Here is a 96,228-nt window from a genome sequence, read left to right on the forward strand (position 1 = left end):
GGTCTCTCCCCTTCTCCCACTCTCCCTCGACCCAACCTACTAGATGAGGGAATGCACCGAGGAAGATGTAAAATATGGAATCGTTCCAAAAGCTTAAAATCAAAAAACTAAAATCAAGATATGCCTAGAACTCAAGTGCGAATATTCCGTGCACCTGCTGCTTGAGGGCAACCACATTAATTTTAGATTTTAGATTTTAGATTTTAGATTGTCCTGCAACAACTCTCCCCATCTCCTATGCCTAGAACACCCAGCGAATATTCCGTACACCTGCTGCTTGAGGGCGGCCACCGCGAAGAAATCCGTTTTTCAACGCTGCAAGATTTTCAACAGTGGTATAAAACTCTGGTTCCCAAACAAGATTCGTCAGAATTTGTTAATGTCCCGATCAAAAATATTCAAGGCGAATACATGGTAGTTCGGCCTACCAGCGTTCTCGCAATTCGCGTAGAACCGGTATTTACTTCTAGCGTTGAGAGATTCGATGAATAAGGAAAATAATCAATTGAGTAGGAAAGATTGGAAATTGAGCAAAATTTTTCGCTATCAGATATTAGCGATCGCCTGTTGCGTTTTGGCGATCGCTTTTTCGGTGCCCGCCGTTGCAGTTCCGTCGCTGCAACCAATTAGTATAAATCAATTGCAAGCTGGCGAGTCGGATGATCTCGCCTTTGACGCTCAAATCTGGGGCGAAAATGGCAAACCGGGCGATCGGGAATTGCTGTTAAAGTCGATCGACAATAGCCTCCGCTATCTCAATACATCGGCCGCCGCCACTGCCTACAGCCGCTATCCAGTAGCAGGAGTTACGCGCGATCGAGTCCGCCGTTCCCTCGATCGATTCCGCCAATTAGTTGTCAGTTCCACAACCCCTGCACAACTTCAGGAATCGGTCAAGCGCGAATTTGTATTTTACAAATCCACGGGCAAAGATGGCAAAGGAACAGTCGCATTTACAGGTTATTTCGAGCCGACTTACGCAGCATCTCGCACGCCTAATTCCGAATACCGTTATCCTCTGTATCGGATGCCGCCAAACATGGCATCTTGGCCGAAACCTCACCCGACAAGATTGCAATTAGAAGGCGAAGATGCTTTGCAGGCAAGTAAAGGATTGCTGCGAGGGTTAGAATTAGTTTGGTTGCGCGATCGCTTCCAAGCATTTCTCGTGCACGTCCAAGGTTCTGCGAGATTGCAGCTAACAGATGGTAGCGAGATGACCGTCGGTTTTGCAGGCAAAACCAGTCACAGTTATACAGGAGTTGGACGAGAATTAGTTAAAGACGGAAAGTTTACTTTAGAAGAGTTAACTTTGCCGAAACTAAGGGAATATTTTACCAACTTTCCCGCAGATATGGACAAGTATTTGCCGAAAAATGAAAGCTTTGTATTCTTCCGGGATAGTAATGGAGCTCCAGCCACAGGAAGCATTGGAGTGCCAGTAACTGCCGAAAGGTCGATCGCCACCGACAAAGCCTTAATGCCACCCGGTGCACTAGCATTAATTAGTACAAAACTCCCTTATCCGAATGCGGCGGGACAACTCGAACAAAATGCCGTGAATCGGTACGTTTTGGATCAAGATACGGGCGGTGCAATCAAAGGCGCGGGGAGAGTTGACGTATTTATGGGAACCGGGGATTTAGCGGGCGATAGGGCCGGTTATATCAACTCAACAGGAGAACTGTATTATCCGCTTTTAAAGTAGATTAATTCTACTTCATGTGATTGTTTGCTGTGCGTCGCAATCCCGGACACGGCAATGCGCCGTGTCCCTACAGATATCTTCGACAATCTATATGTAATCCTACTTTTGATAATTGCTATAAAATAGAAAATACCCCACCTTCGCAAGCTCACAAATGCTCAACAAAATTCTGCAATTCTTCAAACGACTAATTCAGCGGCTATTCGGAACCCCAAGCCAGCCCGCCCCGCCTTCAGAAAATACCACCATCCGCCCAACATTAACTGACGCGGAATACGAGTCGAAATTCATGGAAATTCTCGAAGGGGTGAATGCCGGCTGGAGTCGCGGGGATGTAGCAGGATTCTTAATCGCAAAACGCCTTAAAGATGGTGAATTGGCTGCTTGGCTGCGACGGTTTCAGCAAAGATTGTTAGAGGGTGAACATGATGAGATCGCTGCTACGGATGCGGTGGCATCGCTTCAGGAATTAGCGCAGCGGCTGGTATTGTTAGGTAGAATTGGCAGCGGGGAATTCTCAGAGGTTGCGAGGCAAATTGGGCGGGAGATATTGACACGGTTTCCGCTGCCGGAGGCTGAGGAGGAGGATACAAAGGGGAGGGTAATTGAGGCGGTGTTTGTTGGGGATGGTTTGGGTTTTTCTGGGGAAGGGAACCGCACAGGCGCTGAGGGTGCGGAGGCAGAATCGGAAGTTAATGTAGAGGCTGAGGCATGGTGCGATCGAGGTAATGAGCAGTATAATTTAGGACGATTTGAAGAAGCGATCGCATCTTATACCCAGGCAATTGCTCTCCAACCAGACTATCACGATGCTTTGCACAACCGAGAGGTAGCGCAACGTAAGTTAGGCGAAATTCAATAGGCGAACTCGCTTGTATCCAGAATTTTTGCTAGGGATTGCGATCAGCATGATACTATTAAGAATTAAGCCCTGTTTTCCTCGCTAATTATTATACTCTAAAATAGAGTGGGAGGATTTAAATCCTCACTACCAACTTAATTGGTAAGGTGCACAATCCGCACTCTAAAATATGTTTATCCTATGAGGATTAATCCTAAATCCTTGCATCTCAAACCCAAATCGAATGACACAAGTAATCGGCATTGACTTAGGCGGAAGCGCCATTAAACTGGGCAGATTTAGCGAAAATGGTCTTTGTCACCAATCCTTAACTGTCCCAACCCCTCAACCCGCAACGCCAGAAGCAGTTTTAGCAGCGATGACGGATGCTATTTTACAACTGAATCCGGCCGAAAATGCTGTAAGTGCGATCGGCATCGGCACTCCAGGCCCCGCAGACGCCGCCGGCAGAATAGCGAGAGTAGCCATTAACCTCAAAGACTGGCATAACGTCCCCCTAGCTGACTGGGTGGAAGCTAAAACCGGACTGCCGACCATGTTAGCAAATGATGCCAATTGTGCCGGATTGGGAGAAGCTTGGTTGGGTGCAGGAAGGCACTTTAAAGACCTAATTTTAATAACTTTAGGTACAGGAGTCGGCGGCGCAGTTATCCTAGACGGCAAACTATTTGTAGGTCATCAAGGCGCGGCCGGAGAACTAGGGTTGATTACTATAAATCCCGACGGCCCGGAGTGTAAAAGTGGCAATCGCGGTTCTTTAGAACAGTACGTTTCGGTGCAAGCAATTCGCCGCGAAACCGATTTAGAACCGCTACAATTAGCAAATTTAGCTAAGTATGGAGATGCCAAAGCTTTAGAATTTTGGCAAAATTACGGTCGTTATCTCGGTCTAGGTTTGGCAAGTCTCATTTATATTTTGACGCCGGAAGCTATTATTATCGGCGGTGGAATTAGTGCAGGTGCAGAATTTTTCTTGCCACAGGTTCGAGAAGAAATTGAGCGGCGGGTGTTGCCGACTTCTCGCGCAGATTTGCAGTTATTGGTTGCTGAATTGGGCAATCAAGCAGGCATAGTAGGTGCGGCCAAATTAGCTTGGCAGCTTGTTCAATAGTTAAAATTTAAAAATTCAGCGCATTTGATTGCGCTTTTTTCATATCTAAACTTAGGGAGCAACCTAAGCATTTTAGGTCAAAAAAAATAAAATGAATGTGAGGATTTACTAAAAATAGTCTCCCTTCCTTCTTCATTGTTCATCTTTCTAACTAATGACTAAAGACTAATGACTAAGGACTGCTTCATGGTAGAGATTGTCCAGTAGTATTTTTTATGTATTCCTGAATTTGTTGATAAGTTTCCGGGTTGCTTTGGCGCAGGATAATAATATTAGTTGCGCTATCAGGGAGGCAAAAGCTTAGCCGACCGTTCTGTTCGCAAGCAAAAGAGCTAATTCGACTCATATCGATCGCAATTTCTTTGCGGTCATAATTAATTTTAATCCACGAACCTCTAGAATTGCGATCAATCGTTTTTTTGAGGTAATCGAGAACTTGCTTGTAAGCCTCATAATTGCCTTGGGGATTGAGGATAATCGGCTGACTGCTATTAGGCAGCCAAAAGGTGAGACGCTTGTTATCCAGTTCGCTAGAAAAAGCACTAATAGTGTCAAGGTCAATTATGTATGTACTTTTCTCATAAGTAATTTTGCTCCAATAAGCCACAAAGCCTCCTCAAACCTGTGTTTCCTGGTATTTTAGGATAGTTTGACAACTCATACCATTTTAGATTTTAGATTGTAGATTTTAGATTGGGCATGACAGATGACTATCGGGGTTGGGAAGTTGCCTAAAGTTACATTTTTTTTTGGAAACTGGTATCACCCTTGAAATCCGTAAAAAGTTAAGTAAAAATATCAGCATTTTTACCTTCTGCCTTTTGCCTTCTCCCTGGTGGTACTAGCCCCCCAGCCCTAGCATAGGGGTTGGGGGGAAGGTTTTTCACTCGTTGAGAATACTGCCCGATATCTAGTCCGGTAAGTGCGACCCCTATCAAATCCTATTGGTCTGTCGGGTGGGTTTTGTAATGTCCATTGTCTGGGCGATTTGAATATTGTCTACTCTGAACCGCCCCTACAGACATCTAATATATCAGAACTAATCGATCGCACATGATATGAGATCAGTTTGCTGCAACTTTCCCGGCCACCAAGTCGCGACCCTCATCTTCTAAAACATCCTGCTTTCCCTGGATGCTAGCGGCCTGGATAAACCCTTGAAACAATGGGTGGGGGGCGCTAGGTCGAGATTGGAATTCGGGGTGAAATTGGCAGGCTATGAAAAAGGGATGGTTGGGAAATTCGATCATTTCTACCAATCGGCCGTCTGGAGATGTACCGGAGACTGCATAACCTGATTCTAAGAAAAGATTGCGGTAGGCGTTGTTAAATTCGTACCGATGGCGGTGCCGCTCGTAAATCACTTCTTTCTGATAAAGTTTGAAAGCTAGCGTGTCTGGGTTGACACGACACGGATACAAACCCAGTCGCATTGTACCGCCCAAATCGACTACATCTTGCTGTTCTGGCAATAAATTAATTACCGGATTTGCAGTATCCGGGTCAAATTCAGCGCTGTTGGCATCCTTTAGTTGGGCGATGTGGCGCGCCCATTCAATCACAGCACACTGCATCCCCAAACACAATCCCAAAAAGGGTATTTTATGGTGTTTGGCATATTCGATCGCCGCTATTTTGCCGTCAACTCCCCGAACCCCAAAACCTCCCGGTACAAGAATGCCGTTGATACCTTTGAGATAATTATCGAGGTTTCCCGATTCTAAATCTTCTGAGTTAATCCAGTGCAAATTCAGGTCGCAGCCGATCGCAATTGCCGCGTGCCGCAAAGCTTCGACTACCGAAAGATAAGCATCGTTCAACCGCACGTATTTGCCAACTAAAGCAATATCAATTTTGTGATTGGGACTGTAAAGCCTGTTGACTAAAGTTTGCCACTGATGCAAATCTGGCTGGCGATGTTCGAGTTGCAGCAAATTGAGCGTTTGTTGCGCCAAACCTTCCTGTTCCATCATCAGGGGTACTTCGTAGATACTTTTAGCATCTTGAGATGTGATGACACATTCTTCGGGTACGTTGCAGAATTCCGACAATTTCTGTTTCATGCCCAAAGACAGCGGGCGATCGCACCGACAGACTAAAATATCTGGTTGAATGCCGATCGACCGCAATTCCTTCACCGAATGCTGAGTCGGTTTAGTTTTCATCTCCCCAGCCGAAGGAATCCAAGGTATCAGCGTGACGTGCATATACACAACATTTTGCCGGCCTACATCCTTGCGAAACTGGCGAATTGCCTCCAAAAACGGCAAAGATTCAATATCTCCCACCGTTCCGCCGATTTCCGTAATCACCACATCAGGATTAGTATTTTTTGCTACCCGGTGAATTCGCTCTTTAATCTCGTTAGTGATGTGTGGAATCACCTGCACCGTGCTCCCCTGATACTCACCGCGGCGTTCTTTGTTGATCACCGCTTGATAGATGGAACCCGTGGTGACGCTATTGAGGCGAGACATGGAAGTATCGGTAAAACGCTCGTAGTGTCCCAAATCCAGGTCAGTTTCCGCACCGTCTTGCGTGACAAAGACTTCTCCGTGCTGAAACGGGCTCAGAGTGCCGGGGTCAACGTTAATATAGGGGTCTAGCTTCAAAATCGAGACAGAATAGTCCCGCGACTTCAATAGGCGGCCCAAGGAAGCACCGACAATTCCCTTGCCGATACTGGAAACCACGCCGCCAGTCACAAACACAAATTTGCTCATAGGATTTTCGACTTTAGATGTTTCAATGTCAGGTCAGACTCAAATGTGACATAGGTAATCCATAAGGGCAACCACGGGGGATTGCCCCCTACACCCATTTGACCAAATTATTGACGATTGTTATGTGCTTGCAACCAAGTTGTCAAATCTGACACACTGGCCAACTCTAAGACGGCCTCTCCTAAATTCTCTAATTGCTGAGCGGATAACTGAGCGATGCGAGTTTGAATCTCCGACGACAACGGGCCGACACGGCGCTCCAATAAACGAACAACTAATTGCAACTTTCCTTGTTTGATGCCTTGTTCGATGCCTTGTTCGATGCCTTGTTCGATGCCTTGTTCGATGCCTTGTTCGATGCCTTGTTCGATGCCTTGTCTGATTCCTTGTTCTATCCCGATTCTGGTAGCTTTGGTAATTGCACCGCGCTGGTCTTGAATAAAAATTTCTCGCCTTTCTAAATCTTCCAATTCATCAGGATCGAGATTTGCTTCATTGGCAATTGTAAAAGCTTTGCGGAGTTCCGGTACATTTCCCAACTCTTCCGGCACAGACCTTAAAGTCCGAGCGGTTTTCATGAAATATATCCACTTATCAGTCAGAGTCTCTAGTTCTGCTAAAGTCTTGTCAAATTTTGGCAACTCAACAAATACAAATTCTAATTCATCCGCCAAATAATCGACCAAGTTGTTTTTTTCTTTGATACAAAACCGCGAAATTACTGTTTCCAGATGCTCAAACATTTGGAAATCTGTAATCGTCAAGGCAATCACGGGATTTAAGAGGTTGTAGTTTTCTCCGCTTTTCAATTGCAATGAGTAAGCTTTGGTAGCATTGTATAAAATCCGCTTTTCAAACGATTCTACATTCAATACTTGCATTTCAATGATCACAGTTTTGCTGCCACTAATTTTAGCTTTGACATCCAAGTAAGTATCTTTGACTCCTTTGATTTTAGGAGCTAAATAAGGATCGATAATTTCTAAATCTTCGATGACTGGCTGCGCTTCGTAGAGGATGGCATTTAAGAAGCTAATCAAAATGTCTTTGCTGTCAGCAGATCCGAAGATTTTTTTAAAGGCAAAGTCGGTTTTGGGGTTAATAAAATTCATGGCTTTTTCAATTTATTAGAGCTTGAGAGGTTGATGTTAGAGTTATTTAATTATTTAACGATCATACAATCTTCTAGGTTGGGTTCGCGGACGATCGCCCCAACCGACCTCACCCAAATACAGATGCAAGCCGACGACAGCAGTCGGACAGAGCAATCATGGCTTCGACAAAAGTTCCCGCCCCCCAGTCGGCCCCTAGGCGAGTCAATCGATTGCGCGATTTTAGATTTTAGATTTTAGATTAAAGAATTGAACCATTGACCCCACGGATAAATTCGGCGACTTTTTTATCGGATACAGGTTTTTTATTTCTGGACGGATGAATCCGGGGGCTTGTATCCTGGATGCTTGATTGTCAATCTAAAATCCAAAATCTAAAATCAGCCCTACGCGCTCAGTCATTTTTCCCAAAAAGCTAACTCAGGAACGTTTCGGCAATCGTAAAGTCATGGTACACAAAGCACCTCAAGTCTGCTAAAAAAAACTGCTATGAAGTTTGTCTGCGTTCTATCCCCTCAACGGTTGCTTTCTGCTGGTATCGCATTGCTCGCAGCCATCGAGTGTGGCGTGTGGCTCGCTCCAAATACGGCCCGGGCCAATGCTCTTGGGGAAAATTATTCGTCTGCGTCGCCGAAAATCCTCGCTAGTAACGATGTTAATTGCAATGGCGGACGATCGCCCGAAACTCGCTGTCCAGTCGGCGGTTTGTTCGTCAAAACTCAAAATACGGCCTCAGAACAAGTCTTTCCTCTCAAGCAGACTGAAGTTAAAGCCAAAATAACTGGCAATATCTCCCGCGTCGAAGTTGTTCAGAAGTTTGAAAATCCTTTTCTCGAATCTATAGAAGCTGTTTATGTATTTCCTTTGCCCGATGAAGCGGCGGTAGATGATATGGAAATTAAAATAGGCTCACGAACTATTAAAGCTGATATCAAACGCCGCGAGGAAGCTTTGGAAATTTACGAACAAGCCAGAAAGCAAGGCCGGAGTGCGGGTTTGTTGGAACAAGAACGATCCAATATTTTTACTCAGTCTCTCGCTAATATCAAACCGGGAGAAAAAATTGAAGTTACGATTCGCTACACGGAAAGTCTCAAATTTGTCGGCGGCGATTACGAATTTGTGTTTCCAATGGTGGTTGGGCCTCGCTATATTTCGGCAAATTCGACCCCTCCCAACCCCGCCTTAGTAAGGGGGGGCGATTCTCAATTTCCCCCCTTAGCAAGGGGGGGGCAGGGGAGGGTTAATACCGATGCCGATCGCATTAACCCGCCTGTTTTGCCTCCAGGAAAGATCTCGGGTCACAATATCGCTGTTTCGGTAGAAATAGATGCCGGCGTTGCGATCGGCGATGTCCGCTCTACTTCCCATCAAATTACAACTGACCGCAGGGGAAATATTGTGCAAGTCCAATTAGCCAATTCTGACACAATTCCCAATAAAGATTTAATTTTGCGCTATCGAGTGGCGGGCGAAAATACGCGCGCAACTGTCTTGACTCAATCCGACCAGCGGGGCGGTCATTTTGCTACTTATTTGATTCCGGCATTAAATTACAAAACTAATGAAATTGTACCTAAAGATGTCGTGTTTCTGATGGATACTTCCGGTTCTCAGCAGGGCGAACCGCTGGCAAAATCTAAGGAGTTGATGCGCCGCTTTATTCAAGGGCTGAATCCCAACGATACTTTTACTATTATTGATTTTGCAAATACTGCGAAAGCGCTTTCAAATACTCCTTTAGCGAATACGGCAGAAAATCGACAAAGCGCAATTAATTATATCGACAAGTTGCAGGCTAACGGTGGTACTGAACTGCTTAACGGTATTCAAACCGTGATGAATTTTCCGGCGGCGGCAACGGGAAGGCTGCGGAGTATTGTACTAATTACTGACGGTTACATTGGTAATGAAAATGAAGTGCTAGCGCGGGTTCAGGAAAGTCTGAAACCGGGAAATCGACTTTATAGTTTTGGTGTCGGCGGTTCGGTGAATCGGTTTTTGATTAACCGTTTGGCGGAAGTGGGAAGAGGCACGTCTCAAGTAATTCGTCAAGATGAACAGTCAGCAGAAGCGGCAGAAAAGTTTTTTCGGGAAATTAATAGTCCGGTATTGACTAATATTCAAATTAGTTGGGAAGGGATGGGGGAAAAACCGGAGATTTATCCGATCGCACCCCCAGACTTGTTTGCGAGTCAGCCACTGGTTTTGTTTGGCAAAAAGACCGATCGAGCTAACGGTCAACTTCGCATCCGCGGCACTCTTGCAGGTGGCAAAGCTTACGAGCAAGTTTTACCTGTTAATTTTGCTCAATCCGGCGGGCGGCAGCGGGAGTCTACTTCAGTCGCAGCAACCGCTACGGATTTTGGCAATCCGGCGGTAGCTCAACTTTGGGGGCGATCGCGCATTAAAGATTTAATGAATCAAATGTTTGGTGGCGAGACTAAATCTCTGGTGGAAGCTGTAACTAATACTGCTCTGACTTATCGCTTGCTGTCGGAATACACGGCTTTTGTGGCTGTGAGCGAAGAAGTACGAGTCGAACCCGATGGATCTCGTCGCCGCGTGCAAGTGCCTGTGGAATTGCCGCAGGGTGTCAGCTATGAAGGTATTTTCCAGTCGGAGGAGGCAGAGCCAACAAGAGGCGGCAGTCGCAGCGTTACCTCGACCCGCAGCTCGGCACCAGTGAGGCCAGCTCCTGTTATGCCGCCGCGCCAGCCCGGTTACGGTGAGTTGCAACGCCCCAAGCCTTTGGCTTCTCGCCTCCAAGTAGTTAGCGCCGAAGGGTTGGATGCCGGGGCGATCGCGGCTTTGAGTCAATACCTGCAATCTGTTAATCTCCCGGCGGGGGTTAGCGGTGAAACGGTATGGAAGTTATTGGTACAAGACGGCCGCGTTACCCGATTGGCGATAGACACTACAACCTCGACGCTGCAAGCAACAGACGCAGTAGAAACTCTCAAGATGGCCTTGAGTTCCTGGCAACCTCCTGCAGGATTCAAGGGCACGCTGCGCCTGAAGTTGCGAATAACGGTCGATCGTTAAGCAAGGACTATCTATGTCACAAAACATTAACTTTTAATTCAAAAATACCGAAAGGGCGATCGCTACCCCGTGGAAGATATAAAATCTTTATTAAGAGATTGCCTTTAAACAGAAAGTGATGTTAATGAAATTTATACCGTTTGAGGCAAAGGCTAAAACAGTTTCCTTTCTAAAACAGTTTCCTTTCTGAAACAACCTTAACAGTAAAGATTTCTGGATCGAAACCCCACAATCATAGAAGGTCTGATGCCCTATGGAAGTTAGTGAACTGCTCAACAATTACGAAAAAGGAGAAAGAGACTTTACTGAAGCCGACCTCAGCGGGAAAGACCTCAGCGGAGCAATCTTAATCGGAGTCAACCTTTCGCGAGCTAATCTTTCAGGGGCGAACCTCAGCAGGGCGTTTCTCACCAAAGCAACACTCAAAGGTGCACTGCTGCACAGAGCAAATCTAACTTTTGCCAAAATGGGTGAAACCCAACTCTCAGGTGCAGATTTGACAAAAGCCAATCTCAGCGGTGCTTTTTTGGTAAAAGCAAAATTGCCGAGAGCAAAGTTAAGTGGCGCAACTTTAACTGGCGCAAACCTGCGGGGTGCTGTCTTGTGGAATGCCAATTTGTGCAGCGCCGACTTGCAATTAGTTAACTTGCTGGGCGCTAATCTGACGGCAGCTAATTTTAAGTGGGCAAACCTTTACGGTGCAAGGCTCAATAGTGCAAAACTTTTTGGAGCTCAATTAACAGGAGTCAGTCTGCGGCGAGCGCAGTTGGCAGGGGTGAATCTCTGCGGTGCAGATTTGAGCGGCGTTAACGTGAGCGAAGCTAAACTAATGGGAGCTAATTTGGAAGGCTCGAATTTGGCGGGAGCAAATTTCAGCGCGGCTCAGTTGCGTGGGGTGAAGTTGGCGGGTGCAAACTTAACCGGGGCTAAGTTGAGGGGAAGTTGTTTGAGAGGGGCAAATCTGAATTGGGCAAAGTTGTGTCAAGCAGATTTGATGGCAGCAGATTTGAGCGAGGCGACGTTAATAGGAGCTAATTTAGATAATGCTTTGTTGGCGGGAGCCATTTTGCCGGAATCTACTAGACGCTATTTTTCCTTAGCTGGGGCGGGCAGAGTCAATTCTTGGGAAGTTAATGAGATTAACGGTTGATTGTTGACTGATGACTGTTAACTGTTGACCGAAAGCATCCAGGATACAAGCCCTCGGATTCATTCCTTCGGAGACTCAGGACCCAGAAATAAAAAACCTGTATCCGAGGAAACTTGCCCCCGAATTTATCTGTGGGGTCAATGCTTCAATTCTAAAATCTAAAATCTAAAATCTAAAATCTAAAATCGATTGACTGTTCACTGTTCACTGTTCACTGTTCACTGTTGACTATGACAATTAATTTTGGGGTGGTGCTGGTAACTGCAGCATCGGAGGCGGAGGCAGAAAATATTGCTAAAACTCTAGTTGGGGCTTGCTGAATCAGTGAGAAAAGTAAACAGTGTAGGGATTTTCCGACCAAAAAAGTAGTAAGGGTGCAAGAAAAACAGGTATAATAACTCAAAACCCGTGCATCACCACCTGCGATCGTGTATAGAAAAGCTGAGCTTGCCCCAAGCCCCCCATCCGACTTTGAACTCCCCTTTGAAGGAAGATTGTCAGAAGATAACCGTTGGGTGAAAATGGCGCAACTAATCCCGGGCGTCAGAGTTTGAATCAGAATATGCTGAAAATTTCCCCACCGAAATGGGAGCACCCGCCAAATCATTTAGGATGGCATTAGGGGCATTAATTATTAAAGAGAAGCTGGGAATCAGCGACATATAAACAGTAGAACAGATCCGATAAAACCCAGGCGTTGCTGAATCAAGGTATGAATGCCCCAGGAATGGGAATATCATGAAATTTCAAGTAATGTATTAATAACTTAATAGAATGCTTGAGCATTTCCTCACATTTAGAATAACAAAGAGTCTGACGATTTAGCCTAGCCAAATAATGTCTTAGTCTGGTATTTTTCCCTTCTAAGGAGTGTCATATAAGTCTTGCTAATAATCTGCTACCCATCAGGAATAAACATGGGATATACAGACCATCCATCAGTTACATAAAAGTAGCATTTCCATGCACTTACCTTGTCCCATAATGGTTCAAATATCTTAGCGCTATGATTCCCTAATACCCAGCCTAAAATTCCTGGTTGAAAGTGGTCAACCGCTGTCCACAGCCAGATTTTGTCTGTTTTTTTTACATAAGTTTGTAATTCATCGAGTTCACCAACTTCTGGAATGACTTCAGGATCATAAACATCTGGCAACAGTTTTCCGACTTGTTTTATCCAATTTATTACGCCCGGTATGATGAACTCCCTTAACTCGTTCTATCGCCCGTAAGCCCATACCATTGACATACATTTTTAGGCAATAACGTTTGATACTCTCGCTATAACCTCGATGGGCTTAATAGTGATTAATAAATTGACGACCACATTGGACACAAATGTGATTCTGTTTTCCTTTCTTCTTGCCATTTTTACGGATATGGGTTGATTTACATTCTGGGCATTGCATAAATTATTCCTCCTATTCATACTCTAACTCAGCAACGCCATTTATTCTTCAGTCCGCGCCTGCGGACTTTGTTTGTTTGTTCGCGTTGCTAGTGACTTACGCTCGCCCGGTATAAAGTGAGTAATAAACTCATCTCATCTTCAAAATCTTCTCAGCAGCAACTTCAGATACCGGCATCACCGATAACCGATTGCCTTTCCTTACCACCAAAATCTCATCAGCACTAAACTTTTGTTTCAGTTCATCCAAAGATATTAACTTAGCAAATTCCTCAACAAACTCAACTCTCACAGTTTGCCAGCGAGGAGCATTAAACGGCGATTTAGGATCATAATATTCGCTATTAATATCGAACTGAGTCGGATCAGCAATTCCAGTTTCAACGACACGCACTAAGCCGACAATTCCCGGTATTTGAGTATTAGAGTGGTAAAAAAATACTAAATCTCCTCGACTCATTTCTCGCATAAAATTGCGCGCTTGATAGTTGCGGACACCATCCCAAATGGAAGTGCGATCGTGCTTCAAATCCGCAATAGTATAAACATCCGGTTCAGACTTCATTAGCCAATAATTCATATAATCTATTCGCTTGGGTTAGCCAAATATTCTTGAATTTTATCTAAACACTGCTGCATAGCTTTTTGCATAAAAACCTGAACTAGCAACAACCCAACGGGATAGAATACCGGAGAAGTCAGCATAAAATAAAACTCCCAATCAATCCGAGTTCCCTTTGCTGTAGCAGTGAAATTCCAATCTCCCCCACCAGACTCAATGAGTAGAGAAATCGGAAACTTAAACCCTCTAACCAGTCGGTAGGTTTGTCTTTCTGGCTTTTTGAAAGTAATGATTTCTTCATCAATAACCGAAGAGTCGGAATTTTCTATCCGCCGCACGCCGCCTTCACGCATTTCTCCACCATCTGCCATCTCAGCTTTAATAATTGCTGGAATTGGGCCATATCCGCGAAAGACTTTGGGCAGATTTGACAGGGAGGTAACAAAATCAAAGACTACTTCAGGCGATGCAGCAATTTCTACTACGGCGTTGGCTTTAACTAACATTTATCTCTCCCCCCATCTGATTTGATAATGAACTGTGAGTTGAAAAGGCGTAATTTTAATTATAAAATATCCTTCCGCTTCTGCAACCACAGAGTGAACATCAAATAAACGAAAATATGCACGCACAAAATACCCCAATTTAAACTCAAATTCTCCCAGGTTGGATCGTAAACCGGAGTAGGCTCAAACGGCTGAGGAAGCGTACTCCCGTCCGGTAATGTAGTAGGCGCGGGAACCATCCCATTCACATTAACTAAAGAGCCGTAAGCACCCACAGACCAGCGGCTTAACATCAGCCAAGAAAACTTGCTCGCCGCACCTTCCATCTTAAACAAAACTCCAGAAAAAATAATCTGAGGCAGCAATAATAAAGGCAAAGCGCTATTAGCTTGAGAGCTATTTTTAACAATCGCGGAAACGACTAATCCAAGGCTTATGCAGCTCATCAAAGTTAGGAATGTGGTAATGCTTGCTCCCACAGACCAGGAAATCAAACTCGGTTCTGGGGATTTAAAAGCAATCAGAATAACTCCTACCATTAACAGTGTTTGCAATACTGCTAAACCAGAAAGTATAAAAAGTTTTGAACCTAAATAAGCAAACAATCCTAAATTGACCAAACGTTCGCGCAAATAGATAGCAGATTCTTTAACAATTTCTTGCAGAGAAGTTGCCAGTCCTACCCAAATCGCCGCACAGGTAAATACAAATAGAACTCTGAGCGCCAAAGGTGCTAAAGTTGCCTCCGGTGCGCCAATTAATGGGTCTTTATCTCTGACGGCTAGCCGCAGCAAACTAATGCCGATCGGAGCCGTTAAAAGAGCTAAACTCAAGTTAATTAAGTCGCGGGAAACGAGTTGTAAATAGCGCTGGGCAAGCAAAACGAGTTGTTTTACAAAAGATTGATATTTTGGTACAGAAGGTGCAGAAGGTATTTTTGCATTAGCGTTGCCTGTGCTGAAGTGGTTGACAATATAGCGCTGATAGTATGGAGATTTATTAAACTTTTCTGCCCAGCTTTGAACGTTGGTTTCTCCTGTTTCTAATTCGTTGTAAATGTCTGCAAAATCGCCTGTTTTGACATCGAAAAAATCGAGCGCTTCCCTAGGCGGGCCGAAGTAACAAAGGCGTCCGCCGCGACCCATAAAAACAATCCGATCGCACATCGTGATATTTGCCGTCGCGTGAGTCACCAGAATCACCGTCCGGCCTTGGTTTGCCAACTTTCGCAGCAGTTGCATCATCTTCTTATCCAAACCCGGATCGAGTCCTGAAGTCGGTTCGTCTAAAAAGAAAAGTTTCGGGTCTGCTAACAGTTCAACTCCGATGCTGACCCGCTTCCGCTGTCCGCCGCTAAGCTGTTTTACCAAAGCCTTGCGACGGTGAGTCATTTCAATATCTTCTAAAGTTTTTGCGACTACCTGCTTGACATCTGTATCGGGAGGTAAGCGCAATTTAGCTGCATAACTCAAGACTTCTTCTACTGTCAAATCTGCGTGTACAATATCATCTTGAGGCACGTAACCGATTTGATTGCGGTAAATATTGAAGTTTTGGCGCAGGTTGTCACCGTTGAGAAACACAGCGCCGTTAGTAGTTTTTTCGATACCTAAAAGCGTCCGCATTAAAGTAGATTTGCCAGCGCCGCTACCGCCGACTAAAGCCACAAACTGCCCCGGTTCGATCGCCAAAGTGATGTTATCCAAACGCTTCGGAATCACCAGACTGTCAGCATCCAAACGAATTTGATGGCCTCGGTCTTGCATTTGTAACTCACCGCTGCGGTAAGTTAGAGTAAACGGGCCGATCCGAATTGCATCTCCCTCGGACAACTGTACAGAATTTGTCACTCGCTGACCGTTAACAAAAACCCCGTTAACGCTGTGGTCTCGCAAAATATAATTACCGCGACTGTCTTGGTCGATTGTGGCGTGGCGTCTAGAAACAAGCGGCGCATCTAATTGCAGCGAAGCGTTTGGATCGCGGCCCAACAAAACCGACCGATTCTTAAGAAGAATTGACTGCTTGCTAGGGACAGCAACCTGATTCGCCAGCGGATTAAAATAACTCAGCAAAACTTGATTTTGAGGATCGAGACCGATTTTAATTTCTGTGCCGTTTTTCAGACAATAACCGTCATTGGGAGTGATGCGAGTGCGATCGACAAATAAGCCATTAGTGCTCGGCCGCTGCCCGTCACCGTCGTAAATCCAGTAATTATCCCCAATTTGGCGCAAAACAGCGTGAACGCCGGAAACTGCCCGCCAGGGTTCGGGAATGACTAAATCAGCACGAGTGCGATCGCGCCCCAATACGTGCTGCTGCTGTTTTAACTCTAGCTGTAAAACCTCGCCTTGATTGCTTAATACTAAATAAGGTCGATCGCTTAAAGCAGTCAGTTGTCCTATATTGCCTGTCATACTTCAATCGCGGTTTTTGCACTCACTTTTGTTAGCATATCAAAAAGTCATTAGTCATTAGTCATTAGTCATTAGTCATTAGTCAACAGTCAACAGTCAACAGTCAACAGTCAACAGTCAACAGTCATTTTGGCAACAACGGACAAACTGCGAAGCCGATTAATTGCCGCCGCAAATTCAAATCGTCGGAACATGGCAAAATCCCCTTCAGGAAAAGGCGATAAAATATCCATCCCCTGCGCGTCAATATCTGCCATCACCAAATCTATGATTTCCGACAAAGTGCGTTTTCCGTCCATGTATTGCTGCTTAGCATAAACCATTGCCGCAGCGATCGCCCTTAACTGTCCGCTGTCCACAATTTGCTCAACAGCACCCAAATCAATATCCTCAGTTCCGAAAGCCAATTCATCAACATCCCGCACCTTCACCCGCACATCTCGCCGTCCCCGACTCGGATCTAAACTAGCAGGAATCGGCACTCTTTGAGTAATCTTACCAAAATTTTCTCCCCCTTCAACAGCGCGGCTAACCGAGTAATTCTTAGCTATATCTTTAGCTTTTTTTGTCACATTATATGCTTGAAAATTTTCCATTGCAATCACAGTATCCGCCACATCAAAATAATCACCACTTCCCCCCATGACTAAAATAGTCGATACGCCGCAATCTGCGTACAACTGTTTAACTTTATCAATAAACGGCGTAATCGGTTCCTTATCCTTAGCGATGAGTTCCTGCATTCGGCGATCGCGAATCATAAAATTCGTCGCCGCCGTATCCTCATCCACCAATAAAACAGGCACTAAATCCCCTTCTGAAATAGCGACTAACTCCGTGTCTAAAACAAAAGACTGAGCTTCTTCCCTCTTCCCTCTTCCCTCTTCCTTCTTCCCTCTTCCTTCTTCTTTCTTCTTTCTCCCCACTTCCAAAGCCTCAATAATATTAGCAGCTTGCGACGTGCTACCGCTCGCATTTTCAGTATAAAATTGTGCAGTATCTCTACCTTGTGGCAAGTGGTTAATAAAAGGCGAAATATCAACTCCCGCCACACTTCTACCATCTTCCGCTCTAATTTTCACCGCCGCCGGATTAGTCACCACACATTCCCTGCCATCTCCCGGAATTCGGTTGTAAACTCCCAACTCGATCGCCCTGAGTAAAGTTGATTTGCCGTGATAGCCGCCCCCAACAATCAAAGTAATGCCAGCGGGAATACCCATACCGGACATCAAACCGCGATTCGGACAATTAAACTCAACTTTTAACGACGGCGGCGACTGAAAAGCCACAGCATTATTTAACAAAGGGCGATCGTCAACACCGCTGCGGCGGGGTAAAATAGAACCGTCAGCCACAAACGCAACTAATCGGTTTTCAGCTAACTGCTGCCGCAGCCAGTCAGCATCTTCTACAGTTTCAACGTGACGCCGACATTCAGCCGCATTTAAGTTAGCATACTTCAGAGAAGTGCTGACAATTTGCGGAATATCTTCGCACAGCATTTCAGCAGCTTGTCGCCCTAAAATACTGCGCCCGCCCGCTGGAAGTCCGACGGCAAATCGCAGTTCAACTCCTCCTAAATCTTCGATATCGGATGTATTTGAGGAAATGATAAATGCGGAAGTTCGCTCTAAAACTTCTTGTCCGAACCGAGTCACTGCAATCATACCGCTTTTCCCAGTACCGCGTTTGCTGCTGATGCTGTGTGCGGCTTTGTCAAACTGGCGAGTTAGGTAATCTCGCAAAGCTATTTCTCGACTGCGAGAATTGAAAAGTTGATAAGGAATTTGAGCAATGTTTGGCGGAACTATGACTCTAAATTTACTCGGAGAAGCAAACGGATCTCCCTGCACGTAATCAATAATTAATCGAAATTCAGAAAAGTCGTAACTACCTTGAATGTCTTTGTAGGCTTTGTAGCCTCGATTGTCTAGTTGCAGTAAATGCCGTTGCAGGCTTTCTTTGTTAGTCATTCGTTATTACTTATTAGTTATTACTTATTAGTTATTTACCTAGTTCCTAGGCTCTGCCTAGGAATTGATTTCCAGAGGCTCTGCCCCGCTTGCTTGGCGTGGGAAAATTGGAGGCAGAGCCTCTGGATATGCGTTACCAGGCCCTGCCTGGTAATGAGTAGATTGCTGATTACCAATTACCGATTACCAATTACCGAATTTCCAATAATTTAGCAACGGCATTAACAACAATTTGAGCAGAACCGGCGAAAAAAGGTCGATCGATAGTTGCTAATGTATCGCTAGATTGGTGATAGTGGGGCGATCGCAAATTTGCAGTATCCGTCACCAACACAGCACCAATTCCTTTATACCAGAAAGGCGCGTGGTCGCTGCGTAAAACATCGGGAGTCAGCAACCCTTTCAGGGGAACCGGCAGCGCCACCACCGCAGGCAAATCCGCTTTTCCCGACTCCGCAAAACTTTTCAATAGCAGCGGATGTTCCGCATCCCCAATCACAGCGATAAACTCGCCTTTATCGGGAGAAGTTACCCCCGATGCTTCTAGAAAAGGTTGCGCTGTCAATCCTTCGGGATATTGCTGGCATCCGGGCGTGCGGCAGGCATAACCTACCATATCCAGGACGATTGCACCCTGCAAATTTTTTAACCGCGCCTCGCTACCGGTGAATGCTAAACTGCCTAAAAGTCCGAGTTCTTCCCTGTCGAAAAATGCTACTTGCAATGTCCGAGGTGTGGGGCGAGGACCCAGCAATCTTGCTACTTCTAAAACTACTGCAACTCCCGTCGCATTGTCGTCAGCGCCTGGGGAGTTTGGTACAGTATCGTAGTGTGCTGCCACTAAAATTGCACCGGCGTTTGAGTCAGTACCTTTTCTCTCAGCGAAGACGTTGATTCCGCGATCGAACTGCTGCAGATCAGGGGAAAATCCTAATGTTTGGAGTTGTTGGGAAATGTAGTCTCTAGTAAAAGAGCGAGAGCCTTCTCCATCCCGTTCTCCTGCTAAACTATCGACGTGTTTCCACAAGCGGGACTGGTCTATTTGGGGCAGAGAAAAAGCATTTTTTTCAGCAGGAAGCGGTAAGGGAGACGGGTTTTGAGAAGTGTGGATATTGCGATCGATCCCAACTTCGGGTACAGCCGACAACCGCTGCCACGAGTCAGAACCCCAGCCAACAGCCGTCACCGCAACCAGAATAAATAGCGCTATCCAAATCAATTGTTTCATCAGTAAGTTTATTTGAGATTTTAGACAGAGCTCACGCACTCCTCGCTCTCATCAACCGGGTTTTTTAGCGGAAGCGAGGGCTGCAACAAAGTCTTTTCGTAAAACCCGGTTGATGCGTCCAGAACTGTTATATTTTAGATTTTAGATTGACACGAGACTTAAAAATAAACCTGTTTCAAAAAATGAAACTCAAAAATCTTAAAATTAGCTGTACCAGAGGCAGTTTTGTATTTTTTATCTAAAAAAGCAGGTAAAATAATTGCGATGTTGCCGTCGAATCTGTATTGCTTATTAGATGGTTCGACGGCGACATTCAAATCACTAATTTACCTTGAAACTTTACAAGTCAAAACTACGTTTTTTCCCACTCAATCTCCTTATTCTCCAATATCAACCCGCTGCTGCTGGGAACAGCATAAGGAATAGTTGTTGCAGAAAATTTGACTATTTGAGTTGGTTGTTGAAACCACTCAGAATAACTCGGGTTTAGTTGGTCGTACAGTGCTTTCAAAGCTTGAATTTCTACCTCTAGCTGCGCTGCTGCTTGATTGATTCTGCGAGCTTGTGCTTGCAAGCGCTTTTCCCCGGTTTGAACAGTATTTTCTACTTCTTGCCAGTGCTCTCCTGCCAGCATTTTTTCTAATTCACCTTGCTTGTAATTGAGTAAAGCCTGTTTTTGTTGCAGTTGCTTTTCAATATTTTTAGTCTCTCGGTCAATTTCCTGGATTTGCTGCAACCACTGCTCCCCAAAAGCAGCAGTTTGCTGGTGGAACTCGGCAATGGCTTCAGGAGTATTATTTTTGGGAAAACTGACTGCCACTCGGCACTCAGAGCGCTGTACGCCAAGTTTTTCCCGCGACTCTTGCAGGGCGGTAACTTCTGCTTGCAGCGCGCGGACTTCTTTTTGGAGTTCTGGGATGGTCTGACTCATGGGTTCAATTAGTGGACCTCTGCATCGATTTTAAGCTAATTGTTTATTTTTCTAACAAATCCCGATCGCCTCCTTGCGGGAATTATCTAATCTTAGCGCGCTTCCACTCGGTGTCTAGGCAGAATGGCGGATAATTTGTGGCACAATGGCTGATGACACATTTTAAATTAAGATTAAAATTGTAATTAGTTATAAAGCTAAGTTATTAGCTGGGTACAATTTAATTTACAAGCCCACATTAATTAAGGTTGGCTGGGTTTTCCTATGGCAGAGCAAGTTATGCTAAAAGTTTTAACATTTAGGATTGCAGAAAAAGGATTTATTTAAATTTATTAGGAACAGGATCTAATGAAAATAATTTTTCAATTGATGTTGGGATATTTCGCGGTTGCTATTTTTGGTGCGGAATGTTGCATTAATCCCAAAAAATTACCGACAAGTCTAGGAGATGGACATGGCACTAGCCCTGTAGAAGGGATTGTGGTTGGGTCTCAGAAACATAGCTATTTGCGATCGGCATCTCGCCCCCTTACTTCTGCAAGCGCTGCATTATTTTTAGATAAATTATCCCCAATTGAGCCACTAAAATTACCGAGTTACAATTATATACAATCTCAGAAAAATTCTAGAAAAGAACCTACTATTAGGTTGACAATAATCGGTTATTCTCTGGTTTTTATTTGTTTAGTAATCTCATTATTTATCAGGGGGAAGACAGTAAATAGCTTATCCAAGAGGATGAGGTTAATCAAGCCGAAGTCTGAAACAGAGAATGACAAGCTACCAAAAGGAGAAAAAGTGTTGTATCCAAAAAAAGAACAGGATATCTGGCATACTATTGCCCAAATGACCCAAGATTTGCAGCAAACTGCCGAATATGTCCTGGATATTTGCGAGGAAATGAACGTCTCGATAATTGCGACCACCCCGGGCGGTCATATCCTGTCGTTAAACCAAGCTACCTGTCAACTTCTGGGATACTCTAAAAAAGAGTTGTTAGGCAAACCAATAGCCGGACTTTTTAAGAAAAGTGAATCACCGGCACAGGAGTTAGAGTTAGCTAGTTTAACAGCCGAAGGTTCTGTCCGCAACGTCGAAAAAGTCTACCTTTCTAAACACAGAAAAAAAATAATTGTACTGCTTTCTATTTCAATTATTCGCGACGGTCAAGGTAAGGTCAGCGGCAAGTTATATATAGCAGAAGATATTACCGATAGCAAGCGGGTTGAAAGAAATTTGCGGCGCAGTGAAAAAAAGTTTCGCCAACTGATAGAAACTGTGAATGCTGTGGCATTTATCTATCACCGTAGACAGTTCCGTTATGTCAATGCTCAGACAGAAGCTCTGACAGGATATACTCGCGAAGAATTACTAGCATTGGATTTATACGACTTAATTCATCTAGATTTTATAGAAATAGTTAAAAAATGGGGTAAATCCAGCCATGCGCGCTCAAATGCAGGGTCTAAATATGAATTAGTAATAGTCACGAAAACAGGAGAAATGCGCTGGATTGAAGCAACTGTAGATATTATCAAATTTGAAAAAAAAGCCTCAATATTAATCACAGCATTTGACATCAGCGATCGCAAATTAGCAGAGCTAGAACTAGAAACATCTCTTTCGTTGCTTCAAGCAACCATTGAATCTACTGCTGACGGTATTCTGGCGGTTGACAGTGGAGGCACAGTGCTCACCTTTAATCGCAAATTTGCCGAAATGTGGCAGTTGCCGGATTTCCTGCTGGATTCGAGAGATAACAACCAAATTTTGGCGTTTGGAATCAACCTGTTAAAATACCCGGAAATATTTCTCAACCGTACTAAAGAATTGTCCGATCGTCCTGCAGCAGAAAGTTACGATCTCATCGAGTTGACAGATGGCAGAATTTTCGAGCGCTACTCGCTGCCCCAGCGCACCGGAGGCAAAATTACTGGTCGGGTATTCAGCTTTCGGGATGTAACGGAACGGGTGCAATCCGAAGAAAAACTACGCAAAAGCGAAGAACGCTTTCACCTGCTGACACGGGCGACAAATGATGCCGTATGGGATTTTGATTTATCAAAAAATGAGTATTGGTTGAGTGAAGAATTTGAAAAAGTTTTTGGATACAAACTCAACGAAAATCAGACGATAGAAGTAGAATCGTGGTGGCTAAATATTCATCCCGAAGAACGGGAAAGAGTGATGTTAAGCTTCAACGAAACAATGAACTCAGACGCTCAATATTGGTCGGAAGAATACAGCTTTCACCGTGCAGACGGGGGATATGTTTTTGTACTAGATCGCGGCTATATCATCCGTAATGAAAGTGGCAAAGCAGTAAGGGCGATCGGCACGATGATGGACATCACTCAGCGCAAGCAAGCTGAAGAAATTATTCGCTATCAAGCTGTTTATGACCAACTCACCGGTTTACCGAACCGGATACTTTTTAACGAGCGGCTGCTGGCTTCCTTAAAACAAGCTAAAGAAACCAAAAAAATGCTAGCTGTGATGTTTTTAGACTTGGACAGGTTCAAAAAGATTAATGATACACTAGGTCACGCTGCGGGCGATCGCCTGTTAGAAGGTTTTGCCGGACGCATCAGCGACACTTTGCGATCGACTGACACGGTTGCCCGCTGGGGAGGCGACGAATTTACCATACTGCTTCCCGATATCAATTGCTTAGAAGATGCAGTTAAAACAGCTCAAAGAATACTCAACAATTTAAAGCCAGCATTTAAACTAGAAGGACAGCCGTTTCATGTTAGCAGCAGCATCGGCATTGCCCTTTATCCAAACGACGGCGAAGATGCCGAAACTTTAGTCAAAAATGCCGATGCCGCCTTGTACCGCGCTAAAGAAATGGGAAGAAATAACTATCAGTTATATACTTCAACAATTAATCCCCAAGGCAGCCAGTTACTAACTATAGAACACAGGCTGCACGAGGCTTTAGAACAGGGAGAATTTGAGGTTTTTTACCAACCAAAAGTCAACATCGCTACTTGGAAAATTCAGGGTATGGAAGCCCTGCTACGCTGGCAACATCCACAATTAGGTTTAGTTACTCCCGCTACATTTATTCCGATCGCCGAAGAGAACGGACTCATTGTACCTATTGGGGAATGGGTGCTGCAAACAGCCTGCACTCAAAATAAAGCTTGGCAGGATGCTTTGCAGCCAGATTTGCGGGTAGCAGTCAACGTTTCGGCTCGGCAGTTCCAGCAATTTAATTTATTAGAAATGGTAGCGAAGTGCTTGGAAAAAAGCGGTTTAGCACCCAAGTATTTAGAATTAGAAATTACTGAGACTACAGCCATGCAAGATGTGGATTATACCACAAAAGTTCTCAGGGAGTTGCAGAATATGGGAGTGCAAATTGCGCTGGACGATTTCGGCACGGGTTATTGTTCTCTAAATTATCTCAAAAAGTTTCCCTTGAATATCTTAAAAATAGATAAATCCTTTGTCAGCGGACTGACGACTGATCCGTGCGAACGCGCGATCGCCAAGGCTGTAGCGACGCTGGGGCGAGATTTGAACTTGAGCGTGGTAGCCGAAGGAGTAGAAACTAAAGAGCAGTTGGAGTGTTTGCGCGAACTCCACTGTCAAGAAATTCAGGGTTACTATTTCAGCCCTGCCCTGTCGGCTGGTGATGCTAGGAAGCTATTGCTAAATTCTCAGTTGCAACAAGTGAAAATTGCTTAATTGGGTCGCGACTTACGACTGCGTGCGGTTGTAACGCTGCGTGCAAGTCCTGCGAAGTTACACGTAAAAAGTCGTGCGACCACCGCCGAAACCCGCATACGTCCCGCCGCCGCAGCCGTCGCACGAGCAGCCACTGTAGGAAAACTCGTTGCCGCACTCAAGACAGATCGCCGTCGAGTCGTGATGGTCTGGTGGCGAGGCCTTCTTGCGACAGTTATCGCAGCCGAAAACGGCCAGTTCGCTCACATCGAACGACCTGCGCTTCCGTTTCGTCTGCTTGATGGCATCGTGCATGAACTGGTTAAAACTTAAAATAGTGTGCAGAATAACGGACTTGTACCTAAAGACAGAGGAAAATATCGCTACCCCAACATAAAGGCTTTGTCTATGCAGCCAATTCGTACATTTAACGTTTCCCCGTCGCTACCGACAATTCTCGAACCCCTACGCAAGCTTGCCTACAACTTGCACTGGGACTGGAACGTCGATACCAAAGACCTCTTCCGCCGCCTCGATCGAGACCTGTGGGACTCCAGCAACCAAAACCCGGTGCTGATGCTCGGAACCATATCTCAAGAGCGGCTGCAAGAAATGGCAGAAGACGAAGGCTTCATTGCCCAAATGAACCGAGCAGCCCAGCAGTTAGACGATTATCTCAAAAATCGCGCCTGGTACCGCAAACAGCGCGGCACCGAGCAGCAAGAATGCTACGCTTACTTTTCGATGGAATTCGGCTTAGTTAAAGCCCTACCGATCTATTCGGGCGGCTTGGGCGTGCTCGCAGGCGACCACCTCAAATCAGCTAGCGATTTGGGCTTGCCCTTAGTCGGTGTCGGCTTGCTATACCAAGAAGGTTATTTTTCGCAGTATCTCAACGCCGACGGCTGGCAGCAAGAACGCTATCCGCTCAACGATTTCTACAATATGCCGCTTCACCCAGAACGCAATCCCGACGGTTCGGAATTGCGGATTGAGGTGGACTATCCCGGCCGCAAGGTGTATGCCCGGATTTGGCGAGTACAAGTGGGAACGGTTCCTTTGTACCTAATGGATACAAATATTGAACCTAACAGCCGCTACGACCAAGATATTACCGACCAACTGTATGGTGGTGATAAAACTCTGCGGATGCACCAAGAAATCATGCTGGGCATCGGCGGCGTGAAAATGCTCAAGGCATTGGGGCTGACAGTTACGGCTTATCACATGAATGAAGGCCACGCGGCTTTCATGGCTTTGGAACGCATTCGGATGCTGATGGAGGAATATCACCTGAGTTTCGTAGAAGCGGAACAGGTGGTGGTTTCGAGCAGTATGTTTACGACTCACACGCCGGTGCCTGCTGGGTTTGACTTGTTCGAGCCGGATATGGTGATGCACTATCTGAGTCACTATCCCAAGATATTTGGCTTGTCGCAAGATGAGTTTTTAGGATTGGGCCGGGAGAATACTGGCGATTTGTCCGCACCTCTGAATATGGCAATTTTGGCAATTAAAATGTCGAGTTTTGTCAACGGGGTGGCGGCTTTGCACGGTGTGGTGTCGCGCCCGATGTTTCAGGGTTTGTGGCCGGGTTTGCCGCAGGAAGAAGTACCGATTACTTCGATTACCAACGGGGTGCACGCTCGCAGTTGTGTGGCGAAGTCTACTCAGGAGTTGTACGATCGATACCTCGGCCCGGAGTGGGAAATGACTCGCAAGGACGATCGACTCTGGGATCGGATGTCATCGATTCCTGATGAGGAACTGTGGCGAAATCACGAACGTTGTCGATCCGAGTTGGTAGTGTTCGCACGGGAGTGGCTGCAAAAGACTTTGCGTGAGCGCGGTGCGGCCCAAACGGAAATCGAACACGCGCGGGAGGCTCTCAATCCGAAGGTGCTGACGATCGGGTTTGCACGCCGCTTTGCTACTTACAAGCGGGCGACGCTGTTTTTGCGCGATGTCGATCGAATTATGCGGATCATGCGGGACAGCAATCGCCCGGTGCAGTTTGTGATTGCTGGGAAGGCTCACCCGATGGATATTCCGGGTAAGGAATTGATTCGGGATATCGTTCACTTCATCCGCGAGCACGACACGATGAGCTCGATGGTCTTTTTGCCGAACTACGACATTAACGTCGCTCGGATGATGGTGTCGGGCTGCGATGTGTGGCTGAATACGCCACGCCGCCCGCGTGAGGCTTCCGGGACTTCGGGGATGAAAGCTTCGATGAATGGTTTACCGAATCTCAGCATTCTCGACGGATGGTGGGATGAAGCTGATTATGTTCGCACCGGTTGGCCGATCGGACATGGCGAGTTTTACGAAGATACTAAGTATCAGGATGAGGTCGAGGCTAATGCTTTGTACGACTTGATGGAGAAGGAAGTTGTACCGCTGTTTTACAACCGGGATGCTGACGGAATTCCTCGCGGTTGGACGGAGAAAATGAAGGATTCGATTCGCTTAAACTGTCCTTTCTTCAATACTGCTCGGATGGTGAAAGATTACGCGCGGCGGGCTTATTTCCCGGTGAGCGATCGATTCTTCACGATGACTTCGGATAATTGTGCTCCAGCCAAGGAGTTGTCTCACTGGAAGAAGCACGTTCTGGCGAAGTGGAAGGATATTAAGATTGAGGCTGTTGATATTTCCCAGGATAAGGAAGTTAAGGTCAATCAGTCGATCTCTGTTAAATCTCGGATTAATCTGATGGGATTGACACCTGCAGACGTGCAAGTTGAACTTTATCAAGGCTCCGTTGATGCTAACGGCGATATTATTGGTGGCGTGCCGGTGGTGATGGAGTATTTGGGAGAAGATTCTCAGAATGCTAGCCTTTATACGGCTGACATTACTTATACTTCTAGTGGTTTGCAAGGTTTGTCGTTGCGGGTTTTGCCGAAGCACGATAATCTCAGCAGTCCTTATGAAGCTGGCGTGATTCTCTGGGCACATTAAAGGAAGGAAGAAGGAAGAGGGAAGAGGGAAGAAGGAAGAGGGAAGAAGGGTACGACACGGATTCGGACACGGATACACGGATGAATTTAACTGTGTTTCCCAATTCTCCCCCTCTCCCCCCTCTCCCTCTCTCGCACTCTTTATGGAAGTTGGGGAATGACTATTTAGCCGATTGTGCGATCGCCCAATACCAAATTTCGCTCTATTCCCAGTACCACCAGTGAGCGCCTATATAAGCGTATAGCAAGGCATCTCGCTGTTCTTTTAAGGCTTTGAGGGTGGCAACAATGGTGGGGATTTCGGGGAGGTTTGAACCACCGATAAACGCTGATTATGCGGAATATTTGCGAAATTCAGACTTGGTTCGAGGATTGATAAATATCTAAAAGATACTGGCAGAATTTCATCAATTAGAGTTGACATTCTGCCAGTTTTTCTTGTTTGTTGCATTAGGGTTTACTTCATAAACCTGGAATACGCTGTATATCCCTCAATATGAAAGCAGCCGAACAAAATAGTGGTTTCACAATAGTCACACTTTTTTATCCTGCTATTTCATAAAATTGAAGGCAGCCTTGAGACACCTCTAGTTTAGCTTATTTACCTACACCCGCTGGCTGCTGACGGTTTCGCACTTCCAGAAAAATCAACAAAGCATTAACATCAGCCGGATTTACCCCACCAATTCTGGCCGCTTGGCCAATCGTCAGCGGTTTCACCTTAGCCAACTTTTCCCGCGATTCTTTGGAGAGAGTTGTAATTGCCATGTAATCCAAATCTGCAGGCAATTGTCGGCGTTCGTGTTTGGCAATGTCATCGATTTGATTTTGCTGTCTTTGCAGGTAGCCGGAATATTTGATGTCAATTTCTGCACCATCTTTCTCAGCCAACTTCAGACTAGAATTGCCTAAATTGTAGCGTTCCAAGTCCACATAATGAAAACCAGGACGACGCAACAAATCAGCCAGAGTAATTGAACCTTTAATCGCTTGTTGAGTGTCTGCAAAAATTGCCTTGCCTACTTCCTCGTGCTCTTTCACCCGCGTCGAGTACAAACGTTCCTTCTCTGCCACAATATTAGCTTGTTTGCGATCGAACAACTCCCACCGGCGATCGTCAATCAAACCAATTTCCCGTCCCAGCGGCGTCAAGCGTTGGTCAGCATTGTCCGATCGCAATAATAGCCGATATTCCGATCGCGAAGTCAACATCCGGTAAGGTTCCCGCAAATCCTTCGTACACAAATCATCGATCAAAGTCCCGATATAACTTTGCTCGCGAGGAAACACAATCATCTCCTGATTTTTCGCAAACCGAGCCGCATTAATACCCGCCACAATCCCCTGTGCTGCCGCCTCCTCATATCCCGTTGTACCGTTAACCTGACCCGCGCAAAACAGCCCTTCAATCTTCTTAGTCATCAGCGTTGGAAAGCACTGAGTAGCAGGCAAATAATCGTACTCCACAGCATAAGCAGGGCGCATCATCTCGCACTTTTCCAAACCAGGAAGAGTCCGCAACATTTGCAACTGCAAATTTTCCGGTAAACCAGTAGAAAAACCTTGGATATAAAGTTCAGGAATATCTCTACCTTCCGGTTCAATAAAAATCTGGTGACTTTCCTTATCCGCAAACCGCACAATCTTATCTTCAATACTCGGACAATAGCGCGGCCCCTTCGCATCCACCCAGCCGCCGTAGACTGGAGAAAGATGCAAATTGTCTCTAATTAATTGATGAGTTTCAGGCGTAGTTCGAGTTAAATAACAAGGCATCTGTTCCCGTTCCACCCAAACTTCTGGATCGAAACTAAACCAGCGAACCTCTGCATCTCCCGGCTGCGGTTCGAGGTGGGTGTAATCGAGAGTACGTTTGTCAACTCTTGCCGGAGTTCCTGTTTTTAACCTGCCAGTTTCAAAGCCCAAACGATTGAGAGTTTCCGTCAAGCCAACGGCGGCAAATTCTCCTGCACGTCCGGCGGGCATCGACTTATTGCCCACCCAAATTGTGCCACCTAAAAAAGTGCCTGTGGTGAGAATTACTGCTTTGCATTCAAAGGCGACGCCGAAGTATGTTTCAACTCCGATTACTTCTTCGTTTTTGCCCAAAACTAAGTCTGTAACCATCGCTTCGCGGATGGTCAAATTGGGTTGATTTTCAACAATATTATTCATCACAGCGGCATATTCCCGCTTGTCAGTTTGTGCTCGCAGCGCCCAAACTGCGGGGCCTCTCGATGCGTTGAGGACGCGCTTTTGTAAGTAAGTGCGATCGGCCATTTTGCCAATTTCCCCGCCTAACGCATCCACTTCGTTAGTAAGTTGGGTTTTAGCTGGGCCGCCGACAGCCGGATTGCAAGGTTGCCACGCAATTTTGTCGAGGTTGAGGGTGAGGAGAAGGGTGCGACAGCCGAGGCGAGAAGTGGCGAGGGCGGCTTCGCAGCCGGAGTGTCCGCCACCTACTACGATGATGTCGAAACTGTCTTGGAATTGTACTGGAGTTTGTGCGATCATTCGATTTTAGATTTTAGATTTTAGATTTTAGATTGAATAATAGACATCTGGCAAAATTAGGTTTTAGTCCAGGTAGGGAAAGGCTGACAAAATCTTTTTAGAAGATGTCTAATTGACTTCAGAGTTTAAGGCGGATGGGTACTTATCGGATACGATGTTTTTGATCAGCGGTCTCTAGATGCGAAAAGGTTCGAGCGCTCTCACTTTAACAACAGGTGTTCCTCAATTAAAACTCTTCCTCTCCATTAGTGTAGCTGCTTTCTTCAAACATCGATGTTAATCCAGTAATTTTTACGGGGGGTCGATCTTTGAATTCTACGACAAATGACAACTCCCCACCCATTGCCGCGATATAACTTTGCAAAGTAGATACCAACAAATCCGCACGGCGTTCGAGTCGGGAGACATTTTCTTGACGCATATTTAATAATTCTGCCATGCGAATCTGAGTAAATTTCCTTGCTTTTCGTAAGTCTTGCAAGGTCATTTCTTCAGCCATTAATTCAACCGATCGCTTTTCGACTATTGCTCGTTCTTCGGGAGGCAAATTCTCCATAATAGTCTTCAGGCTAATTGTCATCTGTTTCTGGCTCCATTAACTTATTCAAATGGTCGGTAAATCTACTATCTGCTATCTTAATTAGTTGCTTGTAAAATCGCTTCTCACTACTACCAGATTTGTCCCCACCTACCAACAGAATCGCTTCTCGGCGGGGGTCAAATGCAAAAGCGACTCGCCAAACTCCACCAGCCGCCTGAAACCTAAGTTCCTTCATATTAGTGTAGGTAGAACCATTGAGAGTATCGACGTGAGGACGCTTGAGGTTTGGGCCAAATTCTTGTAACAGTGTGAGTTTTGCTAAAAGCTCTAATCTGACATCAGTGGGGAATTCGGTAAACTCAGAGTAAAAATCAAAGTGAAACTCAATGTTCCATGTCATTTGGATCAATTATGCCTTAGATAGCATATTATAGCCAATAGTCGATCGAATAACAATATTTATATGCACCCTTCGCGTCTTCGGAGTTCAATAATTCCGTACAATTGCAGTTTTGCGCTATGTTAGACAAAAAAATCTCAACAAGCGTACACAAGTGAAATACTTCTTCTTATCCGACGGCTGGAAAGTTGGGCGCGTTTGGGGCGTCGGCGGCGAGTGGAGTCACGCCGCCTGGAGACGGGCGCCGGACATCCAACAGCTCAACCTCTGTCTTTCCGATCGCAACGAAAAAATGTGGCTCTACCGCGTAGAAGACGCCGTACTCATGGTAGAAGTCCAACCAGCAGTCCGTCCCGATCCTGCCGATCCCGCCAAAAATATCGGCAACGTCACCCTCACCAGACTGATCGATGCCGAGCAAGTCCTCGAACGCCTCGGGACGATCGCCGCCCGCTGCGAAATGGGCAACCCGCAACTAATGTAATGCTCAACATATTGCAATCGGTTCTAACACTCGATACACTTCTTTAAATAACTTTCATTTTTATGCCTCCACCTTTGAAGGTAGATGGCAGTCGGCAAAAGGCAGAGTTTAAACCCTGCAGGTAACTGCTGGGGATTCAGAATCTGATTTTTCCGTAAAAATAGACATCATCACTTACACCTTGGAGAACCGCAGTCAATGGGACTACCCTGGTATCGCGTACACACAGTCGTCTTAAATGACCCAGGCCGATTGATTTCTGTACACTTAATGCACACTGCCCTCGTGGCAGGTTGGGCCGGCTCAATGGCCCTTTATGAACTAGCAGTTTTTGATCCCACAGACCCAGTTCTGAACCCAATGTGGCGTCAAGGGATGTTCGTGTTGCCCTTCATGACTCGCTTGGGAGTTACGGGTTCTTGGGGTGGTTGGAGCATCACTGGCGAAGGTAACGTCGATCCGGGCTTCTGGTCCTTTGAAGGCGTCGCCGTCGCTCACATCGTCCTATCGGGCCTGCTGTTCTTAGCAGCAGTTTGGCACTGGGTATTTTGGGACTTAGAACTTTTCAGAGACCCTCGCACCGGTGAACCAGCCCTCGACTTGCCAAAAATGTTTGGCATTCACCTGTTCCTCTCCGGCTTGCTCTGCTTCGGCTTCGGCGCATTTCACCTTTCGGGACTTTTTGGGCCCGGAATGTGGGTGTCCGACCCCTACGGCCTGACCGGTCACGTCCAGCCAGTGGCGCCTTCTTGGGGCCCTGAAGGCTTCGATCCCTTCAATCCGGGCGGCATCGTGGCTCACCACATTGCAGCGGGCGTAGTCGGCGTAATTGCCGGTTTGTTCCACTTGACAGTGCGGCCGCCGGAACGTCTTTACAAAGCCCTGCGGATGGGGAATATCGAAACTGTACTTTCTAGCAGTATCGCTGCCGTATTCTTTGCAGCCTTTGTGGTTGCGGGTACGATGTGGTACGGTTCTGCTGCTACTCCGATCGAACTTTTTGGCCCGACTCGCTATCAGTGGGACGGAAACTATTTCCAACAAGAAATCGATCGCAGAGCTCAAGCTAGCTTGGCCAGTGGCGCTAGCTTCCAAGAAGCTTACGAACAAATTCCCGAAAAATTGGCTTTCTACGACTACGTGGGCAACTCTCCTGCTAAAGGCGGTTTGTTCCGCGCCGGCGCGATGGTCAATGGCGACGGTATTGCTAAATCTTGGCTGGGCCATCCAGTATTTACTGACAACGAAGGCCGGGTATTGTCGGTTCGCCGCCTCCCCAACTTCTTTGAAACTTTCCCAGTAATTTTGACAGACAAAGATGGGGTCGTTCGCGCTGACATCCCCTTCCGCCGTGCTGAATCAAAATACAGCTTTGAACAAAGCGGAGTTACTGTCAGCTTCTACGGCGGCGAACTTAACGGTCAAACCTTTGATAATCCTCTAGATGTTAAGAAGTTTGCTCGCGCCGCCCAAAAGGGTGAAGTATTTGAATTCGATCGCGAAACCTTGAATTCTGACGGCGTTTTCCGCACTTCGACTCGCGGTTGGTTCACTTTCGGACACGTTTGCTTTGCTTTGCTGTTCTTCTTCGGCCATATCTGGCACGGTTCTCGGACTATTTTCCGCGACGTGTTTGCTGGAGTTGAGGCTGACCTCGAAGAACAAGTCGAGTGGGGCTTGTTCCAAAAACTGGGCGACGTGACCACCAGAAGAGAAGAACCTCTCTAAATTTCGCCAGCCCCTGGCTAGCCGGGAAACTTTCCCGGTGTAAAAAAACCCGGTTTCTTCAAGAAACCGGGTTTTTTTAGTTAAGAATAAAACCAGCAATTAACTACCCGCCGGGAAGTCCCTCGGTATATTTAGAGGGGATTAATCAGAGCGCTGCGCGAAGTACCCCGAATAAATTACTCCTTGGGATGAAAGGCTCGTCGGGTGTAGGTACGGAAACCGACAATTGTTCTTTTACACCCATTGATGATCGGGAAATACTCTGATACTATATTAGCAAGTGGGGGTGGAACTACCTCACTATAAAAAGCCTTTGAAAAAAAGGAAAAAGAAGCCTGCGGTCTAACTGTACTCAGTTGACCGTCAGGTTTGTTCACGATGAAATAATACGGCAAGGGAAGATAGGGAAAATTTAACATGGAAAGTGTTGCTTACATTTTGATTCTGGCTTTAGCCATAGGCGTACTATTTTTTGCGATCGCCTTTCGGGAACCTCCCCGGATTGGCAAATAATTAGCTATACGCCTCCAGCAAGTCCAAAATATCTTGAACCGGACTGCGGTTAGCCCGCATCATAGCGATCTAATTTGGTGCGGGACTATTTCACCGCTGTGTGTTAAGTGATTTTTCTAGTCCAGCCATTCATCAGACCCCAGGCGGTTAGATGAATGGCAATTTGCTGGCAATGCCTGTTAAAATCAGCAATCATGCGCTGTTCCTCCTGCCAACACACAAATAGCCGCGTTCTAGAATCGCGTTCAGCCGAATCAGGTCAAAGCATCCGTCGGCGGCGTGAGTGTTTGAGCTGCCAGCACCGCTTCACAACTTACGAACGCATAGAATTTGTGCCGATTACGGTGATCAAGCGGGACGGCAAGCGCGAATCTTTTGACAGGTCAAAATTAGTCAGGGGATTGATTCGGGCCTGCGAAAAAACCGGTTTGTCTTCGGGGCATCTCGAAACTCTGGCTGAAGAAATTGAAGCGCAACTCCAAGGTCGATCGCTCCGAGAAATCGCCAGTTCAGAAATAGGGGAACTGGTGCTGTTGCACCTGCGGCCGCTCAGCGAAGTCGCTTATGTCCGTTTTGCCTCGGTATATCGGCAATTTCGAGGCATCCGAGATTTTGTAGATACCCTAAATCACCTTCAGAATCCCCTCAACGAAGCTGAAGATGCAGAAACTAGACCCAATTTTGACGCAGATTTGCCGGATGTCGAAGCAGTCGATCGAGAAAGCCCAGCATCCTGCGCTACTCCCAGCTAAGCTCGCTTAAATTAATTTATAGAAATATTCTGGGAGATTGAAAACCGTGTCGCGAGGAAGGCCGGGAGGAATAGCGACTCAAGGGACTCTCCTTCTCGCGAGTGTTCTTTTTTCTCAGTAAGAGTGCTGGGTGTGATATGATCGTCATCGGTCTAAAATAGAGTATAACTAGACAACGTAAAAACTTAACTGGATTAGTTGAGTGCGTAGTCACACCTAACGGTGTTGCAGTTTAGGAAAGCTCGCATTTGAACAAAACCTAACGAAAGATCGGTGACTAATTAAATACGGTAGGGCATACCGAAATTTACGCTTCTGGAGAAACCGACCTCTACTTAGACTGGAGTCATCCTGTCGCCAGCAAGTCGGCTCGTTGAATGAAGAATCTCAGTTTATTTATACCTGAGAGTGTCAAAATAGTCTACTTGACTCGGAATGTTAAGATTAAACGTTTTAACACAGAGTATGAAGTAACAGTAATGGCAAGCGCTGGTGTGCAGTTGCACCCGGCAAAAGTTAGCAAAAACTGACTTTAGTAAAAGATTTTGAAAAAAGTTAATCGCTTTTTCACCAAAATCTCTAATATCTGCCGGCACAAACGAAAAACATGAAGGAGAGAAATCCTAGGAAACTATTCGCATGGTCAATCTCAAAACCACAGTCAAAGACATCGGCTTTACTCACGAAGATTTTGCAGCCCTACTTGATAAATATGACTATCACTTTAGCCCGGGCGATGTAGTAGCGGGTACAGTTTTTAGTATAGAACCGAGGGGCGCTCTGATTGATATCGGTGCTAAAACAGCAGCTTACATTCCCATTCAGGAAATGTCGATCAATCGAGTCGAAAGCCCTGAAGAGGTATTGCAATCAAACGAAACCAGAGAATTTTTCATTCTAACCGATGAAAATGAAGACGGACAATTAACCCTGTCCATCCGGCGCATCGAATATATGCGGGCGTGGGAAAGAGTGCGACAACTGCAAGCAGAAGATGCCACAGTACGATCGCAAGTATTTGCCACGAACCGCGGCGGCGCACTCGTGAGAATAGAAGGCTTGCGAGGCTTTATTCCCGGTTCTCATATAAGTACCCGCAAACCGAAGGAAGAATTAGTCGCTGAAGAATTACCATTAAAATTCTTAGAGGTAGACGAAGACCGCAACCGCCTAGTGTTGAGTCATCGTCGCGCCTTAGTTGAGCGCAAGATGAACCGCCTCGAAGTCGGGGAAGTCGTCATCGGTACAGTACGCGGTATCAAGCCTTACGGTGCCTTTATCGACATCGGCGGCGTCAGCGGCTTGCTGCACATCTCGGAAATTTCGCACGATCACATCGATACGCCTCATAGCGTCTTCAATGTCAACGACGAAGTGAAAGTGATGATCATTGACTTGGATGCCGAGAGGGGCCGGATTTCTCTCTCCACCAAGCAGTTGGAACCGGAACCGGGCGCGATGGTCAAAAATCGCGAATTGGTATACGAAAAAGCTGAGGAAATGGCAGCTAAGTTCCGGGAGAAAATGCTCGCTCAAAAGCAAGCTAAAGCAGGCATAGACATTCCTGTAGACTCGATCGATGCTGATGACCTCTCCGACGAAATACTCGAAGATGTACCCTCAGCAATGGAAGAGGATCTGCCGGAAGTAGCACCTGAAGCAGCACCCGAAGCAGCACCCGAAGCAGCACCCGAAGCAGCACCTGAAGCAGCACCTGAAGCAGCACCTGAAGCAGTATTAGATGTAGAGGAAGAAATCCCTCCTGCGACGGAAGAATAACATCGCAGTTAGTGTGATTAAAAGAGGGAAAATTCCCTCTTTTTTTTTAGTTAGTCATTGGTCATTAGTAATTAGTTATTAGTTATTAGTCATTAGTCATTAGTTATTAGTAATTAGCTATTAGTTATTAGTCATTAGTCGCTGCTCGGTGGTTGACAATTCCCAATTCCCAATTGCCAATTGCCAATTCCCCATTCTTAATTACCGAGATTTAATATCTTTCTGTAGACCGATGCACCGATCGCACTTTGAATTGAAACAAGTGACAGCGCGATCAATCTGCCTAAATAGGCATGGCCTTCATGGTGCTAATTTGTTAAGATTTATAAAGGTCAGAGAGATCGGCACAGGTGCAAACTCATCAGAAATAATTCTCACGGCAGAACCAGCCAGACGAGCAAATTATCCAAGTAAATTATTATAAATTTCTTGCCCTGACGCTCACAGGCAAGTGGATCATGAACATCGAACTATTAAAAGAAAAATTAGAACAGCTCAAAAAACGTCCCAATTGTAGCAAAGGAACGATCGACCAAATCGAAAACTGGTTAACCGGTTCCCACATTTTGCAAAGATTGAGAATTAATCCTTACTACGTAGCAGGCGATACAGTCAAGAATGTTAAAAAAATTACTTCCGAATTTCTGCACGGAGTAAAAGCCGGTGCTTTTGACTTGCACTGGGATATTCACTGTCCCCACTGCAACATGATTACAGAAGAATTTAAGGATTTGGCAGACACATCAGAAATGTCTTTTTGCCCGATGTGCGATCGCGAGTTTAAAATTGATTTGCTCGATCGCGTCGAAGTTACTTTTTCCCTCAACAAAGAAATCGAAGACCCGCAACTGCGGCCCGTCTGCGCTCCCCCTCCCGTACTCCAGAGTAAACTGCAACTGGTGACACCTCTCTACTGCACCGAATCAGAGATAGTTAGCTTAGAAAAAGGTCGATACCGCTACTGCTGTCCCCTGACTTTAGCTAAAGGGATTTTAAAGGTTGAAGGCGAAGAAACAGAAGAGATACAAGAAATTAAACTCCACCAGTTAGCCGGCCCAGATTTTGATAAAAAAGAGCTTGCCGTGCGTCCGGGAAAAGTCAAGATAGAATTAACTAATGCCGAACACAATTTGTCGGGACTGATTTTGCATTCAGATGAATTGCCCGATGAATTGACAGTAGAGCAACTGCCCCTGCGGCTGTCAGGAATGCAACTGCTTCATCACCCGGATTATAAGCGTTTGTTCGGCGATCAAGTAATATCGGAAAGAGAGCGAGTCAAGATTCGGGCAATTACTATTATGTTTACTGATATTACTGGTTCTACCAGAATGTACGAAACACTGGGAGATACGAAAGCTTACAATATTGTGCGCGATCATTTTGAAATTTTCTTTGAGTCGATCGAGAAATTTGGCGGTAAAGTTATTAAAACCATCGGCGATGCCGTCATGGCTTCCTTTATTAGCAACGAACAAGCAATTATGGCTGCCGCTGGTGCTGTAGCCTGTTTGAGAGAGTATAACTCAACTCGCCAACCACAAGAGTGGATTCAAGTCAGGATTGGCCTTCACCGAGGTACGGCTTTGCTGGTAAATCTTAATAATTCGATCGACTACTTTGGCTCTACAGTCAACAAAGCTGCCAGGATTCAAAATCTTTCTAAAAGTGACGAAGTTTCGTTTTCTGAAGATGTTTACAGCGACCAAACATTTTTAACAGCATTAAAAGCTGCTGGAGTCTCCGAAATTCAAAAACGAGTAGAAGATTTAAAAGGAATACAAGGCGCACAAGTCGCTTATACTGCTAGAATTAATATGGAATCAGTAATCCCGCTGTCTCCTACACTTGTCGCTGAAAAAAGCTAAGTACAAAAGCACATATACTACTTGGTTATTGCCAGCCTCTTGTCGTGCTCGCCCCAACAGCAGATAGAGTTTTTAGAGCGCCCTGAGATAATGGCTCCCACAGTGTAGCTCATCCTTGAAGGAGCTTCATAATGCAGATAAATTAAGTAGGCTTTGATAAAAATAGTCCGAATTAATCAGCCTTACGCTTGCCAGCTATGTATTCTACTAAATAACTGAAGTCAAGGACTTCACATCATGACTTCTCCTCAATTACCTCCAGAAAATACACCCGAATCGATCGAACCAGCCGCCCTCGATTCCGAACAATTACCCGAAACCGATGCCCCGTTTCCCATTGTTGGGATTGCCGCCTCAGCAGGAGGTTTGGCAGCATTCATGGCGTTACTGAGCCATTTACCGAGCGATACTGGTATGGCGTTTGTGCTGATTCAGCATTTAGATCCCAATCACAAAAGTCTGCTGAGCGAGATTCTCGCCAGAAGGACGCAAATGCCTGTTAATGAGGTAGAAGACGGCGTAGCTGTAGAACCCAATCAAGTCTACGTTATTCCGCCCAACACCAAGATGGTGCTATGTAAAGGCGCGCTGCAACTATCACCCCGCGAGAAGATTTATGGCAAATATCTGCCGGGAGATGCGTTTTTTACCTCCTTGGCGATCGATCGCGGGCACAAAGCAATCGCCGTAGTATTATCCGGGGGAGACGGAGACGGTTCACTCGGACTCAAGGCAATCAAAGCAGCCGGAGGCATGACTTTTGCTCAATGTCAAGACACAGCACAAGTCGATAGTATGCCGAATACCGCTGTTGCGACAGGCAATGTCGATTTCATTCTGCCACCGGAAAAAATTGCCGAGGAACTGGCAAAGTATAGTCGCAGTCCGCTTCTGACTGGCCCGCTTCGTCTGACAAAACTTGAGGAATCGCCCGAACGGAGAGATGCCCTGATAACTATTTTTGGGCTGCTGAAATCGAGCACAGGCCTTGATTTTAGCCACTACAAACCCACCTCGATCGCTCGACGCATCCAGCGACGGATGCAGTTGTACAAGCTGGAAACCTTGAATGATTACGTCCAACATCTTCGACACAATTCGGCTGAAGTCATAGCCCTGTATGAAGAAATCCTGATCCACGTTACCAGTTTCTTCCGCGATCCCGAAGCCTTTGAAAAGTTAAAAGAACTGGTTTTCCCCACGATTATTCAAAATAAATCGGCCGAAACTCCGATTCGGATTTGGGTGGCGGGATGTTCGACAGGTGAAGAAGTTTATTCGATCGTCATTTGCTTGTTAGAGTTTTTGGGCGATCGATCCATCCAGCCACCGATCCAGATTTTTGCCACAGACATTGGCGAACAGGCGATCACGAAAGCGAGGTCTGGAGTCTACTCAGAAAACCAGATGGTAGATGTTTCACAAGAGCGACGTACTCGCTTCTTTATTGCCGAAGTAGGAGGTAGCTATAGAATCAGCAAGGCAGTCCGCGAACTTTGTGTATTTGCCCGACAAGACTTAACCAGCGACCCGCCTTTTTCCAATATCGATTTAGTTAGCTGTCGCAATGTGCTGATCTACTTTGGAGAGTCATTGCAAACAAAAGTGATGCCGATTTTCCATTACAGTCTCAACCCAACGGGCTTTCTGTTGTTAGGCACTTCTGAGAGTACCGGAGAATTTTCCTACTTGTTTAATTCAGTGGATAAAAAGTCTAAAATTTATGCCAAAAAGTTGACTGCGACTCGTCCCAATCTTTCGTTTACGCCGAGTTCCTATCCCCTCGCTAAAGTACGTGAACGGCACGAAGGGAAGGACAATTTTAGGAATAGCTTTGATTTACAACACGAAACTGACCAACTGATTTTAAATCAATATGCCCCACCCAGTGTGGTTGTCAACGAGCAGATGAAAATCCTGCAAGTGCGGGGAGACATCGATCCTTACTTGAGAGTGGTAGCCGGAACGCCCAACTTAAACTTGCTGGCAATGGCAAGGGCAGGCTTGCTGGTAGAGCTTCGCACCGCGATTTATCAGGCACAAACGCAGAACGTAACCATTAGGAAAGAAAGGGTATTGCTTGAATCAGGCGGACGATCGAGTATCGTCAATTTTGAGGTGATTCCCTTCCGACCACAGGCGGTCGAAGGACGCTACTTTTTGGTGCTATTTGAACAGGCTTCACCCAGGGTGCTTAACCTCAGCGCCCTCCCTGAAAGCTTAGATCAAGCTGATTTAGTGGGCGAAATTGAGCTGCTGAGGCAGCAACTTGCAGCCGCTAACCAAGAAAAAACTGCGGCTCAAGCCCAACTGCAAGCGGTAGTCCAGGATCAGGAACGCCTCTACCAAGACCTCAAAGTTGCGAACGAAGAAATCCTATCGAGCAACGAGGAGTTGCAGAGCACCAATGAGGAGTTAGAAACTGCCAAAGAAGAGATTCAAGCCACTAACGAGGCACTCACTACCACTAACGAGGAACTTCGTAGCCGAAATATTGAACAAAGCCTGGTGAATAATGATCTGATAAATTTGCTTTCCAGTATCAATATCCCTATCTTAATGCTGACAAACGATTTACAGATTCGACGCTTTACGCCAACGGCACAGCAAATTTTTAGTGTGATTCCCGCAGATGTGGGACGACCTTTTAGCGACATCCGCTCAACTCTGAACGTTCCTGACTTGGAACAGATGATTTTGGAGGTGATTGATACTCTCCAGACGAAAGAACAAGAAATTCAAACTTTATCGGGATATTGGTACAACCTCCGCATTCGTCCTTACCGGACAACGGAAAACCAGATTGACGGTGTGGTGATGGTTTTGCTCGATATTGATGCTCTTAAACGCAGTGCCAGAACCTTGGAGGAGGCCCGAAATTATGCTGAAACCATTGTTGAAACTGTGCAAACGCCTTTAGTCGTCCTAGATGCTGATTTCCGAGTGAATAAAGCAAATCGATCGTTCTATAAAATGTTTCAGGTTTCACCGTCAGAAATAGCAAAATCTTCGCTGTTTGAGCTAGGCAACGGGCAGTGGAATATCCCCCAAGTGCGATGGATTCTGGAAGATATTCTGGTTAGTGATGTTCAGCTTGAAAACTTTGAGTTGGATCACCTGTTTGATAATATCGGGCCCAAAACCATGCTGCTGAATGCTTGTAAACTTGAACGAGAAGATGAAGCTTTAATGATTCTGTTGTTGATCGAGGATATCACGCAGCGCAAGCAGTTGGAGACAGTACGATCGCAGTTATTACTGCAGGAACAGTTTGCCCGCCACGAGGCAGAAACAGCTAACCGTAGTAAAGATGAATTTCTGGCGAATCTCTCCCACGAATTACGCAATCCCTTGACTCCGATCCTGGGCTGGGCACAAATTCTGCGTTCCGGCAAGCTTAATGAAGCACAGGCTATTCGCGCTCTAGAGGTGATCGAGCGCAGCGCGAGAGCGCAATCTCAGTTAATCGAAGATATCCTGGATATTTCCCGGATTACCAGTGGCAAGCTTCAACTGTGCATTTGTCCGATCGATCTGCGGTTAGTGGTGCAAGCGGCGCTGGAAGGGGTTCAATTATCAGCCGAAGCCAAAAACATTCAAATTGTTTCGGAGTTGATTTCTACGACTGTTTTAGGGGATATCAATCGCTTGCAGCAAGTTGTGTGGAATCTTCTGTCTAATGCGATTAAGTTTACTCCGGCGGGGGGACGAGTGGAAATCATGGTATCGACGATCGAGGATCATGTTCAACTTCGAGTCAGCGATACGGGAAAAGGCATTGGGGCACAATTTTTGCCGTATATTTTTGATCGTTTCCATCAAGGCGATGCCAGCAGCACTAAGGCGAATCAAGGGCTGGGATTGGGTTTAGCGATCGTGCGTCACCTGGTTGAATTGCACGGGGGAACTGTGCAAGCCGAAAGTCCGGGTGATGAACAAGGAACTACAATGACTGTGAGATTGCCGTTGCGATCGCTACCTCCAGAGTTGACATCGGCGATCGATTTAAAGTCAACTGCTTTGGTAGGGCCTTTAAACGTCTCTAGCGATCGCGTCCCCTCTCTCGAAGGCTTGCACATCTTAGCCGTAGACGATCAGATCGATACGCGCGAGTTCTTACAATTTGTGCTTGAAGGCTACGGGGCGGAGGTTTTGGCAGTTGCATCTGCCAGAAGTGCGATCGCTGCTTTGACTGAAAATCCGGCCAGATATGACGTGCTAATCTCCGATCTGGGAATGCCAGAGGAAGATGGGTTTTTCTTAATTCGAGAAGTGCGAGCTCTTGCTGCGGAAGCCGGAGGAGAAATCCCAGCCGCGGCGCTGACTGCCTATGCGAACGATAAAGAACGCGAAATGGCGATCGAAGCTGGTTTTCAAAGGCATCTGGTTAAGCCGATCGAGCCGATTGTACTAGGATTAATGGTGGCTAATTTAGTAGGACGATTTTAAATATTTTGGAGTGTTGATTTATGATGTTTGAGATTAGATTAGGCAGTTAAACTCTTGTCCCCCGGAGATCCCCCTAAATCCCCCTTAAGAAGGGGAGTAGGGGTTGACTTTGAGTGCTTCATGTCCCCCCCTTATTAAGGGGGGCTAGGGGGGATCGGATTCTATGCAACCTCATAAAAAATTGGTATAAGAAGGGGGGTTAGGGCGGATCTCCGGATCGAGATTAGGAGGAGAATGACCAAATACGCTTGCGTTAACACTCTTTATCCCCCACAGATCCCCCTAAATCCCCCTTAATAAGGGGGACTTTGAGAAGAGTCTTGTCCCCCCCCTTATTAAGGGGGGTTAGGGGGGATCGATCCGAGATTAGGAGGATGATGACCAAATTAAACGACTCGAATTTCCACCTACCTTACAACCCAAAACTCATCCCTATCGCCAAGGAACTTCGGAAAAATCCAACTCCAGCCGAAAAGAAACTTTGGGAAGATTTTCTGAGAAATTTCCCTTTTAGAGTTTTGAGACAGCGACCGATCGACAATTTTATTGTAGATTTTTATTGTGCTGCTTTAAGGTTGGTAATTGAGGTTGATGGCGAGAGTCATTTTACTGAACAGGGGAAACAATATGATGCGGAAAGAACAGGGATTTTCGAGGGGTATGGGCTGCAAGTTGTCAGGTTTACGAATGTTGATGTGTTGCAGTGTTTCGAGGGAGTTTGTCAGGAGTTGTTGGGTGCGTGCGATCGTCATTCTTAGGGCCAGATATCCCCTAACCCTCCTTAATAAGGGGGGGGACAAGAGTACGATATATCTCGTAATAGTTAAGGCCAGATCCCCCCTAGCCCCCCTTAATAAGGGGAGTAGGGGGTGGGACAAGAGAGTTATGTTGCGCTAAAAACAATTGCTAAAAATACCACAATATGAGACTATACAAAAAAATATAAAAATTACGGAGTTCAGATTCTTGGTAACTATTAAATGTCGGGGTATTACCTTCTCGAATATCCAAGCCGTAATCTTTGACAAAGACGGTACTCTAGAGGATTCTCAGGAGTTTTTGAGATTGTTGGGGATGAAGCGATCGCGCCTCGCAGACGCTCAAATTCCGGGCGTTGGAGAGCCTTTACAAATGGCTTTCGGCATCGAAAGTGGCAGCATCGACCCCACAGGCTTGTTAGCAGTCGGTAGTCGTAGGGAAAATGAGATTGTGGCGGCGGGATACATCGCCGAAACCGGCAGGGGATGGCTGGAATCTTTAACTATTGCGCGCCGCGCTTTTGACGAAGCTGACGAAATGTTTAAAAATAGTGCTGTTTCTCCTTTATTTGTCGGCAGTTTGGAGGTGCTGAAATATCTTTCGGAAGCGGGTTTAAAACTGGGAATTCTTTCGGCTGCTACAACAGAATCGGTGCAGAAATTTGTGAAACACCACGCATTAGCTGACTACATTCAGTTAGAAATGGGAGTTGATTCAACGGTTCATAAACCAGATCCGAAATTATTTTTGCAAGCTTGTGAGAAACTCGGAGTAAATCCCGCAGCAACTTTGATGGTGGGAGATTCAGCGGGCGATATTCAGATGGGTAAAAATGCGGGCGCGGCTGGCTGTATCGGGATTTGTTGGGGAAAGGCCCAGGTTAGTCATTTGGAAAATGCTGATGTGGCGATCGCATCTTTGGATGAAATTACAATTTTAGCAGATTGAGCAAACATCACATTGCCTGGGCCGATTTTGCTTGGGAAAATCTCGCTTGTAGCTGAGTCCAGATCCCCCCTAACCCCCCTTAAAAAGGGGGGGACAAGAGTGTTTTAAGTCTCCCTTTTTAACTGGAAAGAGAAGACTCTTTCGTCCCGTTAAGAAGGGGGAAAATAAAGAGCATTCAAAGTCAACCCCTACTCCCCTTCTTAAGGGGGATTTAGGGGGATCTGGCATCGGCTATAAGCGAGAGATACAAAGGTTTTTAATCTTAAGTTAACACGATAAAAAGCATTGCCGTTTCCCTACAGCTAACAACGCAAACCCAGAATTACGACATCTCTTTCAACGCCGTCAAGTTCGGCAACTTGTGGCAGATATCCCCACCGCTGAAAGCCAAATTTCTCAAACAATCTTACACTCGGCTGATTGTGAGCAAAAATTATTCCTATGAGAGTTTTAAGCTTCAATTCTGGACTCCGCACAATTGCCGATTGCAATAAATTTTGTCCGATTCCGCAGCGTTGGCGATCGGGTGCGACGTAGATGCTAACTTCGGCTGTATGCTGATAGGCGGCGCGTCCGTAGAAAATCTGAAAACTCAGCCAGCCAACAATATTTTGTTCGGATTCCATTACCCAAATCGGCCAGGAATTGGGAGAGTGTTCTCTGTACCACGGGAGGCGACTTTCGACTGAGACTGCTTTTAAATCTGCTGTGGCCATTCTGCCCGGTATTGCTGCGTTATATATTTGAACAATTGCTGGCAAATCGCTTTCTTCTGCGTCGCGGATTTTCATCGTTGGGTTGAATGTTGACTGTTGACTGTTAACTGTTGACTGTTAACTGTTGACTGTTGACTGTTGACTGTTGACTGTTAACTGTTAACTGTTGACTAATAACTAATAACTAATGACTAATGACTAATGACTAATGACTAATGACTAATGACTCTTGTACAGTTCCATAATATCGCTGACAGCCATTCTTGAATTTGCTCCCAAAGTCAGCGGCGATGTGTGTCCTCGCTGCAAGTGTTCTGCCGCCGCACAGCCAATCATTGCTGCGTTGTCTGTACAATATTTTAAGGGCGGAAACAATACCCGCAAGTTGTGTTTTGCTGCTGCTGCTTGTAAGTGTTTTCGGAGTCCGCTGTTGGCTGCAACTCCGCCACCGACTACAATAGTGGTAAGCCCGAAATTTACGGCACAGTCGATCGCTCTTTTTGTTAAACCCTTAGCTACTGTTTCCTGAAAGCTGGCCGCAATATCATTAATTGTAGGGGCAGGCAAGAATCCTTCCTCACCCACATTGTTATTTTGTTTTTTGAGTTTCTGCACTAATTGCAAAACTGCTGTTTTCAAGCCGCTAAAACTACTGTCGTAAGGATGATATCCGCCACCAGGCAAGGAAATTCTGCCTTCTGGTAGAGGGTATGCTTGGGGATTGCCAAGGGCGGCCAATTTGTCAATCAGCGGCCCGCCGGGATATCCTAGCTGCAACAGTCTCGCGACTTTATCAAAAGCTTCGCCGGCGGCGTCGTCGCGTGTTTGTCCTACTGTTTCATAAACGCCGCAATCTTTGACGTAAATAAAGCTAGTATGTCCCCCGGAAACTAACAAACACAAAAACGGTGGCTGCAAGTCGGGTTCGGTAAGGTAAGAAGCGTAGATGTGCCCTTCGAGGTGGTGGACGCCTAAAAAAGGTTTTTGATGGACTATTGCCAAGCTTTTCGCCGCTGTCAGCCCAACTAACAATGCACCTACTAAACCGGGGGCACAAGTCGCTGCAATGCCGTCAATTTCTGACCAACTCAGGTTTGCTTCACTGAGACACTGGGCAATTACCTGATTGAGCATTTCTAGGTGACTCCGCGAAGCCACTTCCGGCACTACTCCGCCAAACTGCTCGTGGATTTTAATTTGTGATGCTACAACATTGCTGCAAACTTGACGATTCTTAACAATTGCTGCTGCTGTTTCGTCACAACTTGTTTCGATTGCGAAAATGGTTGCCATTAACTGGTAATTTTATTTGATAGGTTAGTTATTGCTAGCTTAACTAATTCGGCGCAAGTCCCCCGCTCTACCTGTACTCAGGTTATTGTTAAGGGATATTTGCCCGATCGACAGGTAAGGCCGTCATCGGATGCAATGAAGGAATATCCTCGCGGTATTGCTAGCTCAGCATTGACCTATGAAAACGGGAATCCCTCATTCTATTGGGCTTTGCCGCATCAATGATGGATACTTTACACTGTCAACAAACACGATCATCTGGATTCCAGATCGGCAAGTTGAAATGCTTGTACAAAAACTTATTGTTTTGTAACAAAAGGAAACAATTCCATGCGACGATTGTTTGCTGCAATTTTAGTGTTGAGTGTCTGGATCAGTTTTGCTCCAGTTGCTTCGGCTTACAATTTAGTGCCGTGCAAAGACTCTCCCGAATTCAAGGAACTGGCTAAAAATGCACGTTCTACCAATGGCGACCCCGCATCTGCGAAAGCAAGATTCGATCGCTATTCTCAAGCTATGTGCGGCCCGGAAGGATACCCGCACTTAATCGTAGACGGCAACTTGAGCAAAGCAGGGGACTTTTTGATTCCTAGCATACTGTTCTTGTATATCGCAGGTTGGATTGGTTGGGTAGGCCGTTCTTATCTGCAAGTTACCAAAAAATCAGCAACCCCAGAGGAAAAAGAGATTATTATCGACGTTCCTTTGGCAATCAAATGTATGCTGAGCGGCGTTTTATGGCCTCTGGCAGCTCTCACATCAATCACCAGCGGTGAAATGTTTGCGAAGGACGACGAAATTACTGTTTCCCCCCGCTAAAATTGGGAAATGGAGAAGAGCTAATAGCTAAAAGTTAAGTAATTAACTAGAAATTAGCAATTAGCGCGCTAGACCGATCGGCAATTACCAACTGTCTCGAATTTTCAGGAGCAGAATTCATGCAATACTTTGTCAAGTTTCTTTCGACAGCACCAGTATTGGCTATCCTTTGGATATCTATTCAAGCTGCGGCTTTAATTGAATTTAACCGCTTTTTCCCCGACCTGCTTTTCCATCCGATGCCGTAAGATTTGAAGGAAATTAGGTTGGAAAACCTAGTAGGAAAAAGTTGAGAGTTTTGAGTTTTGAGTGATGAGTTACAGGTGAATTCAAAGCTCAAATATCAAAACTCTCACACCATACCAGTTCGTGCAAAACAGCGCCGAAATGGGTGAAACCCAAGGATCTAAACTATTTAGTTATCAAATTAGTTCCCAATGACTAATGACTAATGGCTAATGACTATTGACTATTGACTAATATTTTGAATCGATGAAGTCTTATCTCGCCGCAGCAATTCAAATGACTAGCTTGCCTGACCTGCAAAAAAATTTGGTTCAGGCAGAGGAATTAATCGACCTGGCAGTGCGTCAAGGTGCGGAGTTAGTTTCCTTACCAGAAAATTTCTCGTTTATGGGAGAAGAGGAGGAAAAAATTGCTCAAGCAGAGGCGATCGGACTCCAAAGCGAAAAATTCCTCAAAACGATGGCCCAACGGTTCCAGGTAACGATTCTGGGCGGCGGGTTTCCCGTGCCGACTCCAGGAGGGAAGGTATACAATACTTGTTTGCTGGTAGACCCAAACGGCACTGAAGTGGCAAGGTACAGAAAAGTACATTTGTTCGATGTGGATGTTCCCGACGGCATTACTTACAGGGAATCGAACACTGTGAAAGCTGGTGAAGATTTGCCACCTGTTTATGTGTCGCCGGATTTGGGGACGCTGGGACTTTCGGTGTGCTATGACGTGCGGTTCCCGGAAGTGTACAGGCATTTGTCGTACAAGGGGGCTGATATTTTGTTCGTGCCGGCGGCGTTTACTGCTTACACTGGCAAGGATCACTGGAAGGTTTTGTTGCAAGCTAGGGCGATCGAGAATACTTGTTATATGATCGCCCCGGCACAGACTGGACGCCACTACGGCCGCCGTCAAACACACGGTCACGCGATGATTGTAGACCCTTGGGGTGCCGTTTTGGCGGATGCTGGAGAGGAACCGGGTGTGGCGATTGCAGAAATTAATCCCGATCGACTAGAACAAGTCCGCCGCCAGATGCCGTCGCTGCAACACCGGGTTTTTCTGTGAATAAATTTTGGCACCCATTGGGTGTCAAAATTTCAGTCCCCGTCAGCGACAAGACCTGAAAAGTTTTTATTCGAGCGAGGAATTGTGTTGGTTCGTACACAAAAAAACTTAGATCATGTGGGTGCGATCGACAAGAATAAGCGGGTGGGGGCGGATTTAGGCTGATCTATGAGTGATATTGTCGATCGAACGTGACTCTGGCCCCGACAGCTTAATATATTGTTTTTTCCCGCAGATGAACAGCGAATAATATCAAATCCGTTAGCATCGGAATAGTAAATTCGAGTTCACTGTTCACGGCGTTGAGTGTTGACTGTTTACGGCGTCAACAGTCAACAGTCAACAGCCAACAGTCAACATCATTCCGGTGTAACCGGAAATGATATAACTCGCGATAAAATGTCTAATGCAGGTTCAATGGGCGTGCACTTCTGCTAAAAGGCGAATTGGCGAAAGTAGAATTGCACGAAATGCGTCTTTTTGGAGAAATGAAACACACTCTTTCGGTTTTAGTTGAAGATGAAGCGGGTGTCCTCACTCGAATTGCTGGTTTGTTTGCCCGTCGGGGTTTTAATATTGAAAGTCTGGCCGTTGGCCCGGCGGAACAAGGGGGAGTGTCTCGGATTACGATGGTTGTACCCGGAGATGACCAGATTATCGAACAGTTGACAAAGCAACTGTACAAGTTGATTAACGTGCTTAAAGTTCAGGATATAACGGAAATTCCCTGTGTGGAACGGGAGTTGATGTTGCTGAAAGTTAATGCTGCTAGCGGGACGCGATCGGAGATCATTGAGTTAGCTCAAATTTTTAGAGCGCGAGTGGTGGATATTGGTGATGATACGCTGACATTGGAAGTTGTGGGAGATCCCGGCAAAATGGTGGCGATAGTCCAGGTTCTGAATAGATTTGGGATTAAGGAAATTGCTCGTACTGGGAAAATTGCCCTGACGCGCGAGTCGGGGGTAAATACAGAGTTTCTCAAGTCTTTGGAAGCGAAGCTTTAAGGAAGTTGACGGTTGACTGTTGACTGTTGACTGTTGACTGTTGACTGTTGACGGTTGACTGTTGACTGTTAACCTTGAATTAAAGACACTTCTTATTATTATAAGGTCTAAAAGTTTATGCCAGTTCCTAATGAAGTTATAATTTTAGTGCCTGGTCTAAATACTCAGGAAAAAAATGAGTTTTTGGAAAATTTTTGTAGTTCTTTAACCGAGCAGCTAGAGAGTTTTACTGTTCAAGAAAACGGTGAAATAAAAATAGCAGGACATACAGGAAAAAGATTTTCTATTTATAACAAACAAGAGTTGTACAAAACAATTGACATTTATGAAGCTTATTACATGGATGTATTCGCTAGTAATAAACTGAGTCAAAAAGATGAAAAAACTAAATTTATTAGAGGTGGTGAAGTCTTGATATATTGGTTGATTTCTCCTATTTGGTTGTCCGTTAAGGAATCTCCTTCTTTATTTATAAATTTTATTATTTCCGCTATTTTATTGACAGGTTGGTATTACGGAATTTTAGCGGCAGTTTTGATAGCTATAGGACAAACAAATAGTTTTTTTGGTGGAGCTATTCCGCTGGAGATGGCAAAAAAGATTGGATTTTTTGGTGAATCAATGAAAGGATGGTCTTTTTGGTTTTTTATTAGTATTTTATCAAGCTTTTTACCCATCAATTCACTTATTGATATCTGTGAATTCTCCGCAGCCTATTTAGGGGAAGATACAGAGGGTAGTACAATCAGATCAAAGACTCGTGGTAGAGTATTAAATCTTCTCGAAGACGTATTGAAGAGCGATAATTATGATAGAGCAACTATATTAGCTTATAGTTTTGGTGTTGCTGTGGCTACAGATACTCTGGCTGATTATCACACAGAAAAAATTTTTCGATACATTACTTTAGGGGGAACTTTAAAGGTTTTATCTTATAAATCTAGTTGGGGAGAGAGAGAAATAAATAAATGCTTAAACAATGCAACAATAAATACCTGGATTGACTGCTATTCTAATCAAGACTGGGTGGCGGCTAAGACTCCGTTACCTAAAGGAAGTTCCTCAGATAAAATGATTTACAAAAAAGTTTCGGCAAAATCTTCTTCTTTCCTCCAACGTTTCTTAGGGAAAACTCACGTTTGTTATTTTTATGACTCTAGCGTTTGGGAGACTATTATTCGGTAAAATTTATAATTTCTGGAAGTTTATCCTACTAAATCCGGATTGTCCACCCCCTTTATCATTCGGCGGTTGAACCGCAAAGAGATTGAAACGAAGTATGCCGACGCAGACTCAGAGATAACGGGCGTATTGAAGCCGGACTTGGTAGCAGACTCACTTCCACAGACAACTAGCCCGCTCTCTGTTTTTATTCCTAGAAACAGCAAACAGTCAACAGTCAACAGTCAAATTACCATTTAGGTTGACTTTCTATTAAAAGTGTGGCTGCGATGCTGTCTATCGGCTTTGAGAAAAAGTATCCTTGTCCGTATTCGCATTGCAGAGCTCTGAGTAAATTAAGCTGTTCGCTGGTTTCGATTCCTTCAGCAATTACATCCATACCTAAATGACTGGCTAAAATTAAAATAGTCTGTACAATCGCTTCGTTGCCTTCATCTTCAGTCATGCGGCTGACAAAAGCTCTATCAATTTTTAAAGCATCAGTTGGAAAAGTGTGCAGGCGGCTCAAAGAAGAATAGCCAGTGCCGAAATCGTCAATATATAATTGAATTTCTAAATTTTTCAATTCCGCGAGGATAGCGACTGCTGATTCGGCATTCTCCATGATGACGCCTTCAGTAATTTCTACCTTTAAAGTGCGGGGGTCAAGCTGAGTTTCTTGTAAAATTTCACGAATGCGATCGATTAAATCCGGTTGTTTAAATTGTTGGTTAGAAAGGTTGACGCTGACAGTCAACGGCGGATTTGCTGGGAATTTTTGGTGCCACTCGTGGATCTGATGACAAGCCGATCGCATCATCCACCAGCCCATAGGTATAATTAATCTAGTTTCTTCTGCTACTAAAATAAACTCGCCGGGAGATACGACACCCCGCTGCGGGTGATACCACCGGATCAGCGCTTCAAAACCGCTGATTTTACCGGTAACTAGAGAGACGATGGGCTGATAGTAAAGCTGAAATTCCTGGGAGTCTAAAGCGCGTCTCAGGTCGTTTTCCAGTTGCAAAAGGGCGACGGCGCGAGTGTGCATACTTAAGTCAAAAACTTCGTGGCGAGCTTTGCCCAATCCCTTAGCATGATACATGGCAGCATCTGCATCTCGGAGCAGTTCTTCAGGCCGATCGTACAATACGGACAACGGGACATTGGGAACAGGAGAGTCGGAAGATAAGCAAGACAAAGAAGTTTCCCGATCGATATTTCCCAGATTTTCGGGACTCGACAGTTTGCTGGTTTCCGTTGGATACGGAGGAACACCAGAACAAACAATCCCAATGCTAGCACTGGTAAAAACTTGATATTCGTTAAGGTAAAAAGGCTCTGCCAGTTCCGCTTGCACTCGTTCGGCAATCTGGATCGCATCCTCGGTGCTTTTGATATTTTCCAGCAAAATAGCGAATTCGTCGCCGCCGAGACGGGCAACGGTATCTCCAGCGCGCAAACAGATTCCCAGGCGCTGCGCGATCGCAATCAGCAACCGATCGCCCACTAAATGCCCCAAACTGTCGTTAACAACCTTAAAGCGATCGAGATCGATAAACAGCACCGCAAACAAAATCTCGGGGCGGCGTTTTGAAAGATTGATGGCGTGCCCCAAGCGATCCATAAATAAAGATCGGTTGGGCAAACCGGTTAGCATATCGTGCAAAGCATCGTGTACTAACTTCTCTTCTGCTATTTTGCGGAGGGTAATATCTTCGACAGTGCCTTCGTAGTAAAGTAAATTTCCGTCAGGGTCGCGAACTGCCCGGCCGTTCTCGGAAACCCAGATAGTAGTGCCGTCAGCGCGGTAAACTTGGGACTCGAACTCAGACACAAAACCGTGTTTTTCGATCGCACGCAAAAACTCGACGCGGCGGTTGGGATCGAGGTAAAGTTGGCGGTCGATGTTGCGTATGTTCGCGATCAATTCGGCAGCCGAGGAGTAGCCGTAAATTCTCGCCAAAGCTGGGTTAGCGCTGAGGTAGCGCCCGTCAGGCGTTATCTGGAAAATGCCTTCGATCGCATTTTCAAAGATACTGCGGTATTTCTCTTCCGCCTGTTGCAGCGCGAATTCTGCCTGCTTGCGATCGGTGATATCGGTCAACGTGCCGAGATAGCCTAGAACTTCCCCGCTTTTCGTCATTTCTGGCACTGCTTGCCAAAATACCCAGGTTGTGAAGTCACCGTTGCAAAAGCGGTACTCTAACTTACAGGGCAACTTGTCTGTGACAGCGCGATACCACTGGCTCAAAACACGCTCGCGGTCTTCGGGATGCAAACTTTGCGCCCAACCTTCACCTAGTGCCTTTGGCGCAGTCAGTCCCGCCATCTCCAAAAATCGCTCATTGACGTACAAGCAATCTCCAGCAGCGTCGGCGCGGAAAATCCCGACCGGCAGTATTTTTGCCAAGGTGTAATAGCGGTATTCGCTTTCTAGCAGCGCGCTGGCAGCTACTTTAGTCTCTGTGATGTCAAACATGGCCCCCTGAAGAATGACAGACTTGCTTGCTTCATCGCGAACTGCGGTCGCTTGATCGCGGAACCAGACGACTCGGCCGTTGCGGGCGATCGCGCGGTATTCTGAAACCAGCGACCCCTCGCAGAAGATATCTTCTCCATCGGTGAATTTCTGTGTAGCGTTTTCAACTAACACGCGGTCACGGTCTTCTGGGTGAACGAGTTTCAGCCACAGGTCGGGATCGGCTCTCCATTCAGCTACAGAATAACCTAGAAAAGTCTCGATTTGCGGGCTGATGTAAAGTTTGGCAGCTTTGCGGTTGAGGGGAGAGATGTAGGTGACAGCAGGCATTTGTTCTACCAGGGCGCAGTATTTCGCTTCTACAGTGGACAGTGCGGCTTCTAGGCGCTGCCGCTCTAATTCGGCGGCGGCCCGTCCGGCAAAGATGCTGAGAATTAATCGGAATTTGGCAAGATGTGCTTCCACCAGAGGTCGATCGTGGAAAATACAAATAATGCCTAAAGGTTCGCTGTAAGAGTTTTTCAGCAAGACTCCCAGGAAACTGCGCGCACCTGTAACTACCGGTCTGCAGTCTTCAGGAAAGGTTTCCCAGAGGTTGTCGGGACAGGAATACATTCCCCCCTCCAGCACCCGCGCTTCGGGAGTATTGGCGGTGTCGTAGTCAAAGTTTGGCTGCTGCTGTCCGTCGCTCCAAAAACTGATAAGTTGCAATCTATCAGCAGCAGCATCGGTGCGTGCCTTCGACTTAATCGATTTGGCAGCGACGGCGGTGCGAACTCCAAGTGCTGAGGCTAAGTGGAAAACTAAGGCATCAAAGAATTCTGCCCCCCCCGGCGAATCAGTACCTGCTAGGATTTCGCCCAGCAAATCTTCCTCTAATTGCGCGAAACCATTAACTTTGGGAGGATTCTCAGCATTCGGGCGATCGGGATTGTCTCCCATCGAACCCGAAATGCTCAGACTTAGGGTTTTGCTAGTTCCAGGCTCCAAAACAGGCGAAGAATTCACACTTAGGCGCTGTTGCTTGGCGAAGAATACAGAGCGGCCCTTACCTAAAACTTTACCCAAGAAGCTGTCAGTTGCCGGCCACTGATTTGAGTTGGGGAAAATCAAAAAGGTTTTCCGCATTTTCAATCCCGCAGATAAATCGTCGGGCTTTAAGTCTGCCAACGGCCGTTGCTCTTGGGCTAGCGGTAGACTGGAAGGCCTTCGGTGGCACTTGAGATAAATCGCAGACACCAAGGCTAAAGTCGCCGATAATCCCAGAAGATATGCAAGAATCTCAAAGTAAAAAAATAAATCTAGCTCGAACATCGATTAGCACCGCTCGACAATTATTGTAGTTATCTGAAGCCAATCTATTTAAAAATAACTAAGTATCGTCACGGATGGGTAACGAATACAATGTCAGATCGCCGTGAAGGCGACAAGAGAGTTAACAGTTCACAAAAACCGGGCAATACTTAACATTACCAACTTTTTGTGGTTCTTTTTGTACAGGAGCAACCCGTACAGGTGAAACTGCAAACACATCTCTAGGGTTGTGGCACTCCTCTAAGGGGGTGAGTTTACGTTTACTTTTCTAATCATATTTAACGCTGCATTTACATCAGCATTAATCCGACTTTCATTGAAAGACGGAAACCACCCGCGTTTACCGCTTTTACCCTGGTAAGACTCTTGCTTACCGACAGGCTCTAAATCCCCAAATCTGCACTTATTTGTATAATATGCTTGTGTAACTATTACCTTGATACCGACTAACTGTGTTTGGCAAGTAATAAATTTTATGAGCTGGGTATGAGTAATTAATCGAAAACTGTGAGGTTTTTTTTCTAATTTTATATTTTGTTTGTCCCTCACATTGGTGCCAATAATTAACTGGATTAACTTGTCATCTCCCAACCGCTTGACAATCAAACTGCTGGTTTGATAAAGGTAGTTTTCTAATCGCTTGTTTCGATTAAAAGTGACTTTCTGGATTGGGCGCGTGGTAGATTTAACCTGGTCAAGCTTTGACAGTAAAAATGCTTGGCGCGGATTGAAACCTTGATTAATTGATTTGAGATGTTTTTTATCATAAATAGTTGGAGTAAATGTTGGCTTATTAGATGCCAAAGCCACGAGGTGATCAATCCCTAAATCTATACCTGCTGTGAGATGGTAATTTAAATCTACCAACGTTACAGGCTTTTGACTAGCCACCTCAAAAAAGTATAGCGCTGTTATAGGAACTTCCCTTACCTTTATGACATCTTGGAATTTTGTAGAAATTATTAGGTCACTTTGAGATAAATGAAGTAGTCCCTTATTGGGGTTTATCCCTTTTTTTTCTATGGATTGGTTATCATAAGTGAACAAGTTACGTGTAGAGATTTTATGTTTGTATTGGGGGAGACTGGGGAGGAATGAAAATCGAGGTGTATCTCGTCGATCATAAGCTATTCTTGACTTTTGGCAATTCTCCCAACCGTGAACAACTTGTTTGAGAACTTGATTCCTAATTTTAGTAGGGAATGATTGAGAGCCGTCTGTAGGTTTTAAGATGGCAAATAACTGTCTGATAATTCTAGTGCCACCAACTTTATATTCCGAAGTGAAAAAGTGTGTCCTCATAAATATTTACCATGATCTTAGAGATTCTTGGGCAGAAATGATAAGTCATCAAACTGTTTATAAAACTGATGCTGACGATCTATTTAAGGCCTTTCAACAACAATCATAAATTTTGGAATAAACCAAAAGTTTTTTGTTGCTTTGCTAAGCAATATACAATAAAGTCTAGGGATTATCTGATCTAGTGTAACACTCATGATGAAAGCGATCATTTTTCAAACCCCCGGAAGCCCGTCCGTATTGAAACTGCAAGATATCCCCGCTCCTACTATACAAACAGAAACTGAAGTTTTGGTACGGTTGCGAGCGGCGGGTATCAATCCGATCGATACTAAGTTGCGATCGCGCGGCACTTTTTACCCCGATAAAACTCCTCACGTTTTGGGGTGCGACGGTGCTGGAGTCGTAGAGGCTGTCGGTGCTGGTGTACAAAGTTTCCAAGTGGGAGACGAGGTTTTTTTCTGCAATGGCGGTTTGGGGGGGTCGATCGGTACTTATGCTGAGTTTGCCGTAGTAGACGAACGCTTTCTCGCCCTCAAGCCTGCTGCTTTAAGTTTTGCCGAGGCGGCGGCGGCACCGTTAGTTTTAATTACAGCTTGGGAATCGCTGTACGATCGAGGACGCTTGCAAGCCGGTCAAAAAGTCCTGGTTCAAGCTGGTGCCGGCGGTGTCGGCCACGTCGCAGTACAGTTGGCGAAGTTGCAGGGGGCAGAGGTTTGCACGACTGTTAGTTCTGAGGAAAAAGCCAATTTTGTCAAGCACCTAGGTGCAGATTCAGTTATTTTATACAAAAACACCAATGTTGTCGATGAGGTTTTGACTTGGACTCAAGGACAAGGAGTTGATTTGGCTTTCGATACAGTCGGGGGAGAAACTTTTTACCAAACTATTCCGGCTGTGAAGATTTATGGAGATTTGGTAACAATTTTGGAACCCGATCCGGCTTTGGGCAATTTGAAAACAGCGAGAATGCGGAATCTGCGAATTAGTCTGGAATTAATGTTGACACCGATGCTAGAAGGTTTGGTGGAGGAACAGGAACAGCAGGCTCATATTTTGCAGAAGTGTGCTCGTTTGTGCGATCGCAACTTGCTAAAAATTCACGTCAGCAAAACTTTCCCTCTCGAAGAAGCGCAAGCCGCTCACGAACTGTTAGAAACAGGCTCAGTAACTGGTAAAATAGTGCTTGAAATTGCGGGTGGTTAAAATTGCGGCTGCTTAAATAATAAATTCACAACTGATATCATGTCCGGTCGAGTAACCGCGATTTTTTTAGGTGCGAGTTCACCAATAATACCTGCCAATAATTGACAATCTCAAAAACTCGCCCGACCGGGATATTATGATTAATCGATCGGACATGATATGAAATTCTAGGATAGAAAAGTGGAAAATCCTCGTTAATAATTTTGAGAGAACTCTGGCTAATTCGACGACCAAGGTGAATCTTTGTTTTCTATCAAATCCGTTGGCATCGGAATGATTAATCTGTCTCTTCCGTTTCTCTGTATCCTCTGCGCCCTCTGCGGTTTAATAATTCCAATACCACCGGAATTCATATTATTAGGCTGATGATTAAAAAGCTGGCAGCCTAAAAGATGTCAAATCCGTTGTATAAACAAGAGCAAAAACCGCATCGGGAAAATGCCACTGTCGATCGACAAATTAGGGCGTCAACTGCTGAAGTTGACACGACGAAAGGCACGGCCCCGTACCCTAATTGGGGGTAACTAACGGCGATTAACTTGTAACCAAATTTCCAGCGTCACCAGCAGCCACAACTTCAGCCCATAGCGGGGAAAAACTTCGCCACGATAGTTTAGCCACTCGCGGATTAGTGTTCGATCGAGGTAAGGTGCGATCGCCGCATGACGATTCAGCAACAACGATCGCGCTTGCCGCTGCCAATCCCTCAAAAACCACTGCTGCATCGACATCACCATCCCGCTTTTCGGACGGTTGACAATGACATCGGGCAGCAAATCCGCCACAGCAGCCTTGAGAACCGCTTTTTCCTGCGCGCCCGAAAGCTTATATTCTGGAGGGATTTGCAAACTCAGTGCCACCATCCGCGCATCGAATAGGGGCGATCGAGCTTTTAGTCCCGCCGCAGCCGTGAGATTATTCACCTTGGTCAAAATGTAATCGGCTCCTTTAAACTCAATGTTGAGCCGCATCAGCCGATTCAAAAAAGTCGTTTCTGTCTGTTGCAATTCCTGTGCAAACACCGAAGGCGCATCTTTTACCTGATTCCAAACCTCCGGTTTCAGCAAGCGCGGTAAATCCACATAGCATTTCTGAAACGAAGTCAAGTAAGCTGCGATCGGATCTGGTTTACCCTGAATTGAACCATACAAACTGTTGAGTAACATCGGCTTATTTTTCGGCCCGCCAAAGCACGGATCGCCACCTTCGCCATTGAGTACCACGTCTGCGAATTGCTTTGCCGATCGCCCCAACAGCAAATTGGGAACCGTCAAGCCTTCCCCCACCGGATCATCCATTGCCGCCAGTGTTTCCGGTAGCAACTCCCAAATTTGCTTTGGCGAAACTTCCAAAATATGGTGCTCAGTGCCACAATGTGCTGCGACGATGTTGGCAAATTCAATCTCGCTGGGATATTGAGCGCCAAAGTGCATCGAAAAAGTGTGTACCGGACGATCGTGCAGCCTTGTGGCGATCGCCGCAACGCAACTTGAATCAATACCACCCGAAAGATATGCTGCGACTGGTTCTCCCGCTGGTAGCGCTGACTGCACCAGTTGTTCCAAAAGCGATCGCACTTGTTGACTGTGCCATTCCAAAGGGCGATCGGCGTTAGTAATTTGCTCCTGTGGCTGCCAGTATCTCTGCGCCTCAATATCCGGCAAGTACAGGTAGCTACCGGGTCGCAACTCTCGCACCGCTTCCCACAGCGTTTGTGCTCCGGGTACAAACGCACAGCACAAATAGTCGCGCAAAGCAACTAAATCAAGTTGTCGATCGTGATACGGATTGAGCGATCGCAGTCGAGGCGCAATCCAGCGAGTCGTTCCTGTACGGGTGTAATACAGGGTTTTTGCTCCCACGCGATCGCGCCCCAGACACAAGGTTTGCTCGTCTCGATCCCACACGGCAAGGGCAAATTGTCCTTCCAGTAAGCTCAAAGTTTGAGGGCCTGACTGTTCCCATAGCCGCCCGACGATCGCCAAATCGGTCAATCCCTCGGTATCAATCTGTTGTTTGAGCATTGGAGTGCGATCGAAGCAGCAGTCACCTACGAGCACAAATCGCTGATTGGGGCTGAAGGTGGGTTCAGCTCCGATTATGGCAAAACCGGAAGTTTCCCAAGTTCCAGGGTGCGATCGGCCTTCTGGGCCCCAAGAAATGAGCCAATTCGGGTTAATCAACTTCTGATTTTGCATCGATTTAGTTAGCTTAAAAAATATGAGATATTAACTTATAAATCAAGCGAAAAATAGCTGTGCCAGCGATCGCACCCAAAGCACCCAACCATCCCACAAATAACACGCCAGTGAGCGGAGAATTCGGATAAATCGCAACAGCCGCCGTCTGTAAAACCGGGAAAAACCACAGCAAAGCCACAGTACCTGCACCAATAATCAACATCTCAGTTTGTTCGATCGCCCTGCGGTACTGGCCGTAAATCAAACCCGCCACAATCATCCCCAACAATCCGATACTCAAGCTAGGAGAGGGCAACAAACTCGTCAGGGCGATCGCCAGCAGCCCCCCCTCAAAACCCGTAAACGCCGCCCCCGACAAAACCTCCCAAATCGAAAAAGTCGCTCTCTGCGAAGGTTGTAGCCCTCCTGGAGGTGTTGCAGGAACAGGTAGAGGAGGCTGCTGAGTCGGTGGTAGCTGCTGAGTCGGTAGGGGAGTCGGAGTGCGTAGGGTCGGCGGCTGCACGACGCTGTTAGGCTGTTGAGGCCGAGACATCAGAGCCGCTTCCACCTCCCTCGCAGATTGAAAACGCTGGCTGGGAGCTGATAATAACATTCGATCGAGAACGTGAGCCAAACGCGAACTTACCTGCACCCGCGACTGCCAATTCCACTCGTTTCTGTAACTATCAAAAAGCTCCGTCGGCTGCAAACCACTCAGCAAAGTAATACAAGTCACAGCCAAAGCATACAAATCCGTTGCCGGATAAACTTCTTGCCCGCTCATCTGTTCTGGCGGAGCGTAACCCAAAGAATAAATGCCCGTCGAAGCTTTTGGACTCCCAACACTTTGTGTTACTTGTTTAACAGCCCCAAAATCTAATAAATAAAGCCGACCGTTTTTACCTCGCATAATATTAGCAGGTTTAATATCCCGGTGAATCGAACCGCGAGAGTGCACAAAATCGAGAACCTTCAAAATTTCCCGCAGCACCTCCACCGTTTCCGCCTCCGAAAACTTGCCTTTAACAGCTAGTTCATCCTCCAAATTTTGACCGTCAATAAATTCTTGAACCAGATAGAAAAACTGATCGTTTTTTCCCGGCTGCAAACTCGTAACAGTCAGCTCAAAAAAAGCCAGCAAACTCGGAATTTGGGAATGTTCGTTTCCCAGTTCTTCCAGCACCGCCGCTTCCCGTTCAAACAGAGTTTGAGCGATTTTTAGCTGGGGCGGAGTCAGACTTACCGACGGCTGCAAAAGTTTAGCAACGCACTGCCGCATCGCCGGAGTATCCCGGTCTCTGGCTAAAAACGCCGCCCCAAAACCGCCTTGACCCAACAACCTCACGGGCAAATAGCGGCCCCTCAAAATCAGGGGCATCCCGCAAGCCGTGCAAAACTTTTGCTGCACCGTTTTCAGCAGCGCACTGTCATTGAGGTCGGGAAAATAGTTTTGAGGGCGCGGGCAGCCCGGTCGGGTGCAGTAAACTTCCATTTTTGTTTGCTAAGAAGAGGGAAGAAGGAAGAGGGAAGAGGGAAGAAGGAAGAGGGAAGAGGGAAGAAAAAGTGATTGTTAAATCAGATTTCGATTTCTCAACTAACCGCGAACTGCTAACTGCCAGCGACCTAAGAGATTAACTTCCCGCCGAGTTGGGGGTTCCTATTTCTATGAATCCCACATCGAGCGCCGGGGGTTCTTTCTTCTCCAGAATGGTCGAATAAGTAGCAAACTGCGGCAAAATTTCATTGCTGAAAGCCTCTGCTGCTTTAGAACGGTAGCGGTTGGGGTTGTAAATCAGCGACAAAATGCGAGTTACCAAAACTTCGTCCATTTGAGATTTGTGCAAGACGCCCATAAGCAACTCTTTTTCGATCGCCGAAACCGAGACAAAAGCAGCTCCCAGCCCCGACTGAACGGCATTTTTAATGGCTTCGATCGAATTTAGTTCCATCTCTATTTTCAAGCGGCGCGTGTCTATGCCACAGCGAGTCAGTACCTGATCGATTACTTTGCGGATCGTAGACTGCGAATCGAGGGATATAAACTGCAATTTGTAAAGGTCTTCTTTTTGGATAGTTTCTTGTTGTACCATCGGGTGAGACGGAGGAAGAATCAGAGCCAGTTCGTCCTCAGCGTAAGGAACAATTTCTAAAGCTTCTACAAGTTCGGTAGGAATTTCTCCGCCAACAATTGCCAAATCGATTTGCCCGTTTGCCACACTCCACGCCGTGCGGCGGGTCGAGTGAACGTGAAGCTGTACCGCTACATCCGGGTACTTTTGGCGAAACATCCCGATCATCCGGGGCAGCAAATAGGTCCCCGTTGTTTGAGAAGCGCCCACGATCAAAGTACCGCCTTGCAGATTTTGCAAGTCTTCCAGAGCTCGACAAGTTTCCTGGCAAAGCGATAAAATTTTCTCGCCGTAACTCAGCAGCAGGTGTCCGGCTTCGGTCAGTTGCGCCCGCCGCCCCCCCCGGTCAAACAGCGGCACGTCCAACTGTCTCTCTAAGTTTTGCACCTGCAAGCTAACTGCGGGCTGGGATACATAGAGGCTGTCGGCAGCGCGTTTGAAGCTTCCTTCAGAGGCGATCGCCTTGAGAATGCGTAACTGGTCTAAAGTGAAAGGAAGGTCAGACATATATCTAAATTGTCAGTTGTCAGTTGTCAGTTGTCAGTTGACGGTTGACGGTTGACTGTAGGCAGCGAACAGCAAACAGCGAACAGTCAACAGCGAACAGTCAACAGCGAACAGCGAACAGTCAACAGCGAACAGTGAACAGTTAACTGACTGATAACCGCTGAATGCTCCCATAGATACTTTGTGACACAAATTGGCCGAGAATCAATAACTTTTCTTAATATTTGCAATGACGATCGACTTGGCGCTTGACTCCCACTTAGTTATTCTGGGCTTGTTACTGGTTTTTGCGATCGCCCACAGCGGTTTAGCAGCCCTCCGGCCCAAAGGTGAAAAGCTGATCGGGCCGAGACTTTACCGCGTTTTGTTTGCCCTTGTCAGTTTGCCGCTAGCCGTCATTCTGATTGTCTACTTTTTCAACCACCGCTACGACGGCGTACAGCTTTGGCAAGTACAGGGAGTACCCGGAGTTAAACCTGCAGTTTGGATACTTTCGGCAATTTCTTTTCTGTTTCTGTACCCAGCAACTTTCAACCTCCTAGAAATTGCCGCCGTCCAAAAGCCCCAAGTTCACCTCTACGAAACTGGCATCATTCGCATCACCCGTCACCCGCAAATGGTGGGACAGGTGATTTGGTGCGTGGCCCACACCCTGTGGATTGGCACTAGCTTTACCCTCGTCACTTCCATCGGTTTGGTACTTCACCACCTGTTCGGAGTTTGGCACGGCGACAGGCGACTTCATGCTCGTTTTGGAGAATCATTTGAAACCCTCACATCTCGAACCTCAATTATCCCATTTTTGGCAATCCTACAAAAGCGTCAAACCCTTGATGTGCTTGAGTTTCTGCGCCCTTCCTACCTAGGTGTAGTCATTTTTACGGGTCTGCTGTGGAAAATTCATCCTTTTTTGATGCGTGTCACTAGGAACATATACTGGTAGCATGATCCCTAGGATAGAAAAAAAATTATTAAATTTTGAGGGCTCATGGTGTTGTCGGTTAGCGAACGCACTTTTGCACAAGAGGTGTTTCAAGCCTCTACCCCCGTTTTAGTTCACTTTTCGGCTCCTTGGTGCGGTTTGTGCCGCGCGATCGACCCCACGCTTAAGACTTTTGAGGCACAGTGGGCAGAAAAAGTCAAGCTCGTAGGGGTGAATGCTGATCAATGTTTCAAGTTGGCCCACACTTACCGGCTGACAAGTCTGCCCACGCTGATTTTGTTTGAGGGCGATAAAGTTCGATTTAGATTTGAAGAGTACCAAGGGCGGGAGGAACTGCGGCGGACTCTGGATTCCTGGATGCTGGCGGCTCACGTAGCTTCCCCATCTCAACGGCTGCAACTTCAGGAAGTAGCCAACAGGTAAGGGTTCCAAGGCATTCGGCTCTTGTTGAGAAGGTCTTCGGCTTTATGTCGGAAGCAGAAGGCTTTCCCCATTTTTCCATCAACCATCTGACACCAAAATAAATCTCGCCGTATTGAAGGTACAGGACTGTGAGATTTGTCGTGGAGTTTTAGTTTCCACCGGAATAATAATTTGCGGCGTTTAGTGCGATCGTCTCGCTTGCTATGAAAAAAGTAGTGCGATCGTCTCGCTCGCAATGGCACTCAGCTATAACAATACTTAAAGAATTGGATCAAGTATTTTGGCCCAGTGGCGCAGGCGTGTGTCACAATTGTTTACAGTTTTGGCAATATCTAGTAGAAACTTTAAACTACCTATCAGTCATGGAACTGCTTTATCAATATGCTTGGCTGATTCCTGTCCTGCCACTGGCAGGCGCAATGCTAGTAGGTCTAGGTTTAATCACCTTTAACCAGGCAACCAACAAGCTCCGACAAGCGAATGCGATATTAATCGTCTCCGCACTCGGCGGGTCAATGGTACTCTCCTTCGCATTGCTGTGGAGTCAACTACAGGGCCACGCACCCTACACCCGCAGTATTCAGTGGGCTTCTGCTGGCGACTTCTCGCTGAATATGGGCTATATTATCGACCCCCTAACGTCGGTGATGCTGGCGATCGTCACTACGGTCGCCTTTTTGGTGATGATTTACACCGACGGCTACATGGCTCACGATGACGGGTACGTGCGCTTTTACGCCTACCTGAGCATCTTCAGCGCGTCGATGTTGGGTCTCGTAATCAGTCCAAACATCGTTCAGATTTACATTTTCTGGGAACTGGTAGGTATGTGCTCGTACCTGCTAGTCGGATTTTGGTACGATCGCAAACCCGCTGCTGACGCTTGCCAAAAAGCTTTTGTCACCAACCGCGTCGGCGACTTCGGCCTACTGCTGGGCATCCTCGGCATTTACTGGGCCACCGGCAGCTTTGAATTTGAGGTGATGGGCGAACGCCTGCACTCCTTAGTCGAATCCGGTGCTCTCAGCGCAACTCTGGCGACAATCTTCGGCGTCCTCATATTTTTGGGGCCAGCAGCCAAATCCGCTCAATTCCCCCTCCACGTCTGGCTGCCAGACGCAATGGAAGGCCCGACACCGATTTCGGCCTTAATCCACGCCGCGACAATGGTAGCCGCAGGCGTATTCCTGATCGCTCGGATGTACCCAGTGTTTGAAGGGTTGCCGGCAGTCATGAATTTGATCGCCTGTACCGGCTGTTTTACGGCATTTATGGGTGCTTCGATCGCGATTACCCAAAATGACATCAAAAAAGGCCTCGCCTACTCCACCATCTCCCAACTCGGCTACATGGTGATGGCAATGGGCGTCGGCGCTTACAGTGCCGGACTTTTCCACTTGATGACACACGCTTACTTCAAAGCAATGCTGTTCCTGTGTTCAGGTTCAGTGATTCACGGTATGGAAGCAGTTGTAGGCCACAACCCCGCACTCGCTCAAGATATGCGAGTCATGGGCGGCTTGCGGAAATATATGCCGATTACCGCTAGTTGCTTTTTGATCGGCAATTTAGCAATCTGCGGAATTCCGCCGTTTGCAGGTTTCTGGTCAAAAGACGAAATCCTCGCCAGCGCCTTCTCCGCAAATCCCGCTCTGTGGGCTGTTAGCTGGCTGACGGCCGGGATGACCGCGTTTTATATGTTCCGAATGTATTTCAGCACCTTTGAGGGCGAATTCCGGGGAAATGACAGCGCCATCAAACAGCAACTCCTGCAACCCGGTGTTGTTTTCGGCCCCGGAGCGATGAACGTTAAGGAATTGGCATCAACTGGCGACAGTCACGATGATCACGACCATTTGCCTCACGAATCTCCTCTGACAATGGCTCTGCCGCTAGTGTTGCTGGCAGTACCTTCTGTGTTTATCGGTTTTCTCGGTACGCCGTTTGCCAATTATTTCGAGCAGTTTGTTCGCGCTCCGGGCGAGTCTCTCGAAGAAGTTTTGGAACACGCTGCTGAGTTCAATTTGACGGAATTTTTGATTATGGGCGGAAGCTCTGTAGGTATTGCTTTGTTGGGCATTACTTTGGCTTCTCTGATGTATTTGAGCCGTAAAATTGACCCAAGTGCGATCGCCCAAAAAATCAAACCGCTTTACGAGTTCTCTCTGAACAAGTGGTATCTCGACGATATCAACGATTTTCTCTTTGTCAAAGGCAGTCGCCGTTTAGCGCGGCAAGTCATGGAAGTGGATTTGCGAGTCGTCGATGGTGTCGTCAACTTAACAGGGTTTATCACCCTGGTTAGCGGCGAAGGTTTGAAATACTTTGAGAGCGGTCGCGCTCAATTTTATGCCTTGATTGTGTTTGTCGCAGTTCTGGGTTTTGCGATCGTTTCTGGAGTCAGTTAAATCGGTAGGGACACGGCATTTAGTGTCAACTTAATGTCCAACCGACTGTATCTCTTGTTTGTCTCGAAGTCTAGATCCCCCCTAACCCCCCTTGATAAGAGGGGAACAAGAGTATTCTCTCAAAGTCAACCCCTACTCCCCTTCTTAAGGGGGATTTAGGGGGATCTGAACTGGGCGAGCAACGAAAGATACAAAAGTTTTTAGGGTTAATTTTACACGCTTTGGGCATTGCCGTATCCCCACGAGGAGATATTTTAAGAAATGGTATTAGCTCAATAACTCACCCTAGCCAATTAGCAAATAGAAATAAATCTTTCATTAAAATGAACAGTTGCGATCGCATAATTTGTCCAAATAATAGCAAAAAAAAATGTTCCGTCTAAAGAAAGTATAAAATTTAGGCCAAAATTGGCAAAATGTGTTTAAACCTAATAACTGATGGATCATTTTAAAACGCAATGGATACAGCTAACTTTCCTTGGTTAACAACAACAATTCTGTTTCCCATTGCTGCGTCCTTGCTGATTCCTTTAATTCCCGATAAGGATGGCAAGACGGTGCGGTGGTATGCCCTAATTGTGGGTTTGATCGATTTTGCCCTACTTGTTTACGCTTTTTACACTCAGTACGACTTCAGCAATCCAGATTTGCAACTGGTAGAAAGCTATACTTGGGTGCAGCAACTCGATTTGAACTGGTCTGTGGGTGCTGACGGTTTATCGATGCCGCTGATTTTGCTGACTGGTTTTATTACTACTCTGGCTACTTTAGCGGCTTGGCCGGTCACATTTAAACCGAAGCTTTTTTACTTTTTGATGCTGACAATGTACGGCGGCCAAATCGCAGTTTTTGCCGTACAGGATATGTTGCTGTTTTTCCTAGTTTGGGAACTGGAATTAGTCCCAATTTACCTGATTTTGTCAATCTGGGGCGGCAAAAAACGCCTCTACGCAGCAACTAAGTTTATTCTATACACCGCAGGCGGTTCGCTGTTTATTTTGCTGGGCGGGCTGACGATGGCATTTTACGGCGATACGGTGACTTTCGATATGCGGGCGATCGCAGCTAAAGATTACGCCCCCAATGTAGAATTGCTCCTGTACACAGGTTTCTTGATAGCTTACGGCGTCAAACTGCCGATTTTTCCACTGCACACTTGGCTCCCTGATGCTCACGGGGAAGCAACCGCACCCGCCCACATGTTGCTAGCAGGAATTCTGCTAAAAATGGGCGGTTACGCTTTGCTGCGGATGAATGCGGGAATGCTCCCGGATGCTCACGCTACCTTCGCACCGATTTTAGTAATTTTGGGTGTGGTTAACATTGTTTACGCGGCCTTAACTTCCTTTGCTCAGCGAAATTTGAAGCGGAAAATTGCTTATTCTTCGATTTCGCACATGGGGTTTGTGCTGATTGGGATAGCTTCGTTTACCGATTTGGGAATGAGCGGTGCAATGCTGCAAATGGTTTCTCACGGTTTAATCGGGGCGAGTTTGTTCTTTATGGTGGGTTGCACTTACGATCGCACTCACACGCTCATGCTCGACGAAATGGGCGGTGTCGGGCAGAAAATGCGTAAGGTTTTCGCGATGTGGACTGCTTGTTCTATGGCTTCTTTGGCTTTGCCGGGAATGAGCGGTTTTGTAGCAGAATTAATGGTGTTTGTAGGTTTTGCAACCAGCGATGCTTACAATCCGGTGTTTAAGGTTTGTGTGGTATTTCTAGCTGCTGTCGGGGTGATTTTGACTCCGATTTATCTGCTGTCGATGCTGCGTGAAATCTTCTACGGGCCTGAGAATAAGGAATTGTCGGCTCACGAGGAATTGGTGGATGCCGAACCGCGAGAAGTGTTTATTATTGCGGCTCTGTTAGTGCCGATTATTGGCATTGGTTTGTATCCGAAGATGCTGACTCAAGTTTACGATGCGACTACTGTACAGTTGACTGCAAAGTTGCGCGATTCTGTGCCGTCGCTTGTGGCTAAGGCTGCTGCGGATAAAACTGTGTCTCTACGTGCTCCGGCGATCGAGCCGAGTAAGTTGTGATTTAAACTGCATTTAGGAAGAAAACCCCCAAACTTGACTTTTAAAATGGTTTGGGGGTTTTCTATATACCGGATCGAAGTAAATCGATTAGATTGGGATTTTTAAACCGCAGATTTCAGCAGATAAACACAGATGAACGCTGATGTGATTTTCAGTATTGTCGTTCCTCAAAAAGCATAAAAGAGCTTGATAGGCTATGTTCAATGTTGCAACTGCAATATAATTAATAGTTGGGCCACATAAAAAGTTTTAGCCTAAGAGGGAGACGGAAAAATGAGTGACGACATACTTGGCTCGAAAGATGCGGTCGTGCTCTCAGCGGAAAGCATGAATAGCGATGATATCCGCGCGACGATCCAATCAAATATTGACTTTGTGAATGCACTATTTGAAGAGCTTCTGAATCTCTCAGAAATTTCTCACGACGCACTCCTCAGTTACTACGTTGATTATTACCTCGGGCAGGTGAATAATGGTGGTTTTGCTCAGTTTGTCTATAACACAAGGTGGCAGCCTGCGGTCATCGCGCTAGTTAAAGAAGGCCTTGGGCAAATCGGCGCGACACAACATACCGATCTTTTTGCAAAAGGAGAGGCGCTGGTTACAGCAGGAAAGACAAAGTTAGCATCGTTCTTTTCGAGTGGGTTATTCGGCGAAAATGCTGAGAGAGACAGGCTAAATGGCATCAATGAGGACTTTTATTCGATCGCACAAGAGGAGAGTCTCGAACGATTAAATGCTAACTGGTTAAAAGCGCGCCCCGACCTGATTGTTGTACCAGAAGATCGAATCCAACAGGAAGTCACTCGACGAGCATTCAGTATTTCCGATCGCGAGGCCCGGCGAGCCGAGGCCCGTGCTGCCGAGCCGAAATACATTAAACTGATACGAGCCTTGTGTGATGCAGCCGGCCATAAGCTTGAGCGCGTTACGGCAGGCGATACAATGAATGAGTACGGTGGCAAAAGAATAGTCGCTTGGCACTTTATTACTGACAATGGGCATCACTTCATGGTGGAGGCTGACGGGAAGGCTATGATGTTTTCTGGAAAGTCCAAGGAACAGATTGCGGAGCTGGTAATGGTATAACTATACAGCCAAATTAATAGTTAGGTTGATGCACTATCTTTTTTAGTCTTTACTCTTAATTGTTCTTATTTCTATACTTGCTAGAATAAAAGGGAATACTAACCGAACGGCAAAGCGTTATTGTTATGCCAAGAGTCCGATCTTTGTTAAGGGCGATCGAAGTGTTAGACCGCAACTACAGTATAATTAATAGTTATGCGGTGTGAGTTATCTTTTCAGGCATAATTGTAAGGTTAGTGGTGGGTAATGAAGATTTATGAGCTATTCAGAAGCATTTTCACCCAACTACATTACTGCACGAGAGCGATTTCGAGCAGCATCTTCATCTTTGGGTTATCAGCACACAGCCTATCCAATCGATCGGGTTAGTCCAACTGGTGAAGAATTAACTATTGATGTGGCGATCGGTGGTTCTTCCAACCCACGACGATGTGTAGTCATTTCTAGTGGCTTGCATGGAGTAGAAGGCTTTATGGGCTCGGCAATCCAACTTACCTTGTTAGAAAAGCAGCAACTTCTCACATCGTTGTCGCCTGATATTAAGGTTGTATTTATTCATGCTCTGAATCCTTATGGTTTTGCATGGCGACGACGTTGGAATGAAAACAACATAGATTTAAATCGTAACTTTTTGTTGCCAGAAGAAGTTTTTGAGGGCAGCCCCAAAGATTATCCTAAATTCAATTCTTTTCTCAATCCAACTTCACCTCCATCACGATTTGAATCTTATATGATTCAAGCTCTCTGGCTGATATTGAGATATGGAATGACGAGTTTGAGAAACACTTTTCCTGTAGGGCAATACGATTTTCCAAAGGGGCTTTTTTTTGGCGGTCATGCTGCATCCAAAACTCAAGAGATTCTAGCTAGCAATTTGCCCCAATGGATTGGTAATGCTTCAGAGGTAGTGCATATTGATTTCCACACAGGTTTAGGACGTTCGGGAACTTATAAGCTTTTGCTTGACGCATCTGCAACATCAGAATCTTGTTCAAGACTAGCTCAACGATTTGGAGCAGAAACAATAGAACCGAACAGTACAGAAGGTGTGTCATATCCCATTCGCGGTGGATTAAAAACTTGGTGCCAAGCTCTTCTACCACAGTGTCGCTATGATTTACTAACTGCAGAATTTGGCACTTACTCAACGATTCAAGTCTTGAAGGCATTGCGGGCGGAGAATCGTGCTTACTGGTGGGGTAAGTCACATCAGAAATATGAATGGACAAAAGACCAGTTGGTAGAAATGTTTGCACCCATATCTCGCAAGTGGCGAGAACAATGCTTAAGTCAAGGACTTGAGGTTTGTAAACGAGCCTTGATTGACTGAAGGAGTTGCGACGGTCAGCGATCGCAAAACCCAATACTTCAAAATTACCAGTAGGTCGATCGCCCTTCAATGAGCGTGCGATCGCTCCGTTAGTTCCTAGCCTTATTGTCCTATGGATAGTGTGATATGGGTTTTGGCGATCGAAGTGTTAGACCGCAACTACAGTATATATAACTCGAAATAAACGCCGCTTTGATCAACAAGGTATGCGGGCTGCAACCCTGATTCGGTGTATCTCAATAGCCTCTTTGTCATCCCCCCAGGGTTGATGTATGTATTGGCAGTAGAAATGAATCAGGGGCAAGCGTGATTATGGGATTCTTTATTCCCTATTTCAGAGTCAGGATGCTTCTTGTTTTACAGACTTTTGGAACACATATCCCAAAAATTGGCATTGCACAATTTGAGGATGATTATTGTAGGGTGTCCCGGCTGCTGTGAAAATACACGCCTTCGGGTTCATGGGTTTATTCCACCAATAAAATCACAATCACCCCGCTATTATGCAACGCCAAAAAACACTTAATATATATCTACATAACATTCATGTTTCAGTTAGGAGTAACTTTGATTGCACCTCCTAAAATTGAATAAAAAATCCTTTTTCTTGTTAATTTGCTATAAGCGACTTATCGAGCCGTAAACCAGGAAAAAGTAAAAAGTCGTGATGAATTTATTATGGGCTATTAGTCGAGAATTAGCCAAGCTGAAGCGAGCATAAATTTATGCAGCACTAGCAGCAATGGCAAGCGCTGCGGAGTATCAAGCTGATGTTTTACAAATGGAAACTGAATTTGCTACAGCTTATTGGGCAGCCTGTAAATTGGCGGAGTCTCAAGGATAACAAACAGTATCAATCAAAAAGATATCCTGGCACATTAACTCACCCTTTACCCCTTTCTCCTTTCAACCTTAAAAACATCCTCAATACTTTTCCCCCCCGTTTTCTCCTCCCACCCCATCGCCATCAAAAAACTCTCAGCAGACTGAGTTTCCACCACATCAACCCCCCATTCTCCCGTCTGCAACGCATCAGCATCGCTACTCAAAGGAGGAGTCTTCTTCAATCCCGCTAAAATCAAAATATCAGGAAAAGAATCATCGGCTTTCCCCTGACTCATCCGCTTATCCACCAAACTTTGAGCACAAAATTCTCCCACTTGAGGCGGAGAAAAAGCATCAGTAGAAAATAAAACTTCTACCATCCAATGACCATGATTTAATTGACGACACTTAATCTCAGGATATTGACTTAAACCCTCAGCAAATACCCGAGTAAATTCTTCCCTACTTAAGGTGGGAAAAACACCCTCTGGCATATCAAAATTATGAGAAAGCAACATCCGCCCCGTTCCAGATTCAGTCATACTTTTAGTTACTTAATTTGAGAAATTGCCAACTTAATCACACCTTGAATCGCCGCTTCTGATTCCTTTGCTAATGCAGCTTGTAGCGGTTCGATCGCAGCCCGATCGCCCACTTTCATCAAAGACAAAGCCGCCGCCCTACGAGTTTCCCCATCACTCCGATCCAGCAACTCAATCAGATTAGGAATTGCAGGTTTATAAGCCAGATTTCCTAAAGCCGCCGCCGCCTCACAACGCACATCCACATCAACATCCGTCAGAGACTTAACCAAAATCTCGAATAATTCATCCTTCGGTTCTTCCTGTGCAACCTTGGCGATCGCACCCACCACCGCACCGCGCACCACAGGCGAATCAGACGCGATCGCCTGATACAAATACTCCTTCGCCCCCGCCCCAATAAAAGCCAACGCCCAAGCCGCATGACCGATCGTACTCTCTGGCAAATCAGTTGACCCTAAAATATCCAACAAAGCCTGCACAGACGGCTCCCCAATCCTCGCCAACGCCCCAATTGATGAACCCTTAACTACCGTATCCTGATCATTCAACAAAGCATGAATTAAATGAGGAACCGCAGTCGGATCAGCAATCAAAGTCAGAGTTTTAGCAGCAGCACGCCGCACAACCGGATTAACATGATTTGCTAAACCATCCAACAAAAAAGGAGTCGCCGCTTCCCCAATTTCAGCCAAAGTTTCCGCGAAACGCAGTCGAGTCATCCCCCGCGTATCTCCCAAACATTCAACCAACCGCTTCAACAGATTGGAATCATTAGCATCGAAAGTATCTAAATCTATTTGTTCAGTAACTTCCCGAAGAAAAGCATCTGTTTCAGCGTGAGCCAATATAATGGGATGTGCCTCAGCTTGAGCATTAGAATTGACCATAATTATCACCTAATTATTAGTAGTTAAAGCCGCCATTTGAGCGCGAAGACTCTCCAGTCCAGCATCAATCTTAGCAAGTTCCGGCTCAATTTTAGCCATCGCCGCCTTCTGAGGTAATTTTGCCTTTTGTGCCGCCGTCATCGTTTCATTAACCAAACGTTCGCGATATTTCTCAAATTCAGCAATTACTTCGGCCAATTCTTCAACATTAGTCTCTGGTAAATTGCCAACTGTTTGTTGATTATCAGATGGATTCAATTCTTCGTTGTCAGACATAGTTTTGATAGTTTAATAATTAGTCCGGGTAGTCGAGTCGAAATTTGTGTGTAGCTGCAATTGCAGTCGTCTGAATATTTTTTGTTTATGTTACCGCAATTTCAATCACCAGGATATTTTGACTGTGTTTGTAGCTGGGATTTCAAGAGACTCGATATTTGTGCTTTAAGGTGACAGCACACCCACCCCAGAAAATCTCAAGCGATTGTGTTCAATCATCTCTTCTAAAGCAGAGTGAGAAACACAACGACGCTCAGAACAGTATGCCATTTGTTTAACCCCATTTATCATCTGCACAGTCATCACCCGTACCCGAAAATGATCGTTAATAAACCAACAGCGTTCCTGTCCTTGATTAGTCTCATATTCCGTCTCAATAGTCAACACCCCATCATCCGCAAAATGGTAAATACCGATGACCGGAATACCTTCAACATAGCCTCGATTTCGCAGAAACTTGCCCGTTCTCGGATTAGTAGGATTAGGCACATCTAAAAGAATAGCAGCATAGTTTTGGTTCGGAACTGTATCATCTAAATTGTCCTGCCACATAAAACTGCATCCCCCACTAACTAAAGCGGGATCGACATTCTGCTGTTGACAAACATCTAAAAGTCTGGGATCATCTATTGACAAAACTTCAACGATGACATTGGATTCTCCCGACTCATCAGCCGCAGCAGTATCAAAATTATGGACTGTTCGCTGAGTAAACCAAACGCCCTCACTCTTGCGAAAGAAATCCATCATAGTCATAGGTGGTGTTAGCAGCATTTCTGTGTCAACTTAGCGAGAGGAATCAGAGGGATTGAGACAAATCTCATTAAAAAACGGGGATTTAGGCTTTGACCTGAGCTTAGCAGAACTGGGAATCAGAGCTGATTTTGGTTAAGAAAAATAAACAAACGTCAGTCTGGAATCCTTCAAATTCTAGGATAAATGACACAGGACAATTTTGAGCAACTCGATCAATAAATTTTCAGAAAAACATAATGTCACCTCGTCAACACTCATCTTTCCTCTCCGAACCCATTTCTGCAACTGAAATCTTGGCAACTATTCAGCAAGGGAAAAGTCTAGCTCAAAGCAACCTCGCGGGAATCAACCTCAGCCAGATGGATTTATCTGGTATTGATTTCAGTGGATCAAACTTGATTGGGGCAAACCTTAGTCAAACCAATCTGCAAGGGGCAAATCTCCAAGGGGTTGATTTACGAAGGGCAAATCTCAGAGATGCCAATTTGAGTGGAGCGAATTTACAAGAAAGCTATCTTTTTCGTGCAGAGTTACGGGGCTGTAATTTAGTCGATGCCCAGCTACAAGAGGCTAAATTAAAATTAGCTCAATATGATGCTCATACTCTTTGGTCAGAGGGTTTTAATTACAAAAATTCAGGAGCAATTGGTCCCCAAGCCAATCTCAGTGGAGCTTTTCTAAATACAGCTTACCTCAGAGGAGCAGATTTACACGGCTGTAATCTGCGAGGTGCTTATCTCAGTGGAGCAGATTTAACTGGGGCCAATTTAGAGGGAGCAGCCTTAAGTGGGGCAAGTCTTCAGAATGCCTTTCTGACTGGTGCTTATTTACGAAACACTATATTGATTGGAGTCGAATTACAAGGAGCGGATTTACGAGGGGCTGACTTAACCGGGGCAAATTTAGAGCAATTAAAGAGTATTGCTGGCGCTGATTTTACCCTAGCACAAGGACTCACCCAAGAGATGAAAGCCATGCTTTGTAGTCGCGATCCCAAAGAATTAGGAACTTGGAATGCTTTTACTCGTAACAATACAGCTCAGAGTCTTCGCTCTCAGGTAGGATAAGTTTAGACTGATTGTTGAACTTCGGGAATGTGGCGTTCTAAATCGAACAGAAAACCGTGAATATATTCCTCAGTCCACTCCTCACCATAGAACCGCGTAAACATTCCTCTAGCGGGATCTTTGGCAGCACGATAATTAATATAACGTCGCTGTGCCTCAAGAATCTCTCCAAGTCGCTGACTATCTGTGACAGGTTGCGCTTGCTCCACCAAATCGAGATAAGCTTGAAGATAATCCTTAAAAGCTTCAAAGACCGTAGTTTGCACAGCCTCTGTTTCTTTGGGACGAGTCCAAAGAAAAGCAGGTGAAAAGAAAGGTTTTGCCTCGTCAGGAAAATCTCCTCCCCAAGGCAACTCCTTTTGATAGTTGTTAAAAATCGGCAAAATTGGCTCTGAGTATTGCTTCTGGTAAGCAACATCGTGAAAAAGAGGCTGCATATCTAAAGCAATTAAATGTCCCCCCGGCAAGGTTACTAAGTCCGCCCCAAAAAAGGGCAAATCATAATTTAACTGGGGGAAAATCACAAAATTAAGTACCTGTAGAGCATCACCACCCTCAACATGAGCTGCCCGAATTTGCCGTAATTTTGAGGACTTAAAAGCATGACTTGTCGTCACAACCAACTGCTCTTTTTTTCCCTTTCCAGTTAGAGCTTCTTTCCGTTCAAAACCTGCGGGAATGGGATAGGGCGCCAAGTCAAGTCGTTCTTTTAGAAGTGGGATAGCGTAATCTAAGAAAGGCTGATAAAGAGTCATTTTTAACTTATCTTACTCCCGCTGGAACTGCTAAGGGAACAGCATCTTCAAACAAAAATTCGTACAGAAACCGATCTGACCATTCATGCCCAAAATAGCTGCCGAATAGCCCTGATGCTGGATCACGTTCCGCACTATACTGATCGTAATCTTTCTGTGCCTTCACAATCCGCTGCATCTCTTCGGGAGAGTTAAGCGGGGAGGCTTGCTCTAGCATTTGCCAATACAACTGGACATATTCTTGATAGGCTGGAAATAAACGACTTACAACCGTTTCTGCATCTGTTTTAGCAAATAGCAAGTTCTTAGAAAAATACTGATTCGCATCGTAAAACTTCATTTCTAAGTCTTGCGTTAAATCTTTGTATTTATCCTTAATTGCGCTCATTGGCCCGATATATTTGTCTATGTAGGCGCGATCGCGGAATAAAGGTTGAAAATCCAAGACAACCAAGATTTTCTTCTGTCCAAATGCTAAAAAATCAATTCCTAGCAAAGGCAGATCGTAATTATAATTCGGATAAATGACACTATTGAAAATTTGTGCCGTTTCTCCAGCATCAATGTAGGTATAACGAATCTTTCGCAATTCGGGACATTGATAGCACCAACTTTGAATCGTCGCGGGATTTTTGCCTCTTTCACTCACCACCGATTCTAACCCAGAGGGAATGGGACGACTCTCTAGAGCAAAACGTCCAACCAGTTCTTTTTCTAAGAATTCCTGAAACGGCTTAAACATAGATTAAAATCTAGCTCCTTCAATCTTTCCCTCAAAACAAGATCATACGGGATTACCTTAAATCTTGTCTCTGTATTTGACAAACAAAGTAATATTTCGTTACAAAAATCTGTTGTGTGCTCAGGATTACCCAGAAAAATCGCGTACCAGCCATCATTAAACGGCTGCATTTGTAATAAATCTTAATCAACCCGCTCATAATTTTAGTCTATCCTAGTAAATTAAGTGAGTGTAATTTAATAAATATGCAATTAAGTGAAAGAGCCAAGCAATTAATTCCCCAAGCGAGAATTGTCAGTTTTGCCACGTGGAAAAACTTATATTCAGATGAAGTAATTGCCATTTTTCAAGATGCTGACAATCAAAGTCGATATCTCACAGATGAGGATTTAGAACGCATTAAAAATCTTCATCCTCATCTCTCTTTAATGCTAGAAAAAGCCAGATTATTGCGAGAGCAAGCTCCTAATATTGTTGCTGATGCGAGGAAAAAGGTATTAGCGGACTTTCCCGATATCACTGAGCCTGGTAATGATCTTTATCCTCCCGAACGTGCTGAAGCCTGTTGGCGAGATTTTTGGCAGTTCCTACGCTGTATCACCTATGGAATTGCAGGTAACAATCCTCAATTTACTAGCCAAGAAGGACTCAAAAACATGGAGCTACTGTATCTAGAATTGCGGGTTCCTGTTTCGGCGATGCTCTGTGGACTAGAACAGTTGAAAAAAGTTAGTTTGCAGCATTTTAATTCTGAAGACCGGGATTTATTGAGTCTCTCTTTTGACCATTTAATCAGTGGGTTAAAAACTTTTAGTCAAGCTTAATCAACTTCCTTATTATTGTCTAAAGCAGATTTTCTAAAGCAGTAGCAACAACTCGATGATTTGAGTCTTGCCGAAGTTGACCTAAAATTTCCTTAGCCTGCGGAGCATCAAAATGCTGTAAAGCAGATGCGACGTGCTGACGCATACGTTCATACTCCGAATTAGCCAGCATTAATAACTGAGAAAGTGCAGCCGGTTCCTGAGTCGTTCCGGCTAATGTACCAAGTGCATCCACAGCCGCTTCCTGGGTGGTCATATCTTCGCCAGCTAAGGCTTCCATACAGACCTCAAAGAGCTCGCTTTCGCACTCCATATCAACCAAAACCGCCAGAATACTACGACGAACCAACCAGTGGTCATCCTGAAAAAAAGTCGAGACTAAATGAGATGCAGCACATCGACCAAACAGCGAAAGAGAATTAGCAGCTTCAGCTCGCACATTCGGCGTATTATCAAATTTCATGATTTGGAGCAATGCGGCGAAGGATTCAGCGGTTTGTTGTGTCCCAAATGCTCTGCTGACAAAGGAACGTACTAAGAATTCCGGGTCATCGAGTTTGGCCTTGAGCAAGGGAACGGCAATCTCTGGTTGATAATCCTTGAGAGCCGCGACGGCCTTGAGTCGATACTGAAAATCAGGATTGTTCAGAGACGTTTCGATTTCGTGAATATCCATAGTCACAACAAAGTATAATTTTTCTTTATTTTAACCAAAAAGTTCCTAATTATGCAAATAATCAAAGATATTTTAATAATTAATAACCTGGGCGGTTGTTATAGCTAAGCTCTTTGATCAAATCGAGTCTGAAAACAGCCGTACTTGAACCAATATTGTCGCAGTTCATGATGAGGTGTATGCAAACTGGCTTTAGCCTGATAGAGAATCACTTGTCGATGATTTCCCATCCAAAGTCGTTTGGCTGGTTCAACAGAAATTAAGCACCCTCCTAGACTGTTAACACATTCCTCAAATCGCTCAACTGCTGGATAGTCTAAAGTTTCAAAAACTAGCAATTGACCGCAAAAAATTAGGTGACGACTTCTGATCCAAGCCTGAATTTTTTTACAAGCTATTGGGGGTAGCATCTTTCAGATTCTCAGCTTGAAAACTGAGTCATTTATTTTTATTCTCAACTGTTGCATAGAAGAAAAAGAGCGAATAATAAACTCGCTCTATAGAAAGCAGGAGATACCAAACTTTAATGAAGACAAAGGTGAAGTCTAGGTAAATTTAGCCAACTTCAGTAATACTGAGAATCTTGCCTCCCATTTTCTGAATATTTTTAATTTGCTTAGACATTTGAGCATAGCTGACTTCATAGCTGATATTGCTCACTCTGACCTTAGCACCACCAGACTTAGCAGCAGTAATCCGAAAACGTTTACCAGTTGTGCTAGAGGCTCCACTGTTACCAACGCTAGAAAGTTTAATTTTCTGAGGCAGATTGCTAGCAACTGTAGCAATTAATTGAGCTTGATTACTACTATCGCTAGTAGCTGCTCCTCCCAGCAAAGAAAGCATCCGATTAAACCCGACATTCTTGATACCAGTTTGGCTGCGAATGTTCCGAGGATAAGGCACAATATTCTCGCCAAAGTTCTGGCTGTAATCGTCACTATCGATATAAGAATCGATTTCGGCTTCATAGCCTTGACCGTTACAAATTTGGACGTGCTCAGAAATCTCCGTCTGTTCTAAAGGAGCGCGACCCAGTAAATGCTTGCAGTTTAACTCGATGAACCGATAGGCAGAATTGGTGTTAAAAAATAGAGACTGATAGAGGTCTGATTTTGCCACTTGTCTGACAAATTCACGCACCGTAATATCACCATTGCGAAGCAATGATTCAGCACTGGTGAGACGCTGACTTTCCATCAGGTGAGCATTTCCTAACACCTGTCGGTAAGCAGCACGAATAACGACTTGTAAATCGTCTTCCGTTGCATTGGAGCGCAGTTCTACTGGGTCACTGACGAAAGCTGCTGTTAAACTGGACATTGTTTTTTCCTAACGTTAATTAAAGAAAGTTTGATTGAGAGTGTAAAAAAAGTTAATGTTGGTTGAAATAGCTTGACAGAGGCGAACACATCTGTTGTTGAGTACAGAAAAACTATCGGTTTATATCGTTATCGCTTTCATAATTTCGAGGGTGATAAGATAAAAATCGCGATTGTTTCAGAGAGGGATAGAGAAGTAAATTTTTACTTCTCTACCCGCTAATCACTCTATGCCTCAAGCAACTTCTGTGATGCTGGCAATTTTGCCACCTGCACGATGAATTCGCTGAATTTGCGGAGTCATATTCGCACCGGATACAAGATATTCAGTGTTACTTAGTCGGCGAGGACTATCAAATTTAGACCCCTTGACTAAAATCTTGAAAGTCTTTTCGGTGGCATCTTTGTAAGCACTGATCCGACCGCCTGTTGTTGGTAAAGTAATCTTGTTACCGCTATTGCCAGCCACAAAATCTACTAAGCGAGAAGCGGTAAAAGCACTATCAACTCCTGCATAACCTTGATACAGGGAAAGGGTACGATTGTAACCGACTTGCTTTTGTCCGACTTGACTTTTTGCTCCTTGATAATAAGGAACGGTATTCTCGCCAAATTTTTCCTGATATTCTGGACTATCGAGATAAGAATCAATTTCGGCATCGTAGCCTTCTTGCGTACACCGACAAATATGCTCAGAAAGTTCTTCTTGAGCTAAAGGAGCGCGACCCAACAAATGTTTGAAGTTTAGCTCGACAAAGCGGTAAGGAGCGCAGGATTCAAAATACCGACGGCGATAAAAGTCAGATTTAGCCACAGCGCGGACAAATTCTCGTACCGTTATCGTGCCATCGCACAACTTGGATTCTGCAATCGTCAGGCGTTCACTTTCCATGACATGGGGATTGCCCAATACTTGCTTGTAAACAGCGCGAATTACCGCCTGTTTATCATCGGAGCTGCTGGTAGGCCAAAGTTCTACTGGCGCATCTAAAACGACACTCATTGACTTTCTCCTAAGAATAAATAACGCTTCAAAACAGGGAATCAGTGATTGTCAAAAACACGCTCAGGGAGATAATTCCCCAAGTCGTTAAGGCAGAAGTTTGAGCGGTTGTTAGTTGACAGCAGTAATGCTGGAAATTACGCCGCCTTGTTTGTGGATGCGTTGATATTCTTGCGAGAGCCTATCAAATGGTACGAGATAGGCTTGATTGCTAGAGCGAAATTTAGAGACTCGGTTCATCACAGTCGTTGCTGAAGAACGATATCCAGTCACAGTAATGCGATAAACTTTGCCTTCTGCTGAGGCGCCTAATCCAGCACGAGTACGTGAATTGATACCAGACTCTTGGAATGCCCAACCATCTCCAACTGCACCACCTGAAGGGGGAACTATGGGTAGGGGGGTTTGCTGAATCACGAATTTATTCAGAACAGGGGTTTTTCCAGAAAGACTGCCCTTGAAGTCGCTACTGGAAGCTCCCCGCAAGAGAGCAAACATATGAGTAAACCCAACCATATTTTGTCCTGGCTGGGTTTTGTAGCCTCGGTAATAGGGAACGATATTTTCCCCGTAGGCATTTTGGTATTCATCGCTGTCGAGGTAAGAATCAATTTCTGCCTCGAAGCCTTGAGTATCTAAAATGGTGCTATGTACTCTCATTTCTTCTAAGCCATCAGGAGTCCGACCTAGAAGATGTTTGAAATTGAGTTCAATAAACCGATAGCGAGGAGAAGTATCGAAAAAGCGAGAGCGGTAAGCGTCTGATTTGGCCAGAGCGCGGACAAATGCGCGCACACTGAGTGCACCACTTTTGAATTGGGATTCAGGAATCGTCGCTCGTTCACTTTCCATGACGTAAGCATTACCCAAAACTTGCCGATAAACGGCACGAATAATGATTTCTACTTCTTCTTCTGAACGTCCTGGCATCAGTTCTAAACGGGGTGTTTCTTCAAATAAACTGACTCCAAGTCGAGATGCAGGTCCAAAAACCATTGAAAAAATCTCCACAATTGTGTTACATGAAAAACTACCATACTTAGACGTTATATTAAAAAACTTTACATAACTTAACATAAAATCTGCTCAGCGAGCTTATTTGTACTACACAAAGAGGTTGATATCTTGGCTATGACTCTCTTATTGCAATATTTTTTCTGTAATACGCCGTGGACTATTGTAATATATGGCGAATGGGACTTGAAATTATTACGCCTATAAGTTATGGGATGTGAGGTAACTCAGTGGCAAAACTTTGACGCTTTTCAAACTGTAGAGAGCCAAAAGCCGATCCCCAAACCTGTTGATGGGTATTCACATCCAGACCTTGATCCAGGCTACTCCAAGTTGTTTCTGTAATCTCGACATCACTGACTAGGTAGGTGGAACAACCTCTTTTTTCGATGAGACAAAGGTTTCCAGGTTCCACACGGCCTCGAAACATTTCGCCGTCTCGTTTAAAAATCATGGAACAGTGATAGCGTCGTTGCAGGCTATCTGGTTTAATTGTTTTGAGAATGCTTAATTCTCGTGCGGCTCCGGCGTACTGTATTGGGTCTTCGAGGCTATAATTTTCAATATAAATTTGATTTCCCTGGTCAATTAAGCGATGAACTCCCTGACGATAGGGAGTCCACAGATCGTGGTCGTAAACCTGTTCTGAGTAAAAGCCAATGGCATTGAAAAATTCAAAGGGTAAGGGACGAAAAAATATCCGAATATGGGCAAATTGTTGTGGGTGATCAAAGGATTGTTGATAGTTACTAAAATCCCCAGCCATCCACTGAGCTAAAGTGATTAAATCATTGCTTTTAACTGAATTCATATGCTAAAAAGAAGGTCGAAGAAAGTTTATTAATAGCAATTGGTAATTCACTAATTCCCTGACAGCGAACGAATCTCTGAGGAAAATGATGCGGTTACTACCCCACTTCCGGCACTGGTTTTAATTAGGGAAACACGAAACCGTAAATTAGGATTAGCAAACCAGATTTTTTCTTCCGCTGCGGCGTGTTCGTAGCTAGTCAAAAGCACAAAAGTTCCATCCTCTGTGATATGATAGTCACCTGCTGCGGCAATAGTTTCAGCATAACCTTGATCTCGTAATAACTTACCCCGATTAGGTACATTTGGATCGGGGATTGGTACCAGAATACAACTCCCCTTAACCTCAGAATTTTCATCCCAATCTGACTCACCCTCCCAACTCATTTGAAAAGGCATTACTGCTTGGGATGGGTCAACATTATACAATTGACAGAGTTCCATTACTGCCCGATCGCCCGGTGAGATAGCAACGATATCAATGACTGACTGCACAGCTTCAAAGTGTCTGAAAGTCAAATGATGGGCGCTGCGCTGCGATCGCCACCGTCCTAGAGAATTTTCAACAAACTGCTTAATATGGTTCATGGAAAACATTGTACAGGGGCAAGAGCCAAAATATTCTTGTCTTCAGAACTCCACTTTTTGTGCCCCTGTCCACGAAAAAAAGTGCTTTTAGCCACAAAAGTAACAAATTGTTACTTTGTTTCTCAGGAATGAGACAGAGGCAACACCCCAGAGATATATTCAAAACCATTAAGTTAGTCACCAAGTTGACCAACTAAGATCAGAAATAATTTTTCTAAGTTAAGGAGAACTCAATGCTTGACGCTTTTTCAAGAGCTGTAGTTGCAGCCGATGCCAGCACCTCCACCGTCGGTGATATTAGTGCCCTGAGAGCTTTCGTTGCCAACGGCAACCGACGCTTGGATGCTGTAAACGCGATCGCCAGCAATGCTAGCTGCATGGTTTCTGATGCTGTTGCCGGTATGATCTGCGAAAACCAAGGCTTGATTCAAGCTGGTGGTAACTGCTATCCTAACCGCCGCATGGCTGCTTGCTTGCGCGATGCAGAAATCATTTTGCGCTATGTAACCTACGCTTTGTTGGCTGGTGATGCTTCTGTTCTTGATGACCGTTGCTTGAATGGTTTGAAAGAAACCTACGCAGCTTTGGGCGTGCCCACCACCTCCACCGTGCGTGCCGTTCAAATCATGAAGGCTCAAGCCGCTGCTCACATCCAAGACAATCCTAGCGAAAAATTTGCTGGTGCTAAGCTCCGCAAAATGGGCAGTCCTGTAGTAGAAGATCGTTGTGCTAGCCTCGTTGCTGAAGCTTCCAGCTACTTCGATCGCATCATTTCTGCACTGAGCTAGTCCGTCGCTAATCGCAATTGGCTCAGCAAAATTGAAACTACGCTCACTGTCATCAAAATCACTTTAGGAGTTTTAGGAAATGAAATCAGTTCTCACCACAGCTATTGCCTCTGCTGATGCAGCAGGCCGCTTCCCTAGCACCTCAGATTTAGAATCCGTTCAAGGTTCTATCCAACGCTCTGCTGCTCGTTTAGAAGCTGCAGAAAAATTAGGCACCAACCTCGACGCAGTTGCTAAAGAAGCTTATGATGCTTGCATCAAAAAGTATCCTTACTTGAACGAATCCGGTCAAGCTAACTCCACCGATACTTTCAAAGCAAAATGCCATCGCGACATCAAGCACTACCTGCGCTTGGTGCAATACTGCTTAGTTGTTGGCGGCACAGGCCCTCTGGACGAATGGGGTATTGCTGGTCAACGCGAAGTTTATCGTGCTTTGGGCTTGCCTACTGCTCCTTACGTTGAAGCATTGAGCTTTGCTCGCAATCGCGGTTGCGCTCCTCGCGATATGTCCGCTCAAGCTTTGACTGAGTACAATGCTCTCCTCGACTACGCGATCAACTCCCTGTCCTAATTAATTGGCAGGTTTGTAATGTCGCAACTGGGTAGTTGATACCCCGACAAGTCTAGGAACTCTTGGCTCATTGCTTTACCAATTTTGGTGAGGTAAGGGTAAAGAATTCCTAGGCTTGTTATTGTATTTTAATAGGCATATCATATTATAGTTTTTGCAGACTGCTAATTTTATGGATAAACGCTTTTTTAGTTTTTTTAATTTAACGGAAGACCAGGCGATCGCCCTTTTAGATACGCCCCAAGCTGAAATCGGCGAAGAGGATTCCCGCTACATAGCTGCTTCCCACTTGATCAATTTCTCCACAGATCGATCGATCGCAGCACTGATGCGAGCAGTACAACAAACTGATCCGGTGCTGGAAAACCGGATTGTGCGCCGCAAATCGGTGGAAACCTTGGGAAGACTGCAAGCTGTGCAAGCATTGCCGGTGATTCGCACCTGTCTGGCGGATGATGACTGTTACACGGTGGAAAATGCCGTTTGGGCGATCGGCGAAATTGGCACTCAAGATGCCGATATTTTAGCAGAAATTGCTCAATTGCTGGATAAACCGGGACAAACCTACCGGGTAATTATCCACACCCTAACTAAATTAGATTATCAGCCAGCCGTAGCCAGAATTCGCAGATTTGTCGATGATCTTGACCCGCCGACTGCTAGTGCTGCGATCGCCGCAATTTGTCGCTTAACCAGAGACTTTTCTCAAATGGGAAAAGTTGTCGCGATGTTGCAAAACAAAAATGTCCTTGGGCGCAGATTATCTATTCAGGATTTGATAGATGCGCGTTACTACGATGCAATTCCAAATATTGCCAGGTGTCCGGTATCTTTAGTCTTTCGGCTCAGAGGGATTAGGATGTTAGCAGAAGCAGGCATTGCTGAAAAAATCCTGACCTTTGCTACCATTAAACCATATTTGGAACAAACATTAAGAGACTATCCAGGGGATTTAGATTTAGTGCATAGTTATGAAAAATTACCCGACTTACCGTTTTTGATTCGCCAATTATACGAAACAGATTTTGGACGTTGCTATTTAGCCGCTAAAACGATACTTGAAAATTACTCAGAGGATGCACCAGCAGCCCTGTTTGCTACCTTTGCTGAAGAAGCAAATAATGACTATGGAGCGCATTTTCATGTGGTAAAATTGTTTGGTTGGTTAAAACATTCTCCAGCCTACGATTTGTTATTGGAAGCATTGCATCACCCCCAACCCCAGTTTCAGAAATCCCGTGCAGCGGCGGCGATCGCCCTGGGGGAACTGGGAGAACAACGTGCTATTCCAGAATTGAAAGCCTGTCTGGAAACTAAAATTTGGGATTTGAAGTATGCTGCATTAATGGCACTAGAAAAACTTGGTGATGTCACGGGTTATGAAATCGCTGCGGCTGACTCAGATTGGTTGGTTCGAGCTAAGGTAGATGCTCGTACTTGTGTAACATCCGAACTATCTTAAGAGGGCATCGGGCATCGGGCATCGGGCATCGGGCATACCTCACCACGCGATCGAACCGCCATACAACAGTCAACAGTCAACAGTCAACACTCAACAGTCAACACTCAACAGTCAACAGTCAACAGTCAACAGTCAACAGTCAACAGTCAACAGTCAATTGTCAACTGCTATAAAACCACAAAAACCATGACAACAGATGCTTTGTTTGAACAACTAAAACACCCGAATCCTCATCTGCGCGATCGGGCAATGTTTGAAATTGCCGATTCCCGCGATGAAAATACAATTTCTCGACTGGTGGGCATTTTAGATGAAGAAGATGTCACCTATCGTCGGGCGGCAGTAAAAGCCTTGGGCGTGATTGGTGAAGATGCCGTGCCATCGGTGGTGGAGGCATTGTTAAACAGTGATAATGTGACTGTGCGAGGGAGTGCGGCGAAGGTATTAGCACAAATTGCGATTAATTATCCAGAGTTGCCGTTTCCTGAAGCGGGCTTGCAGGGATTAAAAAAGGCGATCGACGATCCGAATCCTGTGGTTAATATTGCTTCTGTGATGGCTTTAGGGCAGATGGGTTCCTCTGCTTTTGAGATTTTGGTGGAGTCGCTGAATACAACGGATAATGTGGCGGTACAAGTGGCGATCGTGAATGCTCTTGCTTCTGTGGGCGATCGACGTTGTGTAGAAGTTCTGACCACATTTGCGAATGATGAAGCCGTGGATTCTTATGTGCGGGAATCAGCGACAAGTTCTTTATCGCGGTTGGATTTGGTGATGAATTATAAGCGTGCAGATAGTTAGGTTTAGTGAGATTTTTAGCACTACTCTCGATCGCACACAGCACTTGCAGCCGACTAAGCTATGATAAAACTTTGGGCTTTGCTGATTCACGGTATGAATCACCTTTTCCCTTGAAGTTAAAAAACTCACCCTCAAGCGGGCTTATAGCTATTGGGAAATCTTGAATTCATACCTCTATTCAGCAACGCCCTATATTGAACCATGAGCCGCAAAAACATCGCAACAAATATTGCTCGTAAACTGTGGGCCCAGTGTGGTGGCTTCTGTCAAAATCCGAGTTGCAATAAATACCTCTTCGCTGGAGTCGAGGATGATGTGGTCAGCCTTGCAAATGTAGCTCACATCATCGGTCATGGTAAGAGCGGTCCTCGAAGCGAGCATGAACTAGCCGACTACATTGATAGAGATGGCATAGCTAATTTGATAATGCTTTGTCTAGAATGCCACAAGATTGTTGATGAGCTAGAGAATAAATTTTCTGTTGAGCGAATGCAGGCATGGAAGGCCTATCACGAGAAGAAGATAAATTCACTCTTTGACTTTCCTCAAATTCGCAATGAAAGAGAACTACTTGAGCAAGTCAATGAGCTTTTGGCCGAGAACAGAGTTATTTTTGAAGAATATGGTCCTTTCTCGAAGCATGCATTGCAGGGCAGTTCAGGGGATGCGCTAACTATCTGGCGACGACAATGCCTAGATACAATTATTCCAAATAACCAAAGAATCGTTGGACTAATTGAGGCTAACAAAAGAAATTTTCCTTTCCCGTGGGAAGTTTATATACAAATGATGGGCTATAAACTTCATGCCGATTCTTTTCGAGATAACTGCCTATTAGAGAAAAAGGTTAACGACTACAAGCTATTTCCAAAAGAATTTGATGAGTTCATCAAACAGAGCCTTGGTCTGCCTGTAGAAAGCAGAGAGAATAGATCCGGAGAAGAAATTGAATTTAGAAAAGCGACTGTATCAAAATACATCGAAGATTTTTTGGCAACCCATTCTTTTATTACTCGAATGGAGAAGCTCAACATAGGAATGTTTGATGTTGAACTTAAGGATGGACGCAGCCTTCGAGTTTTTGCGACAGATACTTATTTCTTCACTGAATACACGTTTGAACGAGTCATGGCGATTGACCCAGCGGTTGATGCAATCATTTGCTCTAACCCTTATGGTACGTATACACGAGAAGCTAAAGCCCTCTGCATTGATCATAAGATTGGCTTATTTACGCTTAGGACTTTCATGGGTGCCATCCGCAAAGATTGTGATGAGTTTTTAAACTATCTCCTAACAGATCAGAGATCTAGTCGTCTTAGCTTTTTAAAATCTATCCTTAGTAAAGCCTCAGTCCCCCCAAGCTTTCAAGTGTATATATTTGGTTCGTATTTGAGGCGAGAACTTTACAACGATATCGATCTCATCGTCGTGTATACAGTCAGGGCAGACCAAGAATTGATTTCGTCAACATTAGATAGCATCAGTCAAGTGTTTGAAAAGCAAGCCTCACAGCTTGATATAACAGTATGCTCAGAAGAAGAGTACGCAGCTATGAGTTTTGAAGATGACAATCGCACTAGAATTAGGTAGTTAGCATCTATAAGGCAGCTCAACAATTCAAATGCAGTGGATGCTTGAAAGCCGCTGGTGCTGAATTCGAGATTATCTGCCGCCGCTGCGTTTTGCCGTTAGACCGCTATGTATGCGACATAAGCTACAGGTTGTAATCAAATAAACGCTAATCATTGGAGATCCTAATTGGAACTTCTAGGGATGGCAAGTACGACCATTGTTTGGAGAGTGAAGTGTGACTGCTAGATTCACAGTTGGAAATCTAATTTCGCGATCGCATTCTATCCTTCAACTTAATTCTGTAGAGAGAGGAAAGTTTTAGAACTGCCTGGTAAAACACGATCAAATCGTCCGCCAATTTGAAGCATCTTTTTTTTACTTCTCAGATGCGAAATGCCGGAAATTTAGGCTGCAAACAATCAGAGGAGAGGTGCTGTGAGATCTCAAAGGCTGCAATCACTGTTCCGCGATCGCTCGATCGTTCTCCGCTTCTTGCTCATTGCCCTTGTCGTCTCAGTCTTGCTGTTAAGCGCTAAGGCAAGCTTGTTTGAGAGTTCTGCGATCGCACAAATCCCGACACAATCCCTGCCATCGAATCCCTGGAAATACCAATAACAACTACTCATCAGGTTTGGCTTTGGACAGCCAATGCTTGATAGTTCTGTCGAATAGGAATCTGAATGATGAACTCTGCCCCCTCACCGGGATGAGAAAAACACTTCAACTGTCCGCGGTGTTTTTCTACCACAATCTGGTAGCTGATTGACAGCCCCAGACCAGTGCCCTTCCCTACAGGTTTCGTCGTGAAGAACGGATCGAACAGCCGCCGGTTCACTTCCTCTGTCATACCGGGGCCATTGTCGCAAATGCGAATCACAACAAATTGGGGAGCTTTGCGGGTCGGGCCGAGGTTGGGGGAATCCACCTCAGCCGAAGAAACTGTAGAGCTTTCCGTAAGGGGGGGATTGGAAATCGGGGATTTTTCTTCCCCATACCCCACTGAGGTGCGAATTGCGATCGCCCGCGGCCCTCTTTGGTCATTGAGAGTGTCAATCGCATTCGCCAGTAAATTTACAAACACCTGGTTCAGTTGGCCGGCATAGCACTCCACCAGCGGCAGCGGGCCGTACTCTTTAATTATTTGAATAGCAGGCTGGTCTAGTTTAGCTTGCAGTCGGTGCTGCAAAATCAGTAGGGTGTTATCGATGCCCTCATGGATATCGACCTCTTTCATTTCCGCTTCATCCAGTCGCGAGAAGTTTCGCAGGGAGAGGACAATTTCGCGAATTCGGTCTGCCCCCACCTTCATCGAATCCAGCACTTTGGGTAAGTCTTCCATCAAGAAATCTAATTCGATTGCGTCCATATCCTCAACAATCGCTGCTGTGGGGTGGGGGTATTGTTCTTGATAGAGTTTCACCAGTCCTAGTATGTCTTCACAGTAAGTCCTGACGTGACTCAGGTTGCCATATATGAAGTTAATCGGGTTATTGATTTCGTGGGCTACCCCGGCCACCATCTGTCCCAGTGAGGACATTTTCTCAGTCTGAATTAGCTGGGTCTGGGTGCGCTTGAGTTCTTGGAAAGAAAGCTCTAGTTGTTCGGCTTGTTTTTTTAATTGCGCTTCTGATAGTCGCAGAGCTTGCTCTATCTGCACGCGATCGCGAATTTCCTGGCTCAGGAGCAGATTTTTTTCCTTTAATTCCTGCGTCCTCTCTTCCACTTTATGCTCTAAAGTCCGGCTGTAATCTTCTAATTGCTCATTGGCTTGTTTCAGATTGTCAGTCGCCTCAGACAAATTAGCATAGAGTCGGGCATTTTCCAGGGAAATCGCCGCTTGAGAACAGAGAACTGTTAAAACTTCCAGGCGATCGGGAGTAAACGCACTCCTTGTCAGATTATTTTCCAAGTAAAGCAGACCAATGAGCTTTCCTTGATGGACGACCGGCATACATAAAACTGACTTGGGTTGGGCGTTAACAATATAGCTATCCCTGGTAAAAATACCCTCCTGGATTGCATCATTTAATACCACATTTTTCTGAGTTCTAGCCACATAATTGAGGATAGAAAACGGCAATTTCTGACTCATTTCTATTGGTGTGGATTGCAGCACTACTACCTCATCATTATCTAGGCTGGCCGTCCCTTCTACCACCAGTTGACCATCTTTTTCTAAAATCAAGTAGCTTTTTTCTGCCCCAGCATTCTCCATGGCAATTTTCAATAACTTAGAAAGCAGACTTTCCAGAACAATTTCGCCAGAAATAGCTTGAGAAGATTTCATCACAGAGGCTAAATCCAGTGCTGCAAAACTCCCCGTAGTCGTCGAGCTGGTCGTCCGTGATATGTCGAAGTTGGGGACTTCTTTAGTCAGTATTCGCGAGAAGAATTCAGGATATTCTTTTGATAAATCCTGCACTTTTGCTTTCGCTCCCCAGCGAACATAGCCATAGTAAGCATCCGTCAAATAAATCTCTGCTATCTTCTCCCGGCCGCGAGAAAAATAAAACTCGGCGGCCCGTTCATTAGCTAGGGCTTCTTCCTGAATGTATCCCTGTTCTCTGGCTCCTTGAATACTGGCGTCATAATACTCCATCGCTTTGCCAATTTTTCCCAATACCCGCGCTTTCTCCGCCTCCACTAACTCGTACTTGTGTTGATAATTTGCAGGAGCGTGAACTGCCCATTGCTGCATTTGTTTTTGATTTTTCGCCACTTGCTTCAAAGATTCTTCTTGGTCGCTGCTGGAAACTTGGGGATATTGACCCAGGAGGGCCAGAGAATAGTAGAAATTGTGTTCCGCACCACTCATCAGCGCCGGTGCACCTTCTTTATATTTTTCTGCTTCGCTGGCGCTTTTCACTGACTGAGCGTAATCTTTAAACAAATAAAGTCGCATAAATTTTGTCAGGTGAGCAACAAAAATAAACATATGTTTATTTTCAGCAATTGACTGTTGCAGGAGTTCTTCTTCATTCAAAATTTCGCCCTTAAGCATATATTCCTCTTCCGAGGCGGCGAGTAATTGTAATACCATTACTCTCCAGGTTTTCAAATAAGGAATATGCGAATCTTGTTTGAGTTTTAGGAGTAAATCAAGATATTGCGCCTGCTTCTGAGCCACAAATTCCAGCGGTTGACCTGTAAAAAATATATGATCGCAATAGTAGATAGAATTATAACCAACATTTTGTAATTCTCCAGTTTCGATGCAGCTTTGAATTCCCTCCAGCAATGGCGCTAAGGTTTTCTTGCCATGCTCTTTCCAGTGTCTAATATGAGCATTAAAAACTAGATAGACGTAAGATTTCAGTTCATTTGTCTCAAATCGATCCAACAAATTTAAACCTAGTTGTCCAAATCGATATCCCGCGTCTATTTTACCCAGTGGCCCGCACAAAAGCAAACCATAAACCGTATACCCGGAAGCGGCCTGGGGTGAATTACCATATTGAATACAAAGATGAATCATTGTAAATGGCCATTGCGGATATAAGGCAGGAGCCACATGATGAGCAAGAGCAGCGGATTTCAATAATATCCCCATAGCCATCAGTTTATTGATATCCGTCATTTCTGGCAGATTAGCTAACGCCTCAGTATTCATCTCTTGTGGAGGTTCGGGACAAAGGGAGACACCCAGCAGACTTAGAATTTGCAGCGCGATATCTAACGCGACTTGCATCTGGTTTTGCTGGGAATAAAACTCCATTTTTATTTCATGAATTTTGACTTTTTCGAGCCGATTTTTGGCGTGTTTGAGAGCCTCCTCAGACAGCATTTTTGCTCGCTCGAAGTTGATGTTTAGAAATTCCACCGCCGCCGCTTCCGCATACAGAGGAAACGTCAGGTCATACTGGGTTTCCCAGCTATCTTCTCTGAGGAGTTCTAGCCCCAACCTTAGTTGTCTGGCGGCAGTTTCATAAGCTGTTGCTGCCTTAGCTTTTTTGCCTGCTATCAAATTTAATCGAGCTAGACGATCTTTTTTTGCCTGCTCCGTGATAAAGTCAGCACCAACATTTAACTGATTGACAATCTCAAAGATATTTTCTTCAATCTCCTCTGCTGGAGTATGCTCTAGTAGCAGTTCACCAATTTTCAAGTGGGTCTGTTGTTTCTGAGATTCTGGAATAAGAGAATACGCCGCTTGCTGCACCCTGTCATGGAGAAATTTGTAAGCGATAGGCGCATTATGGCTGTAAGGCAAAGAGGCAGGTGAGGATGATAGCAGAGGAGAATCTAGAGCTATTCTCTGATTTACTTCCCTGCTCATTTCATCGGAGGTAAAAACGAGAGGGATTTTGTATGCTTCGCTCAGGGGCAAAACCAAGCCAGCCTGAAGTGCTTCCCACAAATCAGTCGCCGTTTCCGACTGAGATTTTTCAGTGACAATTGCTAGAACTTCTAAATTAAATTTGTCTCCTATACAGGAGGCTAATTTTAAGACATCCTGGGTCTCCTCCGAGAGTTTTTGAATGTTTCTGGCAATCAGTTCGACGACATTATAATCCGTGATTCCTACTGCTTGAATTTCGTTTAATGACCACTGCCAGCACCCAGCACTGAAATCAAAGGTCAATAGCTTTTCTTGGTACAGAGTAGCGAACATCTGAGTCAAGAAGAAAGGATTTCCCTGGGTTTTATTGAAAAGTAGCTCGGACAATTCAGAAACCCGGTTTCTCGGAGCGGAAGACTCATTGAGGGTATCCGCTACCAGCAAGCTGACATTGCCAATATCCAAAGGATGGAGGGTGATATTATTTACAACCGCCCCATTCTTTTGAATCTCATCCAACGTCAGCATCAACGGGTGTGTCGGACTTACTTCGTTATCTCGATAGGCTCCCATCAGCAGTAAATATTGGCTGTCCGGGTCACAAATAAGCAGATGAATCAACTTGAGCGATGCCGAATCTGCCCACTGTAAGTCATCCAAAAAGACGACGAGCGGGTGTGAGGGTTTAGTAAATACATGAATGAATTCTTTAAAGACGCGATTAAAGCGATTCTGGGATTCAGATGCCCCCACTTGCGGAACAGCTTCTTGAGGGCCCACAATCAGTTCGACTTCGGGAATGACATCTACTATGACTTGGCCATTTGAGCCTAAAGCTTCTAAGAGTTGCTCTTTCCAAATGGCTAGTTTTTCCGAACTTTCTGTTAACAGATGCCGCATCAAGCCGGCGAAAGCTTGAATCAAAGAAGCATAAGGAATATTTCGCTTTAACTGGTCAAATTTACCTGAGATAAAATAGCCGCGCTGCCGGAGAATCGGTTTTTGAACTTCATTCACTAAGGAAGATTTGCCAATCCCTGAGTAACCGCTCACTAGCATCATTTCGCTGGTTCCGCCGGAGACTCGCTCAAAGGCTGTCATCAAAGTGGCTACTTCTTGCTCGCGGCCATAGAGTTTTTGCGGGATGAGAAATTGTCCACATTTATCCCTCTTACCGATTGAGAAGTTGCCAATTGTCCCATGGTTTTGCAGTTGATGACGGCACATTTCTAGGTCAGCTTTTAGCCCCAGGGCGCTTTGGTATCTGTCTTCAGCAGTTTTGGCTAATAATTTCATTACGATGTCAGAAATCGCTTTGGGAATCTCAGGGATTTGCTCATGGGGTGGCACTGGTCTTTTAGCGATATGGCAGTGAATTAATTCCAGGAGGTCGCTGGCTTGATGCGGCAGCTTTCCAGTCAAAATTTCATAAAAGGTGACACCTAATGAGTAAAAGTCGGTGCGGTAGTCAATTGAGCGATTCATCCGCCCGGTTTGCTCTGGAGACATATAGGCGGGGGTGCCTTCTAGCAAGTTGGGATTGCTGAGGCTCTGGTTTTCTCGCTCTAGGTAAGTGGAAATGCTAAAATCTATGATTTTAATTTTATCTGTTTTGGAGTTGATAATGATATTCTGCGGTTTAATATCTTTATGGATAATCTTATTTTCATGCAGTTGAGCTAGGGTGTCTGCCAAATGAATTGCCAGACTTAGAAATTCGATTATTTCAAGGTGTTTAGCTGCGATTAGGTTTTTCAGAGATTTCCCCCCAAAATCTTCTAATATTAGCGCCAGACCGTTATTATGCTTTTCCAAAGAGTGAGCTTTGACAATCCCTGCCATGTCCAGAGTTTTGAGGATTTTATATTCATGTCTCAACCGCGCGATTTCTTCTATTGTGGGATACTCGGCTTTAAGGGTTTTTACTATAACCGGAGTTGGCTCGAACTCCCTAACCCCGCGATAAATAACTGTATTGACTCCTTCGTGAAGGGGCAACGATAAGAGTTTGTAACCGGGCAGCGTGGTTTTCATATTCGTTATTTCGATTATTTCGATTATTCAGATCTGGAATTGATGGATGGGAATATGAGACAGCGATATTGGAGTAACTGTTGAAAAATTTTAAACTAGCAGGGAATTAGCTTGTTAGCGAGTGCCAATATTTCCTCCCCTCATTCAATGCTAATGTGCATCATAATCTAATGTTTAATTATAACTATAATACCTCTGCGGGAGTTGGAGAAGCAAGAATTGGGGCTTGGACAAGCACATCCATATAAATTATGAGATCGCACTACCTAAAGCATCTGTTTAAAGTTCTCTGGACGTACTCGGCCCAGACGCTTCAAGTTTTTTGAGACTTTAGATTTTTTACATCCCAGTAGCTGATTATGTATCTGAGCCTGAATTATTCTAACTTAGGATTATATATCCTACTACAACATATTTGCAGCAATTCGACCGGGTGCGATCGTTGCTCTTAAAAGTGTACAATTCGCGATCGCCTTGCCTACTTTTTTAAGAGGTGTATTGTAAGAGTGTGCTAACCAGGACTGAGTTACTTGAGCGCGCGATCATCGCTAAGTTGAAAACCTGATCTGTAAGTGAGCAAGATGCGATTATAGAAGAACTTGAAGATGCTCCCAGAGGGGAACCAGCAAATGCTTGTTCTCCCGATGCTCTTGCCAAGCTTGCAGCCTCAGCAATGGCTGAGTATCCGCCAGGTAAAACCCAAGAACTCGCTCGACAAACATGGTGAATTCGCGTAATACAGCCCACGTCCGTAACAGGATCAAAAGTTACAAAAAAGGGGGAATGTATGCAAACCATGCTTTGGAGTCGTGAAGAAGCCCCGCCTCGTGCCAAACATTTATATAAGAGCAGCATCCTCCCCAAAATAGACTTAGAAGAGAATGTTGGCAAGATGGTCATCATGGATATAGAAACAGGCGACTATAAAGTTGATAAAAATGCTTTATACGCTGCTGATTACGTGAGTGCGAAACATCCAAATGCTAGACTATTGCGTATCCGTATTGGATATAAACTTGCTGCATCTCTAGGTAGTGTCATTGAGCTTATTTCTAAGTGATTTTACGCAGAAAGGTGATAGATATGCTAAACTTAATTTTATTAGATTTTGCTTGAAAGTCAAGCTGTTGGAGTTGGAATTTATGAGGACGTTTACTGCGGTGGTTCCGAAAGAGCCTGAGACGGATTTATATGTAGTCTATGTTTCCGGTTTCTAAGAGAGCGCATTCTCAATGAGAAACTTTAGACAGCCTACCAACTAACTTACGTGAAGCGAGTGAAATGTTGTTAAAAAATGAGAATCCAGCATTAAATCGACCTTCTATTCAGTACGAGCTTCAATTAAGTACGATAGCTCGCTCTTTTAGTCTTTAACCTCAATTATTCTAGTTTCTATAGTTGCTAGAATAGCCGCGAATACTAACCAGACTGCAACTCATGCTAAAAACCATCGAAGGTATTTGCATCGCTTGCCAAACCATCCTATGATGGTTCATGATAATGTTGATGATTGTTTCGTTTCATTTTTATAACTAAGCTAATATGCGATCGCTTGTCTTGACTCTAGCTCTCATATGTTTAGCCACCCCCGCTGTGGCCACAACCTGCGAGGAAAGCTTTCAAAAAAAGGGGGACTTTTTGAATGGTGCCGCCTTTTCTGCACGTGTTCAGGTTGAGGGGTTATCGATAGAGAGAGCATTTTCCCAATTACGACCCATTTTAGCCCGCGAGAGCATCAGAACGATCAGCACCGATGTGAGCACAGGTGTCATGAAAGCCGAAAATCCCGCAACAGCATTTCAGCGTGCTTTGCCGATCGATGTTTTTGCCTCACCCGACGGAAATCTATTAACTGTCGAGATGATCTTTACCATTCCCAGCGGCGTGGGCGCAAGTAGGGATACCGTGAAGCGATACTTGTGCGATGCGCTAAATCAATTGTTGCCCAAAACTACAAATTAATATGTAATCATTCATTTGATGAATATTAGTTTCCCACACTCGATCGCAATAACCCATACTTCAAAATTACCTGCGGGCGATCGCTCTTCAATTCTGTACGTTAGCGAAGCCCTCGAAGAGGATCGCTCTTGGGGTTTCTAGCGTTTTTGTTCTGCGAAGATTGCGATTTTTGTTTGAGCATCGCGCTTCTAAAATTCTTATGGCTTCAGATCGATCAGTTGGCGGTAATTGACACCCCGATCGATTATGGTATCGCCTCAGATTGTTTGAGGGCTGCACTGAAGGCGAAGTGGTTAAGATTCAGCAGGGATCGGGAGTGCTGAAATTGTCTGTTGCCGAATGGGGATCTGAATCACAAACTTAGTGCCTGAGCCAGGTGTAGAAAAACACTTGATTTTACCGCCATGTTTTTCAGTAATGATTTGATAACTAATCGACATCCCCAAACCCGTACCTTTACCGATGGCTTTGGTGGTGAAAAAGGGATCAAAAATGCGCTGCTTCACTGGGTCTGGCATACCCATTCCGTTGTCAGCGATCGCAACCTCCACCCATTGATTGTCGATCGCAGAAGTCCGAATTGTAATCTGGTTGGGGGCGTCTTTAAGCTCCTGATAGGAGCGTTTGGTATTCTTGTCATCTAGGGCATCTAGGGCATTAACCAAAATATTCATGAATACCTGATTGAGTTGTCCGGGGAAACATTCCACCTTGGGCAAAGTGCCATAGTCTTTGATCGTTACCACGCCTGGACACTCTGGTTTATCTTTGAGCCGGTGTTGCAAAATCAGCAATGTACTTTCAATTCCCTCATAAAAATTAATACGGGATGCGGGAAACTCAGTGGCTTCAGCCCTGAGAGGGAAGCGGCACGGGGGAATTCAGT

General features: G+C 45.3%; 74 protein-coding genes and 2 pseudogenes. 41 read left to right on the plus strand and 35 right to left on the minus strand.

Annotation, left to right across the window (positions count from 1 at the left end; genetic code table 11):
• Positions 1 to 237: 237 nt before the first annotated feature.
• From QUB37_RS04450 to QUB37_RS04465, 4 genes are all read left to right on the plus strand, one after another.
• Entirely contained in the window at positions 238 to 492 is a 255-nt protein-coding gene (locus QUB37_RS04450; RefSeq protein ID WP_333046692.1) for a hypothetical protein, read from the plus strand.
• A gap of 34 nt (positions 493 to 526) precedes the next feature.
• Positions 527 to 1,708, plus strand: coding sequence for a murein transglycosylase A (gene mltA, locus QUB37_RS04455; RefSeq protein ID WP_445300001.1), 1,182 nt, complete (start codon positions 527 to 529; stop codon positions 1,706 to 1,708).
• Positions 1,709 to 1,862: 154 nt separating this feature from the next.
• The gene (locus QUB37_RS04460) at positions 1,863 to 2,570 is read left to right on the plus strand and encodes a tetratricopeptide repeat protein (protein ID WP_333159493.1); all 708 of its coding nucleotides are present in this window, start codon (positions 1,863 to 1,865) and stop codon (positions 2,568 to 2,570) included.
• Between the two features lie 223 nt (positions 2,571 to 2,793).
• A complete protein-coding gene (locus tag QUB37_RS04465; protein WP_333159495.1) occupies positions 2,794 to 3,681 on the plus strand; it encodes an ROK family protein in 888 nt (295 codons plus the stop codon).
• Between the two features lie 184 nt (positions 3,682 to 3,865).
• Here the strand turns inward: QUB37_RS04465 and QUB37_RS04470 are convergent, their stop codons facing one another.
• The 3 genes from QUB37_RS04470 to QUB37_RS04480 all read right to left on the minus strand — a co-directional run bounded on the left by QUB37_RS04470 (position 3,866) and on the right by QUB37_RS04480 (position 7,516).
• Positions 3,866 to 4,288, minus strand: coding sequence for a hypothetical protein (locus tag QUB37_RS04470; protein WP_333159497.1), 423 nt, complete (start codon positions 4,286 to 4,288; stop codon positions 3,866 to 3,868).
• A 457-nt stretch (positions 4,289 to 4,745) separates the two neighbouring features.
• Entirely contained in the window at positions 4,746 to 6,404 is a 1,659-nt protein-coding gene (locus QUB37_RS04475; protein WP_333159499.1) for a CTP synthase, read from the minus strand.
• Positions 6,405 to 6,511: 107 nt separating this feature from the next.
• Complete coding sequence (locus QUB37_RS04480; protein ID WP_333159501.1) at positions 6,512 to 7,516, minus strand: Rpn family recombination-promoting nuclease/putative transposase; 1,005 nt, start codon at positions 7,514 to 7,516, stop codon at positions 6,512 to 6,514.
• 489 nt (positions 7,517 to 8,005) lie between these two features.
• Here QUB37_RS04480 and QUB37_RS04485 point away from each other — a divergent pair, with 489 nt between their 5' ends.
• From QUB37_RS04485 to QUB37_RS04495, 3 genes and pseudogenes are all read left to right on the plus strand, one after another.
• Positions 8,006 to 10,561 (plus strand): VIT domain-containing protein, encoded by a 2,556-nt coding sequence (locus QUB37_RS04485; RefSeq protein ID WP_333159503.1) that lies wholly within the window; start codon positions 8,006 to 8,008, stop codon positions 10,559 to 10,561.
• Positions 10,562 to 10,814: 253 nt separating this feature from the next.
• Positions 10,815 to 11,711 carry a pentapeptide repeat-containing protein gene (locus QUB37_RS04490; RefSeq protein WP_333159504.1) on the plus strand — a complete coding sequence of 299 codons (897 nt, stop codon included), beginning with the start codon at positions 10,815 to 10,817 and terminating at the stop codon, positions 11,709 to 11,711.
• Between the two features lie 428 nt (positions 11,712 to 12,139).
• Positions 12,140 to 12,374 (plus strand): annotated as a pseudogene (locus QUB37_RS04495) (IS5/IS1182 family transposase); the annotation flags it as partial.
• A 42-nt stretch (positions 12,375 to 12,416) separates the two neighbouring features.
• Here the strand turns inward: QUB37_RS04495 and QUB37_RS04500 are convergent.
• From QUB37_RS04500 to QUB37_RS04530, 7 genes and pseudogenes are all read right to left on the minus strand, one after another.
• A pseudogene (locus QUB37_RS04500) lies at positions 12,417 to 13,120 on the minus strand (IS1 family transposase).
• Between the two features lie 129 nt (positions 13,121 to 13,249).
• A complete protein-coding gene (locus QUB37_RS04505) occupies positions 13,250 to 13,699 on the minus strand; it encodes an EVE domain-containing protein (RefSeq protein ID WP_333159506.1) in 450 nt (149 codons plus the stop codon).
• A gap of 5 nt (positions 13,700 to 13,704) precedes the next feature.
• Positions 13,705 to 14,187 (minus strand): SRPBCC family protein, encoded by a 483-nt coding sequence (locus QUB37_RS04510; RefSeq protein ID WP_333159508.1) that lies wholly within the window; start codon positions 14,185 to 14,187, stop codon positions 13,705 to 13,707.
• A gap of 59 nt (positions 14,188 to 14,246) precedes the next feature.
• On the minus strand, positions 14,247 to 16,607 hold the full coding sequence (locus QUB37_RS04515; RefSeq protein WP_333159510.1) for an FHA domain-containing protein: 2,361 nt from the start codon (positions 16,605 to 16,607) through the stop codon (positions 14,247 to 14,249).
• A gap of 110 nt (positions 16,608 to 16,717) precedes the next feature.
• Positions 16,718 to 18,583 (minus strand): ABC-ATPase domain-containing protein, encoded by a 1,866-nt coding sequence (locus QUB37_RS04520; RefSeq protein ID WP_333159512.1) that lies wholly within the window; start codon positions 18,581 to 18,583, stop codon positions 16,718 to 16,720.
• Between the two features lie 190 nt (positions 18,584 to 18,773).
• Positions 18,774 to 19,811, minus strand: coding sequence for a M28 family peptidase (locus QUB37_RS04525; RefSeq protein WP_333159514.1), 1,038 nt, complete (start codon positions 19,809 to 19,811; stop codon positions 18,774 to 18,776).
• Between the two features lie 352 nt (positions 19,812 to 20,163).
• Positions 20,164 to 20,742 (minus strand): hypothetical protein, encoded by a 579-nt coding sequence (locus tag QUB37_RS04530; RefSeq protein WP_333159516.1) that lies wholly within the window; start codon positions 20,740 to 20,742, stop codon positions 20,164 to 20,166.
• A 348-nt stretch (positions 20,743 to 21,090) separates the two neighbouring features.
• Between QUB37_RS04530 and QUB37_RS04535 the strand changes: the two genes are divergently transcribed.
• Positions 21,091 to 24,438, plus strand: a complete 3,348-nt coding sequence (locus QUB37_RS04535) for an EAL domain-containing protein (protein WP_333159518.1) — start codon at positions 21,091 to 21,093, stop codon at positions 24,436 to 24,438.
• 57 nt (positions 24,439 to 24,495) lie between these two features.
• On the opposite strand, the gene QUB37_RS04540 is transcribed toward QUB37_RS04535, so the two are convergent.
• Positions 24,496 to 24,732: a hypothetical protein gene (locus QUB37_RS04540; RefSeq protein ID WP_333159520.1), complete on the minus strand. Its 237-nt coding sequence runs from the start codon at positions 24,730 to 24,732 to the stop codon at positions 24,496 to 24,498.
• Positions 24,733 to 24,825: 93 nt separating this feature from the next.
• Here QUB37_RS04540 and glgP point away from each other — a divergent pair, with 93 nt between their 5' ends.
• Complete coding sequence (gene glgP, locus QUB37_RS04545) at positions 24,826 to 27,384, plus strand: alpha-glucan family phosphorylase (RefSeq protein WP_333159521.1); 2,559 nt, start codon at positions 24,826 to 24,828, stop codon at positions 27,382 to 27,384.
• 596 nt (positions 27,385 to 27,980) lie between these two features.
• Here the strand turns inward: glgP and mnmG are convergent.
• The 3 genes from mnmG to QUB37_RS04560 all read right to left on the minus strand — a co-directional run bounded on the left by mnmG (position 27,981) and on the right by QUB37_RS04560 (position 30,838).
• The gene (gene mnmG / locus QUB37_RS04550; protein ID WP_333159523.1) at positions 27,981 to 29,897 is read right to left on the minus strand and encodes a tRNA uridine-5-carboxymethylaminomethyl(34) synthesis enzyme MnmG; all 1,917 of its coding nucleotides are present in this window, start codon (positions 29,895 to 29,897) and stop codon (positions 27,981 to 27,983) included.
• Positions 29,898 to 30,123: 226 nt separating this feature from the next.
• Entirely contained in the window at positions 30,124 to 30,477 is a 354-nt protein-coding gene (locus QUB37_RS04555; protein ID WP_333159525.1) for a transcriptional regulator, read from the minus strand.
• Positions 30,467 to 30,838, minus strand: coding sequence for a type II toxin-antitoxin system RelE/ParE family toxin (locus QUB37_RS04560; RefSeq protein WP_333159527.1), 372 nt, complete (start codon positions 30,836 to 30,838; stop codon positions 30,467 to 30,469). Before QUB37_RS04560 ends, QUB37_RS04555 begins: the two co-directional genes overlap by 11 nt.
• Before the next feature lie 154 nt (positions 30,839 to 30,992).
• On the opposite strand from QUB37_RS04560, the gene QUB37_RS04565 reads away from it, so the two are divergent.
• The 9 genes from QUB37_RS04565 (at position 30,993) to QUB37_RS04605 (ending at position 44,118) form a co-directional block, all read left to right on the plus strand.
• A complete protein-coding gene (locus QUB37_RS04565; RefSeq protein WP_039887994.1) occupies positions 30,993 to 31,322 on the plus strand; it encodes a hypothetical protein in 330 nt (109 codons plus the stop codon).
• A 198-nt stretch (positions 31,323 to 31,520) separates the two neighbouring features.
• Positions 31,521 to 33,050 carry a photosystem II chlorophyll-binding protein CP47 gene (gene psbB / locus QUB37_RS04570; protein WP_333159529.1) on the plus strand — a complete coding sequence of 510 codons (1,530 nt, stop codon included), beginning with the start codon at positions 31,521 to 31,523 and terminating at the stop codon, positions 33,048 to 33,050.
• A 417-nt stretch (positions 33,051 to 33,467) separates the two neighbouring features.
• Positions 33,468 to 33,563: a photosystem II reaction center protein T gene (locus QUB37_RS04575; protein ID WP_006635641.1), complete on the plus strand. Its 96-nt coding sequence runs from the start codon at positions 33,468 to 33,470 to the stop codon at positions 33,561 to 33,563.
• A 194-nt stretch (positions 33,564 to 33,757) separates the two neighbouring features.
• Positions 33,758 to 34,315 (plus strand): transcriptional regulator NrdR, encoded by a 558-nt coding sequence (gene nrdR / locus QUB37_RS04580; RefSeq protein ID WP_333159620.1) that lies wholly within the window; start codon positions 33,758 to 33,760, stop codon positions 34,313 to 34,315.
• 639 nt (positions 34,316 to 34,954) lie between these two features.
• Positions 34,955 to 36,094 (plus strand): 30S ribosomal protein S1, encoded by a 1,140-nt coding sequence (locus QUB37_RS04585; protein WP_333159531.1) that lies wholly within the window; start codon positions 34,955 to 34,957, stop codon positions 36,092 to 36,094.
• A 458-nt stretch (positions 36,095 to 36,552) separates the two neighbouring features.
• Positions 36,553 to 37,962: an adenylate/guanylate cyclase domain-containing protein gene (locus tag QUB37_RS04590; protein WP_333159533.1), complete on the plus strand. Its 1,410-nt coding sequence runs from the start codon at positions 36,553 to 36,555 to the stop codon at positions 37,960 to 37,962.
• 237 nt (positions 37,963 to 38,199) lie between these two features.
• On the plus strand, positions 38,200 to 42,411 hold the full coding sequence (locus QUB37_RS04595; protein ID WP_333159535.1) for a chemotaxis protein CheB: 4,212 nt from the start codon (positions 38,200 to 38,202) through the stop codon (positions 42,409 to 42,411).
• A gap of 374 nt (positions 42,412 to 42,785) precedes the next feature.
• Positions 42,786 to 43,169 carry an endonuclease domain-containing protein gene (locus QUB37_RS04600; RefSeq protein ID WP_333159538.1) on the plus strand — a complete coding sequence of 128 codons (384 nt, stop codon included), beginning with the start codon at positions 42,786 to 42,788 and terminating at the stop codon, positions 43,167 to 43,169.
• A gap of 208 nt (positions 43,170 to 43,377) precedes the next feature.
• On the plus strand, positions 43,378 to 44,118 hold the full coding sequence (locus tag QUB37_RS04605) for an HAD family hydrolase (RefSeq protein WP_333159540.1): 741 nt from the start codon (positions 43,378 to 43,380) through the stop codon (positions 44,116 to 44,118).
• Between the two features lie 302 nt (positions 44,119 to 44,420).
• Here QUB37_RS04605 and QUB37_RS04610 read toward each other — a convergent pair whose 3' ends face one another.
• Positions 44,421 to 44,909: an N-acetyltransferase family protein gene (locus QUB37_RS04610; protein WP_333159542.1), complete on the minus strand. Its 489-nt coding sequence runs from the start codon at positions 44,907 to 44,909 to the stop codon at positions 44,421 to 44,423.
• 144 nt (positions 44,910 to 45,053) lie between these two features.
• Positions 45,054 to 46,127 carry a tRNA (adenosine(37)-N6)-threonylcarbamoyltransferase complex transferase subunit TsaD gene (gene tsaD, locus QUB37_RS04615; RefSeq protein ID WP_333159544.1) on the minus strand — a complete coding sequence of 358 codons (1,074 nt, stop codon included), beginning with the start codon at positions 46,125 to 46,127 and terminating at the stop codon, positions 45,054 to 45,056.
• Between the two features lie 330 nt (positions 46,128 to 46,457).
• On the opposite strand from tsaD, the gene QUB37_RS04620 reads away from it, so the two are divergent.
• From QUB37_RS04620 to QUB37_RS04640, 5 genes are all read left to right on the plus strand, one after another.
• On the plus strand, positions 46,458 to 46,946 hold the full coding sequence (locus tag QUB37_RS04620; protein ID WP_333037176.1) for a Photosystem I reaction center subunit III: 489 nt from the start codon (positions 46,458 to 46,460) through the stop codon (positions 46,944 to 46,946).
• A gap of 119 nt (positions 46,947 to 47,065) precedes the next feature.
• Entirely contained in the window at positions 47,066 to 47,194 is a 129-nt protein-coding gene (gene psaJ / locus QUB37_RS04625) for a photosystem I reaction center subunit IX (RefSeq protein WP_333037175.1), read from the plus strand.
• A gap of 244 nt (positions 47,195 to 47,438) precedes the next feature.
• Entirely contained in the window at positions 47,439 to 48,251 is an 813-nt protein-coding gene (locus tag QUB37_RS04630) for a carbon-nitrogen hydrolase family protein (protein WP_333159546.1), read from the plus strand.
• 488 nt (positions 48,252 to 48,739) lie between these two features.
• Positions 48,740 to 49,258, plus strand: a complete 519-nt coding sequence (gene ilvN / locus QUB37_RS04635; RefSeq protein ID WP_039887977.1) for an acetolactate synthase small subunit — start codon at positions 48,740 to 48,742, stop codon at positions 49,256 to 49,258.
• A gap of 117 nt (positions 49,259 to 49,375) precedes the next feature.
• Complete coding sequence (locus tag QUB37_RS04640) at positions 49,376 to 50,443, plus strand: hypothetical protein (protein ID WP_333159549.1); 1,068 nt, start codon at positions 49,376 to 49,378, stop codon at positions 50,441 to 50,443.
• 226 nt (positions 50,444 to 50,669) lie between these two features.
• Here the strand turns inward: QUB37_RS04640 and QUB37_RS04645 are convergent, their stop codons facing one another.
• Together QUB37_RS04645 and QUB37_RS04650 are read right to left on the minus strand one after the other, a co-directional pair.
• Positions 50,670 to 54,215, minus strand: a complete 3,546-nt coding sequence (locus tag QUB37_RS04645; protein WP_333159551.1) for an EAL domain-containing protein — start codon at positions 54,213 to 54,215, stop codon at positions 50,670 to 50,672.
• Between the two features lie 240 nt (positions 54,216 to 54,455).
• Positions 54,456 to 55,517, minus strand: a complete 1,062-nt coding sequence (locus QUB37_RS04650) for a transposase (RefSeq protein WP_333159553.1) — start codon at positions 55,515 to 55,517, stop codon at positions 54,456 to 54,458.
• Positions 55,518 to 55,715: 198 nt separating this feature from the next.
• On the opposite strand from QUB37_RS04650, the gene QUB37_RS04655 reads away from it, so the two are divergent.
• Positions 55,716 to 56,723, plus strand: coding sequence for a zinc-dependent alcohol dehydrogenase family protein (locus QUB37_RS04655; RefSeq protein ID WP_333159623.1), 1,008 nt, complete (start codon positions 55,716 to 55,718; stop codon positions 56,721 to 56,723).
• 524 nt (positions 56,724 to 57,247) lie between these two features.
• On the opposite strand, the gene QUB37_RS04660 is transcribed toward QUB37_RS04655, so the two are convergent.
• The 3 genes from QUB37_RS04660 to QUB37_RS04670 form a co-directional block, all read right to left on the minus strand.
• Positions 57,248 to 58,921, minus strand: coding sequence for an asparagine synthase-related protein (locus QUB37_RS04660; protein ID WP_333159555.1), 1,674 nt, complete (start codon positions 58,919 to 58,921; stop codon positions 57,248 to 57,250).
• A 13-nt stretch (positions 58,922 to 58,934) separates the two neighbouring features.
• A complete protein-coding gene (locus QUB37_RS04665; RefSeq protein ID WP_333159557.1) occupies positions 58,935 to 60,395 on the minus strand; it encodes a serine/threonine-protein kinase in 1,461 nt (486 codons plus the stop codon).
• A gap of 139 nt (positions 60,396 to 60,534) precedes the next feature.
• On the minus strand, positions 60,535 to 61,539 hold the full coding sequence (locus QUB37_RS04670) for a LysR family transcriptional regulator (protein WP_333128272.1): 1,005 nt from the start codon (positions 61,537 to 61,539) through the stop codon (positions 60,535 to 60,537).
• Between the two features lie 229 nt (positions 61,540 to 61,768).
• Here QUB37_RS04670 and QUB37_RS04675 point away from each other — a divergent pair, with 229 nt between their 5' ends.
• The 6 genes from QUB37_RS04675 to QUB37_RS04700 all read left to right on the plus strand — a co-directional run bounded on the left by QUB37_RS04675 (position 61,769) and on the right by QUB37_RS04700 (position 69,777).
• Complete coding sequence (locus tag QUB37_RS04675) at positions 61,769 to 62,482, plus strand: NnrU family protein (RefSeq protein WP_333159559.1); 714 nt, start codon at positions 61,769 to 61,771, stop codon at positions 62,480 to 62,482.
• A 45-nt stretch (positions 62,483 to 62,527) separates the two neighbouring features.
• A complete protein-coding gene (locus QUB37_RS04680) occupies positions 62,528 to 62,905 on the plus strand; it encodes a thioredoxin family protein (protein WP_333159561.1) in 378 nt (125 codons plus the stop codon).
• A gap of 362 nt (positions 62,906 to 63,267) precedes the next feature.
• A complete protein-coding gene (locus tag QUB37_RS04685) occupies positions 63,268 to 65,313 on the plus strand; it encodes an NAD(P)H-quinone oxidoreductase subunit 5 (RefSeq protein WP_333159625.1) in 2,046 nt (681 codons plus the stop codon).
• A 458-nt stretch (positions 65,314 to 65,771) separates the two neighbouring features.
• Positions 65,772 to 67,358, plus strand: coding sequence for a photosynthetic/respiratory NAD(P)H-quinone oxidoreductase subunit D1 (gene ndhD1, locus QUB37_RS04690; RefSeq protein WP_445300002.1), 1,587 nt, complete (start codon positions 65,772 to 65,774; stop codon positions 67,356 to 67,358).
• Between the two features lie 273 nt (positions 67,359 to 67,631).
• Positions 67,632 to 68,447, plus strand: a complete 816-nt coding sequence (locus QUB37_RS04695) for a DMP19 family protein (RefSeq protein WP_333159563.1) — start codon at positions 67,632 to 67,634, stop codon at positions 68,445 to 68,447.
• Between the two features lie 256 nt (positions 68,448 to 68,703).
• Positions 68,704 to 69,777 (plus strand): M14 family metallopeptidase, encoded by a 1,074-nt coding sequence (locus QUB37_RS04700; protein WP_333159565.1) that lies wholly within the window; start codon positions 68,704 to 68,706, stop codon positions 69,775 to 69,777.
• An 890-nt stretch (positions 69,778 to 70,667) separates the two neighbouring features.
• Here the strand turns inward: QUB37_RS04700 and QUB37_RS04705 are convergent.
• The 4 genes from QUB37_RS04705 to QUB37_RS04720 all read right to left on the minus strand — a co-directional run bounded on the left by QUB37_RS04705 (position 70,668) and on the right by QUB37_RS04720 (position 73,084).
• A complete protein-coding gene (locus QUB37_RS04705; RefSeq protein ID WP_333159568.1) occupies positions 70,668 to 71,144 on the minus strand; it encodes a DUF2656 domain-containing protein in 477 nt (158 codons plus the stop codon).
• 8 nt (positions 71,145 to 71,152) lie between these two features.
• On the minus strand, positions 71,153 to 72,034 hold the full coding sequence (locus tag QUB37_RS04710) for a HEAT repeat domain-containing protein (protein WP_333159570.1): 882 nt from the start codon (positions 72,032 to 72,034) through the stop codon (positions 71,153 to 71,155).
• A 9-nt stretch (positions 72,035 to 72,043) separates the two neighbouring features.
• Positions 72,044 to 72,310: a hypothetical protein gene (locus QUB37_RS04715; RefSeq protein WP_333159572.1), complete on the minus strand. Its 267-nt coding sequence runs from the start codon at positions 72,308 to 72,310 to the stop codon at positions 72,044 to 72,046.
• 165 nt (positions 72,311 to 72,475) lie between these two features.
• Positions 72,476 to 73,084: a phycobiliprotein lyase gene (locus QUB37_RS04720; RefSeq protein ID WP_333159573.1), complete on the minus strand. Its 609-nt coding sequence runs from the start codon at positions 73,082 to 73,084 to the stop codon at positions 72,476 to 72,478.
• A 218-nt stretch (positions 73,085 to 73,302) separates the two neighbouring features.
• Between QUB37_RS04720 and QUB37_RS04725 the strand changes: the two genes are divergently transcribed.
• Positions 73,303 to 74,133 carry a pentapeptide repeat-containing protein gene (locus QUB37_RS04725; protein ID WP_333159575.1) on the plus strand — a complete coding sequence of 277 codons (831 nt, stop codon included), beginning with the start codon at positions 73,303 to 73,305 and terminating at the stop codon, positions 74,131 to 74,133.
• 2 nt (positions 74,134 to 74,135) lie between these two features.
• Here QUB37_RS04725 and QUB37_RS04730 read toward each other — a convergent pair whose 3' ends face one another.
• Both QUB37_RS04730 and QUB37_RS04735 read right to left on the minus strand, forming a co-directional pair.
• Positions 74,136 to 74,888, minus strand: a complete 753-nt coding sequence (locus QUB37_RS04730; protein WP_333159577.1) for a phycoerythrobilin:ferredoxin oxidoreductase — start codon at positions 74,886 to 74,888, stop codon at positions 74,136 to 74,138.
• Between the two features lie 7 nt (positions 74,889 to 74,895).
• On the minus strand, positions 74,896 to 75,630 hold the full coding sequence (locus tag QUB37_RS04735; RefSeq protein WP_333159579.1) for a 15,16-dihydrobiliverdin:ferredoxin oxidoreductase: 735 nt from the start codon (positions 75,628 to 75,630) through the stop codon (positions 74,896 to 74,898).
• Positions 75,631 to 75,875: 245 nt separating this feature from the next.
• Between QUB37_RS04735 and QUB37_RS04740 the strand changes: the two genes are divergently transcribed.
• Positions 75,876 to 76,454, plus strand: a complete 579-nt coding sequence (locus QUB37_RS04740) for a phycobilisome protein (protein WP_333159581.1) — start codon at positions 75,876 to 75,878, stop codon at positions 76,452 to 76,454.
• A 19-nt stretch (positions 76,455 to 76,473) separates the two neighbouring features.
• On the opposite strand, the gene QUB37_RS04745 is transcribed toward QUB37_RS04740, so the two are convergent.
• From QUB37_RS04745 to QUB37_RS04770, 6 genes are all read right to left on the minus strand, one after another.
• Positions 76,474 to 77,130 carry a HEAT repeat domain-containing protein gene (locus QUB37_RS04745; protein ID WP_333159583.1) on the minus strand — a complete coding sequence of 219 codons (657 nt, stop codon included), beginning with the start codon at positions 77,128 to 77,130 and terminating at the stop codon, positions 76,474 to 76,476.
• Positions 77,131 to 77,685: 555 nt separating this feature from the next.
• Positions 77,686 to 78,453, minus strand: coding sequence for a phycobilisome rod-core linker polypeptide (locus tag QUB37_RS04750; RefSeq protein ID WP_333159585.1), 768 nt, complete (start codon positions 78,451 to 78,453; stop codon positions 77,686 to 77,688).
• A 234-nt stretch (positions 78,454 to 78,687) separates the two neighbouring features.
• Positions 78,688 to 79,455, minus strand: a complete 768-nt coding sequence (locus tag QUB37_RS04755; RefSeq protein ID WP_333159587.1) for a phycobilisome rod-core linker polypeptide — start codon at positions 79,453 to 79,455, stop codon at positions 78,688 to 78,690.
• A 111-nt stretch (positions 79,456 to 79,566) separates the two neighbouring features.
• The gene (locus QUB37_RS04760; RefSeq protein WP_333159589.1) at positions 79,567 to 80,451 is read right to left on the minus strand and encodes a phycobilisome linker polypeptide; all 885 of its coding nucleotides are present in this window, start codon (positions 80,449 to 80,451) and stop codon (positions 79,567 to 79,569) included.
• Positions 80,452 to 80,677: 226 nt separating this feature from the next.
• Positions 80,678 to 81,280 carry a chromophore lyase CpcT/CpeT gene (locus QUB37_RS04765; RefSeq protein ID WP_333159592.1) on the minus strand — a complete coding sequence of 201 codons (603 nt, stop codon included), beginning with the start codon at positions 81,278 to 81,280 and terminating at the stop codon, positions 80,678 to 80,680.
• 50 nt (positions 81,281 to 81,330) lie between these two features.
• Entirely contained in the window at positions 81,331 to 81,867 is a 537-nt protein-coding gene (locus QUB37_RS04770) for a phycobiliprotein lyase (RefSeq protein WP_333159594.1), read from the minus strand.
• Between the two features lie 233 nt (positions 81,868 to 82,100).
• On the opposite strand from QUB37_RS04770, the gene cpeB reads away from it, so the two are divergent.
• The 6 genes from cpeB (at position 82,101) to QUB37_RS04800 (ending at position 87,682) form a co-directional block, all read left to right on the plus strand.
• Entirely contained in the window at positions 82,101 to 82,655 is a 555-nt protein-coding gene (gene cpeB, locus QUB37_RS04775; RefSeq protein WP_333067110.1) for a C-phycoerythrin subunit beta, read from the plus strand.
• 79 nt (positions 82,656 to 82,734) lie between these two features.
• A complete protein-coding gene (locus tag QUB37_RS04780; RefSeq protein WP_333159034.1) occupies positions 82,735 to 83,229 on the plus strand; it encodes a bleomycin hydrolase in 495 nt (164 codons plus the stop codon).
• A 172-nt stretch (positions 83,230 to 83,401) separates the two neighbouring features.
• Positions 83,402 to 84,691, plus strand: coding sequence for a HEAT repeat domain-containing protein (locus QUB37_RS04785; protein WP_333159597.1), 1,290 nt, complete (start codon positions 83,402 to 83,404; stop codon positions 84,689 to 84,691).
• 186 nt (positions 84,692 to 84,877) lie between these two features.
• Complete coding sequence (locus QUB37_RS04790) at positions 84,878 to 85,492, plus strand: HEAT repeat domain-containing protein (RefSeq protein ID WP_333159599.1); 615 nt, start codon at positions 84,878 to 84,880, stop codon at positions 85,490 to 85,492.
• Positions 85,493 to 85,693: 201 nt separating this feature from the next.
• Entirely contained in the window at positions 85,694 to 87,085 is a 1,392-nt protein-coding gene (locus tag QUB37_RS04795; RefSeq protein ID WP_333159601.1) for a hypothetical protein, read from the plus strand.
• Positions 87,086 to 87,502: 417 nt separating this feature from the next.
• Positions 87,503 to 87,682: a hypothetical protein gene (locus tag QUB37_RS04800; RefSeq protein ID WP_333159603.1), complete on the plus strand. Its 180-nt coding sequence runs from the start codon at positions 87,503 to 87,505 to the stop codon at positions 87,680 to 87,682.
• A gap of 10 nt (positions 87,683 to 87,692) precedes the next feature.
• Here QUB37_RS04800 and QUB37_RS04805 read toward each other — a convergent pair whose 3' ends face one another.
• Entirely contained in the window at positions 87,693 to 93,380 is a 5,688-nt protein-coding gene (locus QUB37_RS04805) for an AAA family ATPase (protein ID WP_333159605.1), read from the minus strand.
• Positions 93,381 to 94,167: 787 nt separating this feature from the next.
• Here QUB37_RS04805 and QUB37_RS04810 point away from each other — a divergent pair.
• The 3 genes from QUB37_RS04810 to QUB37_RS04820 all read left to right on the plus strand — a co-directional run bounded on the left by QUB37_RS04810 (position 94,168) and on the right by QUB37_RS04820 (position 95,483).
• A complete protein-coding gene (locus QUB37_RS04810) occupies positions 94,168 to 94,440 on the plus strand; it encodes a hypothetical protein (protein ID WP_333159606.1) in 273 nt (90 codons plus the stop codon).
• Positions 94,441 to 95,150: 710 nt separating this feature from the next.
• Positions 95,151 to 95,342: a hypothetical protein gene (locus QUB37_RS04815; RefSeq protein ID WP_333159608.1), complete on the plus strand. Its 192-nt coding sequence runs from the start codon at positions 95,151 to 95,153 to the stop codon at positions 95,340 to 95,342.
• 18 nt (positions 95,343 to 95,360) lie between these two features.
• The gene (locus QUB37_RS04820; protein WP_333159611.1) at positions 95,361 to 95,483 is read left to right on the plus strand and encodes a hypothetical protein; all 123 of its coding nucleotides are present in this window, start codon (positions 95,361 to 95,363) and stop codon (positions 95,481 to 95,483) included.
• A 152-nt stretch (positions 95,484 to 95,635) separates the two neighbouring features.
• Here QUB37_RS04820 and QUB37_RS04825 read toward each other — a convergent pair whose 3' ends face one another.
• Entirely contained in the window at positions 95,636 to 96,088 is a 453-nt protein-coding gene (locus tag QUB37_RS04825; RefSeq protein WP_333159613.1) for an ATP-binding protein, read from the minus strand.
• Positions 96,089 to 96,228: the final 140 nt, after the last annotated feature.

The sequence above is a fragment of the Microcoleus sp. AT3-A2 genome (genome assembly GCF_036705685.1).
GTDB lineage: Bacteria > Cyanobacteriota > Cyanobacteriia > Cyanobacteriales > Microcoleaceae > Microcoleus.

Bases quoted from the DNA above. Each gene is read 5' to 3' on its own strand.
- QUB37_RS04450 (WP_333046692.1), top strand. From the start codon at position 238: ATGCCTAGAACACCCAGCGAATATTCCGTACACCTGCTGCTTGAGGGC.
- QUB37_RS04460 (WP_333159493.1), top strand. From the start codon at position 1,863: ATGCTCAACAAAATTCTGCAATTCTTCAAACGACTAATTCAGCGGCTA.
- QUB37_RS04465 (WP_333159495.1), top strand. From the start codon at position 2,794: ATGACACAAGTAATCGGCATTGACTTAGGCGGAAGCGCCATTAAACTG.
- QUB37_RS04475 (WP_333159499.1), bottom strand. From the start codon at position 6,404: ATGAGCAAATTTGTGTTTGTGACTGGCGGCGTGGTTTCCAGTATCGGC.
- QUB37_RS04480 (WP_333159501.1), bottom strand. From the start codon at position 7,516: ATGAATTTTATTAACCCCAAAACCGACTTTGCCTTTAAAAAAATCTTC.
- QUB37_RS04485 (WP_333159503.1), top strand. From the start codon at position 8,006: ATGAAGTTTGTCTGCGTTCTATCCCCTCAACGGTTGCTTTCTGCTGGT.
- QUB37_RS04490 (WP_333159504.1), top strand. From the start codon at position 10,815: ATGGAAGTTAGTGAACTGCTCAACAATTACGAAAAAGGAGAAAGAGAC.
- QUB37_RS04505 (WP_333159506.1), bottom strand. From the start codon at position 13,699: ATGAATTATTGGCTAATGAAGTCTGAACCGGATGTTTATACTATTGCG.
- QUB37_RS04510 (WP_333159508.1), bottom strand. From the start codon at position 14,187: ATGTTAGTTAAAGCCAACGCCGTAGTAGAAATTGCTGCATCGCCTGAA.
- QUB37_RS04515 (WP_333159510.1), bottom strand. From the start codon at position 16,607: ATGACAGGCAATATAGGACAACTGACTGCTTTAAGCGATCGACCTTAT.
- QUB37_RS04520 (WP_333159512.1), bottom strand. From the start codon at position 18,583: ATGACTAACAAAGAAAGCCTGCAACGGCATTTACTGCAACTAGACAAT.
- QUB37_RS04525 (WP_333159514.1), bottom strand. From the start codon at position 19,811: ATGAAACAATTGATTTGGATAGCGCTATTTATTCTGGTTGCGGTGACG.
- QUB37_RS04530 (WP_333159516.1), bottom strand. From the start codon at position 20,742: ATGAGTCAGACCATCCCAGAACTCCAAAAAGAAGTCCGCGCGCTGCAA.
- QUB37_RS04535 (WP_333159518.1), top strand. From the start codon at position 21,091: ATGAAAATAATTTTTCAATTGATGTTGGGATATTTCGCGGTTGCTATT.
- QUB37_RS04540 (WP_333159520.1), bottom strand. From the start codon at position 24,732: ATGCACGATGCCATCAAGCAGACGAAACGGAAGCGCAGGTCGTTCGAT.
- glgP (WP_333159521.1), top strand. From the start codon at position 24,826: ATGCAGCCAATTCGTACATTTAACGTTTCCCCGTCGCTACCGACAATT.
- mnmG (WP_333159523.1), bottom strand. From the start codon at position 29,897: ATGATCGCACAAACTCCAGTACAATTCCAAGACAGTTTCGACATCATC.
- QUB37_RS04555 (WP_333159525.1), bottom strand. From the start codon at position 30,477: ATGACAATTAGCCTGAAGACTATTATGGAGAATTTGCCTCCCGAAGAA.
- QUB37_RS04560 (WP_333159527.1), bottom strand. From the start codon at position 30,838: ATGACATGGAACATTGAGTTTCACTTTGATTTTTACTCTGAGTTTACC.
- psbB (WP_333159529.1), top strand. From the start codon at position 31,521: ATGGGACTACCCTGGTATCGCGTACACACAGTCGTCTTAAATGACCCA.
- QUB37_RS04575 (WP_006635641.1), top strand. From the start codon at position 33,468: ATGGAAAGTGTTGCTTACATTTTGATTCTGGCTTTAGCCATAGGCGTA.
- nrdR (WP_333159620.1), top strand. From the start codon at position 33,758: ATGCGCTGTTCCTCCTGCCAACACACAAATAGCCGCGTTCTAGAATCG.
- QUB37_RS04585 (WP_333159531.1), top strand. From the start codon at position 34,955: ATGGTCAATCTCAAAACCACAGTCAAAGACATCGGCTTTACTCACGAA.
- QUB37_RS04590 (WP_333159533.1), top strand. From the start codon at position 36,553: ATGAACATCGAACTATTAAAAGAAAAATTAGAACAGCTCAAAAAACGT.
- QUB37_RS04595 (WP_333159535.1), top strand. From the start codon at position 38,200: ATGACTTCTCCTCAATTACCTCCAGAAAATACACCCGAATCGATCGAA.
- QUB37_RS04600 (WP_333159538.1), top strand. From the start codon at position 42,786: ATGATGACCAAATTAAACGACTCGAATTTCCACCTACCTTACAACCCA.
- QUB37_RS04610 (WP_333159542.1), bottom strand. From the start codon at position 44,909: ATGAAAATCCGCGACGCAGAAGAAAGCGATTTGCCAGCAATTGTTCAA.
- tsaD (WP_333159544.1), bottom strand. From the start codon at position 46,127: ATGGCAACCATTTTCGCAATCGAAACAAGTTGTGACGAAACAGCAGCA.
- QUB37_RS04620 (WP_333037176.1), top strand. From the start codon at position 46,458: ATGCGACGATTGTTTGCTGCAATTTTAGTGTTGAGTGTCTGGATCAGT.
- psaJ (WP_333037175.1), top strand. From the start codon at position 47,066: ATGCAATACTTTGTCAAGTTTCTTTCGACAGCACCAGTATTGGCTATC.
- QUB37_RS04630 (WP_333159546.1), top strand. From the start codon at position 47,439: ATGAAGTCTTATCTCGCCGCAGCAATTCAAATGACTAGCTTGCCTGAC.
- ilvN (WP_039887977.1), top strand. From the start codon at position 48,740: ATGAAACACACTCTTTCGGTTTTAGTTGAAGATGAAGCGGGTGTCCTC.
- QUB37_RS04640 (WP_333159549.1), top strand. From the start codon at position 49,376: ATGCCAGTTCCTAATGAAGTTATAATTTTAGTGCCTGGTCTAAATACT.
- QUB37_RS04645 (WP_333159551.1), bottom strand. From the start codon at position 54,215: ATGTTCGAGCTAGATTTATTTTTTTACTTTGAGATTCTTGCATATCTT.
- QUB37_RS04650 (WP_333159553.1), bottom strand. From the start codon at position 55,517: ATGAGGACACACTTTTTCACTTCGGAATATAAAGTTGGTGGCACTAGA.
- QUB37_RS04655 (WP_333159623.1), top strand. From the start codon at position 55,716: ATGAAAGCGATCATTTTTCAAACCCCCGGAAGCCCGTCCGTATTGAAA.
- QUB37_RS04660 (WP_333159555.1), bottom strand. From the start codon at position 58,921: ATGCAAAATCAGAAGTTGATTAACCCGAATTGGCTCATTTCTTGGGGC.
- QUB37_RS04665 (WP_333159557.1), bottom strand. From the start codon at position 60,395: ATGGAAGTTTACTGCACCCGACCGGGCTGCCCGCGCCCTCAAAACTAT.
- QUB37_RS04670 (WP_333128272.1), bottom strand. From the start codon at position 61,539: ATGTCTGACCTTCCTTTCACTTTAGACCAGTTACGCATTCTCAAGGCG.
- QUB37_RS04675 (WP_333159559.1), top strand. From the start codon at position 61,769: ATGACGATCGACTTGGCGCTTGACTCCCACTTAGTTATTCTGGGCTTG.
- QUB37_RS04680 (WP_333159561.1), top strand. From the start codon at position 62,528: ATGGTGTTGTCGGTTAGCGAACGCACTTTTGCACAAGAGGTGTTTCAA.
- QUB37_RS04685 (WP_333159625.1), top strand. From the start codon at position 63,268: ATGGAACTGCTTTATCAATATGCTTGGCTGATTCCTGTCCTGCCACTG.
- ndhD1 (WP_445300002.1), top strand. From the start codon at position 65,772: ATGGATACAGCTAACTTTCCTTGGTTAACAACAACAATTCTGTTTCCC.
- QUB37_RS04695 (WP_333159563.1), top strand. From the start codon at position 67,632: ATGAGTGACGACATACTTGGCTCGAAAGATGCGGTCGTGCTCTCAGCG.
- QUB37_RS04700 (WP_333159565.1), top strand. From the start codon at position 68,704: ATGAGCTATTCAGAAGCATTTTCACCCAACTACATTACTGCACGAGAG.
- QUB37_RS04705 (WP_333159568.1), bottom strand. From the start codon at position 71,144: ATGACTGAATCTGGAACGGGGCGGATGTTGCTTTCTCATAATTTTGAT.
- QUB37_RS04710 (WP_333159570.1), bottom strand. From the start codon at position 72,034: ATGGTCAATTCTAATGCTCAAGCTGAGGCACATCCCATTATATTGGCT.
- QUB37_RS04715 (WP_333159572.1), bottom strand. From the start codon at position 72,310: ATGTCTGACAACGAAGAATTGAATCCATCTGATAATCAACAAACAGTT.
- QUB37_RS04720 (WP_333159573.1), bottom strand. From the start codon at position 73,084: ATGCTGCTAACACCACCTATGACTATGATGGATTTCTTTCGCAAGAGT.
- QUB37_RS04725 (WP_333159575.1), top strand. From the start codon at position 73,303: ATGTCACCTCGTCAACACTCATCTTTCCTCTCCGAACCCATTTCTGCA.
- QUB37_RS04730 (WP_333159577.1), bottom strand. From the start codon at position 74,888: ATGACTCTTTATCAGCCTTTCTTAGATTACGCTATCCCACTTCTAAAA.
- QUB37_RS04735 (WP_333159579.1), bottom strand. From the start codon at position 75,630: ATGTTTAAGCCGTTTCAGGAATTCTTAGAAAAAGAACTGGTTGGACGT.
- QUB37_RS04740 (WP_333159581.1), top strand. From the start codon at position 75,876: ATGCAATTAAGTGAAAGAGCCAAGCAATTAATTCCCCAAGCGAGAATT.
- QUB37_RS04745 (WP_333159583.1), bottom strand. From the start codon at position 77,130: ATGGATATTCACGAAATCGAAACGTCTCTGAACAATCCTGATTTTCAG.
- QUB37_RS04750 (WP_333159585.1), bottom strand. From the start codon at position 78,453: ATGTCCAGTTTAACAGCAGCTTTCGTCAGTGACCCAGTAGAACTGCGC.
- QUB37_RS04755 (WP_333159587.1), bottom strand. From the start codon at position 79,455: ATGAGTGTCGTTTTAGATGCGCCAGTAGAACTTTGGCCTACCAGCAGC.
- QUB37_RS04760 (WP_333159589.1), bottom strand. From the start codon at position 80,451: ATGGTTTTTGGACCTGCATCTCGACTTGGAGTCAGTTTATTTGAAGAA.
- QUB37_RS04765 (WP_333159592.1), bottom strand. From the start codon at position 81,280: ATGAATTCAGTTAAAAGCAATGATTTAATCACTTTAGCTCAGTGGATG.
- QUB37_RS04770 (WP_333159594.1), bottom strand. From the start codon at position 81,867: ATGAACCATATTAAGCAGTTTGTTGAAAATTCTCTAGGACGGTGGCGA.
- cpeB (WP_333067110.1), top strand. From the start codon at position 82,101: ATGCTTGACGCTTTTTCAAGAGCTGTAGTTGCAGCCGATGCCAGCACC.
- QUB37_RS04780 (WP_333159034.1), top strand. From the start codon at position 82,735: ATGAAATCAGTTCTCACCACAGCTATTGCCTCTGCTGATGCAGCAGGC.
- QUB37_RS04785 (WP_333159597.1), top strand. From the start codon at position 83,402: ATGGATAAACGCTTTTTTAGTTTTTTTAATTTAACGGAAGACCAGGCG.
- QUB37_RS04790 (WP_333159599.1), top strand. From the start codon at position 84,878: ATGACAACAGATGCTTTGTTTGAACAACTAAAACACCCGAATCCTCAT.
- QUB37_RS04795 (WP_333159601.1), top strand. From the start codon at position 85,694: ATGAGCCGCAAAAACATCGCAACAAATATTGCTCGTAAACTGTGGGCC.
- QUB37_RS04805 (WP_333159605.1), bottom strand. From the start codon at position 93,380: ATGAAAACCACGCTGCCCGGTTACAAACTCTTATCGTTGCCCCTTCAC.
- QUB37_RS04810 (WP_333159606.1), top strand. From the start codon at position 94,168: ATGCAAACCATGCTTTGGAGTCGTGAAGAAGCCCCGCCTCGTGCCAAA.
- QUB37_RS04815 (WP_333159608.1), top strand. From the start codon at position 95,151: ATGAAAGCCGAAAATCCCGCAACAGCATTTCAGCGTGCTTTGCCGATC.
- QUB37_RS04820 (WP_333159611.1), top strand. From the start codon at position 95,361: ATGAATATTAGTTTCCCACACTCGATCGCAATAACCCATACTTCAAAA.